This window comes from Bartonella sp. MM73XJBT.G, assembly GCF_028618435.1.
Classification (GTDB): Bacteria; Pseudomonadota; Alphaproteobacteria; order Rhizobiales; family Rhizobiaceae; genus Bartonella.
The window spans coordinates 1-115343 of the sequence record NZ_JAQISW010000001.1 but is presented as its reverse complement, the minus strand read 5'-3'; the positions used below and the strand labels follow the sequence as shown (position 1 = coordinate 115343).

The window sequence follows — 115343 nt, the reverse complement described above, 5'->3', positions numbered from 1 at the left end:
ATGATTTGATACATTTTCAATAAAACGACCGTGTGCTCCTGGACCAAAGCCTGCATATTGGTGATAACGCCAATAAAGAAGGTTGTGTGCTGATTCAGCACCAGGCATGGCATGGTTTGAGATTTCATAGGCGGGAAGTCCATACAGAGCTGTTATTTCTTGGGTAAGATGATACAGATCTGCTGCGAGCTCTGATGGAGGAAGGATAAGCCTTCCTGCATCATGAAGTCGTTTAAAGGCGGTTCCTTCTTCGATTGTCAATTGATAAAGAGAAAGATGGTCTGCTGCCAAGTCAATGGCTTGTACAAGTTCAGATTTCCATTGTTCAAGGGTTTGTTCGGGACGAGCATAAATAAGATCAAAGGATAAGCGTGGAAAAATTTTCCTTGCTAAATCAATGGCATAAAGAGCTTGCTCTACATTATGGAGTCGGCCAAGTTTGCGCAATGCTTTATTATTGAGTGCTTGTATTCCTAAAGATAACCGATTAACACCTGCAGCGCGGTATCCGCGAAAACGTTCTGCTTCCACACTGGATGGATTAGCTTCCAACGTAATTTCAACTTTATCATCAAGTATCCACTTTCTTGCAAGTGCTTGCAAAAGGGCATCAACAGTTTGCGGCTCCATAAGAGAGGGGGTTCCCCCACCAATAAAAATACTCGTAATATGGCGTGGACCTATTTTATGATATTGCGTTTCTATTTCGCGCTCAAAGGCGGTGACAAAACGCGGCTGATCAACACCATGGATACGAACATGTGAATTAAAGTCACAATAGGGACATTTAGCAGCACAAAAGGGCCAATGAATGTAAATGCCAAAAGGTTCATTCATGAGAATGCCAAAAGGTTTTCTGTCAAAAGTTTAAAAGCCCGTGCGCGATGTGAAAGAGGGGGAATATCATTGTATTGCCAGCCGTGTTTTTGCTCTGTTGACATTTCTCCAAAGGTATTTTCATATCCATCTGGTAAAAAAATAGGATCAAAGCCAAAGCCTTTATTTCCCCGTGGAGGCCAAATGAATGTTCCTTCAACGTATCCGCGGAAATAATCTGCATGAGTGTCAGGCCACGCGATACAAATGACGGATACAAAACGGCATTTTCGTTGGCTTTTTTCTCGCGCTCCGACTTTTTGAAGCTCATCTTCTATTTTTTGCATCGCTTTTGGAAAATCACGTGTACCATCGGCTTGAATCGCCCAGTCAGCTGTATAAACGCCCGGTGCACCATCCAATGCATCGACTTCTAAGCCTGAATCATCAGAGAGAGCAGGAAGTCCTGTTTTTTTTGCTGCTGCAAAAGCTTTAATGTAAGCATTTTCTTCAAATGTTGTTCCTGTTTCTTTCGGCTCTGGCAAGCCAAGCTCTTTTGCTGATTGTATTATTAAACCGAAAGGTGCAATCAAGGTGGTGATCTCATGTAATTTGCTGGTGTTATGTGTCGCAATGACAAGTCTTTTATCTGCTATACTTCTCATATAGATTTCTCCAAAAATGAAAGGGGAACTATTTTTGCGCTAGGAACCAGCTTAAATGCTCATATACACACATATTCTGCTTGATTTTATATGATAGGGTTATTTTACACGTTTTATGATATTTTATTCAAATAAAATTTTTCGTATTTTGTGAAGACAACGATTAAAAAGACATGAGAAACGATTTTTTTATGAAAGCTTTCTTATGATAAAAATCTAATTTTATACTCCCGGTGGTTTATAAATAAACAAGCTCCTAAAGAGACCAATTCCTATCTTAAATATCCAATGACACGCTCTAATAAAAACACCTCATACATAATTTATACGTTTATATCATCACTATAAAATGTGGTGTTTTATGGCTCAATAGGATAATATATTTTTATACTACTTTAGATTATTTGACCAGACATTGGCAAAACTTATATAAGAGAAGAGCATTTTTTTAGTAGTGAAACAATTGTGATGAAGCACAAATCTATTGATAATGAACTAAAATATCTTGATGAGCGTTCGCGTGATATTTTTCGCCATATTGTTGAAGCCTATCTTAATGATGGTGAACCTGTAGGGTCACGCAATCTTTCGCGACTTTTGCAACAGACATTATCACCTGCGACGATTCGCAATGTGATGAGTGATCTTGAACATCTCGGTTTGATTTATGCACCGCATGTTTCAGCAGGGCGAATGCCAACCCAATCGGGTTTACGCTTTTTTGTTGATGCATTTATGGAAGCCGGTGATTTGCCAAACGAAGAGCGAGAAAATATTGAAATGCAAGTCAAAGAGGCAGGTCATGCACAATCGGTTGAAAATTTTCTTGTTCAAGCAAGCCGAGTTCTTTCAGACCTCTCCCGTGGGGCAGGGCTTGTTCTCGCAACAAAACAAGAAGGAACATTGAAACATATTGAATTTGTGCGCCTTGATAGGGAGCACGCTCTTGCCGTTTTAGTGACTCAACAAGGTGAGGTTGAAAATCGTATTGTTCATTTGCCAGAAGGGGTTACCCATGCACAATTGACAGAAGCGACGAATTTTCTAAACGCCCATATTCAAGGGCGTACATTGAGTGAAGCTAAAGGGGAAATTGCGTGTCTATGTGCACAAACACGGGCTGCACTTGATGATTTATCACATCATCTTGTTGAAACGGGATTAGCTCTTTGGGGAGGAGAAGGTGCTGATCATAAAATGCACCTCATTGTTCGTGGACGCAGTAATTTGCTTGAAGATGTGAAAGCAGAAGAAGATTTAGAACGGTTACGCCATTTATTTGATGATCTTGAAACACGTGAAAGTATGGCCCAGCTTCTCGATTTAACGGATGAAGGGTCAGGGGTTCGAATTTTTATTGGTTCGGAAAATAAGTTATTTTCACTTTCTGGTTCTTCTTTAGTCGTAGCACCTTATCGTGATTCACAACAAAGAGTCATTGGTGCTTTAGGCGTTATTGGTCCTACACGGCTTAATTATGCAAGGATTGTGCCTATGGTTGATTATACAGCTCAACTTATGTCACAGTTATTGCGTTAAAATGATACGGTTAAGTATTTGTACTATAAAAGCTCATTGTATTATATACATCTATACCCCTTGATTTTTGTCTGTAAAATTTCGATATCGAGAATAACAAATCTTATGAAGGAATAGAATTTTTATGTCTGATGAAAAAAACAAATTTACTGACGCTTCATTTGAAAATTGCGATTTAAAAAAACCAGCTGATCGTAATACACTTAAACAAGCAGCGGATGAATTTTTAAAAACACATAAAACAGAAGCACATGGAGAGGTTGAAGAAGAAAGTAATGAGGTTGATCCTTTAGCGGCTTTGCAGGATGAAAACAAAGATTTGAAAGATCAGCTTTTACGTCTTGCAGCAGATATGGAAAATCTTCGACGCCGTACTGCGCGTGATGTAGCGGATGCAAGGGCTTATTCTATTGCTAATTTTGCACGGGATATGTTATCTGTTTCTGACAATCTCAATCGTGCTTTGGAAGCGATTCCAGAAGGTGCACGAGAAAGTGATGCTGGTTTAAAATCATTGGCAGAAGGTGTTGAAATGACTGAACGTGCCATGATGGCAGCATTAGAGCGTCATGGTGTACAGAAAATTCATCCAGAGGGACAAAAATTTGATCCTCATTTTCATCAAGCGATGTTTGAAATTCCTAATGCCGATGTTCCCGATAACACTGTTCAACAAGTGGTTCAGGCTGGTTATATTATTGGAGAAAGGGTTTTACGTCCAGCGATAGTGGGTGTGGCCAAAGGAAGAACAAAAGAAGCTTCTGTTGAAACTGATTCGGCTTAAAACATATTAATAACAAGTCTCCAGCGTAAAATTCAGCATTTCCTGTGATTTCGCGTATATGGGGTCTTTCCTCAAAGAGTTTTAAAGGGTGTTACAAACACCCTTTTATCTTTGAAGTGACCAACTTCCTTTTACAATATATGGAGCATCGCTTGAGGGAGATGGCGATGAAAATAAAACAAAATGATCAACATCAAAGGGAGGAAATGAAAAATCACTCCGAGAGGACAGATAAGGAGGAAGATCTTCAGGTTTAATATCGAGCAGTCGCGCAATAGTAATATGCGGTGTAAATTCTTTTTTATCAGGTTCTAGCCTCAAGTGGCTACGAATACATTGCATCTTTTCGTGTAAAAGATTGAGAGCTTCACAAGATTGAATGCGGACAACAAGAGAATGTGGAGCGTTTTCTGAACCAAAAACGTCAAAACCCTTCATTTGTAGCATAAAAGGAGGGAGCTTTATTATGTCAAAGGCATGCCTAAGTGCATCTTCTGTATCACTTTCAACTTCACCGAAAAAAGACAAAGTGATGTGAAAATTCTGCGGATTAATCCACTGTGCATTTGGTAAGCCATTTTGCAACGATACAAGTTGTTGTGTTGTTTGTTGAGGAATCTGAAGGGCACTAAATAAACGGTCCATAATGTTATCTCCTTATAATGAAAAGATGCTATCCCAAGTGCAATAAAAGATAAAAAGTGCAATAACAGATAAATTGAAAGTAAAAAATGTCACATAAGATAAGGCAATAGTATAGAAAAATAATGTCTAAAAAATGCTTACCATAATTATAAATGTACGAAGATTATTTGTTTTAAGAAAATGGTTATGATATCGATCAAAATAAAAATTGCGTTTTCATAATATGCATCACAATGATCTGAAGGCGGGGATTGCTTTTGTATTATAAAGGCTACAAAGTGAGCAGAAAATAAAGAAAGTTTATCAATTTCTGATTTGTGAAATTATCTTGATATTATTTTTATTTTGCTTAAAAGCAAACATATTCAATCCAAGTCAAAATTCCCTTTTCTGTAAAGATGTAAATCATATGATTAAGTTAGATAAAAACCATAATACACAATAACTATTTAAATAGGCCCAATAATGTTAAAATAGCAAACAAAAAATTCTGCATAATACAATTAGGATAAGCTGTCACATTTATAATAATTGTGCCAATCTACAGTGGATATGAATCTTGGCATAAAAATGAGAGAAGAAATCAAAATTCAAGATAATGATAGAAAATTCTTATTCTTCAAGGATCATCATTCTTTTTTATTATGAGAAAGGGCTAGTTTTCCTCTCCAAAGTTGTTATTGATGAGCTTTTCAAGAGCATTAAGGGCATCTGTTGCTTCTGGTCCCCAAACACGAATAGTGAGGTTGCAACCGGATGAAGCCGCTAGCATCATGAGTCCCATAATTGATGTTCCACCAACGATTTTTCCATCTTTTTCAACTTCAACAGTGGCATTAAAATTGTCAACAGTTTGTACAAATTTTGCAGAAGCCCTTGCATGCAACCCACGTTTATTACAGATATTAAAATGACGACTAAGTTTAGAGGGGAGGGTATCTTTGGGAAGCATCAGTATTTTATCATCCGCTATAAAATCATACTTGGTACATTAATATATTTACGCCCTGCTTCTTGTGCTATTCTTAACGCGTCTGATAATGAGATATCAGGACATTTGCGAATAGAAATCAATTTAATAAGCATGGGCAAATTAACCCCCGAAATCATTTCAACGCGTCCTTTTTCAATAACAGGAATAGCTATATTTGATGGTGTCCCACCGAACACATCTGTTAATATGATGACGCCATTATCTGTATTTGTATCGGTTACTGCGGCTATAATATCACCTTGGCGCTGATCTATATCGTCATCGGGATAAACACATATTGTTGCGAACTTTTCTTGTGTTCCAACAACATGTTCCACGGCATGTAAAAATTCAACAGCTAGCTCACCGTGCGTTACAAGCACGAGTCCAATCATTTACGCAAACTCCTGTTAACTAATAAGATCCAACCATATTGGTGGGAAGGATATTTTACAAGGCTTTGTCTTGCTGCCAAGAAAAATTTGCAAAAAAAAGGCAAAAAAGTGTGATTTTTTTATCTTTGGAAAAAATTAAACAGTTTTATGCCATATTTTTCTGAACAAAAATGCTTCAATAGCTTGACAAATGGCTGTACAATCGGCCTCGTGAAGAGAGGGAAGTTTTAAAAGAGGAATGTGCAAATCTTCAAATTGAAAAGTTTTATTTGTGGAAAAACGTTCGTATTCAGGGCCAAGAAAAATAATACAATCGATAATTGTTTGCTTTTGAAATTCTATCATGTAGAGACCAGCACCACGAATCTCGATACCGCCCTGTAAGTCTTCAGGCGTGTATCCATGAAGTTTTCCATTTTTCACACGTAGCATTGTATAATCATCACTGATAAGTTTTGCTTCACGTTTTGACCACTCAGCGCGGTCGAGCAAAGCAAGGGTAATGGTTGATTTCCCTGATCCCGATGGACCTATAATCAACAGCCCCTTTCCTCCCAGTTGAAGACAATTTGCGTGGAGTATTTCACATTTTATTTTCATGTCTTTTATTTTGTGGTAAAAGATTTATTTAACGAGGGGAAGCATAATAATAAAACGTGCACCAATTTTACATTTTCCAAGTGCTGGATCAATAATATTTTCGGCTGTAATTGTTCCATTATGGGCCTCAATGATTTGCCGACTAATAGAAAGGCCAAGTCCAGAGTTTTGTCCAAAAGCATCTTCATTTGGTCGATCAGTATAGAAACGTTCAAAAATGCGTTCAATATTCTCTGAACGAATACCAGGGCCATTGTCTTCAATGGTTAGAATAAGAGTTGAAACATGACTTTTCATAGTAATGCAAATTTTTCCCCGATTACGGGGAATAAAGGAACGCGCATTTTCAAGAAGATTGGAAATCACTTGCCCTAAACGGAGCTCATGTCCTAACACAAGATAAGGTTTTCCATAAGGACGTGGGATAATATTCAAGCTTACATCGATGGTTTGTGCATTGCGGTATACTTCCTGAACGGCATGAACAAGACTTTCCAAAAGCGGTGTCATATCAACGATCTCTGCGGTTTCTCGTGCAAGCTCTGCATCGAGCCGTGATGCATCAGAAATATCTGTAATCAACCGATCAAGACGACGCACATCATGTTGAATAATTTCAAGCAACTTTTCTTGTGCTTCTTCATTTTTAGCCAGAGGGAGGGTTTCAACAGCACTACGGAGAGAAGTGAGGGGATTCTTTAATTCGTGGCTTACATCAGCCGCAAAGCGTTCAATGGCTTCAATACGCATATAAAGAGCATTGGTCATGTCACGAATAGAGGTTGAGAGATGACCAATTTCATCTTCACGCATTGAAAAATCAGGAATTTCTACACGCTGATTATTGCCATTCCGCACTCGGTTAGCAGAGGCAGATAATTTGCTTAATGGATGGGCAATCGTATGGGCTAAAAAGAGCGAAAGAACCAAAAGTACACTGCCTACAACGACAAAGACTTTAAATATAACCAGTCTTTCGGCCTTTACAATGTTATCAATATCGGAGCCAGTTGTTGAAAGAAGAAGGGCGCCAACCACTGCGCGATAGCGTTGAACAGGAACGGCAACAGAAACGATAAGTTCACCTTGTCTGTTGCGTCTTTTTGCGGTAGCAAGAGATCCATTTAATGCTCGGTATACTTCTGGATAAGCAATATCACGGTTTTTTGTTTGTTCTCTATCAAAAGCAATACCTTTTCCATAAAATGTGTTTGAATACCATGCAGTCAAGCGATCCCATATATTTTGTTCTGTTTTAAGTGGGGGTAAATCATATTTAAAAACGTCTCCACTAGAATAAAGAACCCGTGAGTCAAGAAGTAAAGTAGCATCACGATCATAGATACGTGCTCTTGTCGTTTTAGGTGTGATGAGACGTCGTAGAAGAGGGGCAACTTGTTCAGGATTAATGGGGAAGTCCCAAGAGTCTGTTGATTGAGGGGCGGGTGTAATGCTTTCACCAGTCTGTAACTCTAAGAGTTTTTGGGGGTCAATGAGGATAGAGTTTGTATCTACTGTGGCGGAAGCTGCAATAGCTCCGGCAATAATTTTTCCTTGGGTACATAAGCTTTTAATTTTTGCTTCAATTAAACCATCGCGAAATTGGTTAAGGTATAAAATGCCTGTAACCAGAACGGCAAGGGCAGCAATATTTAATATAACAATGCGGCGTGTGAGACTGGAAAAAAGCAATTGTCTAAAGAGACGTTGTATTCGAAGGTGTAAATGAGTAAACATAAGAAATGGTGCTGAGGATATACCATTAGGGGCTATTTTTTTTAGAGTTTCCAGTTGAGAATTTTCTGTCATCGATTTGATTGCCATTCAAATTTTTGCGACAAAGCAGTTTTACACCTCGTGAAAACGATAACCCACACCATAAAGTGTTTCAATCATTGCAAAATCATCATCCACTTGTTTAAATTTTTTACGCAGACGTTTAATATGACTATCAATGGTGCGATCATCTACGTAGACCTGATCACTATAGGCAGCATCCATTAAAGCATCACGACTTTTTACAACGCCTGGTCTTTGTGCGAGGGTTTGCAGAATCAAAAATTCCGTAACAGTTAAAATAACAGGTTTATCTTTCCATGTACAGGTGTGACGCTCTTGGTCCATCACAAGATCTCCACGTTTGAGGGAAGAGGTGGAAGCAGTTCCTGTGGAAAGCGGTTGGTTACGAGCATTGGAACGGCGCAAAATAGCTTTTACGCGCTCAATGAGAAGACGTTGGGAGAAAGGTTTTGTAATAAAATCATCAGCTCCCATTTTAAGACCAAATAATTCATCAATTTCATCATCTTTGGACGTCAGAAAAATAACTGGAAGGTCAGATTTTTGACGTAAACGACGCAAGAGCTCCATCCCATCCATTCGGGGCATTTTAATATCAAAAATAGCTAAATGTGGGGGGTGAAGTGTGAGACCTTTGAGTGCAGATGCTCCATCTGTATAGCTTTCAACCCGATATCCTTCTGTCTCAAGCGCAAAAGATAGAGATGTCAAAATATTGCGATCATCATCAACAAGTACAATCGTTTGCGTGATTGTTGGTGTATCTTTCATGGTTTCTTAGACCTTTCTATTGCTGTGGTAGCAAATTACCCACACTTATTTATATGGGAGTTCACATTTTTTTTGCAAAACAAATATGATACAAATTGTAGCAAAGTAAAAAACCTGTTGTCATTCTTGTAAAATCTTGTTTTGCTTTCATAATTTATAATGTTTCTACGTCTATTAAGATCCCTTCGTTTGAGAGAAAATTTGCATAAAGGCTTTTTTTATTAAAATTTATTGCGAAGTTTATTCTTATTTTTGTCTCAAAATTGAACATGTTTAGTTTTGATTGTTGAAGTTTAGAAAATCCGCCTATGTGTTTTAAGAGCAAAGACAAGAATGTGGCAATATATGCACAAAAATTTGTTTCTGCTATACGATAAGGAGGTCATAATGGGATTTTTTAATTTTATTAAAACCGTAGGTGAAAAGCTAGGTATGGGGGACCATGAACCAAAAGAAAAAGACTTTAAGGCCGCATTTGATCATTTTCAACTCGATACAGAAAAAGTTAATATTCAAATTGAAGACGGTAAAGCTATTTTAAGCGGTGAGGTTCCAGATAGGGAAACACTGGAAAAAGCACTTTTGGTTGTTGGTAATTCACAAGGCATTTCTTCTGTGGATGTTGAGCAATTAAAGGTTATAGATACAACGTTTAGAAAATCTTCTCGTTTTTATGAGGTTAAGTCTGGTGATAATCTTTGGAAAATTGCTGAAGAGGTTTATGGAAAAGGGCAAGGTGATAAAAATACATTTATTTTTGAAGCCAATAAACCAATGCTAAAATCTCCTGATAAAATTTATCCTGGACAAGTTTTGCGTATTCCTGAAGTTGACCATATTTACGCATAAAAGAGAATAGTTTTTTGCTTATGTTATGGCATTAAACAAAATGAAGAAGCGTAAAAATTTCACACTTCTTCATTTTATAAAATGTGTGTTTATAATAATTAAATAAAAAGGGCTTAGTGAGCAGGAGTAGGTTTGGAAGGTGAAGTTGTTTTCATAGCTTTTATAGAGAAATCAACATCAATGGTTCCTGCATGCTCAAATGTCAATTTTGCACTAACTTTATCACCTAGTTTGAAGGGTTTTGAAAGTCCCATAAACATAATATGATTACCACCGGGCTTAAGTGTGACTTCGCCATTTCCCGGGATTTCAATGCCATTATGCATTTTTTCCATTTTCATAATATCATTAACAACGGTCATAGTGTGCATTTCTGTTGTTTTTACGCTGTCTGTGGAAATAGAAACTAAACGATCTGGAATATTACTGTGATTAATAATATAAAAATAACCACTACTAACTTTTGCACCTTTAAGTGTTTCGCGTGCCCAAGGATTAAGAATTTCTATGTCACCAAGTTTGTATTGCTGAGCATTTGCTGGTAAGGTTATACTAGCAAAAAGAAAAACACAAATGATATTTGCGATAGCCTTTTTGTATGGATATAGCGCATATATTGTATTCTTATAGTTGAGTTTCGTTATTTTCTTGATAATATATGCCAGCATTAATTTACCCTCCTTAATAAGATTCATACTCTGAATATTTTTTATTTAGCAGAATTTTTATTTAAAATAAAAGCAAAGAATTACTAAAATAAAATTGATTTAAATTATGAGAAGAAAAGTCATAGAATTCTTCGATTTTAAAGGAAAACAGTAAGGTTTACAAAGACAAAGTATCTCTCATCATTATTCATATCACAAAAGTATTTGTAAGTGATAAAATTCTATGGTCTGCCACTCCTTTACTGAATAAAGATACAATACAAAAAGATCATAAAATTGATCAACTCTTAGTATTATAACAGCTTTTGGTATTTTAAAGCGTTTATACAGAGGCATTATCTTTCGAATTTTAAGAAGAATATAGTTAAGAAAAAGCTTTTTTGATGAATTTAAAAGACTGCTTTCAAATAGCAATGAACGATAAGGCTATTAGAAGAAGAATTGTTGAGAGGAGATAGATCAATGATATTGTTATCAATATGAACATTTAGAAAAGCACTGTTTAATACTTGAAGAAGGATCATAAAAACAGGTTCATAAGATATGCGAGCTGTTTTAGTCTTTAAGGAAGGTTTATAACGTTTTATGATATAAATTATTCGCCTTTAAACGGTATTTTTAAAAAGCTTTTATATCAGTATTTCTTAATTCATGATGAAAGATCAAGAGCGCGTGTTCAATGATTTTATTTTTATAGATAGATCTGTTTGTTGAGGATTGAAAGAAAAATATATTATGATCTTAACCCTTTCATAAATATGGTATTTATGGATTATTAGAGCGCCTACTTTGAAAGAATTTTTTTATTTTGGAGATGTTTCTCTCATTATTCTCTTGTAGCAATAAAATCGTGTTCTTATATACGAGGCAGCGAGGCTTGTTGGCGACTTGCGATTTATTATTATTTATGTTGCTTAAAGCAGGATACGGGCTTTGAGTGTTGTGAGGAGCTATCTTAAAAAGATGCTTTATGAAGGCTGAGGTAGCTTGCTGAATGGAGATTATAATATGGCAAAAGTAATTGGTATTGATTTGGGGACGACGAACTCTTGTGTGGCTGTTATGGATGGCAAAAACGCAAAGGTTATCGAAAACTCAGAAGGAGCGCGAACAACACCTTCTGTTGTTGCCTTTACGGATGGGGGAGAGCGGCTTGTAGGACAGCCTGCTAAACGTCAGGCAGTAACAAATCCTGAAGGGACAGTTTTTGCAGTGAAACGTTTGATAGGGCGGCGTTTTGATGACCCTATGGTTGAAAAAGATAAAGCACTTGTGCCTTATAAAATCGTTAAAGGTGACAATGGCGATGCATGGGTCGAAGAAGCAGGTAAGAAATATTCTCCATCGCAAATTTCAGCGATGATTTTGCAAAAGATGAAGGAAACAGCTGAATCTTATCTTGGTGAAAAAGTTGAACAAGCAGTTATTACTGTTCCTGCTTATTTTAATGATGCCCAACGTCAAGCGACTAAAGATGCGGGTAAAATTGCTGGACTTGAAGTCTTACGGATTATTAATGAGCCAACAGCTGCTGCTTTAGCTTATGGTTTGGACAAAAAGGACGGAAAAACAATTGCTGTTTACGACCTTGGTGGCGGTACATTTGATATTTCAGTCCTTGAAATTGGAGATGGCGTTTTTGAAGTTAAATCAACTAATGGAGATACATTCTTAGGAGGTGAAGACTTTGATATGCGCTTGGTCGGTTATTTTGCCGATGAATTCAAAAAAGAACAAGGTATTGATCTAAAGAATGATAAACTTGCTTTACAGCGCCTAAAAGAAGCGGCAGAAAAAGCAAAGATTGAGCTTTCTTCATCACAGCAAACAGAAATCAATTTACCATTTATTACGGCTGATCAATCGGGTCCCAAGCATTTAACAATGAAATTGACTCGGGCAAAATTTGAATCACTCGTTGATGATTTAGTGCAACGTACCATCGAGCCTTGTAAAGCTGCATTGAAAGATGCTGGATTAAAGGCTGGTGAGATTGATGAAGTTGTTTTAGTGGGCGGTATGACACGTATGCCTAAGATTCAGCAAGTTGTGCAGAACTTCTTTGGCAAAGATCCACATAAAGGTGTTAATCCCGATGAAGTGGTTGCAATGGGTGCAGCTATTCAAGGGGGCGTTTTACAAGGCGATGTCAAAGACGTGTTGCTTCTAGATGTCACCCCTTTATCCTTGGGGATTGAAACATTGGGAGGCGTTTTCACACGTCTCATTGAGCGCAATACCACTATCCCGACAAAAAAATCGCAAGTTTTTTCAACAGCTGATGATAACCAGAGTGCTGTAACGATTCGTGTTTTCCAAGGTGAACGGGAAATGGCGAGTGATAATAAATTATTGGCTCAATTTGATCTTGTTGGTATTCCCCCAGCACCGCGTGGTGTACCGCAAATCGAAGTTACTTTTGATATTGATGCGAATGGTATTGTTAATGTTTCAGCCAAAGATAAAGGAACGGGTAAAGAGCATCAAATTCGTATTCAGGCATCAGGTGGTTTAAGTGATGCTGATATTGAAAAAATGGTACAGGATGCAGAAGAACATGCCGCTGAGGATAAAAAACGCCGTGAAGGTGTTGAAGCTAGAAATCAAGCGGAAGCTCTTATTCATTCGACGGAAAAGTCACTCAATGAATATGGCGATAAAGTATCAGCTGAAGAAAAGGGGCAGATTGAAACAGCAATATCTGATTTGAAATCTGCGCTTGAAAGCAGTGATACGGAAGAAGTAACAACAAAGATGCAAAAATTAGCAGAAGTCAGTATGAAGCTTGGACAGGCTATGTATGAAGCGTCACAAGCAGCAAGCGCTGACACTGAAACAGAGACAAAGAATGATGATGTTGTTGATGCTGATTTTGAAGAAGTTAATGATAAGAAGAAATAGTGTCAGCATATGTGTTGATTAATTTATAAACCCGGCCTTTGAAATATAAGGCTGGGCTTTATTATTTGAGACAAGTTGCAACTTTGTTGCTAAAAATATAAATTAAAAGAGATATTATCCATAAAGATGGATAATAGAAAAACTATCAGGAATACATGATGAAGGTTGATTATTATGAAATTCTTGGCGTGACTCGTGAATGTGATGATAAAAAATTGAAATCTGCTTTTCGTAAGTTGGCAATGCAATATCATCCTGATCGCAACGCCGGGGATAAAGAGGCAGAGCGAAAATTCAAAGAAATTGGCGAAGCCTATGAAGTTCTTAAAGATCCCCAAAAGCGTGCTGCTTATGACCGATTTGGTCATGCGGCCTTTGAAAATAGCGGTGGTCAAGGGGGAGGCAATCCCTTTAGCGGTTTTGCTGCCGGTGGTGGATTTGCTGATATTTTTGAAGATTTTTTTGGTGAGATTATGGGAGGCGCACACCGTAAGCGTGGTGATGGTCGCGAACGTGGTGCAGACTTAAGTTATAATATGGAAGTGACCTTAGAAGAGGCCTTTTCAGGAAAAACTGCAGAAATTAATATTCCTAGTTCTGTTACGTGCGATGTTTGTGAAGGTTCAGGAGCGAGAAAGGGCTCTAGTCCACAAGTTTGTGGGACATGTCATGGGTCTGGTCGTGTGCGTGCTGCACAAGGTTTTTTTTCTATTGAGAGAACATGTCATACATGTCACGGACGTGGTGAAACGATTACAGATCCATGCCCCAAATGTCAGGGTACACGGCGTATAGAGAAAAAACGTTCGTTGAGCGTGAATGTTCCAGCTGGTATTGAAGATGGGACGCGTATTCGTCTTTCTGGTGAGGGTGATGCTGGTGTTCGTGGTGGTCCCAATGGTGATCTTTATATTTTCCTTTCCGTTAAACCGCATGAATTTTTTCAGCGAGAAGGAGCAGATCTTCACTGTCGCGTTCCTATTTCGATGGTAACAGCGGCTTTAGGAGGAGAGTTTGAAGTTTCTGACCTTGATGGTGTTAAAGCACGTGTTAAGATCCCAGAAGGGACACAAAATGGACGTCAATTCCGCCTTAAAGGTAAAGGCATGCCCATGTTGCGCCGTCAGCAGCTAAGAGGTGATCTGTACATTCATATCACGATTGAGACACCACAGAAGCTCACGCACGAGCAACGTGAACTATTGCAAAAATTTGAAAAGCTCTCAAATCATGAGAATTCACCACAATCACATGGTTTTTTTTCACGGATGAAAGAATTTTTTGAAAATATTTCTGGTTAAAGTAGGTGAATGTTTTCAAAGTAAATGAGAAAACATTTTTGGAAGGTTATTTTTATTAAACTTTCGATTGTCTTATTATCTTTGAAAAGAAAAAAGAGAGACGATTGATTTATTGTAAGTTCCTGTTGTACAGAATTTTTTACATTTTATGGATAAGTTTTACTTTTTAATGTTTATAATATTTTAAAAGGGGCTTATCCATAGAAAGATGCACTGAATGATTGATAATATTTCTAGTGTAACGGCCATTTATCTTTTGTACCACAAAAGATCGTCATTTAAGGCGGTAATACAAATGTAAGCCTCTTGTACACATAAAGCGTTTTTAGAAGTGCGAGGTTATTAGGCTTGTTCGTAGAGTCTTATGTGAATAAATCATATAAGCTAATCATCAGGTAGAACCAACCCAGTAAGAATCCAGATTTTTTTACAGACAAAATCCCTTTTAAAAGCTCCAACATAAAGTTTTAAAATGGCAAAATCTTATCAGATGATGCTAAAAAAGCTGTTGGGCAATCTGTCTCTTATTCTCAATAATATAACCTTTCATGATCGATTGTATAAGGTGCTATTTTCATATAGTTTTAACCACAGCCTGCTCTAAAATATGGAAGCTTTTATTCGAATAATACTTTGATTTACAATAATATTAACTGTTTTGTATGTTGAATGAGAGTCCCGAATAACGTATGATTCCCTTATTTCAAAGCTGTTTATTTTGAATCAATCAAAATCATTCATTTGCACGTCAAAAGTGGGATGAATGTGTGAATAAAATTTGTATAAGAAAGGACTAAAAATGGCTCTTGTGAACCGTCTTAATGCAAGATTTGTCGCAACATTGGGGCTGGCAAATATAACGATGGTGCTTGGCTTGTTACTTCATAAGCGTAAAGATGAGGTGCCCAATGGATTTATCGTTATACCCTTCACGGGGGCACCGTCGCGAAATGGGTTTGGGTGCTTTGAGAGATGTCTCTTTAAAACAAGCCCGTGAATTGGCAAATCAATGGTGTTGATACACTAATTTCATTTTTTTTACGCTATAAAAAGATAAGTTATTACTATAAATCAGTTTATTATAATTCTCCATAATGTGCATTCTTGTAAAATCAATGGTTGTATATATTCCTATTCATTGTTAAGTATCCATAAGGGGAACCTAATGAGTTGATTGTACAGCGTAGCTTAAAAGTTTTGCTTTTCAATTTTATACATCAGATCATAAAATAGTGACGTTTTTTACGCTTATTTTGTTTAATTTTTCGCTATTACGTTTATTGAGGAAGTTATTTTCTTGTTTCATCTGGTTATTATTTTTTTGTAATTTGAAGGAAAATTGACGATTTTCAGGGGGATGGATAGAGTAAAGCTTTGTTTTATTGTTTTCACTTTTCCTAAATTTCACTAAGAGATAGTAAAAAGTGATGAGGAGGCTCTATTAATGGATGATGCTAAAAACAGTGCTGTCGATGTTTTGGAAAAACAAGCAGCATTTTTATCGTCTGCTTTACCTTATATGCAAAAATACGAAAATAAAACAGTCGTGGTAAAATATGGCGGTCATGCTATGGGTGATCCTGCTTTGGGACGAGCATTTGCGCGTGATATTGCTCTATTAAAGCAATCAGGGATTAATCCTGTTGTTGTTCATGGTGGAGGACCTCAAATTGCTGAAATTTTGATGAAAATGGGGATTGAATCACGATTTGAAAACGGTTTACGGGTAACCGATGAGCGGATCATTGAAGTGGTTGAAATGGTTTTAGCGGGTTCCATCAATAAGGAAATAGTTGCTCTCATCAATGCTGAGGGTGAATGGGCAATAGGGTTGTGCGGCAAGGATGGCAATATGGTTTTTGCCGAAAAGGCTTATAGAACTGTCATTGATCCTGATTCGCATATTGAACGTGTTCTAGATTTGGGATTTGTTGGTGAGCCTATTGAAGTTGATCGTACATTGCTGGATCTATTAGCTTGTTCTGAAATGATACCAGTTCTTGCTCCTGTGGCTCCAGGTAGGGATGGTAAAACCTATAATATTAATGCTGATATTTTTGCTGGAGCTATTGCGGGTGCATTAGAGGCTAAACGTCTTTTATTTCTTACTGATGTTCCTGGTGTTTTGGATAAACAGGGTAAACTTTTAAAAGAATTGACAGTTTCTGAGGCTAAGAAACTTATCGAAAATGGAACAATTTCAGGAGGCATGATTCCAAAAGTAGAGACTTGTGTGAAAGCCCTTCAAAATGGTGTGGAAGGTGTTGTCATTTTAAATGGAAAAACCCCTCATTCTGTTTTACTAGAGCTGTTTACCGAACAGGGAGTTGGAACACTTATTGTTTCATAAATTGTGCGGAAAATTGGAGGAGAAGGCTTTTCATGACGAATATCAAACAGTTTAAATATCCTTTATTAAGCAAACCAGAGTTGGCAATATTTGCTGCAACAATATTATGGGGGATTACATTTTTAGTCATTCACATTGCGGTACGCTATAGCGGTCCTCTGTTTTTTGTTGGATTTCGTTTTATTGCTGCATCCCTTATATGTGGAGCAATTTTTTGGCGCTCTATAAAAGGTATAACTGTTTATGAAGTTTTTGCTGGGATGGCAATTGGTTTATCCATGTTTTTTGGTTATGCTTTTCAAGCAGCTGGACTTCAAACGATTATTAGTAGTCAGTCGGCTTTTATCACAGCGCTTTATGTTCCGATGGTTCCAATCTTGCAATGGATTGTTTTTAAAAAGCCTCCCCGTTTTGCTTGTTGGATTGGTATTGTTTTTGCTTTTATTGGCCTTGTACTTGTTTCAGGACAAAAGCCGGGAAGTTTTGATTTTTCAAAAGGCGAAATTTTGACTTTGTTGGGGGCCTTAGCAATTGCTGGAGAAGTCATACTCATCGGAATTTTTGCCAACAAGGTTGATAGTCGACGTGTGACCATTATTCAGTTATTCTTTAGTGGTTTTTTTTCGTTTTCTTGTATGCCTTTGATGGGGGAAAGCATTCCTGAATTTTCGTGGGTATGGTTTATTATTGGTATGGGATTGGCATTAATGAGTGCGATTATTCAATTGGCCATGAATTGGGCACAAAAGTCCATTTCCCCTACACGTGCAACACTCATTTATGCAGGTGAACCAGTATGGGCTGGTATTGTTGGGCGTTTGGCTGGAGAGCATTTATCTTCTTTAGCTTTATTGGGTGGTTTGTTTATTCTGATTGGGATCATTGTTGCTGAATTACAACCTTCACAATGGCGTAAAAAAAATAAAGCTCTTGAAAAGATTGATTAGCGATGCACTTTTCCTATGATGATTTTATTGCATGCGTTTTTTTACTTACAGAGTTTTTATTTAAATTACAAAACAATAAATAATCATTATAAATCAATATGTTATATAATTATTCGAAGAGGATTGATGTTTTTATCTTTAATGGAGGCAGAAAGGAGTTGTATAGAAAGTACATAAAAACTCTATGCAATAGAACTTATTTTTACAGTTTTAAACGTTAAAAAAACTATTCCTTTGGACATGCATTTATTATATAAGATTGCTAAAAAAGCAGATTATTGCGTACAAATAAAAAGTATTTCTCGCAAGTTTTATCGAAAGTTTAAGTGATATACATGTCTACTCTGTATTTATACAACATATAGATTTATAATGAGAATATAGCATTCTTCACATTGAATTAGAATCCTGAATACCGTAAATTTTTTTCATGTTAAATCAATCCAAATCACTTGATTACACGCTATAAGCGGATGGGCCATGTGGTAAAATTGCATAAAAAGGCATGTCTCCTCTAAATTCTTTCAAGTCTCAAGGACTATTGCAACATTGGAGGTTGGTAAAGTGTGTGATGGTAGCGGCTTATCAGCCTATGGAGTCATCAGACAAGATGTGAAAAGATCATTTTAGTCTCTTTGGTATTTAATTTATTAAATAAAAGCCTTATTTTTTCAGGTTATGGGAGGTTGTGTTTTGAGAAGCTTTTTGGGTTAATATTCTTTTGAAAGGTTTTCGATAGGACATAATTGGTCTTTGCGTTTTATGTTATTCTTTGCTAAATCGCCTTATATGACAATAGATCGTAATTATATTCGTAATTTTTCCATCGTGGCGCATATTGATCACGGCAAGTCCACTTTAGCGGATCGTTTGATTCAAATGACAGGAGGGCTTGACACACGTGAGATGAAGGAACAAGTGCTTGATTCTATGGATATTGAGCGTGAACGTGGAATTACTATTAAAGCACAAACAGTACGTTTACATTATAAAGCAAAGAATGGTCAGACTTATATTTTAAATCTTATGGATACACCAGGTCATGTGGATTTTGCTTATGAAGTTTCGCGTTCATTGGCAGCTTGTGAAGGTTCTCTGTTGGTGGTGGATGCAAGCCAAGGTGTCGAAGCACAGACGTTGGCAAATGTTTATCAAGCTATTGATAATTCCCATGAATTGGTTGTTGTACTCAATAAAGTTGACCTTCCGGCAGCAGAACCTGAACGTGTTAAAGAACAAATTGAAGATGTGATAGGCATTGATACCTCTGGGGCCGTGGAAATATCAGCAAAAACAGGTTTAGGTGTCCCTGATGTTTTGGAAGCAATTGTTACACAGTTACCACCTCCACGTACAGGCGATGTTGCAAATCCCTTGAAGGCAATGTTGGTTGATAGCTGGTATGATGCATATCTTGGTGTCATCGTTTTGGTACGAGTCATTGATGGTGTGCTAAAAAAAGGCCAAACCATTCGTATGATGGGTACGGGCGCAAAATATCCTGTTGAGCGTGTTGGGGTGTTTACACCTAAAATGGTACAAGTTGATGAATTAGGACCAGGTGAGATTGGTTTTATCACTGCTTCTATCAAAGAGGTTGCTGATACACGGGTTGGTGATACAATTACGGAAGAGCGTCGTCCTTGTGAAAATGCTTTACCTGGTTTTAAGCCTGCACAACCGGTTGTCTTTTGTGGACTTTTTCCAATTGATGCTGCCGATTTTGATGATTTGCGTGCAGCCATGGGCAAATTACGCTTAAATGATGCGAGTTTTTCTTTTGAAATGGAAACATCTGCAGCTTTGGGGTTTGGTTTTCGGTGTGGCTTTTTGGGACTTCTTCATCTTGAAATTATTCAAGAGCGATTAGAGCGTGAGTTTAATTTAGATTTAATCGCGACAGCACCTTCAGTTGTTTATCGTATGAATATGAATGATGGTTCAGTTAAAGAGTTGCACAATCCAGCAGATATGCCTGATGTGGTTAGAATTTCTTCTATCGAAGAACCGTGGATTCGAGCGACAATCATGACTCCTGATAATTATCTTGGGTCAATTTTAGAGCTATGCCAAGAGCGGCGTGGGGTACAGGTTGGTTTATCCTATGTTGGAACGCGTGCTATGGTGACATATGATTTACCACTTAATGAAGTTGTTTTTGATTTTTATGACCGCCTAAAATCGATCTCAAAGGGGTATGCTTCTTTTGATTATCAGATGAGGGATTATGCAGAGGGGGATTTAGTTAAAATGTCTATTTTGGTAAATGGAGAGTCTATTGATGCATTGTCCATGCTTGTGCACCGTACGATTGCGGAAAAGCGTGGGCGTTCCATGTGCGAAAAGCTGAAAGATCTTATTCCCCAGCATATGTTTCAGATTCCAATTCAAGCAGCTATTGGTGGTAAAGTCATAGCGCGCGAAACAATTCGAGCTTTGCGTAAAGATGTAACAGCAAAATGTTACGGGGGTGATGTGACGCGTAAGCGCAAATTATTGGAAAAGCAAAAAGAAGGCAAAAAACGGATGCGCCAATTTGGAAAGGTAGAAATTCCTCAGTCAGCTTTTATTCAAGCGCTCAAAATGAATAAATAATGAAAAAGGGTGTATTTTCCTCATTAAATTGTGCTTTTGTTTTTGCCGACTGGTTCAGGTTTTTAAAGAGTGTTTCTTAAATGGAAATTGGGCAGTCCTCACGCTTTTGGGGATAGTGTGCTTTTTCATTGTGTCACGTTGCTCACGTAAAATGGAATGCTTTAAACAAAAATACATTTATGTTGCGTATTGTCCCCCCCCTTTTTTAAAAAAGAAATATCTCTCTCTCAATGTACCCGAGCCGATTTCACAATGGTGTTCGTCAAAAGGATAATAATTAAAGCTTCCTTAAATAACATAAAACCCATTTGGCATGACCATCTTTACATGTCATAAAGACGCATAGTGCTACCATCATACTTTTTGCGTGTTCAAAATGTTATGATAGCTCTTGGTTTTTAAGAGCGTTCAATAAAGACATTTTCACTCTTTTATTAAGGTACGTCTTACCCAAACACTCTTTACGTTTGTAATGCGCAAGGAAATGAGAGCAATTAATTCAATATAAAAGGATTTGAAATAAGAAGAATCCTTTTATTTTATAGTGTTATTAAAATTGAAAACAATAAATGACATTATCAATCAACATTGTGTTTAATCACGTAAAAGCTCATTAATCGATGTTTTTTCTCGTGTTTTTTGATCAACGCGTTTTACAATAACAGCACAGTAAAGGTTTGGTCCTGCTTCACCATTAGGGAGTGGTTTTCCAGGGAGAGACCCTGGTACAACAACTGAATATGCCGGTACTTCACCAATAAAAATTTCTCCTGTTGTACGATCAATAATCTTTGTAGACTTCCCAATAAAGACTCCCATTCCTAAAACAGCACCTTCACGAATAATACAACCTTCAACAACTTCAGAGCGAGCACCAATAAAACAATGATCTTCAATAATGGTTGGATTTGCTTGCAGAGGTTCCAAAACGCCTCCAATACCAACACCACCAGAAAGGTGAACATGTTTGCCAATTTGTGCACAAGAACCAACGGTTGTCCAGGTATCAACCATTGTTCCTTCATCGACAAAAGCGCCAAGATTGATAAAGGATGGCATGAGTATAACGTTTGGCGCAATATAGGAAGAATGACGTACAATCGCTCCAGGAACGGAACGAAACCCCGCTTTTTGAAAATCATTTTCTTTCCAACCAGAAAATTTTGAAGGAACTTTATCCCACCAATATGTTCCATTGATTCCACCAGCAATAATTTTCATTGGGTTTAGCCGAAAAGAGAGCAAAACAGCTTTTTTCAACCATTGATGAACATACCATTGTCCATTTTTTTGCCGTTCTGCCACACGGATTTCACCTTTATCAAGAAGGTTCAATATGTGTTCGACACTCTCACGGATTTCGCCTTTTGTGGTAGTATTGATAGAATCGCGATTATCAAATGCTTTTTCGATAATGATTTCAAATTGTGTGAGATGGGTCATGACGAGCGTTCCGTTAAACAAGTTGAAAGCTTCAAGATTTATTCTCTATGACCTACGCGAAGAAATGTTTTTAGTCAATAAAACGATGAGAAAGTAAGACATGTGCATGAAAAAAAGCTGTAAAGAAAAAAGAAAAGAAGAACAAGAAAATTGGACACCACTTCTTCACACGAGAGAAGCTCTCCAACAGATCCATGAAGTTTCTAATTCAACACAAATGTGTTCACCTACTTATCGTTTAGCCTATATCGATCAAGATTTTATGATGCGTCCAGAGCTGCGCTCACAACGTATTGGTCTTGAATTTTTAAAGCCAGAAATAACACTTAAAGAATATGATATCCAATCAACAGTTGTTTTGTTTGGTGGTGCGCGTATTCCTGAACACGGGCAAGAAGCTTGGGCAGCAAAAAATGAAACGCAAAAGAAAAACTTGCATGCTATGTCACATTATTACGATGAGGCAAGGGAATTTGCATGTTTATGCTCACGCTATTCCGCTACCACACAATATCGTGAGTTTGTGGTTGTCACAGGGGGTGGACCAGGGATCATGGAAGCAGGAAATCGTGGCGCTTGTGATGTTGGAGCCCCAACGGTTGGCTTGAATATTATTTTACCGCATGAACAAGAGCCTAATTCATATGTATCTCCGCATTTGTGTTTCAATTTTCACTATTTGGGGATGCGAAAAATGCATTTTCTCATGCGGGCGAAGGCATTAGCTATTTTTCCTGGAGGATTTGGGACTTTGGATGAGTTGTTTGAGTCGTTAACTTTGATACAGACGGGACGGATGAAACAGGTTCCAATTTTACTGTTTGGCAAAGAATTTTGGTACAATGTGATCAATTTTGATTATTTATCAGAACAAGGTACAATTTCTCCCTCCGATATTGATTTAGTAAAATTTGTCAATACTGCAGCAGAAGCCTTTGAAGAAATCCGTTGTTTTTACAAACTACCTTAATTGCTCTTTAAGAAGAAACTTTGCATAATAATTAATATTCTATTTTGGTTAAATAAAGTCCTGAAGGGGGAGCAACAACACCACAACGTTTACGATCTTTAGCATGAAGAGCTGCTTCAAGATCTTGTGCTCTCCAGCGCCCAACACCAACTTCCATCAGGCTTCCTGCAAAGGAACGGATTTGATGATGCAGAAAAGAGCGTGCTTGTGCATAGAGGAAGATTTCTTCCCCTTCTCTTTTCACATCAAGGCGTTCAAGGGTGCGAATAGGGCTTTTAGCTTGGCAATGTATTGAACGGAAAGTTGTAAAATCATGTTGTCCTACAAGCTTTTGAGCAGCTTCATGCATAGCTTGCGCATCAAGAGGCTTTGGCAACCACCATACGCGTTTGGCATTTAAGGCTGGTGGAGAGCGGCGATTGAGAATTTTAAAAAGATAATGACGTTTAATAGCAGAAAATCGTGCATCAAAATCATCAGGGACATTTTCGACATTTAAGATTGAAATATTTTCTCTCCGTTTTTGCAAATGCGCATTCAGAGCATCGCGTATAGTGTGCGTCTGCCAGTTTTTTTCAAAATCAACATGCGCAACTTGCCCCATAGCGTGTACACCAGCATCCGTTCGACCCGCTGTTGTGATGGTCAATTGTTGTCCACAAAAGAGAAAAATGACTTGTTCAAGAGCGCCTTGTATGGTGTGCAGATCTGCTTGACGTTGCCAGCCAGCATAATTTGATCCATCATATTCAAGAGTAAGTTTAAAACGTGGCATATCAAAAAACAGCAGAAATATGAGCACCTCGCAAAAAGGTTGCATTCTCAAGGACTTTACCACCAGATCTCTGCAGATGGGTTATTTCAAGAAGCCCTTGTCCACAATGGACAATCAAAGAATCTGGTTCTATTCGACCAATTTCAAGAGAAGAGCCTGTTATTAAACGACTTCCAAGAATTTTTACGCGTTCTTCTTGTCCCATGATAATCATGTTACACCAGCAACCAGGAAAGGGAGAGAGTGCGCGAATATATCGATGAATAAATTTAGCAGACTTTGTCCAATCAATGCGGGTTTCTTCCTTTTTGATTTTGGCAGCATAGGTGATGCCTTCTTCTGATTGGGGGGTCAGTTTGAGTTGTCCTTTTTCTAAAGTTGATAGAGCTTCTATCATAAGTTCTGCGCCGATATATGAAAGCTTATTTGAAAGTTCATCCGTTGTGGTGGTATCCGTGATGGGAATAGAGCGTGAGAGGGCAATAGGCCCTGTATCAAGCCCTTCATCCATTTTCATAATCATCATCCCCGTTTCCTTATCACCAGCCATAATGGCACGCTGAATAGGTGCAGCACCACGCCAGCGTGGTAAAAGTGAAGCATGGGCATTAAAACATCCAAAACGTGGTGTTTCAAGAATAGCTTTTGGTAAGAGGAGTCCATAGGCAACTACAACAGCAACATCAATACAAAGTGCTGCAAATTGGGCTTGCTGTTCGGCTGTTTTGAGTGTTTGGGGCGTGAATACGGGAATAGACTTTTCTTCTGCTGCACTTTGCACAGGTGAGGGAATGAGTTTAAGACCACGACGTCCTGCTGGGCGAGGAGGTTGACTATAAACGGCAACAACATCATGACCAGATTCCAACAAAGCACGCAAAATGGGAACAGAAAAACTAGGGGTTCCCATAAAACTCAACCGTAATGCCATTACAAAATTGCTTCCTGAGTATTTTTTTCTTTTGCGCGTTTTTTAAATTTTCGTATCACCATATCGCGTTTGATTTTTGAGATATGATCAATAAAAAGACGCCCATCTAAATGATCCATTTCATGCTGCAAGCAAGTTGCCAACAAATCATCTGCTTCAATTTCTGTTTGTTTTCCTTCACGATTCTGATAGCGAACACGCAGACGTTTAGGGCGTTCAACTTCTGCAAAATAGTCAGGAATAGAAAGACAACCTTCTTTGTGAATATTACGCTCTTCTGAAAGCCATAGAATCTCTGGATTGATAATAACAAACGGATTTTTCGGTGCATCATTTGGAGAGACATCCATAACCAGCATGCGTAGCGGTATGCCAATCTGAATAGCAGCAAGACCAATGCCGTGGGCATGATACATAGTTTCCAGCATATTATCTGCAAGCTTTTGGAGGGTTGCATCAACATGCTCGATGGGCTTGGACACTTCCCGTAAAATCGGATCTGGTAAAGTAACTAAAGATCTTATTGACATGGAGCACAGATTAATCAATGCTTGTGTATGGGTCAATATTGAATAATAAATTCTTGCGCTTTTTTGCAATGAGAGCGTTATATTACTTCTCATGTTTGATTCGTTTTTTTCTTTTATACTTGCTGATGAGTCTTTTACGAAATTGAGTGTTATTCTTTTATTGATACTCGTTTGCTTAGCACTTTTTATAGTGATTTATTCTTATCGGAAAAAGGCATTTTTGGAAAGTGAAGTTGCCAAGCATGCTCGTGAGGCACAAGAGCAGATGGCTACTTTGCTCAAAACACAAGCTGAAATGCAAGGGCGAATGCAAACGATGGCGGAAATTTTTGGTCAACGGCAAGCTGAATTAAATAAATCACTCAGTGAGCAACTCAATGGCATGACAGCCAATATAGGTCAAACACTTCAGGTACAGACCAAATCCACCTATGAAAATTTGAATCGTTTGCAAGAGCGTTTAGCAGTGATTGATGCAGCACAAAATAATATTCAATCGCTTACGGGACAAGTTGTTCAGTTGCAGTCTATTTTAAGCAATAAGCAGACACGTGGTACTTTTGGTCAGGGGCGGATGGAAGCCATTATTGCCGATGCCTTACCAACAAATGCTTACGTTTTTCAGGCTGTTCTTTCCAACGGAAAGCGCCCAGATTGTCTTATTCACATGCCAAATAAAGCACCTTCTCTTGTTGTGGATGCTAAATTTCCTTTGGAAGCTTGGAATGCACTGCGTAAAGCAACATCAGCACAAGAACGTCAAGAGGCAGAGCGTCAATTTCGTACCGATATAGAAGTCCATATTCGTGACATTGAACAAAAATATTTGATTCCTGGAGAAACCCATGACACCGCTTTTCTTTTTGTACCATCGGAATCGATTTTTGCAACAATTTATGAGGATTTTGAGCCATTAGTACAAAAAGCCAATAGAGCTCATGTGATTATTGTTTCACCGTCTTTATTGATGCTCTCTGTCCAAGTTGTACAAACCATTATGAAAGATGCACGGATGCGTGAACAAGCACATTTAATTCAATCAGAAGTAGCAAAATTAATGGAAGATTTTGGACGAATGGATATGCGTGTTCGCGCACTACAGAAGCACTTTCACAAAGCAGGTGAAGATATAGAAGGAATTTTAATATCATCATCCAAAATTATGAAACGGGCAAATCGCATTGAAACCTTCGAGTTAAAAGAAAATCACTCTGAAGTAACAAAGCAGCATTAAAGCAATTAGGAATCTGTGTAACGCAAATATTATTCCACGCTTAGAACTTTTAATGCAAAAAAATTCAAATAGAGACACATATTATCCTTTTTAATGACTCAAAAAGCAAAAGTTTTTATATCTCGTTCTCTATAGACAGAATTGTTTTTTCGTCTTCGTGTAATTGACCAGTTACTCTAAAACCTAATTTTTTATAAAAGGAAAGGCCTTTGATATTTTTGTTGTTCACTTTAAGATGAATCCTACCTGTATCTTATTACCGCTATGACTTGTTCAAGTAGTTTTTTGTCGATTCCTAAACGCTGATAGGATGGCAACACATAAGGTCTTGCTAAATAGGCTTTATCCTTATCAGAAAAATCAAAAGATATATGGACAGCAATTTTATCCACCCATCTTTCTATCAAAAACAAGGTACCATATTTTTTGATCTGATCACTTATAGCTTCAACATTATGCCATTTATCTGTTTGAGCTGTAACAACTTCTGCATCAAGTACCGCATCATAAGTATCATGCTAAGTTTTAACCAGAAGGCGGCTGACTTCTGACGCGTCAGACAACAAAGTTTGGGTAATTGCAACTTCCATAAACACTCTCCACGAAGATTAATCTATCTTATTGTTTGTTTTAAAAATAGAACCTATCAAGTCCTTCAAGCTCTTAAATTCGTGAATTTATTTCAAAAGAATATAACGCGTTAGATACAGACCACTTATTCCCCCCCACCCTTCATTCCACAGCGACAAGCTCAGTACTTGGCGTCCGCACCACACCGTTTGTCGCCGACATCTCACACTTAAACGATAACATCTTTTCAGTCGCAAACATTGTATTTTGTTGATGAAAAATAAAGTAAAGTAAGGCAAGTTTTTATATCACAAGATAGATCATCGCCTTTATTGATTGGTAATATTTTTTTAGTATCCCTATCTTGTTTTATTTCTTAAACGAGAGGGATAGGGAATATGCGACACCTTTTGTTTTTAGGAGCACTGGTGTTTTTGCTAGGGGGGTGTGCAACAACCACTCCCATCCACACAAACAATGCTTGCGCTATTCTAGCACAAAAAAATGGTTTTTTTGATAATTGGGGTAGGGCATCTCAAAGAGCAGAAATGCGTTATGGGATTCCTATGCCGATTATTCTTGCAACCATTAATATGGAGTCGGGCTTTCGTCACAATGCACGTCCTCCACGTAAAAAACTACTTGGTTTTATTCCATGGAAGCGTCGATCGACAGCTTATGGCTATTCTCAAGCGCTTGACAGTACATGGACAATGTATCTTCGCTCTACGGGTAGATCTTTTGCACGGCGTACCAATTTTGCAGATGCTGCTGATTTTGTTGCTTGGTATCATCGCCAAAGTGTTCAACGCAATGGGGTGAGGTTTGATGATGCCTATAGCCTTTATTTAAATTATCATATGGGGCATGGTGCTTATGCACGGAGTAGAGGGTATGTTAATGCCGGGCTTTCACAGGCAGCACAGCGTATGGCAAGGATGTCTAAGCTCTATGAACATCAATTGAAGAGATGTGGATGGCGTTAAGGGAAGATTTTTAAAAATCTCAATTAGGGAATTGATGGGATCAAATTGTTCAAGAGTAAAATTTCTTATGGCGCGATAAGGCAGTATCTTTTTTCCGATTATTAAAGAAAAAAAATCGTTATTTTTTTAAATAAATTCAAGCGACAGAAAGTTTTTGTAAGACATAATCTATTTGAATATACTCTTGATATTTTTGTCCCCCTTAAAAAGGTATATTTATTCAAAAAATTTACAAAGGATACTATCATCCATTGAATGCTGGCATTTAGCTCTAGGAAAAATACCTAAGAGTGTTGAAAGAAACTTTTAGATTTCATTATGCGCATTATTGGCTGATTATGACATGAATATTTATTTGTTAAGCGTATAAAAGAGCAATTAAAACAAATGTAATTCAAGCATCATAAAAAAAGGTGGAACATTCAATATAAAAAATGAGAAATGTATTAAATCAAAGAGTATTGCTTCATAAAAACATTGCTTCGTATAAAGATATAGTTACAGTCTCCCAAAAGACTAATAGTCTTTAGTATTGTATGAAATGAAGTCTGTTCATATTAATTAAAAAGTTATTTTGTTGTACGACTCTATTGTGTTTAGGGGGGAAGCTATATACCGCTTTCATATAATGAATATTCAAGGCAAGATTTTTCTTTAGTATGAAGTAACATTGGGAGCTAGAAAAATGTGTGATAGCGTTACAACTCAACCTTACTTATGATGCGCCAAGGAAATGATTTTCATTGATTTAATATGTGAGGGCTTATGATATGATAAGAAAAGCATACTCTGTTCGGAATTATTATTTAACAGAGTAGATAATTTAATTATGATAAATCAATATGGCTTTTAGGCTTTAATATATCTCAGGAATGAGCTGGTGAACATTATTCAAGTGGGGATTTTTTAAAATTGGTAGGTCATTTGATAAGGCTAAAAACACTGGAAAAAAGTTTTAATTCGCGATGATCGAGAAGAATATCCTGTTCCAGAGCTTTTATCTAAGTAGCTTACATCTGTTAACAAGATATCCATAATCGATGTATTATGATTTTGCGAAAATTTTGTAGCGGAAGGGGAGTTAAAATTTTGTTTTTTTAAAACAATGTGTAAGATAAATAACACACATTTTTATTTTTATGCAAAGCATAAAAAACGTCACTTACTTTCCATTCTTATGACAGTAAAATTTCACAATCCAACAAATGATCACACGTATATTACAGTGCGGAAAGGAGCGTGCACTAATGGATTAATAGTTACAGCGCATATAATCTTTTTAAATTGATTACACGTTCTTTACTATAAATTGATTCCTTAAGAGAAGAGCTGGTCTTTTTGGTGGAGCTAAGCGGGATCGAACCGCTGACCTCTTGCATGCCATGCAAGCGCTCTCCCAGCTGAGCTATAGCCCCTACAAAAACAAATTTCTCCAAAAGAACAGTATATAATTTCGACTTTTTTAAAACGAGAAAAATTGAAGATCAAGAAGAATTTGCATTCAATGAAAAAGATGCCTTCTTTTGCTTCTTTTAAGCATCGTCATCATTAGAAACGCCGCTTCCAAGAATATCGGTAACGTCATCATCCTCCTCATCATCCTCGTGAGATAAAAATGTATCGTCGTCATCCCCGAGATCGACATCACTATCTTCCAGATCGGGAAGATCGTCATCTTTAGAACCGTCATCATCCTCTTCAAGAAGCATAAAAGCAGACTTTTCAAGTGCTGTATCAAGCTCTTCAGTATCCACTTCTTCTTCGTTGTTTGCTTCAGCAGCCGCAACCTCAAAATAAGAACGCGGATAAGAAATTCCTGTATAAGGTGATACAATAGGGTCGCGATTTAGATCGTAAAATTTTTTTCCTGTTTCTGGATCAACACGTTTCGTTCCAAGTTCCTGTTTTGCCATAAACCGTGCCTCTTTTGATTAACTCTATTCCATTAAAAGATAAATTTTATGGTGCTTAATCGAAAAATAATGCCTTTGTCAAAGACAAATACACTGTTCCACGTAGATTTTTTCATGACGCCCTTTAAAGCATGTGCTAAAGGATGCATAATTTCATACAAGTTAGATAGAATTAAATAGAATTTCCATGCAAAAAGCAATCCCTATAACCGCCTATAAATCGAGTAGTCTCTCTGGAAAAATTAAAATACCAGGAGATAAATCAATCTCCCACCGCTCTCTTATATTGGGAGGGTTAGCAAATGGTGAAACATATATCCATGGATTACTTGAAAGTGCTGATATACTCAACACAGCTGGTGCTATGAAGGCTATGGGCGCCTATATGATTAAGAAAGACCACCTCTGGATCATACGAGGAACAGGGAATGGTTGTCTCTTAGCCGCACAAAAACCTTTAGACTTTGGAAACTCTGGAACAGGTGCTCGCCTGATTATGGGAATGGTTGGTGCCTATCATATGAAAACAACTTTTATGGGTGATGCTTCTCTCTCTAAACGCCCCATGGGACGTATCCTCGATCCACTGCGTCTTATGGGTGTGGACATTGAGGCAACACACGGCGATCATCTTCCTTTAACGCTTTATGGTCCCAAAATAGCTAATCCGATTCGCTATCGTGTGCCCATAGCTTCCTCTCAAGTTAAATCAGCGGTTCTCCTTGCTGGACTCAATACCGCTGGCATTACAACTGTTATTGAACCGGTTCTTACACGCGATCATACGGAAAAAATGTTAAAAGCATTCGGTGCTAAACTTGAAATAGAAAGAGATAAAGAAGGTGCGCGTTTGATTCATCTTAATGGTTACCCCCATCTTACTGGACAAACGATTCATGTTCCAGGAGATCCTTCTTCTGCTGCTTTTCCACTTGTCGCAGCCCTTCTTGTAGAAGATTCTGATATTACCATTGAAAATGTTTTGATAAACAATTCTCGAATAGGACTTATCGAAACATTATGGGAAATGGGTGCTCAAATTGAACTTTTGAACCAACGCCAAACAGGTGGAGAGGATGTTGCTGATCTACGGATCAAATCATCGATCCTTAAAGGTGTTACTGTACCTAACGAACGTGCTCCATCGATGATTGACGAATATCCCGCTTTGGCGGTAGCAGCAGCCTTTGCTGAAGGCAAAACAGTGATGCTAGGAATTGAAGAATTGCGCGTTAAAGAATCAGATCGGCTCTCTGCTGTTGCTCAAGGATTAAAAATCAATCATGTAGAATGTGAAGAAGGGAAAGATTTCCTCATTGTTCATGGAAAAGGCTCTGCCAAAGGTTTAGGTGGTGGATATGTTACAACTCATCTTGATCACCGAATTGCTATGTGCTTTCTGGTTTTTGGACTCGCGTCAGAAAAGCCTGTTACCATTGATGATCAAAGAATGATCGCTACTAGTTTTCCAGAATTTATTTCTTTCATAAAACAACTTGGGGGGAAAATCGCTTGAAACCTTTTGTGATCGCAATTGATGGTCCAGCAGCTTCAGGAAAAGGAACATTAGCACGCAAAATTGCTACGCATTATCATCTTCACCATCTCGATACCGGGCTTACTTATCGTGGTGTTGCCTACGCACTTTTACAACAAAAATTGCCTCTCAATGATGAAAAAAGTGCTCTTGCTTGTGCCAAAGAGCTTGATTTTAACACTTTAAATCCAGTCCTTCTTTCTTCTCATGAACTTGGTGAGGCTGCCTCAAAAATAGCGATTAACCCTGCTGTACGCAACATTCTTGTCGAAAAACAACGTAATTTTGCCAAAACTTTACCTGGAAGTGTGCTTGATGGTCGCGATATTGGTACTGTTGTCTGCCCCGATGCCGATATTAAATTTTATGTTTTAGCGGATGTTCAAATACGTGCCAAACGTCGCTATCAAGAAATTTTAGAAAAGGGGGGGCAAGCAAATTATCGTGAAATTCTTAGCGATCTTGAACAGCGAGACAGTCGTGATATAACGCGCAAACAAAGCCCACTGCGACCAGCAAAAAACACCCACTTGCTTGATACGTCAGAATTGAGTATAGAAGCAACATTTGCAATTGCATGCGCTTTTATTGATCCAATCATAAAAATGCATATAATTGGATAAAGTTGTAAAGGTGGTTTCCAGCCTAGCGCTAATTTTTCTCCTTTATTCAAGGGAAAAGGCTAAGGAGTCGCCTATGTTAACACTAACCTAGCGCTCATACCTTACAAGGTAAGGTATATATTAGGAGTTCTTATGTCACAATACAATCCCACAACAGCGGATTTTGAAGCCCTTTTAACAGAATCTTTTCAAACCAATGATCTTAATGAAGGATCTGTTGTTAAAGGTCGTGTTATTGCAATCGAAAAAGACATGGCCATTATTGATGCTGGACTTAAAGTCGAAGGACGCATTCCTCTCAAAGAATTTGGAGCTAAAGCAAAAGATGGTTCTTTGCAAGTTGGCGATGAAGTTGAAGTTTACATTGAACGCATTGAAAATGCAATGGGCGAAGCTGTTTTATCGCGTGAAAAAGCACGTCGCGAAGAAAGTTGGGTCCGTTTAGAGGAAAAATTTAATGCTGGTGCACGCGTTGAGGGTGTTATTTTTAGTCAAGTAAAAGGTGGTTTTACAGTCGATCTTGATGGTGCTGTTGCTTTTTTACCGCGCAGCCAAGTTGATATTCGTCCCATTCGTGATGTTTCACCTCTCATGCATAATGCACAATCTTTTGAAATTTTAAAGATGGATCGTCGTCGTGGCAATATTGTGGTCTCACGTCGTACTGTCTTAGAAGAAAGCCGTGCTGAGCAACGTTCAGAAATTGTACAAAATCTTGAAGAAAATCAAATTGTTGAAGGTGTAGTAAAAAATATCACAGATTATGGTGCCTTTGTTGATCTTGGTGGGATTGATGGTCTCTTACACGTTACAGATATGGCATGGCGGCGTGTGAACCACCCATCTGAAGTGCTTACAATTGGTCAAACGATTAAAGTTCAGATTATTCGCATTAATCAAGATACGCATCGTATTTCTCTTGGAATGAAACAGCTTGAAAGTGATCCTTGGGAAAGTATCAGTCTACGCTATCCGATTGGTAAAAAAATCACCGGTGCTGTTACCAACATTACTGATTATGGTGGTTTCGTTGAAATAGAGCCAGGAATCGAAGGATTGATCCATGTCTCTGAAATGAGTTGGACAAAGAAAAATGTTCATCCTGGAAAAATTCTGTCTACATCACAAGAAGTAGAAGTGGTTGTTCTTGAAATTGATCCTTCTAAACGGCGTATTTCTCTTGGCTTAAAGCAAACATTTGAAAATCCATGGGAAGCTTTTGCCAATAAATTTCCTGTCAATTCACAAATTGAGGGAGAGGTTAAAAATAAAACAGAATTTGGTCTCTTCATTGGGCTTGAAGGCGATGTTGATGGTATGGTTCATCTCTCTGATCTGGATTGGAACCGTCCTGGTGAACAAGTTATTGATACTTACAATAAAGGGGATATCGTTAAAGCTGTGGTTTTGGATGTTGACATTGAAAAAGAGCGTATCTCTCTTGGAATTAAGCAACTTTCTAGTGATAAAGTTGGAGAAGCGGCTGCTTCTGGCGAATTGCGAAAAGGGGCCGTTGTAACCTGTGAAGTGATTGCTGTTAACGACAATGGCATTGATGTGAAATTTATTGACCACAACCTTGAGACAACCATTCGGCGTGCTGATCTTGCACGTGATCGTGATGAACAACGTCCTGAGCGTTTTGCAATTGGACAAAAGGTTGATGCACGCATCACAGCATTTGATAAAAAAACACGTAAAATTTCAGTATCTATAAAAGCACTAGAAATTGCAGAAGAAAAAGAAGCTGTTGCCCAATATGGTTCTACAGACTCAGGCGCTTCTCTTGGCGATATTCTCGGTGCTGCTTTGAAAAAACAAGAACAAGATTAATCATCAATCATTAAAATTAATGGTATTATTAAGGTCACTCATTTTAGGAGTGACCTTTTTATTTTCTAAAGAAATTATTTCCTTAATTTTTAATTATTGCATTAAAAATTATTATAATTACTTGCAAATAAAAAAAACAAAAAGTTTGTTTTTTGTCTATCAACGGTTCACTATTTAGATAAAATGCTTACATTTTAAATAATAAGCAATGTAATTGAATAATAATGGGACATTATGGCGTACACAATACCTTTCATAAAGTACTTTTTTTCTCAAAAGAAGGAAAAAGACCATTTTATTAATACGGCTCTTCCTCTTCGTGCAATTTATAAATCACAGGATGAACTTTATACCCTAGGGCATGATATAGCTTCTGGCAAAGAAATTTCGCTCCCTGAATATAAAGGAGAAAATAATTTTCACAAAAGGTTGGATGAAAATGCTAAACTTATTCTCCGTGTCTTTCACACCTGTTATATTGCTGCTCGAAACGATGAAACCATGGCGCCATCTGCTCAATGGCTGCTTGATAATCATTATACTATTGACAAAACAATACAACAACTCCGTCGTAATTTATCTAAGTCCTTCATTAAACAACTTCCTCTTTATAAACAAAAGGAAGACATACCACGTATCTTTGCTTTAGCTTGGCTTTATATTGCCCATACGGACAGCATATTTTCACAAAAAACACTCACGACTATGATCAATGGATTTCAAGAAGTTGATGCTCTCAAAATTGGTGAATTATGGGCTCTTCCTTCTGTTATACAGATGTTGCTCATTGAAAATGTCCGTCGTCTTGCACTGCGTATTGAACAAACACGCACTATGCGTCAGCTTGCTTATAAAGTTGCTGATAAAATTTTCCTCACTGATAATGAAACAAAATTACATATTCTTTTTACGCGTTATGCACCATTCACTGTTGATTCAAGTTTTTCAGCTTATTTATTCTATCGTCTGCGCAGTGCATCTATCGATTCAACAACAGCATTAAATTGGCTTGAACAGCAATTACAAAACCAAAGTAGCAGCCTAGAAACCGTCACAACTGATGAACATATGCGCCAAGCAACAGATGGTGTCACCATGGGCAATATTATCCGTGCCCTTAAAGCATTTGGTGACGTTGATTGGACAGTATGGTTTGAAACTGTTAGTTCTGTAGACTCTATTTTGCATGAAAATAGTGATTTTTCCGAAATTGATGCTCATTCACGCAATATTTATCGACAAGTAATTGAAAAAATTGCTCGCTTTTCACCCCTTAGTGAATGGGAAGTTGCACGAAAAGCGATAGAAATAGCACGTTCTCCTTCTGAAAATACACTTCTGCACTCCTCTGTTGGGTGGTACCTTATCGGTGATGGGCAGCATAGTTTTGAAAAAGCATGTGGCTATACTCCACCTTTGCTTATAAAATGGGCACGGTTTTTCTGCTCTTCAAAGATACGCATTATTACTATTCCTGTCTCTTTTCTCACGCTTATCCTTTTGCTTACAATCTACGCTCTCTTACAGACATCTGAAACACTCTGGATATCTCTTCTTTTCACTGCATTAGCGCTGTTTCCTGCTATGGATGCTGCTTTTGCTTTTTTCAACACTGTTGTTTCATGGATTATTCCCTCAAAACAACTCATTGGTTATGAATATAAAAAGGGGATTCCGGAACATGCACGCACAATGGTTGTTGTGCCTACTTTAATCACCTCACGTGATTATATTGATGAGCAAGTGCGCAACCTTGAAGTGCATTACCTTTCCAATCCCAAAGGCGCCATCCATTTTGCACTTCTCACAGATTGGGTAGATTCTCCCTTAGAACAAACGCAAGATGATCTTGAATTGCTGTATTATGCACAAAAGAGTATCGATAAACTTAATTGTCGTTATCATCGTGATGATATCCCTCTTTTTTTCCTTTTACACCGTCGACGCCTTTATAATACCAGCGAAAAATGCTGGATGGGATGGGAGCGAAAGCGTGGTAAACTTCACGAACTCAATCTGTTATTAAGAGGTGATAAAAACACTAGCTTTTATCCCCCTAACCCACATCTTCCCATGGATTGCCGTTTTGTTATGACGCTGGACGCAGATACACGCCTAACCCCTGAATGTGTCACAAAACTTGTTGGAAAACTGAACCATCCGCTCAACCGTCATACTTTTGATCCGCTCCATGAAAAGATTATAAAAGGCTATAGCATTTTACAACCCCGTATTACGCCTTCTCTTACCACAGGAAAAGAAACATCAATTTTGCAACGGGTTTTTTCTACCAATCGCGGTATTGATCCTTATGTCTTTGCTGTTTCTGATACCTATCAAGACCTTTTGGGAGAAGGAACTTTTATTGGCAAAGGTCTTTATAATCTTGATGCATTTCAGCAAGCACTTGATGGCAAAATTAAAGAAAATACTGTTCTTAGTCATGACCTTTTAGAAGGAGGATATGCACGTACCGCACTGGTGAGTGATGTGGAAATCATTGAGGATTATCCAATAGCTTATAATATGGATATTGCACGTTATCACCGTTGGATTCGTGGAGATTGGCAACTCTTGCCTTATCTCTTTTTCCCTCGTCAAATTAGCTCTACGACACGTTGGAAAATGCAAGATAATCTGCGCCGTTCCCTCACACCACTGATGTGGCTCATTGCTGCCTTTGCTGGATGGTCTCTTTTGCCATTAAAGAGTGCAATTATTTGGCAAACATTCTTGCTCTTTAGTCTCTTCATTGCACCAATTTTAAGTATCTTACAAACGCTTTTTCCATCCAATATTGATGATTCTTTACGTGGGTATTTTCAATTAATCTTCAATAAAACGACCCTGACAGGCGCAAATATATTTCTTAAAATGACATTTCTTGCTCATGCAGCTTATTTTATGACTGATGCAATTATCCGCACACTTTATCGCATAACGATTTCAAAACAGCACTTGCTTGAATGGAAAACCTCTGCTGCAACAAAATCTATTCCCAATAGTCTGAGCTTCTATATCTTTACAATGTGGTCAGCAACACTTATGGGGCTTCTTGCTATAGCACTTCCTTTCTTTTCCCATAATTTTGCAAGCTTTATTGCCTTACCGTTTGGTCTGTCATGGTTTTTTTCACCCTTAATTGCATGGATTGTGAGTCAACCTTCAACATTTCAAGATACTCTTCATAGTTCTTTTGAAGATAAAAAAACGCTACGCTCTATTGCACGACGGACATGGCTTTACTATGCAACCTTTGTCAATGCGCAAAGCAATTATTTGCCCCCCGATAATTTTCAAGAAGATCCTGAACCTCTGATTGCACAACGCACATCTCCTACCAATATTGGGCTTTATCTTCTTTCTGTTATTGCTGCGCGTGACTTTGGCTGGATTAGTTGTAAAGAAACCATTACCCGCATTGAAAGTACATTAAGCTCTCTTGCAAAAATGGAAAAATTTCGTGGGCATCTTTATAACTGGTATGAAACGGATACTCTCAAACCTCTTTTACCCACTTATGTATCAACTGTTGATTCAGGAAATCTTGCTGGCCATTTACTGACCCTTGCTTCAGCCTTAAGAAAATGGGCTGAAAAACCTTATATTTTTATTCAAAGTGATCTGGACGGCTTGCGGGATGTTCATGCTCTTTTGGAAGAAACTGTCAAAGAAATTCCGGATAATCAACCTATTTTACATTCCTTACGTCAAAAAATCGAAAAGCACATCACCAATTTTGATCATTGTATGAGTACTGTCGTAGAAACACCAAACACCATCATTTCTCAGCTTATCAAGCTATCACTTATCGCTCGTGATCTTATCCACTTAATAGATGAACTTCATCAAAAAGTTCAAACGACAAAATCCTCTCAAACACTTTCTTGGGCAAAATGTCTTTTAGAAACCTGTGAAGCTCACCACCATGACGCTACTAGCGGCTATAACAGAGACAAATTATCGCAAAAATTAACTAGTTTGGCTGTAGAAGCTCGGCAAATTGCCTTCGATATGAAATTTGACTTTTTAGAACAAGCTGAACGGCATCTTTTGTCTATTGGGTATCGTGTTCAAGAAAATAAACTCGATGAAAATTGTTATGATTTACTCGCCTCAGAAGCGCGCCTTGCAAGTCTTTTTGCTATCGCAAAAGGCGATATAAAAGTGAAGCATTGGTTTCATCTTGGTCGACTCCTCGTCCCCATTGGTTGGAAAGGTGCATTGTTATCATGGTCTGGCTCCATGTTCGAATATCTCATGCCATCCCTTATTATGCACGAACCTTTGGGATCTCTCCTCGATCAAACCAATCGACTGATCATTCATCATCAAATACAATATGCCTATAAACGTGGAGTACCTTGGGGCATTTCAGAAGCTGCATTTAACGCTCGTGATCAGTTAATGAATTACCAATATGCTCATTTTGGTGTTCCAAGCCTCGGTCTCCAACGTGGTCTCTCACGCAATACCGTTATTGCTCCCTATGCTAGTCTTTTAGCAGCACAATATGTCCCTGACCAAACCGTGACCAATTTAAAACATCTCCGTAATCTTGGAGCTTTAGGAACATATGGTTATTACGATTCTCTTGATTTTACCCCTTCACGCGTGAAAACAGGCGAAAAATACGCTGTGGTACGTAATTATTATGCGCATCATCATGGCATGTCTATTCTTGCTATCGACAATGTTATTTTTCAAGGGCGGATGCGTGATCGCTTTCACCGTGACCCAATTGTTGAAGCAATCCAATTTTTATTACAGGAAAGAGCACCACATCAAATTCCCATCATTCATAGCAAAGTTATTCATCGCATGCGTAATAATTATCAAGAATTCAACGATGCTCCTTTGCGTATTATCAAGAACCCGCTGCTTAAACCACGTGAAACTTTGCTCTTGTCCAATGGTTCCTATTCTACAATGTTGACAGCCAACGGTTCTGGTTACAGCCGTTGGCATGATTATGCGATTACGCGCTTTATTCCCGATGCAACAGAAGATCAACAAGGGATTTTGTTCTTTCTCCGTGATATAGAGAATGGTCGTTGGTGGTCTGTAACTGGTGAGCCAACACGTGTTGTCGGAGAAGAAGCAGTCTGCATTTTTACAGATGAAAAAGCTGAATATATAAAAATGGTTGATGGTATCAAATCAACACTTGAATGTCTTATTACATCTGAAGGGTGCGGTGAAGGTAGACGTCTTCAATTTATTAATACAACAAACAAAGAGCGTATCATTGAAGTGACCTCTTATGGTGAACTTGCTCTCGCAACAATAGATGTAGACCAAGCTCATCCTGCTTTTTCGCGATTGTTTATAGAAACAGAAATTGCTAAGGGAAGAAGAACAATTTTTGCTAAAAGGCGCAAACGCTCTCCCAATGACCCTGAAATCCACATTGCCCATTTTGTTACTGGTGATAATATCCAAGAAACAGAAGCTGAAACGGACCGCTTACTGTTTATTGGTCGAGGACGATCTATTCATCGACCTGCTGCATTTGACAACAATACGCATTTTCGCAACAGTCAAGGTTGTGTGCTTGATCCCATTATCTCACTGCGATGCCGTGTAAAAATTCCAGCACACGAAAAAATTGAACTCATTTTTTGGACTTTTGCTGCTCATGCAAAAGAAACACTGCACAATTATATTAAACATTATCAGCAACCCAATATATTCCAGCAAGAATTTTCAATGGCATGGACACGCTCACAAGTCTCGCTCTATCAAAGTGGTATCGATCTGAAAGAAGCTATTACCTATCAAAAATATGCAACACCACTTATCTATCTCGATCGAACATGGCGTCTTTCTCCAAAAAACTTAGCAAAAAATCTTGGTAAACAATCTGATCTTTGGCCAATGTCACTTTCAGGAGACATTCCGCTCTGTCTTCTCAGATTAGATAATGAGGGAGATATCACTGTTCTACGTGAACTTCTTAAAGCACATGAATATTGGCGTATGCGTGGACTTATTGTTGATCTTGTCATTCTTAATGAACAGGCATTTTCCTACATACAAAATACACAACATGCTATTGAATGGGTATGCGAATCCTATCGCCATCACATTCATGATACAGATGAACGCCAACATATTTTCACACTTCGGCGTGATCAAATGAATGAACAGAGTTTTAAAACCCTTCTTGCCTCAGCACGCGTCATTCTTGATGCGCAAAATGGATCTTTGTCTGAACAACTTAAACACCTTGACAATAATGACTTTGATCTCACCATCCATAAGAGCCATCAAGAATCCTATTATCAATTAAACGACCCAAAACATAATCAAGAACGACAAAGTATAATATCAACGGAGCAAAGCCTTTTTGCTTCTCTTGGTCTTATCGGTCAACAAAAAACTTCACCTCTCCCCATTGAGGGAAATGATCTAAAATATTGGAATGGTTATGGTGGATTTAATCATCATAATCATTATGTAATACGTCTTCATGGGCATACCACCACACCACAACCATGGATTAACATCATTGCTCATAAAAACTTTGGCTTCCATGTCTCTGCTGAAGGAGCACTCTTTACTTGGGCAAATAATAGCCGTGATTATCAACTAACCCCTTGGAGTAATGATCCCATTTCTAACCGTCCAGGAGAAGCACTTTATCTTGTAGACCGCCTTTCTTTAAAACGGTTCTCACCCGTTTCTGCCGTTGAATGTGATGAAAATGTTGTCTATGAGGCTTGCCACGGTTTTGGATTTTCAACCTTTAAATCTACACATACAGAGATCGCCTTAGAGCTCACCCATATACTCTATCCAGAAAAACCTGTACGTCTTTCACGGCTTACCCTTAAAAATAGTGGGAAAAAAACACGCAGTTTACGCCTTTATAATTATGTTGAATGGGTTTTGGGTAATGTCCGTACAAAATATGCACCTTTCATACTCCCCTGTTATGATCCTATACGTGGTGCACATTTTATCCAAAATCCCTACCACATCGACAAATCTCAACAAGTGGCATTTTTGTCTGCTTCCCAAATACCAACAAGTACGACTACTGATCGCACTGAATTTATCGGTCTAACGGGAACAGTGACACATCCTCACGCGATCCGTAACGCAGATGCTCTTTCAAATACAGTTGAAGCAGGCTGTGATCCTTGTTCAGCATTTTCCTATGATATTGATCTTCACCCAGGGCAAACAAAAGAAATCATTTTCTATCTTGGCAGTGCTGAAAATAGGCAAGAAGCGGAAAATTTACTAGACAACGTGCGTGCAAGAGATTTTGAAATTCTGCTCACACAACAAAAACAGCAATGGGATGATTTTGTTTCCCCATTCCAAGTTAAAACACCTGACCCCTCTTTTGATCTTATGGTCAATCATTGGCTTCCTTATCAAATTTACGCTTGCCGTATGATGGCACGCGCTGCCTTTTATCAAGCAAGTGGTGCATTTGGCTTTCGCGACCAGTTACAAGACAGCTTGTCCTTATTATTATTGAATCCAAAACTGGCGCGTGAACAATTGTTAAACGCCGCAGCACATCAATTTCTCGAAGGCGATGTACAACATTGGTGGTTGCCTGATACAAATGCCGGTGTTCGCACGCGTATTTCTGATGATATTGTGTGGCTTGCTTATGGCACAGCGCTTTATGTCAACACCACTGGTGATAGCATATTTCTTGATACCCCTATTGCTTTTATTGAAGGAGATACTCTCAACAATGAACAACAAGACGCTTATTTTAAGCCCATACAATCCTTAAAGGTCGCCACAATTTATGAACATTGTGCTTTGGCTTTAGATCTTGCTATCAAACGCTGTGGACCACATGGACTTCCTCTTATTTTAGGCGGAGATTGGAATGATGGCATGAATTTGGTAGGTATTAAAGGAAAAGGTGAAAGCACGTGGTTGGGATGGTTTCTTGGTACCACACTACAAACATTTATCCCCCTTGCCAAAAAACAGAGTGACAACACCCGTGTTGCAAAATGGAGTGCATATCTTGAACGTTTAACAAAATCCTTAGAAGAAAACGGTTGGGATGGTGCTTGGTATCGACGTGGTTATTTTGATGATGGCACACCTCTTGGCTCTCAAATAAATGATGAATGTAAAATTGATACCATTGCTCAATCTTGGGCTGTTATTTCGCAAATGGCATCGCTTGAGCGACAAAAACAAGCAATGGCATCAATGCTTGAACAGCTGTATGATGAAAAAAGCGGTCTTATACGTCTTTTCTGGCCACCTTTTGATAAAACAACTCTCGAACCCGGCTATATTAAAGGTTATCCTCCAGGTATTCGAGAAAATGGTGGTCAATATACGCATGGTGCTATTTGGAGTATTTTGGCGCTTGCGCAAATGGGTGAAAGCGATAAAGCTTATGCTTTATTTTCTGCGATTAACCCGATTACTCATGGACAAAATCCTGAAATTTATCGTGTTGAACCTTATGTCATGGCCGCAGATATTTACGCCATTGAACCATATCGTGGGCAAGGTGGTTGGACATGGTATACAGGTTCGGCAGGCTGGTTCTACCGGGCCGCAACACAAGCCATTCTTGGAATTAATCGTCAAGATGATCAATTATTCTTAGATCCACATTTACCTTCTTCATGGTCTGAATATGAAGCAAAAATGAAATTTCATGAGGCTGTTTATACCATTACCGTAAAATGGGGAGTTGAAAATATGCTTCATGTTGATGGGAAAAAATATGCTCATATTCAAGCAGGGATAAAGTTGGAAAAAACCGGACGACATGAGATCATACGCATTCTTAAACGTTAAAAACAGAAAAGATAAAAGTTTTTTTATTCTTGCCCCAAACCTTAGAGTTGTTATAGTTTCTCTCATTCCTATATGTATTTTATTGGCCTATATGGATTTTGTTGGAGCACAAGTGATTTTATATTCTACGAGACTGAAAGAACGAGGGTTATGAATCATCCAGATATTGCGAGGCGTGTTTACAATCATACCTGGAAACTTGATCCTATTATTCGTTCATTGCTCGATACGGATTTTTATAAACTTCTTATGGTACAGATGATCTGGGGGCTTTATCCTCATGTCAATGTTACCTTCTCCCTCATAAACCGCAGCAAAACAATACGTCTTGCCGATGATATTGATGAGAATGAGCTGCGTGCTCAACTTGATCATGCCTTGAGCTTGCGCTTTACAAAAAAAGAAATGATTTGGCTTGCTGGTAATACATTTTATGGGCGTAAACAAATTTTCGAACCAGATTTTCTTCATTGGCTTGAAAACTTTCAACTCCCAGAATATGAACTTACCCGCAAAGATGGCCAATATATCCTTCATTTTCATGGTCCATGGGCTCATAGCTCCATGTGGGAAATCCCTGCTCTTGCTATTATCAGTGAATTACGTTCACGTGCCGCTATGAAAAACCTCGATCGTTTTGCTCTCGATGTGCTTTATGCACGCGCTAAAGCAAAAATGTGGAGTAAAGTTGAACGCCTTAAAAAATTACCTGATATTAAAATATCTGATTTTGGGACAAGGCGTCGTCATTCTTTTTTATGGCAACGATGGTGTGTTGAAGCATTAAAAGAAGGTATTGGCAATTCTTTTACCGGAACTTCTAATGTTCTTTTAGCCATGGATACAGATTTAGAAGCTCTTGGAACCAATGCCCATGAATTACCCATGGTTATTGCTGCTCTTGCAGAAAATGATGATGATCTACACAGAGCACCCTATAAAGTCTTGCAAGATTGGAATCGCTATTACGGTGGAAATCTTCTCATTGTTTTGCCCGATACTTTCGGCACAGAAGCATTTTTATGCGATGCCCCAGATTGGGTCTCTGACTGGACAGGTTTCAGACCGGATAGTGCACCTCCTATTGAAGGTGGAGAACGTATTATTCAATGGTGGAAAGAAAAAGGGAAAGATCCACGCGAAAAACTCTTAATTTTTTCTGATGCACTTGATGTCGATACAATTGAAAAAACCTATCACCATTTCCAGGGAAAAGTGCGCATGAGTTTTGGATGGGGTACTGATCTTACCAATGACTTTACAGGCTGTGCTCCTCAAGAAATCGCAACCCTTGATGCTCTTTCCCTTGTTTGTAAGGTAACCCATGCCAATGGTCGACTAGCTGTAAAACTTTCAGATAATCCTGAAAAAACGATTGGTAATTCAAAAGAAGTACAACGTTATCTCAATTTTTTTGGTGATAAAAAGCGCTTTTCTGGACCTATAAAGATGTAGTTTTCGGCTCTTAAACGGATGTATTGATTCATCATATTGTTTATAAAGCTAATCTTTTTCCTACCCTGAGAAAAAGGGCTCTTAACCCTTTGAAGGTTTGTAAATCGTTTGGCTTTTTGTTAAGCAGATTCCACTTGGCTTTTCACAAAGGTGTTTTACTTGTACAAGGCGCAATAAGAAAAACTTAAAAATATGCACGATGCACTTAATTTAATCTGCCAAGGAAGTTTAGCGAAAGAAGCTTACATGCTTTACAAAATAAAGCCTCTTAATGAATATAATTTATCATTGTTTACCAAGCAACTTTTTATGAACTCTAAGGGGTTTGTACATAATTTTCTTTGCTCAGAAAAATTATTTCACAAACATAGTATTAATCAATTGCTTTTAAAAATCTTGTTATTGCATATGCATTTTGAATACAGAGAGGTTATATGTAAAACTTGAAGGAAAAGTCTCTCTTACTTGTTTTAACAAATAAATCAAAAGAGCATCTCATAAAGCCTTTTCTATCATTATGAAGATGGACGTGTTACAATATAAATAGCAATCAACAATAATATAACGGCAACGAGTAAAGAAATCCATAAAGGAGGGTGTACCATTACGAAAAAGGATAATCCCCCTCCTGTCATACTCATCACGGCAAAAATTTTAACAAATGGAGAAATAGCTCTTCTTTCTTCCCATCGTTTAAGAGGGGGACCAAAAATACGATGATTATTCAACCACTGATGAAAATGTGGAGAAGAACGCGTAAAACACCATGAGGCAACCAACAAAAAAGGTACCGTTGGCATAATAGGTAATACCACACCGATAATGCCTAATATAACCATTATCCAACCTGCTATATAATAGCAGAGACGTAAAGGGTGTGATATCTTGAAATATTTCTTCATTCTCTCGTATTACTTTCCTCCACGTAAAACTTTACACAAAAAATTGTATTTGTTTCATTGTTTATATCTTTGAGTGAATAATCCCTCTTTACTATTTCCCCTCTCTACCATTTCTATGTGTAAGTGTCTTTACTGTCATTAAGTTCCTTCAGGATACTAAATCGCTTTGCAATATGATAATTATTTTAAATGGTTTCAAGAAATAAGAAGACATTTTAGAAAAGTAAAAAAATAAAAAGGCTGCAGAATAAATCAATGCAGCCTCTTAATTAAGAATGCAGTGTTGGGGGGAGGAGAAAACGTACTGCATTCATTTGCTAGACATTAGGAGGAAAAATAACCTAGCGATTCAACCTCTAATTAAAATAAACATGAGAAACAATGTATAAAAATGCATGGCTGATATGCATAAATTTTATCACAGTCAAGTTTCTTGAACTGTGTTTCGACGAACGAAAATCATCATAAAAATAGCAATAAAAACCAACGTTAAGATCAAAACAATTGTGGAAGCAGAATCAGAGCCGATAAATAAGCTGAGATAAATCCCTAAAAAACCAGAAAGAGCTGCAACAAGTATCGCAATCATTAACATAAAAGAAAACCGTTTTGTGACAAGATAAGCAATTGCTCCTGGTGCTATGAGTAAAGAAATAACAAGCACAATTCCAACAGCTTTCAAAGCCGCGACAATCGTGAGAGAAATCATTGTTAAGAGAGTATAGTGAAGTAATGATATTCGCAATCCCATCGCACGACCTTGTACTGAATCAAAAATATACAGCATAAAATCGCGCCATTTTGCTCCTAAAATAAAAGTAACAATGGTAGAAATGATTGCTGTCTGTGTAATATCAAGCCAATTAACGCCCAACAGGTTACCAAATAGAATATGATTTAAATCTAGGCTACTATAGATAGATGTTGCCAAAACAAGTCCTAAACCAAACATCGATGAAAAAACAACACCCATCACTGTATCCTGTTTGATACGACTATTGCTTCCTAAAAAACCTGTTGTAAGAGCACAAACCATACCCGCAACAAAAGCACCGCACGTAATCAAAGTCATTGTAATATTCTCTGGACGCATATGCTGAAGCCAAGCAAATGGTAAAGAAGTCAAAAATGCTATCACCCACGGCGTTGTCATATAACCAACAACAACACCAGGAAAAACGGCATGGGAAATGGCATCTCCTAATAGTGCCCATCCTTTCAAAATAAGAAAACAAGAAAGCATCGCCATTGGAATAGAAAGGATCATAACAATAAGCATGCCTTTCAACATAAAAGAAAATTGAAAAGGAAGTAGTAATTGATCAATCATGACAATATCATCCCTTTTTTGGCTGCATTGATCCGTAAACGTGCAGCAATATACCCGTGTTTAGGAGCAAAAATAAAAGCTAACATAAACAAAAATGCTTGGAAAAGCACAACAACACCACCCGTTTGTGCATTCAAAAAATAGCTCACATAAACACCCAATACGCTTGTGAATGTTCCAATTATAACTGCAATAATCAAGATATTCGTAAAACGATCACTGAGAAGATAAGCTGTTGCTCCAGGTGTTACCACAAGGCAAATGACCAAAAATGCTCCAACTGTTTGCATAGCAGCAACCGTACAAGCAGCAAGCAGTGTAAAAAAGAGAATCTTTAAAAACTTTACGTTCAGTCCAATGGCACGTGCATGCGTCTCATCAAATAAAGAAACAAGGAGATCTTTCCATTTTAAAAGCAATAGAAATAAAGAGAAAAAACCAATAAAAGCCAATTGTATAATATCTGATGAACTGACTGCTAAAATATTTCCTAAAACAATCGTATCAATATTAACAGCCATTGGTTTTAATGATTTGAGAAATAATCCAAAAGCAAAAAAGGAAGAAAAAATGAGACCAATAATGGTATCTTCTTTCAGTTTTGTCCGCTGATTAAAAAACAGCATAGCTGCTGCAGCAAGACCACCAGAAAAAAAAGCGCCAAGTGAAAATGGTAACCCTAAAAGGTAAGCTCCTGCGACACCAGGAACAATCGAATGGGATAGCGCATCACCAATTAATGACCAACCTTTTAACATCAAAAAAGCCGAAAGGAAGGCACAAACACACCCCACTAATCCAGAAACCCACATTGCATTTATCATATATTGATAGCTCAGTGGCTCAAGCAAAAAAGAAATCATGCAACGTGCTCCACTTTTTCAATATTTTCACAAACTGTGGATTGTTTTCTTCCCATGAAAACATTATTTTTTTTAGTGTTTTGAAGATCAAAAATATGGTGGTGCAAAGATCCTCCAAAAGTTTTCTCCAGATTTTCCTTTGTGAAGATTTTTTCTGTTAACCCAGAAGCTAAAACAGTCCCTTTTATTAAAACCGTATGATCACAAAATTCCGGAACAGAGCCTAAATTATGGGTAGAAACTAAGATTACTGCTCCTTCTTTACGAAGATCTTGTAACAAAGCAACGATTTTATCTTCTGTTGTAACATCAACCCCTGTAAACGGTTCATCTAATAAAATAGCTTTTGCTTTTTGTGCTAAAGCGCGCGCTAGAAAAACACGCTTTTTCTGTCCACCAGAAAGTTCTCCAATCTGGCGCTTGGCAAAAGGCAACATATCTACGCGCTCCAAGGCAACACGAACAGCTTCATAATCTCGTGCGCTGGCATAGCGAAAGAAATTCATATGACCATACCGCCCCATCAAGACAACATCTTCAACCAGAACAGGAAAATTCCAATCCACATCTTCACTTTGAGGAACATAAGCAATAAGATTTTTTTTCAAAGCGACATCAACGGGCAAATCAAACATGCGAATTTTCCCCTTTGAAGGACTTACAAACCCCATAATTGCTTTAAATAATGTTGATTTACCTGATCCATTAACGCCAACCAATGCTGTAATAGATCCCTTTGGACTTTCAAAATTCACTTCGCGTAAAGCTGTATGTCCATTACGATAAGTTACCGTTACCCCTTGGGCAAATATTCCACATTCCGTCATTGTTTTTTTACTCCCTCTAATAAGGCATTGCTAATACGCCCACTCGTAACACGTAATAAATCAATATAAGTGGGGACTTCACCATTTTTCTCACTTAGAGAATCAACATAGAGAACACCACCGTATTTAGCCCCTGTTTCTCTTGCGACTTGCTTAGCAGGTGCTGGAGAAATTGTGCTTTCAGAAAAAACAGCATGGATATTATATTTACGGACCATATCAATAACATGCTTAACCTGCTGTGGTGTTCCTTGCTGATCAGCGTTAATGGGCCATAAATAAAGCTCTTTTAGATCAAAATCACGTGCTAAATAGCTAAATGCCCCCTCACTGGTGACAAGCCAACGCTTATCTTGAGGAACTTCTGCCAATTCAGCTCTAATGGGATCAATGGTCGCACGAATTTTTTGTTTATAAATTTCAGCATTTTCTTTGTAAATAGCAGCATTCTCAGGATCATACTTTACAAAAGCATCGCGAATATTATCAACGTAGATCAGAGCAGAAGTGGGTGACATCCAAGCATGAGGATTGGGCTTACCACTAAAGGGACCTTCACCAATTTTAATGGGTACAACACCTTTTGAAACGACCACACTTGGAACATCGTTGATATTTTGAAAAAACTTTTCAAACCAAAGTTCTAACTCTAGCCCATTCCATAGGATAAGATTTGCACCTTGCGCACGCATGAGATCACGAGGGGTGGGTTGATATTCATGAATTTCAGCACCTGGTTTTGTGATTGATTCAACATCAGCTACATCACCTGCTACATTTCGCGCCATATCGGCAATAATAGTGAATGTGGTAACAGCTTTAAATTTACCAGCACATACCGCTAAATTGGGAGTAAGAAAAATAAAACTTACCAGAATGAGAGTAGAAATTTTTTTTATATTCATTAATTTTCTCTTTTCTTTATTGCGAATGATTTGCATTATCATTTAGCAATAACAGTTATCTTTTACATTTGCAATGAAGGATTTTTACAAAAATTAACTTTTCAAGTCCTTTAAAAAAAATCTTTCTTTTCTTGAAAATTCACCTTTAAAAAAGCGAATAATTAAAAAAATTGCTTTGTCGTTTTGCAAAGTATTTGATAAAAAGTTGAGATATCTTTCTCATTCGTTGCTGGTAAGCTTGTGTTTTATGGCACTTTTTATTTCATAAAGCCTGTGACTTTTCTGTTACTGCTGAATCAACAGCTTACTTCAATGATAATATATTAATTTATAAGGATTAACGTATCATTTTATTGAGTTAATGATCCAAATATCATAGGGGCTTATCATTTTAAACTTTCTTATTATGACGCAATGACTATCTTTTACTTGATCATTACAAGCAGAGAATAAGTCTGTGAACAAAAACGATAAAAAGGAATGAAAATCCTTTTTATGGTCTCTCGCCAATACAAGGTTTAGTCGATTATATGGAAGCTAGAAAAGAGAAAGTATGATGGAGCCAATTTGCTTTTTATTAAGCATAAAGAGAATGAAGCGTAATAAACTTTAATTACACTATTCACAGATGCTGTCGTAAAATAGACTTAGAAGCATTGAAATATGTTTCTTAAAAAGCGCACATTTGAAAAAATACTACGTATATCTGTTTGGTCTATCTCTGAAATGAAGCGCAGCTTTTTTAGAAGAGAATACCAAGATATAAAGTAAAAAAACATCTTCCGATGATCTTCCTTTTTAATTCAGCTTTATATTAAATGAATTTTAAAAATTCAAAGGGTTTTAGTCTATTATTGGTGGTTCTAGTAGATCAGGTTAGTCAAGTTATTTACAGACGTTATGCAGTTTTTGCGATTTTATAAAGAATCTCAAGCAATGCTTTTTAATTCATAGAATGCCTATTGTCCCATGTTTTTACTCTCATTTTCTAATGAGATATACATCTCTCATAAAAAAAATAAAACGCTCAAAACAGAGACTTATTATGTTATTTATGCGACTTTTTTTACACAACCCCTTATATCCATTTCATGGGCTTGAACTGAAAGATATAGGTCCCAAAGGGATGAGCTTCATCATTGATTTTACAAAATGCGGTATCATTATTTTCTTTATTTATGGTTTCTAAACAACTTCTCCACTTTAAGGTAGGAGAATAAATGATTTTGATTCATTCAAAGAGGATTTGAAATGATAAGCCTCATAATATTGGGGATTCTTATTTAAGACAAAAATTATCAGTGGATAGATTGTCGTAAAACTCTTTTTCAAAAAACTCCATAGAATTCGAACCTTTAAAAAATAAAGGAGCATTCGTACTCCTGTCTTTATAAAAATCATTTGAAAATAGTCAATGACGAAGATAAGCGCCTGTCATTTTAGTGACTTTTTCTATTACTTTTGCAGCAATTTCTTCTAGGTCTTTATCTGTCAAAGTGCGTTCAATCGGTTGAATAACAATCTCAATGGCAACAGATTTTTTATCTTCACCAAGGCTTTGCTCTTCAAAAAGATCAAAAACCTGGACGGAATGAATAAGTTTTTTATCAGCTCCTTGAGCAGCACGAACAATAAGAGAAGAAGCAACTTTCTTGTCAACAATAAATGCAAAATCACGCCGCACCATTTGAAACGGCGATAATTTCAAAGGAGGACGGCTTTTCGTTGTTTTTTTCTTTGGTTCTGGAATTTGATCAAGAAAAATTTCAAAACCGCATAAAGGACCACTGATATCTAATTTTTCTAAGGTCGCTGGATGAAGAACACCAAAAAAACCAAGAATAATTTTTGAACCAAGTTTTACGACACCTGAACGACCTGGGTGATACCAATCAGGGGCTCCAACTTCAATTTGTACTTTCCCAACATCTATATCACATGCTTCTAAAATGGCTAAAGCATCTGCTTTGGCATCAAAAACATCAACAGCTGTTGCATTTTCATTCCAAAAACGCCCAGCACCTTCAAATTTCTCTGTGCCACGACGAATCCCACTTACAACACGTTTTTGTTTATCAGGGGTATCACCTTCATAAATGCTGGAAACTTCAAACAAAGCAAGATCAGAAAAACCACGATCAGCATTTCTCTGTGCCGCCATAAGCAAACCAGGTAAAAGAGAAGGACGCATCACTGACATATCAGCGGCAATAGGATTGATCAATTTAAGCTGTGCTTGACCTCCCCCAAAAGCAAGAGCTTGATTTTCAGAGATAAAAGACCACGTTACCGCTTCTTTCATACCACGATGCGCTAAAGCCAAACGGCTAGCGCGTGAACGAATTTGCACGCATGTTAAAACTTGATCTTTATTTTCTGCGAAACTTTCCAAAGGAATAGGTTTAATTTTATCTAACCCATAAATCCTCATGACTTCTTCTACCAAATCGGCTTTACCCATAATATCAGGACGCCATGATGGTACTTTTACTGTAATGACATCTCCTTTTCCCTCAATGCGAAATCCAAGTTTTGCTAAAATAGAGATGACTTTTTCAGGCTCTATTTCCAAATGTGTTAAACGTTTAATCTCAGAAAAAGGAAAAGCGATCTGTTTGGTTTCTTGTTGCTGATAGCCAACAATTTTTGCCTTGGATATTTCACCACCACAAAGGCGTAAGGTGAGTTCTGTTGCAATTTCAAGCCCTGTTTCCATAAAAGCCGGATCAACACCCCGTTCAAACCGATAACGTGCATCACTGATAAGACCTAATGTGCGCCCTGTTTGTGCGATGCTTTGCGCATCCCAAAGCGCCGATTCAATAATAACGCGCCGCGTCGTCTCATCACAGCTTGTTCTCTCACCACCCATGATACCAGCAATGGAAACAACACCTTCTTCATCGGCAATAATACAATCCTGAACGCTCAAATGATAGATTTTTCCGTTCAGTGCTTGAAGTTTTTCCCCTGCACGAGCACAACGCACATACAAATTTCCTTTAATTTTATCAGCATCAAAAACATGGAGCGGACGACCAAGATCAAAACTAATATAATTGGTCATATCCACCAGCGCATTAATCGGTCTTAGACCAATTGCACTTAAACGCTGTTGCATCCATTGCGGTGATGGACCATTTTGAACATTGCGCACTTCACGCCAAGCAAAACCTAAACACAAGGATGTGCTTTGCGAAAAATCTAACGAAACATCAAGTGGTGTCTCAAAACTCGCTTTGAATTGTGGTAAGGATAATTCTTTTAATTTTCCTATTCCAGCAGCTGCAAGATCACGAGCAATACCGCGAACACCTGTGCAATCAGAGCGATTAGGAGTCAAACCAATATCAATGATTGGGTCATCTAGACCAGCATAAGCTGCAAATGTCTCTCCAATAGGTGCATCTTCTGGAAGTTCGATAATGCCATCGTGCTCATTGGATAATTCAAGCTCTGCCCATGAACACATCATCCCAAAACTTTCAACACCACGGATTTTTCCTACGGATAATGTCACATCGAGTCCTGGAACATAAGTGCCTGGTAATGCAAGAACTCCGACAAGGCCTGCACGTGCATTTGGTGCTCCACAGATAACTTGAACAGGTGTATCAGAGCCTGTATCCACGGATAAAATCTGGAGTTTATCTGCATCTGGGTGTTTATCTGCTGTTAAAACTTTCGCAATCATAAAACCTTTTAAAGAAGAACGATCATCAACATGGTCAACCTCAAGGCCTATAGCTGTTAATTTCTCACAAATTTTATCTAAAGATGCATCTGTTTCTAAGTGATCTTTTAACCACGACAAAGTAAATTTCATTTTAAAACCTCACATGAAAGCTTCTGATAAGATCACACATTTCTATTAGGAAAAAAAGCAGGCATATCAAAGAAACGAAAGCCATAATGGTCTAGCCAACGCAGATCCGCATCAAAAAACGCCCGTAAATCAGGCATGCCGTATTTTAACATGGCAATACGATCAATGCCCATGCCCCATGCAAAACCTTGATATTCATCGGGATCTAAACCAACATTTTTCAACACATGAGGATGTACCATTCCACATCCTAAAATTTCTAACCAATCCTGCCCTTCACCAAACTTTACTTCTGAACCAGAACGATCACACTGAATATCTACTTCCATAGATGGTTCGGTAAAAGGGAAAAAAGAGGGACGAAAACGCATTTTTACTGAAGAAACTTCAAAAAATTCTTTACAAAAAGTCTCATGCAACCACATCATATGCGCAATAGTGGAGGTCTTATCAATGACAAGACCTTCTACCTGGTGAAACATGGGTGAATGCGTTGCATCCGAATCCATACGATAAGTTTTTCCAGGAATAATGATCCGTATTGGTGCTTGTTGTTTTTCCAGTGTGCGAATTTGTACAGGTGAGGTATGGGTCCGCAATAATTTGCGTTCTCCCATTTTATCAATATCAAAAAAGAAGGTATCATGCATTTCACGTGCTGGATGCCCTTCAGGAAAATTCAATGCTGTAAAATTATAATAATCTGTTTCAATATCTGGTCCTTCTGCAAGTGAAAAACCCAATTTTGTATAAATGGCGATAATTTCTTCAATTACTTGTGAAATAGGATGAATACGTCCCCGTTCTATAGGCGAAGAGCGAACAGGCAAGGTAATATCAACCGTTTCACGAGAAAGACGGGCATTCATTGCTTGTCTTTTCAAAAGATCACGCTTTTGCGTCCATAATTCCAAAATGCGATTTTTTAATCCATTAAGAACGGGTCCAACTTTTTGGCGCTCGCTCGCCTCCATCTTTCCTAATGCTTTTAATTTTTCAGAGATACTCCCTTTTTTACCCAATGCTGCAATACGCACTGCTTCAAGGGCCTGTTCATCACCTGCAGCTTCTAAGGCTAAACAAATTTCTTGTTCCAGACGCTCAATATCGTTCATATTTTTGCCTATTTTTTAATAAAAAAAAACCCGCACTCGCAATAGCCAGCACGGGACCTCGAATAAATAAATGCTTTAAGAGAACACGACTGGCTTACTTGACAGCGCTTTCAAAAGCATTAGGTGTTGTATCTTTTAAATATTCTAAAGCTTTTTTTGCCGAAGCGACTAAAGCAGAGAATGCTTCTGCCTCATAGATTGCTATATCTGAAAGAACTTTACGATCAACTTCAATACCAGCTTTTGATAAGCCATCAATAAAACGTCCATACGTTAAACCTTCTGCACGAGCAGCCGCATTAATTCTCTGAATCCACAAAGCGCGGAAAGTACGCTTTCTATTTTTGCGATCACGATAAGCATATTGCTTTGAACGATCAACTGCTGCCTTAGCAGCACGAATAGTATTTTTACGACGACCGTAAAAACCTTCAGCCTGTTTCAAAACTTTTTTGTGTTTAGCGTGGGCTGTCACACCTCTTTTTACACGTGCCATGTAATACTCTCCTAAAAATCAAAAGCGTAAGGTTTAAGAACCATTCGGCAAATAATACTGAATAACTTTCTTGGCATCTGGCTCACTCAAAACCATCGTTCCACGTGCATCACGAATAAATTTATTCGAACGCTTAATCATACCATGGCGCTTACCGGCGGCTGCTACTTTAATTTTGCCTGACGCAGTGATTTTAAACCGCTTTTTAGCGGATGATTTGGTCTTCATCTTGGGCATTTTGCTACTCCATACATTAATAATTCAACCGAACATTTTATTCATTCAAGTGGACCAACACTTGAATAAGCATTTAAACAGCCACGGCATGCCCTGCCGGGCGGTTCTCCAGAGACGCTTTCATAAGCTAGTATACACAAAATAGCAAGAGTGTATTACAAAAAAATCGGCGCTCCATTACCTTGAATTTCAACCAAAGGTGCTGGAATAGCATTTGTTTTGCTTGCAGCTTTACATAAATCAGCAATAATGCATTGCCTACATTGTGCTTTACGTGCTTGGCAGACATAACGCCCATGCAAAATCAGCCAATGATGCGCATGACGAAGATAATGAATCGGTATAATTTTTAATAATTTTTTCTCAACAATCTCTGGTGTTTTGCCGGGTGCCAAACCAAGGCGATTGCTTAAGCGAAAAATATGTGTATCGACCGCCAATGTAGGCTGGCCAAAAGCAACATTCAAAACGACATTCGCTGTTTTACGTCCTACGCCTGGAAGCGACATAAGTGCTTCACGCGTATCAGGGACTTGACCACCATATTGCTCCATTAAACAGTTGCAAAGTGCATAAACATTACGTGCTTTTGCACGCCAAAGACCAATTGAACGGATATGGCGTGCTATTCCTTCTTCTCCTAATGCAACCATTTTTTCTGGTTGATCAGCAAGGTGAAAGAGTTCTTTTGTCGCTTTATTAACGCTTACATCTGTCGCTTGAGCTGAAAGAACAACGGCAATCAACAGTGTAAAAGTATTTATATAGTTAAGATCACTTTTAGGTGTTGGACGTTGCACAGAAAAACGGCGAAATATTTCTGCAATTTCATTTTCATTATATAATATACCAGATAAATTTCGCACCTTTGACAAATTTATGGTATTTCGAGGTATTTTTATATTACTTTGAGACATTAAGCTCTCTTAATCTTCTCTCTTGAAGTTATCATTCGCGCTCGCTATATGAGAAGAATGCAGCGAACACTTTATATAGAGTTTTGTCAAGTAAAGCCGCTTTAAAGAGGATACTCATGAATGACACATGTGACACCTTTCTCTAATCCTTTCCTTTTAGGATTTGAAACTGTAGAAAAAATATTACAACGTATCGGTAAAGGTGATGAGGCTTACCCAGCCTATAATATTGAGCGTTTACATAAAAACGATGATGCAAATCATATCCGGATAACTTTAGCTGTTGCTGGATTTAAGATTAATCATCTTAATATTTTGCTCGATGATAATCAATTGGTTATTCATGGTAAACAAACAGACAATCAAAATCACCAATATTTATATCGCGGTATAGCCGCGCGGCAATTCCAGCGGATCTTTGTTCTTGCGGAAGGGATGAATGTTACAAATGCAGAGTTGAAAAATGGTCTTTTATCAATTAATCTGTATCAACCAAAATTAAAAAAAGAAATAAAACAGATTCCAATTAAAGTCAGTTGTAGTGAGTCATAAAAGTTAAGGCGTAAAGGAATAGTGAAATGGGAGAACATAAACAAAGCTTATCATTTCAGAACACGTCCTACTCTGATGCGGGACAGATTGCTTATTTAAAAAAGGTTTGTACAGATGATCTGGCTAAAAACTTTCCAGATCTTCCACCTATGACTCCAGGCATTACCATATGGGCGCTTTTTGGTGAAACAGGTTATCCTATCATTTTATCCGATGAACGCTCTATTGCTCTTGCTGGAGCCAATGAGCATGAACTCCAGATTGTTACTCTACACTAGATTGCGCTTTACGAGAAAAAATGGATCTATTTATAAATTCTATCCATTTTTTCTCAGTTAAAGGGTGTTGTGCTGTTTAGCGGTATTGTTAGATTTTTCCTTCTTTTATTGGTGAGGGCCGCGGTGTTTTAGTATTGTGTGGAGCTTAGAAGGATTGGCATTTTTCTGCAATGTGGTGTTATCACTAAAATAAAAGATTGATGACTATTCATAATTAATTTTTTGTAACTGGAATAAAGAGCCTGAAAATTATGAGATTCCCTCATTTAAGGTATTCTCGTATTGATCAATTAAAATTACTTGTTTTCCCATCATAAGTAGAGTTGGCGTGTAGGTAAAAAATACTTGAAGGAAAGAATATTCCCTTTATGAATTATCTTAATTGTCAATGACTTTTACAACATTGGATGAGTAAAATGTACGATTTTACCAAATTTTTCTTTACATAAATGTAAAGGTGGTGGTGCTCTATAAGTTTTATTTATTTATGGGGATATTATACCATTCATGGGCTTGGTGGTGAAATGGGCTAGAGCATATTAAGAGATACTTCTTTAAAATGAATGCGTGAATTGGTAGGAAAAGTTCATTCCACTGGAGCACTCTATTTGCGTGAAGATCTTGACTTCATTGAAGAATGTGAAAAACAAAAGCATGAGAGAATTATCATTATTTAAGATATCGCTATGGATGCTTTTGAAAGGTGTAAAGCTTAGAGTGTAAGGAGATGGTAGGTTTTTATACCATTATGCTTTCATATTCTTTACCAATTAGGCTGTCCTCTTCTTCCAGAAATTACGCAAACAGATTGATGTAATATACGCACTAAATCTTACATATAAAAATCTAGAATAGTTTGTTCTGCACTGAATCATTTTGAATTTGTCTCAAACGTGTAGTTATTCTGTGATTAGATATTGATTATCAGGTAATAGCAAAATAAAAGCTTTATGACTTTATGAGAAAGTTTATGTAAGGCCTTTAATTTTGTGCTTCGAATGCTTCAGGACAAGGTATTTTTCTTTTTTGAATATTAAAGCTCTTGTTTTATGGTGAAGTTACAGCACAACAAGCGAAATGGAATTATTTGAGGGGAAAAAAATAATGCCTTCTTACCGTTCAAGAATATCAACACACGGGCGTAATATGGCAGGAGCTCGCGGTCTTTGGCGTGCAACAGGGATGAAAGATGCGGATTTTGGTAAACCCATTATTGCGATTGCGAATTCTTTTACACAATTTGTACCAGGGCATGTTCATTTAAAAGATCTTGGACAATTGGTTGCACAACAGATAGCCATTGCTGGTGGTGTTGCAAAAGAGTTTAACACCATTGCTGTAGATGATGGAATTGCGATGGGTCACGATGGAATGCTTTATTCTCTGCCCTCACGTGAAATTATTGCTGATTCTGTAGAGTATATGGTCAATGCCCATTGTGCGGATGCTCTTGTTTGTATTTCTAATTGTGACAAAATTACACCTGGAATGTTAATGGCTGCTTTACGATTGAATATTCCAACAATCTTTGTTTCAGGCGGGCCTATGGAAGCCGGTAAGATTAAATGGAAAGATCAAGATTTAAGGGTTGATTTGGTTGATGCCATGGTTGCCGCCGCTTCAGAACAGAATTCAGAAGAAGAAGTTGCTGAAATGGAACGTGCTGCTTGTCCTACATGTGGGTCTTGTTCAGGAATGTTTACGGCTAATTCCATGAATTGCTTAACAGAAGCTTTGGGGCTTTCGCTTCCTGGAAATGGATCAGTGCTCGCAACACATGCAGATCGACGGATGCTTTTTGAAGAAGCTGGAAGGCAGATTGTTGCATTGGCCAAGCGTTATTATGAAAAAGATGATGAAACGATTTTGCCACGCTCTATTGCTTCACGCAGGGCTTTTGAAAATGCCATGACTGTTGATATTGCCATGGGGGGCTCAACCAATACGGTACTGCATCTTTTAGCAGCGGCACAAGAAGGTGAGGTAGATTTTACCATGACGGATATTGACCACCTTTCACGTCGTGTTCCAGTTTTATGCAAGGTTGCTCCTGCTGTTGCGAATGTCCATATGGAAGATGTTCATCGCGCAGGTGGTATTATGGGGCTTTTAGGCGAGCTAGATGCGGCTGGACTCATTGATACATCAACTTATACGGTTCACGCAAAAACCATGAAAGAAGCTCTTGATCATTGGGATATAAAACAAACCAAAGAATCAACAGTTTATGCATTTTATCGTGCCGCTCCAGGGGGGATTCCGACACAGATAGCTTTTAGTCAATCTTGTCGCTATGAGACTCTTGATCTTGATCGTGAAAAAGGTGTGATTCGTGATAGGGAGCATGCCTATTCACAAGATGGAGGATTGGCAGTTCTTTATGGAAATCTTGCTAAAGATGGCTGTATTGTAAAAACAGCAGGTGTTGATCAATCAATTTTGACCTTTAAAGGTCCAGCGAGAATTTTTGAAAGTCAAGATTCAGCTGTTTTAGCGATCTTAAATGATAAAATTAAAACAGGTGAAATTGTTTTAATCCGTTATGAAGGACCGCGTGGGGGACCTGGAATGCAAGAGATGCTTTATCCAACAAGTTATCTCAAATCTAAAGGATTGGGCAAAGTTTGTGCACTTGTTACGGATGGACGTTTTTCAGGGGGAAGCTCAGGTCTTTCGATAGGCCATATTTCACCAGAAGCAGCTGAAGGAGGAGAAATTGCGTTGGTGGAAGAAGGGGATATCATAGAAATTGACATTCCAAACCGTAGCATTCATATGTTGGTTGATGATGTTGAGATGAAACAGCGTCGTGCCAAGATGGAAGCGAAAGGAAAAGATGCTTGGCAACCGGTTGAGAAGCGTCAGCGCAAAGTTTCAAAGGCTCTCAAAGCTTATGCTGCGATGACAACTTCTGCTGCAAAAGGTGCTGTTCGTAATATTTGATGAGATGAAGGATGCATCCTTATAAGAAAAGGTAAAGAGAAAGTATGCTCTGATTTTTTGCACGATATTCTAAGCAGATTATTCTATAAGTTTACGAACTTATCATAATATTTTGAGTCATCGTGAATATGATTAAAAAACATAAATATGATTTAAAAGCTTGTTGCAGATTTTTCGTTTTAGCAACTAGCTATATAAGATAGGTGAAGAAGGGGATTGATGATTTTTCATATTATCTTCTAAGTTTTGTAGGAGATTGCGACCTCTTTTTACGCATATTTAGGAAAGATATTTACTGTATTGGTGATATTATCATGTTATGTCGTAAAACACCCTTATTGAGGGCTGTGATATAAAACGGCCTTCAACATTAAGTATTTTTTAGTGTGTGGGAATATTCTTAAAAGAAGCTTGTCAATTCTTTAGTTTAAGTGAATCATATGACTGGAATTCAAGGAAAAGCTTCTAGAATCTGGTCTGAAAACAGCCCAGATTTAAGTGAGAATTTCCATTTTTGAGATGCGGGAAGGAGCTCAAAGGCTTTTTAGGAAAATCAAAAGCAGTAGAGTTTGTTCATACAACATATGTAAAAACATTAAAAGAGTTCTTTATCGTTTAAAATATCAACAAAATTTACGATCCATTATCTATGAATTTATCATGCAAAATTGGGGAGCGTTCCAACACAGACAGCTTTAAACCAAAGCTGTTGCTATGATAACAATAATATTGATCGTAAAAAAGTATGATTCATTAAATCTATTTATTCATAGGGGAGAGAAAATTTCGTAACAATCTTTGCAAAAAAGGACTGTTTTGTAAAAAGAATCGATGTTGATTATTTTTTTTGTATAAGAGCTAATCTTGATCTAAGAAAATATGAAAATGCACAGGGTTTTTCTCTCTATGCTTATCAAAATATGTTGCGCAGAAAAGTGATGAGGATACAGTAAACAGTTACTTTATGCTAAAACATATCAAAAAGGGTACTTTAATTTGCTATTAAGAAAGCTTTTTAATAAAAGAGAGTGTTTATTTTTATAAGGAATTATTTTTTTCAAGTTGTTTGAGGTGATAAATTGTTTCTAAAGCTTGTTTAGGGGAAAGCTCATCGGGATGAATATTTTTTAAAGCTTCGTGAAGTACATCATGTTTGTTTCTTTCTTCGTTAAGGGGAGAGGTTGTTTGAAGAGAAAAGAGTGGTAAATCATCGATGAGTTTATGTCCTTTTCCAGCCATTTCACCTTGTTCTAATTGATGGAGGACATCTGTTGCTCGTGTAATAACAGCTGAAGGAAGTCCAGCAAGCTTTGCGACTTGTACACCATAGGATCGGTCAGCGGCTCCTGGTGTGACTTCATGAAGAAAAACCACATCACCATTCCAATTTTTAACTTTCATGGTTACATTGTGCAGTCTATCAAGTTTTTCGGTCAGTGCTGTCATTTCATGAAAATGGGTAGCGAGAATAGCACGACAGTGATTAACTTCATGGAGATATTCAACAGCAGCCCAAGCAATAGAAAGTCCATCAAAGGTTGATGTTCCACGTCCTATTTCATCGAGAATAACAAGAGAATGGTGACTTGCATGATTGAGAATCGTTGCCGTTTCAACCATTTCCATCATAAAGGTTGAGCGTCCCCGAGCAAGATCATCAGAAGCACCAACACGACTAAACAGGCGATCAACAACGCCAATGTGTGCTGAGGTTGCAGGAACAAAGGATCCCATTTGCGCCATAATAGCTATAAGAGCGTTCTGCCGTAAAAAGGTTGATTTTCCTCCCATATTAGGTCCTGTCAAAAGCCAGATTGCTGCATATTGCTGATTTTTTTGCGCAGAGAGATCACAATTATTGGCAACAAAGGGTTCTGCTGCTTGTTTGCGGAGTGCTTGCTCAACAACTGGATGGCGTCCTGCGGTGATATGGAAGGTCAGTGAATGATCAATTTTAGGGCGGCAATATCCTTGTTCTTCAGCAAGATGTGCTAAAGCGACAGAAACATCTAAAATAGCAAGTGCTTCAGCGGCTTTACGAATAAAATCAACTTGTTCGGTAATTTCCTGAACAAGCGTATCAAATATCTCTAGTTCAAGTGTCAAGGCGTGGTTGGCAGCATGGGCAATACGACTTTCAAGATCAGCAAGCTCTGTTGTTGTAAAGCGCATAGCATTTGCCATTGTTTGCCGGTGAATAAAGCGTGCTTTAGCTTGTGGGTTATTTGTAAGGGAAGATGCTTGTGTACTGGTGACTTCAATGAAATAGCCTAGAATATTATTATGCTTTATTTTAAGCGTCTTAATTTCTGTTTCTTGGGCATATTGCGCTTGAAGTTCAGCAATGACACGGCGTGATTCATCACGTAAAGCACGCATTTCATCGAGTTCTTGATGATAATTGGAACGAATAAAACCACCATCACGTTTAAGCAGTGGGAGATCATCAGCCAATGCTTGGTCTAAATGGCAATGTAAAGCAACGGGTAGATTTGAAAACACCTGTTGTATATCACTTATTTCTTGAGGCGGGAGCTCATTATTAAGAAGCTGATGAATTTCACGAATGATTTCAAAGCCGCGTTGAATCGTTGCCATATCACGGGGACCTCCTCGTCCAAGAGCCAAACGTGAAACGGCGCGGGGCATATCTGGGCCCCCTTTTAAAGTGAGCTTTATCGCTTCTGCAAGAGAAGGATTCCGGAGAAAAAAATCGATAGAATCTAAACGCGTATCAATAGCAGAAGGGATGGTAAGAGGAGCAATAAGGCGATCAATGAGAAGGCGAGATCCTCCTCCTGTTACAGTGCGATCAATAGCTTTTAATAAACTTCCATCCCGTTGACCTGATGTCGTTCGAATAAGCTCAAGGCTTAGTCTGGTTGCAGCATCAATAAAAAGGGTAGCACTTTCATTTTGGCACTCAGGTTGCATGAGGGGGGGGCGATGCGTGATTTGTGTTTTTTCGATATAACGAATAGCAGCTACGATTGCAGAGAGTTCGCAGCGTGAATAATCGGCAACACCTTCCAACGTTGAGAGTTTAAAATAAGTGCAAATATCTCGTTCAGCGGTGAGGGTATCAAAGAGACAAGCCGGTTGAGGTGAAACGATACGATCAAGAACATTAAAAAGTGATTTATGCGATTTATCATGAAAAAAGGAATCAGCAACAATGATTTCTTGTGGGTCTACACGCATAATATCTGCTAAAAGTTTTTCTTGGCGGCTTTCTGTTACACGAAATATGCCTGTTGAGATATCAATCCAAGAAAGAGCAAATTCTTCTCTATCGCCAGTTTTTATCCGAGAAAGTGTCATCAGATAATTTGCGCGTGTTGGATCAAGGAGTTTTTCTTCTGTTATCGTTCCGGGGGTTACAAGGCGAACAACATCACGCCGAACAACAGATTTAGAGCCACGTTTCTTTGCCTCAGCAGGATCTTCTGTTTGTTCACAAACAGCAACGCGATAACCACAAGCAATTAGTTTTTGCAAATAATCGTCTGCAGCATGAACGGGAACACCACACATAGGAATATCTTGCCCTAAATGTTTTCCGCGTGCTGTGAGCGTGATTCCTAAAGCTTGAGCAGCTTCAATTGCATCCTTAAAAAATAATTCATAAAAATCCCCCATTCGGTAAAAAAGAAGGCAATCATGATGGACAGCTTTGATTTCTATGTATTGCTCCATCATAGGTGTAAGACGTTCTGAAGAGGAAGCAGAGAGGGAAGCAGGCTGTGGAATTAAATTATTTTTATGGTCGTTTTTTTTATCCATTTTTACGTAGCCTGTTCCCTTTCAGTGAAGCTTTTACTCTTTTTTGTTTACTTCGATATTTATTTATCTCTAAATTGAAACGCATCATCAGATTTGCTAAGGCAAAGAATAGCGATTTCTAACATATGAATCAAATCGAATGATTATATGCATTATCAAGCAGAATTTACACTGTTTTTGGAGAAAATAAAGTGAGATGAAAAAGAGCGAGCAGGATCAGAAAATGTATCAAACGGTTTACAGTGCGAGCGAACGAGAAGCTCTTGATTTTCATAGTCGTGGTCGGCCAGGAAAGCTTGAGATTGTTGCAACAAAGTCTATGGCAACACAGCATGATTTAGCTCTTGCTTATTCTCCAGGTGTTGCGGTTCCAGTTAAGGCAATTGCTCAAAATTCAGCATTGGCTTATGATTATACAGCAAAGGGCAATCTTGTTGCTGTTATATCAAATGGAACAGCTATTCTAGGTTTAGGCAATTTAGGTGCGCTTGCATCTAAGCCTGTGATGGAAGGTAAGGCAGTGCTTTTTAAGCGCTTTGCCGATATTGATTCCATTGATTTAGAAATTGATACAAACGATCCAGAGAATTTTATCAATTTGGTGCGCCATTTAGAACCTTCTTTTGGCGGCATCAATCTTGAAGATATTAAGGCGCCTGAGTGCTTTATGATTGAAAGTCGCTTACGCGAGGTGATGAATATTCCTGTTTTTCATGATGATCAACATGGTACAGCAATTATTGTCGCTGCTGGTGTGCTCAATGCTTTGAAGCTAACAGGACGTGATATGCAAAATGCGCGGCTTGTCTGTAATGGTGCTGGTTCTGCCGGCATTGCTTGTATTGAATTGATTAAGGCGATGGGTTTTAGAGCTGAAAATATCATCCTATGTGATACCAAAGGCGTTGTCTATGAAGGGCGCAAAGAGGGAATGAATCAATGGAAATCTGCTCATGCTATCCGAACCGATAAACGAACACTTGCCGAAGCAATGGAAGGGGCAGATATATTTTTCGGGGTTTCTGCTAAAGGTGCATTAACTCCTGAAATGGTGAAGTCCATGGCACTGCAGCCGATTATTTTTGCTATGGCTAATCCCGATCCAGAAATTACCCCAGAAGAAGTTATGCAAGTGCGTAATGATGCCATTGTTGCGACAGGTCGTTCGGATTATCCAAATCAGATTAACAATGTTCTTTGTTTTCCTTATATATTTCGTGGTGCGCTTGATGTGCGTGCAACCGTTATTAATGAAGATATGAAGATTGCTGCGGCAAGAGCCCTTGCTAATTTAGCCCATGAAGAAGTTCCTGACAGTGTTGCAGAAGCTTATCATGGAAAGCGGTTGAAATTTGGACCGAATTATATCATTCCTGTTCCTTTTGATCCACGTTTGTTTACGGTTGTTTCAATCGCGGTAGCAAAAGCAGCGATGAAAAGTGGTGTTGCGCAAAAGAACATAGATGATTTAGAGGCTTATGAGCGCGATTTGAATGCGAGACGTGACCCTACTTCTTCAATGATGCGTGGGATTTATAACCATGTTCGTCAAGCGCCAAAACAAATTGTTTTTGCAGAAGGTGAAGAGGAGCAAGTCATGCGGGCTGCTGTTTCCTATGTTCATCAACAATTAGGAAAAGCGATTTTGGTTGGTCGTGAAGAGCAAGTAAGAGAAACGGCTTTTACCGCTGGAATTGATCTGGAGCGTGAAGGTATCTCAATTATGAATGCTAAGCTTTCCTGTCGTACAGATGCTTATGCAAATTATCTTTATAAAAAGATGCAGCGCCAAGGCTGGCTGTTGCGCGATTGTCATCGCCGTATCAATAATGATCGAAATTATTTTGCTGCGTGTATGGTGGCATTAGGAGATGCGGATGCAATGGTTACAGGGGTGACACGCAATTATGAAACAGCGCTGGTTGATATACGTCGGGCAATTGATGAAAAACCAAAAGAACGACTGATTGGTATTTCAATGGCTATTTGCCGTGGACGAACTGTGTTTATTGCGGATACTGCCGTTTATGAAAATCCTAATGCTAAAGAACTAGCGGATATAGCGGAACAAACCGCTTCGTTTGTGCGTGGATTTGGATGTCAACCAAGGGTTGCGTTTTTAGCGTTTTCTACGTTTGGTTATATGAAAGGGAATGTCACACAGCAAATTCAGGATGCAATTAATATTTTGCATGAACGCAAAGTTGATTTTGAGTTTGATGGAGAAATGAGTGCTGATGTAGCGCTTAATTCAAAATTGATGCAGCAATATCCATTTATGGGATTAACAGAGCCTGCTAATATTTTGGTTATGCCTAGCTATCACGCATCTTCTATTGCAAGCAAAATGTTACAAGAACTTGGAGAAGCAACCATCATCGGTCCTATTTTAATTGGATTGGAAAAATCTGTTCAAATTGTACCGTTTAGTGGAAGCGATACAGATGTTGTCAATATTGCAATGCTTGCAGCTTATCATGCGGCAAAAGTCATTTAAAGAAAAAAGCCCTTAATAGATCAATAATATATTAAAGGGCTTTATGATAGCAAAAGAACAAATTTTTAAGAAGGCTGTATTTGATTGTCTTTTTGTTCTTCAGCGAGACGCTTTTGAAAGAGAGCTGCAAAATCAATAGGATCAATCCACAAAGGTGGAAAACCACCATTTTGAGTAGCATTAGATATAATTTGGCGCGCAAATGGAAATAAAAGACGGGGACATTCAATAAAGACCAGAGGCATAACATGTTCTTGTGGAATGTTTTTCAGGTGGAAAACTCCTCCGTAAATCAGTTCTACATGAAATAAAGTTTCAGTATTATCATTGGCTTTGACGGAGAGAGATAAAACGACATCATAATTGTCATCACCAATCGGGTTAGCATTGACATTAATATTGATATCAATTTGTGGTGATTTTTCACGCGTACGCAATGAATGGGGAGCACCTGGGTTTTCGAATGATAAATCTTTTAAATATTGCGTTAATACAGCAAAAACCGGCTCTCCGCCACTGTTGTTCATTTCACCTTCGGCCATACGACGAACCTCTCTCATTATAATTATGTATATTTATTTCAGATCTAAAAATCGAATTGGTTATCATGCCTTGCTAAAGGTTGCAAGGAACGCGCGCTTTATCTTGACTATTTTTTTCGTTTGTTGCAGATTTTTTAGGCAAATTCACTGATTATCATCATTTTTGCGCCATGGGGATTCTGTCGTATCATGAATTTTGTAATCTGCAGCGTTAAGATCAATTATTTTTTCAGAATTATTTTTTCTTTTCATATTGGAATTCAACGTATTTTTTAATGATGAAAAGAAATGCCAAGCAAAAGAGCGAATTGGTTTAATAAGAAGTAATATCCCCAAGAGATCTGTTACAAAACCGGGGAGAATAAGCAAAATTGCACTAAACATGATGCAAGCATCATGAATAATATTGTTTTCTAATGTGCGTCCTTGGATAAGTTCACTTTGTATGTTTTTTAAAAGGCTAAGACCTTGAATTCGCAATAAAATAACCCCAATTATGGTTGTGAGAACAACCAAACTCAAAGTTGCCAAAATGCCAATTGCTTGACCAACAAAGATAAAACCAGCAATCTCAATTAACAGAATACAGAGAAATATAACGATAAAAAAACGAGGATTTATAGAATAAAGTTTTATCACATGAAAAATTCCTTCTGGATGAGTAGGGGAGAAGTTCTTAAGAGCATTCCTTATATAAAATTTATAAAAATATTTGAATGGTAGGATTCCCTATTTTACATATTTATTGATAAATGATATTGACTGCAATGTTTTATTACAAACTTAAAGCTTTGGAGATTGACCGCGCCCATGGAATTTGACGTTATACTTGTTATCGCTCTTGTTGTTGTGGTTGTTATTTTTGTGCAACTCCGTAGTGTATTAGGGAAGAGAATTGGATTTGAAAAGCCTCCCTTTGATCCTTATTCACGTCGTTCTGAAAAACGAGCTGATCCAGAAACGACGGATAATATTGTTTCGTTCCCTCATCAAAAAAATTTACAAAAAGACGATTTTAGTGAAATTGATACGATTGCACCAGAGGGGAGTATTTTAAATGAAAATTTGCGCGCACTGCGTAGAATTGATCCTCATTTTTCTCCTCAATCTTTTATAAAAGGTGCACAAATTGCTTATGAGATGATTGTAACAGCTTTTGCCAAAGGTGATCGCAGTCAACTGAAAAGCTTGCTTTGTCAGGATGTTTTTGAAAGCTTTTGTTCTGCTATTGAACAACGAGAAAAAAACAAAGAAAGAATAGAGTTTACTTTTGTTGGAATTAATAAAATAGAGCTTGTTGCGGCGGCAATGCAAGAAAAGGATGAACTTTTAACGGTACGTATTATCAGTGAGATGATTTCTGTTACTTATAATGAACAGGGTGAGCGTATAGACGGTGATACCGATGCTATTATAGAAATTAAGGATATTTGGACGTTTGTTCGTAATAGCCTATCATCGGACCCAAACTGGAAGCTTTTCGCTACAGAAGATGAAAATTAAAGTACCTTTTCTTCCATAAGTACTCAATAATTTATGAGAAATTGAAATGTCCTTAAGTGAATGGAGACAAAAAAGAGATTTATTAACTTCACAAGATCGCCTTTTATGGGAGAAGGTTTGTCGCACAATAACACCGCTTCATGATAAGAGGCTCTCTTCTATATCAGAAAATATTGCAAATATTAATGATAAAAAACAGTGCATAACTCAAGCTCCTCTAGGGGGGCAGGAAAATCAACAACGCTCAACAATTATTAAAAAAGAAAAGAGAGCCGTTACACAAACGCATAAAATTCATTTCTTTGATCATGTTGCACATCGTAAAATTGCCCAAGGTCGTTATCCTCTTGAGGCGCGTCTTGATCTTCACGGTTATATGCAGGAAGAAGCTTATTTTTTCTTAAAAAAATTTCTACAATCCTCTCAACAGAGTGGATTGCGTTATGTTCTTGTTATTACAGGAAAAGGTCGATCTATTGGGAGTGATGGAGCTTTGTATAGATTTGTTCCGTATTGGTTATCAACACCAGCTTTTCGATATTATGTTCATGCGTTTGAGCAAGCAGCACGTCAGCATGGCGGTGAAGGTGCGCTTTATATTTGGTTGCGTCGTTTTGTGTCGGGAAAAGGAATGTGATATTATCTGTATTCGTTTCAGGTTGAATATTTATTTTAAAAGATCTCGTATATTATAGATCATAGAAGAGGCATGATAACATATTAATTTATAATTTCTGTCTATTGCATAAGAGTCTTGAATATAACATTTCCTTATTTTAATTTTTTATAAAGAATTACAAAGACTATTCGTCTTACGCACTATGCATTGCATCATGCTTTTATTTATCGCGTGTTTTTTTAAGTCCATGCTCTTCATGAAAAACAAAATGCTTCAAGTAGAATACACTTGTGTTGCATATTCATGAGCTTATTTTAGAGAAATATCTCTTAATAATTTCAAGCTTATTCTGTAATAGAGTGCATAAAATAGTGATCTCCATGAAGCGTATAAAATTGATTATATACCTTCATCTTTACGCTTAAAGTGTAAGCCACACGATCACACATTTTTCTAGCCCCTAATATTGCAAAACTCTTGGAACTTGAGAGGGGTTATCGGCGGCATGCTTTTTTTAAAAGTGTTTTTACTCTGCATAGGCTCCCTTCGCACATGACGTGCAAACCAAAGGTTTTGATTGCTTCAATATAAGAGAGCTTAAAATAAGAGAGATATATTTGTGGATTTCACTCAGGTTGCTAAACGATAAATTATTTTTGTAAAACAAAACATTACGCTATTATAACACAAAGAATAAAAATATGATAGATTGAGAAATCTGCATTATTCAAAAGATATTACTATAGATAGTTTTAAAAGCTGTACAATTAAATTAAAGAGAATCGTGAAAATAAAAAACGTAGATTTATAACACACGGCCGCGCAGTAGCACTAAAAGATACAATTTCGTTGAATATTTTCATGAAGAAACGTTCTCATTCATTAAAAACCTCATTAAATCTCTTTCTCATAATAACTCTATCATTAAAATTTTATCATGAGGCGCAGAATATAAAATTATATCGGCGGATATTATACCCTTATTCGCCGTCTTTCAGATATTGGTTGAAATGCTAATTTAGCATGAAAGGCACAATAGGGACTATTTTCATCAGAATCAGCACCACAAAAATGAAAATCGGCTGATAATGGATCGCCAACCGGCCATCTACATGTATTTTCACTCAATTGTAGCAGATTAAGTTGCCGTGATATAGGCACCACTACATTAGATTTTGTAGGCATATCAACTTCTTTGACATCTTCTGCTACAAACTCTGTCTTTAAAGTTGTTTCTTCAACGTTGACAGATGATGTGTTTATTGGCGATACTGTCGCTGTGTTGCGACGCACACGTGGAGATGATGGGCTGCTTGCGGGAGTTTTTTGCGCGCGTGTATTTCCCTGTGCTGTCTTGCCACGTCCTGGCAACTTCAATCGATGCACTTTGCCGATGACTGCATTTCTGCTGACCCCACCTAATTGAGCGGCAATTTGACTTGCACTTAACCCTTCACTCCAGAGCTTTTTAAGAAGCTCAACGCGTTCACATGTCCAACCCATATCAGCACTCCATTCCGATTACGTCACTGAGATGCTTCCCCTTTGCATCTTCAAATGTTTTAATAATGTTCTCAATGCACTAAATGAAAGAATTTTACACTCTAAGTGAGCATAAAAAAATCATTCAACCTGCGGAACTTACAAATCAAAACACATTATCTTGCTTAAACTATAGTGTAAGTTACAATATGCACTCACTCTATGACAAGAGTCTTTGCCTCTCAAAGAGTTTATTTAGAATGTTTTCCCCAACTTGCAAATCAATCATAGGTTAAACGTCCACTTTTGTTTAAGGCTTTTTCCCAAAATGCTTATTTGTAGAACCTTCATTGACTTTTTTTCAATTGGTGTAATGATCTATTCCATGTAATCATTAATCGAGTGAAATGTTTAAAGCACTTTAATGAAATGCATCATGTTGTTTTATTTGTAGTATTGCTTTGTATATATATTGAAAAGATTAAAATATAAAGGGAATTATGATGGATGCCATCTCTATACAACCACTTTATGAATGCTTTGCACGACGAAATTTGCATTTTAAACAGGGGCATGGTGTATGGCTTATTTCCGATAAAGGAGAACATTATCTCGATTTCACATCTGGCATTGCTGTTAATGCATTAGGGTATGCTCATCCTAAATTGGTTAATACGCTCAAAAGACAAGCTGAAACACTTTGGCATGTTTCCAATCTTTTTCAGTCTCCTGAACAAACAGCTCTTGCCAGGCGGCTTTGTGCAAATAGTTTTGCGGATAAGGTTTTTTTCTGTAATTCAGGCACTGAAGCATTGGAATGCGCTTTTAAAACGGCACGTCATTATTACTATGCTGCTGGTCATCCAGCACGCACTGAAATAATTACTTTTGAAGGGGCATTCCATGGACGGACACTTGCATCGCTTGCTGCGACTGGGCATGAAAAATATCTTGAAGGCTTTGGACCTAAAGCCGGTGGATTTATTCAAGTCCCTTTTTGTGATGAAATTGCTTTGCGTAACGCTATTAATAAAAATACCGCCGCTATTCTGATTGAACCCATTCAAGGAGAAGGAGGAATACGAACGGTTTCCTATGAATATTTAAGATTTTTGCGTAAAATATGCGATGATAATGATCTATTGTTGATTTTTGATGAAGTCCAAACGGGCATAGGACGAACTGGAAAGCTTTTTGCTTATGAATGGAGTGGTGTTACACCTGATATTCTTACTCTTGCAAAAGGATTAGGAGGTGGCTTTCCCTTAGGGGCTTGCCTTGCAACGGATAAAGCTGCAAAAAGTATGACGCCTGGGACCCATGGTTCAACCTTTGGAGGAAATCTTCTGGGGATGGCTGTAGGAAATAGTGTTCTTGATATTCTGTTAGAGCCAAGTTTTCTGACCCATGTTCAGCGCATGGGGGATAAACTAAAAAGTGGACTTTTGCACATTCTCAATATCTATCCTGATATTATCTGCGCAGTTCATGGGATGGGCCTAATGGTGGGCATGAAGTGTGTCGTACCTTCAAATCTTGTCGTTAATGTTTTGGAAAATGAATATCTCTTAAGTGTTGCTGCCAACAATAATGTTGTACGCTTATTGCCTCCTCTTATCATCAAGGAAGAAGAAATAGATGAAAGCTTGAATCGTATTGAAAAAGCAATTTCTTATCTTTCGCAAATCAATAAAGAAGGACAAATATTATACACATGACAAATGCTCTTCGTCACTTCACGGACTTATCAATTTTAACGCCAGCAATGGCACGTGCGCTGATTGATTATGCAAAAACACTTAAAGCATCTTTTAAGGCAGGGAAAAGTTTAAAACCTTTTATAGGAAAAACACTTGCGATGATTTTTGAAAAACCATCCACAAGAACCCGTATTTCATTCGATATCAGTATGCGCCAACTTGGGGGAGACACAATCATGCTCACGGGGTCAGAGATGCAGCTTGGTTATAGTGAAACCATAGCTGATACGGCACGCGTTTTATCCCGTTTTGTAGATATCGTGATATTGCGAACAACAAAACATCAACGTATGCTTGAATTGGCACAATATGCACAAATTCCTGTCATTAATGCCCTTACAGATGATACACATCCTTGCCAAATTCTAGCAGATATCCTAACCTATGAGGAACATCGAGGGCCAATTGCTGGCAAAATATTTGCATGGGTGGGGGACGGTAATAATGTGCTCCATTCCTTAATTGAGGCTGCAGCTCTTTTTGGTTTTCATTTGCGCATTGCTACTCCAAAGGGTAGTGAACCACAAGAGCAATTCATACATTGGGCACGTAAGTGGGGTGCACATCTTACGCTAACGCATAATCCTCAAAAAGCAGCTCAAGATGCTGATTGTATTATGACTGATACATGGTTTTCCATGGGGCAAGAATTTCGTGCTCGCAGTCATTCCATTTTTCAGCCTTATCAAGTGAATGAAGCTCTCATGAAATTAGCAAAACCTGATGCTCTTTTTATGCATTGCCTTCCAGCTCATCGTGGTGAAGAGGTTGTTGATACTGTGATTGATGGACCGCACTCAGTTGTTTTCGATGAAGCTGAAAATCGTCTTCACGTTCAAAAAGCAATTCTTTCTTGGTGTTTACAAGATGCATTTTTCTCTTCATAAGAGCGTCTCTACAACAAATTACAATAAAAGGTAAAGCCCATGAGTGAACAAGCTAAAGATGATGCCTCTCTCAACGACATCTCTTTGCATGAAGAGGATACTGTTATTCCCTTTCAAGTCGAAGAACTTGATATTCGTGGACGTGTTGTACAACTTGGGGAAACTTTAAATTCTATTCTTAACAGACATCAATATCCTGAACCGGTTTCTTATCTTTTGGCCGAAGCTTTGCTTGTAACTGTTCTACTTGGAACTTCTCTAAAGCTTACGGGCAAGTTTATTTTACAAACCCATTCCGATGGACCGGTTAATATGCTGGTGTGCGATTTTTCTCCTCCTTCTAGTTTACGTGGATACGCTCGTTTTGATAAAGAACAGCTTAAACAAGCCATAGATAATGATCAAATCTCTTCAGAAACACTTTTAGGAAAGGGTACTTTAGCTTTCACGATTGATCAAGGCCCTCACATGCAACCCTATCAAGGAATAGTTGCATTAGATGGATCAAATTTACAAGAAGCTGCTCGTACTTATTTTGATCAATCAGAGCAAATTTCTACAGATATCCGTTTGGCTGTTGCTATATTAATCAATCGTGACAACCAAGGAAAACCTCAGAAAAGCTGGCGAGCTGGAGGTATTTTGACTCAATTTTTGCCCCAAGCATCATCCCATCATCGAATAGATGACCTTTATCAAAAGCGAGAAGAAACAAAAGACCAAACCCAATTAGATAACCAATGGCAAGAAGCTAAAATACTCATGGCAACGATTGAAAGTTCAGAATTAACAGATCCTCAAGTCGGGAGTAAACGGCTCTTATTCCGTCTTTTTCATGAACAAGGTGTGAGAGTTTTTAATCCGTTTTCTCTTGTCGACCAATGTTCTTGCTCGCGTGAAAAAATTAAAGGAATGCTGGAAAGCTTTCCCAGTGAAGAACGAAATGAAATGGTTAAAAATAAATATATTTCAGTCACATGCGAATTTTGCTCGAAAGTGTATCGTTTTACACTGCAAGAATTTTTGGAAGAAAAAATATAATCAACTTCATAAAAATAATGATTGCAACAAAAACCCATTTTATTCGCGCTATAAAAACCTAAAGCATAAACTCATATGAATCTCTTTGAATATTTTTTTCTTAGCATTTTTTGATGTATGCCAATGATCTTTCTGTTGAAATCATTATTCACTGGATATGCTTTTTAAAAAAGAGTGCCTTGTAAAAGATATTTTCTGCTCTGGAAAGGGCTTCTTTTTTATTTTTTTATTTTTCAATTTAAAAAGCTGTTCATTATACTTATATTAAAAATGAACAAAAAGGCATTTTTAACCTTTTCTTAGCTGTTTTCTTGATTCAGGATAAAAGGATTTGAAAAAATCTCATAGTATTCGGTGTTTTCATTTCATAGAGAGAAGTGGTAAATTATATTTATAGATCAATATGTTGATATTTTATTTTCTTCTATTACGATTGCTTGTTCAATTTTGGGGAGAATTTTTTTTTGATAAATTTTCCATGTTAGGGGGCCAACATGTTTAGCGATAATGATGCTCTCTTTATTCAAGAGAAAGGTTTCTGGTGGTCCATATACCCCCCAGTCAATAGCTGTATATCCTAAAGCATCAAAGCCAATCAATTTAAAAGGATTACCAAAAAGATTTAAAAAGCGCAGTGCGTTTGCTTTGTTATCCTTATAATTAATACCAATCAGATCAAAACGTTTATCTTGTGCAATTTTCATAAGAAGAGGATGTTCTTCGCGACAGGGTAAACACCAAGACCCCCAAAAATTGATCAATGTGACACGTCCTTTAAACTGTTTTGAATGAAGATAACTGTCCTTATTAAGAAGAGGAAGGTGTATCTCGGGGGCTGGTTTTCCAGCCAATGCATTTGGAAGAAGAGAAGGGTCTTGCGGGTATTTTTTATGCATAAAGTTGAAAAAAAACACCATGAGAAGAAGAAAAAGCACAAATGGTCCAAAAAGAACAAAGAAAACAGGCAAAGATATATTTTTTTTAAGTTTTGGAGGAACGTTATTCATTATATTTTTCTTTTTTTGAAAGCTCTTTTTTGTTTAGCTGCTGGAGAGTGTTTTTTTGGTATAGGGCTTTGCAAAGAATATAGCCAATAAGACAGAGTAGGGATATTGCAGAAAGCGTATAGCTTAAAACAACAATTTGCTTGTGTTTAAGGGTACCAAGGAAAAAATCGATTTTCTGAGATAAGTTTCCTAAAAGTCCGCTGTGGATGCCATTTAGGTCAAGCATGATGAAGAGTCCTGTTGTTGTGCACGACGGGATTTTTTAATCTGAAGTATTTTGATATAACGGCTATTGATTTCATTTCGCATAGCCATCAAATAGAGCGCAATAAACATGAAGATGAAACAAAATAACATGGTTATAAGAGGCCATAACATAGCATTGTCGATTGTTGGTCCTCCAGCACGTAATAAGGAGGCTGGTTGATGCAATGTATTCCACCAATTCACGGAAAACTTAATAATAGGGATATTAACAAAGCCAACAAGGGTAAGAATTGAAGTCGCGCGAGCGGCTTTTACTTGATTGTCAAAAGCACGTCCAAGCAAGATAATGGCAAGGTAGATAAAAAGCAGAATTAAAACCGATGTTAACCGTGCATCCCATACCCACCATGTTCCCCATGTAGGGCGCCCCCAAAACGCTCCCGTCATGAGGGCCAAGGCAGTAAAAATTGCTCCAATGGGCGCCCCACATTTGAGAGCTATATCAGCAAGATGATATTTCCAAATCAAATTTCCTAATGCTGCTGCACTCATCGTTATATAACAGAATGTAGACAACCACGCAAAAGGGACATGAAGGTACATAATCTTAACAGTCATACCCTGTTGATAGTCGTCTGGTGAATGCATCACGAAAATAAGCCCTAAGATCAGAAGACATAACGTTATGCTGGCGAGCCATGGTAAAATGATTTTGCTTATTTTCATAAAACGGGCAAAACTTATAGGGAGTGACCTCATTTTATATGCGGGCGATAATTCATTCATGAAATTCATAATAAGGGGAATTTTTCTATGCGGCAATCATCTTTTATTATTCTGATAAAAGCTTGAGCGTTAGAGAGGCAACAAAGGAGCTAAAGAGACTCAAAGAAAGTGAAAAAGCGCTAAGAAGAGCCAAGGAAGTAAGAAAAGAGGCATTTGGATTTGTTGGCGCTGTCGCCGCTGAAACGCCAAAAATCATAACTGGAATGATCCACGGCAAGATAATGATGAAAATAAGAAGCGTGCTATGTAACAATGAGCTTGCAAGTGCTGCTCCTATGGCGCCAATAAAAATAATAGCTGGTGTTCCGCATAAAAGGGTAAGTATTGTTGTACAAGTTATCGTGATATCTAAGTGGAGCATGAGGGCTAAAATAGGCGTGGTAAAAATGAGAGGAAGCATCGTTCCTACCCAATGGGCGATGCATTTAGTAAAGACGATCAGCATAAAACTTTGTCTTTGTCCTGAAAGGATAAATTGGTCGAGATTGCCATCATCGCGATCGATTTGAAAAAGTTTGTTCAGATTAAGAAGTCCTGCGAGAAGGGCTCCAAACCACAATATCCCTGGACCTATTTGTGCAAGAATTTTTGGATCTGGTCCAATGGCAAAGGGGATTATAATTACAACAGCGATGAAAAACAATAATCCTGTTAGCGAAGAGGTTTGTGACGTTAAGAGTAGTTTAAGATCACGCCAGAACAGTGCTTTCATATTCTGCTCTCCTAGAGAGGTAAAAATTTTTCCAGAGCAATAGTATGGTTTTCTGGAAGACCTAAGGAATTATGGGTGGCGGCGATAATCATACCCCCTTGATTGAGATGACGTTGAAAAATACGAGCAAGACGTTTTTGAGCATAGCTATCAAGTCCTGATATTGGTTCATCTAAAACCCAAATAGGACGATAGGAAAGTAAAAGACGAGCAAGAGCGATACGCCTTTGTTGCCCAGTTGACAGAGTGTTAAAAGGTAAAGATTCAAGATCAGCAAGGTCAATATCGGTAAGGGCTTCATAGGGGGAGTAAAGAGGTTGACCATAAAACTCTGCCCAAAATTGCAAATTATCAATGACAGATAAGCGGGGTTTCATGGCATTTTGAGACCCGAGATAATGACACGCAGTTGTAACAGGGTATCTTTGTTCATCGTCTTTAAGTACGATATGGCCTTCAGCAGCTTCAATAAGACCGACAACGATTCGCAGTAATGTAGATTTTCCGATGCCATTTGGTCCGGTGATTGTCATCAGTTGCTGTGGAAATAAACAAAAAGAAAGATCTTTGAACAGAATTTCTCCGTTTCTGTAAGCTGCTAAATCTTTGCCTGATAACACCATGTGATTGCCTATTTTTATATTTCCCTATTCTTTATTGCATTATTGCATAAAAAACACGTTTTTTTATGCAATTGTCCCTAGAATAGTTCTAGAAATAGTTCTATAAGGGATACGTTACATCAAGATCTGGTGTAGAATGGTTTTTGGCGCTGATTTCCGCATTTACCTATAAAAGGTGGAGGGGGAAATGGATGGCGGAGGTAATTGCGTCTGCGCTCAAGCTGCGACCTTGACTCGTAGTTTGTGTTGTTCATTCCTGGAAATTGGGTGGTTTATAGTATGAGGGTGGACAGTCATGACTCACATTGATAGCTTTAATTGTCGCAGAACGTTAAAGGTTGGTGGCAAAGAATATACTTATTATAGCTTAATCGAAGCGGAGAAGAATGGACTTGAAGGCATTTCGCATTTACCGTTTTCGATGAAAGTTATTCTCGAAAATTTATTGCGCTTTGAAGATGGGCGCACAGTTAAAAAAGAAGACATCCTCAATGTTTCTAAGTGGTTAAGCGACAAAGGGAGCGCAGGGGCAGAAATCGCTTACCGTCCTGCACGTGTTCTTATGCAAGATTTTACGGGTGTTCCGGCGGTTGTTGATCTTTCTGCAATGCGTGATGCTATGGTCAAACTTGGTGGGAACGCTGAAAAAATTAACCCTCTCATACCTGTTGATCTTGTTATTGATCACTCAGTTATTGTTGATGATTTTGGCACTCCTACGGCTTTTAAGGAAAATGTTGAGCATGAATATGAACGCAATGGTGAGCGTTATCGTTTTCTGAAATGGGGGCAACAAGCCTTTCAAAATTTTCGTGTTGTTCCTCCAGGAACAGGGATTTGTCATCAGGTTAATCTCGAATATTTAGCACAATGTGTGTGGATGAAGAATGAAGAGGGGGATGAGACGGTTTATCCGGATACCTGTGTGGGAACTGATTCGCATACGACGATGGTCAATGGTTTGGGGGTTTTAGGTTGGGGTGTTGGCGGCATTGAAGCCGAAGCGGCAATGTTAGGCCAACCCGTTTCTATGTTGTTACCTGAAGTCATTGGTTTTCGCCTAACAGGAAAACTTAAAGAAGGTGTCACAGCCACCGATCTCGTATTAACGGTAACCCAAATACTCCGGCAGAAGGGTGTTGTTGGTAAATTTGTGGAATTTTTTGGCCCTGGTTTGGAGCATATGACCCTTGCTGATCGGGCGACGATTGGGAATATGGCTCCTGAATATGGAGCAACCTGTGGTTTTTTTCCAATTGATAAGGAGACAGTGCGTTATCTCAACATGACAGGGCGTGATGAAAATCGGATTGCCTTAGTCGAGGCTTACTCCAAAGCGCAAGGGATGTGGCATGACGAAAGGGTGGCTCATCCCGTTTTTAGCGATACCATTGAATTAGATATGGGAACAGTTGTTCCTTCTATGGCTGGTCCTAAACGTCCGGAAGGGCGTATTGCATTGGAAAATGTTGGGCAAGGTTTTGGGAAGGCATTGGTTGAAGACTATAAGAAAACTTCAGGACAAGATGAGCATTATCCGGTTGAAGGTGAAGGATATACGCTTAGTCATGGTGATGTGGTGATTGCTGCGATTACTTCTTGTACAAATACATCGAATCCAAGTGTTCTTATTGCAGCAGGTCTTTTGGCACGAAATGCTGTAGCAAAAGGTCTAAAAAGCAAACCATGGGTAAAAACTTCTCTCGCACCTGGTTCACAAGTTGTTGAAGCTTACCTTAAAAATTCTGGTCTGCAAAAAGATTTAGATGCATTAGGATTTAATTTAGTAGGGTTTGGGTGCACAACATGTATTGGGAATTCTGGTCCTTTGCATCCAGCTATTTCCAAAACGATTAATGACAATGGTGTTATTGCTGCTGCAGTTCTTTCAGGAAATCGTAATTTTGAAGGGCGTGTCTCTCCTGATGTACAAGCAAATTATTTAGCTTCACCCCCGTTAGTTGTTGCACATGCGCTTGTCGGGACGGTGTGTAAAGATTTAACCAAAGAACCTCTTGGTGAAGATTTAGATGGTCAACCGGTTTACTTAAGAGATATTTGGCCAACTTCTCAAGAAATACAGGCGTTTATCGAAGAAAATGTCACACGTAAGGTTTTTGCTGAAAAGTATGCTGATGTGTTTAAGGGTGATGAAAATTGGCAAAAAGTTCAGATTCCTACGGGGGCTACCTATTCTTGGGATGAGCAATCCACCTATGTTCGTAATCCACCATATTTTGATGATATGCAGAAAACACCAGATATTTTATCAGATATTAAGGAGGCACGAATTTTAGGTTTATTTGGTGATAAAATCACGACAGATCATATTTCTCCTGCTGGTTCTATTAAGGCCGCTTCTCCTGCTGGAAAGTATTTAATGGATCATGGTGTTAACGTTGCTAATTTTAATCAATATGGGACACGCCGTGGGAATCATGAAGTTATGGTTCGTGGGACCTTTGCCAATATTCGCATTCGTAATTTCATGTTAGGAGAAAATGGTCGAGAAGGCGGTTATACGATTCATTATCCCTCAGCGGTAGAACAAACCATTTACGATGCAGCAATGACGTATAAAAAAGAAGGTATTCCACTCGTTGTTTTTGCAGGTATTGAATATGGCAATGGATCATCACGTGATTGGGCCGCCAAGGGGACTAATCTTCTTGGTATCAAAGCAGTGATTGTACAATCTTTTGAAAGGATTCATCGCTCTAATCTTGTTGGTATGGGTATTGTTCCTTTTGTCTTTGAGGAGGGGCTAAGTTGGAAGTCTTTAGGCTTAAAGGGCGATGAAAAGGTAACGATTGAGGGTATTCATAACTTGAAACCTCGTCAAAAGACCGTAGCAAAAATTACTTTTTCTGATGGTACGGTAAAAACCGTTCCATTGTTATGCCGTGTTGATACTGAAGATGAGCTAGATTATTTGCATCATGGTGGAATTTTGCAATATGTCTTGCGTAAGCTAGCTGTTTAAATGCTGTTGTTCGTTGAGGAATATCTTTAAACGATTAAGCTATAAAGTTGCGGATCAAAGAATTTGGCTTCGTTTTTTTATGTCTGTCTTTGAAAATTTAATTGACGTTGGCTTTGACATTGAGCTATAAACCACATGAGTTATAAGCAGCTTTATAGTTTTGCTTGGGTTAGGTTTGTTTACATTGGTAGAGTTGTTATTGGAACTCATTTTACCAAGGTGTTGAAAGAGAGATTATATTTATGGCGAATACACCTTCTGCTCGAAAAGCGGTGCGCAAGGTTGCAGCACGCACACAGGTTAATAAGGCCCGCCGTTCACGCGTTCGTACTTTTATGCGTAAGTTTGATGATGCTCTAGCAGGGGGCGATAAAGCATCGGCAGAAATTGCATTTAAGAATTTTGAGCCTGAGATTATGCGTGCGGTTTCTAAAGGCGTTTTTCATAAAAATACTGCTGCAAGGAAAGTATCACGTTTAGCGAAGCGTTTGAGGGCTCTCAGCGTTTAAGATTTTTCTATTTTATTAAGAATCAAGCCAGTATCCGTAAGGGTACTGGCTTTTTATTTGTTATTTCAAAAAGTTTCTATTGAAAACAAGAATCGACAGCGATTCTCCTCTTGAAATAAGGGGAGAAAGTTTATAGGGGGAGTATGGTTATCCACAAGCTTTGTGGATTTTTACAGAGTCTTTTTTGTCAAGCATTTTATTTTTTTTTTTTAAAATCTGAAGAGATTCTTTAATGCTTGGTAAATTCAGAAAAAAAATGAATTGAATCAATTATTTTTCTCATTTCTCATTGAAATAAGCATTTTTTGGGAGCTTTTGATTTTATTTTGACCTCTTGCATTTTACCTCTGCTGTTTTGTATGGTTCTTATGAAGACTAAAAAGCATGAAGGGGTCACATCAGCGCATTATCCTATATTTTGTTGAATATAAAATCTTTGGTTTAGGCTTTTTTAAAGCTTTTGTGTTGGGTAGATTTTTTGATGGTTTTTTAGTTTTCTTAGTTGGTATGTTTACCGTTTTAGAAGGGTGGGTCATATCATGAGTGCAAGTAAATCTTATTGGTCATCTTTATTAGTGGGGTTGTGATGAGGCTATCCTAGGGGAGGATGAGTAATCTTATTTGGGGTAGGGCGTTTTGCCTTCGCTAGGTTTATTTTAGCTGTTTGGCAGGACAAAATTTTATTTTTATCAGGATGGAAGATGGTGGATAAATTGAACTCTAAAGCTAGTTCCTTTAAAAGGGTTTCGGTGAATATCCTGTCGGCAGAGAACATAATAAAGAATAGAGTGGCAGAGAGTGATGGGGTTGTTTGTAGAAATGCTTCTATAGGGCATTCTATTGTTTCAGAGGAGGAGGGTGCGGCGGCTTTTATACGTGTTATGGCACAATTAAAGGCGCAGGTTGGTGTTGAGGCTTATACCAGTTGGTTTGGTCGTGTGAAACTTGCTGAGTATAGTCATACTCTTGTAAAACTTTCTGTTCCTACAGCTTTTTTACGTTCATGGATTAATAATCACTATGGTTCTCTTTTGACTCATTTATGGAAACAAGAGAACTCAGCAATTCTTCGTGTTGAAGTTATCGTTCGCGGTATGGAGCGGGTTTCAAGAGATGTTGTTTGTAAAACAAGTGCGCCTTCTGTTGTGCTGGAGGAGCCGGCAACCTCATCTTTTGTTGAGAATTGTGTAGAGCATTCAGTCAAAAGTTCTCAAGCGGGAGTTTTTGGATCTCCGCTTGATTCTCGCTATACTTTTGAAAGTTTTGTTGAGGGGGCGTCTAATCGTGTTGCTTTAGCGGCAGCACGTTCAATAGCAGAGGGGCATAAAAGTGCTTTGCGTTTTAATCCTCTTTTTATTCACGCGTCTGTTGGTTTAGGAAAAACACATTTGCTTCAAGCAATTGCCGCTTCTGCATTGAAGCGTTTAACTTCTGCGCGTGTTATTTATTTAACTGCTGAATATTTTATGTGGCGTTTTGCAACAGCTATTCGTGATAATGATGCTCTTTCTTTTAAAGAACAGCTTCGCGATATCGATCTTTTGATTATTGATGATATGCAGTTTTTGCAGGGCAAGTCGATACAACATGAATTTTGCCATTTACTTAATATGTTGCTTGATAGTGCAAAACAGGTTGTTGTCGCTGCAGATCGTCCACCAGCGGAATTAGAATCGCTTGATCTTCGCGTTCGGTCTCGTCTTCAGGGAGGAGTTGCCCTTGAAATTGAGGCACCAGACTACGAAATGCGTTTGCAAATGTTGCGCCAGCGGTTGAAGGTGGCACAGAAAGACGATAGCATGATATCAATTTCTGATGATGTTTTGGAATATATTGCAAAAACGGTTTTAGGGTCAGGGCGCGATATTGAAGGCGCGTTTAACCAGCTCTTATTTCGTCAATCTTTTGAGTCTGATTTATCCTTAGAACGGATCGATGAATTATTAGGTCATTTGACACGTCCAGGTGAACCTAAGCGCATTCGTATTGAAGAAATTCAGCGTACGGTAGCACGCCATTATAATGTTTCCAAACAGGATTTGTTGTCTAATCGTCGAACACGTACGATTGTGAAGCCACGGCAGGTCGCAATGTATTTAGCGAAAGTATTAACGCCTCGCTCGTTGCCAGAAATAGGACGACGTTTTGGTGGGCGTGATCATACAACGGTTTTACACGCTGTGCGTAAAATTGAAGATTTGGTTTGTGGTGATCAGACCTTGGCCAAGGAACTTGAATTACTGAAGCGGTTAATTGGAGAACAGGCTGTATAGCATTTATCATTTCTTTCTTTGAAGAAACTTTAAGAGATTTAATGAAAGGATTTGTTTTTTCTCATGCAGGAGTGACTTGCCATTTTAAAAGAGGTTTAATAAACTCTAGCAGGCGATTCTTTAAAAAGGATCTGTTATTTTAATTCTAAGGAATTTTTATCATTTTTGCTAAATCATATGGGGCTTTTATGCGCATTACAGTGGATCGCAATCAATTTCTTAAGTCTCTTGGCCGTGTTCACCGTGTGGTTGAGCGCCGTAATACTGTTGCTATTTTGTCAAATGTTCTCATTGATGCAGAAGATAGTTGTGTGCAGTTAAAAACAACAGATCTTGATTTAGAGGTTACGGAATCTTTTACAGTCAATGTTGAACAGGCAGGAGCAACAACTGTTCCGGCACATTTGCTTTATGATATCATTCGTAAACTTCCTGATGACAATGAAGTTGTATTATCTGTTGATGAGAGCCAAGCGAATACAATGTCCGTTGTTTCGGGTTGTGCGCATTTTCAGCTTCAATGTCTTCCGAAAGCAGATTTTCCAGAGTCTCTTCCTGGGCAATTTGGTTATCGCTTTTCTCTCTCGGCATCAGGGTTGAAACATTTACTTGATTGTACACAATTTGCCATTTCGACTGAAGAAACCCGCTATTATCTTAATGGTATTTACTTCCATGTTATTCATGATGATGTTTTTAAACTGCGTTTGGTGGCGACGGATGGTCATCGTTTAGCACAAGTTGAGATGGAGGCTCCTTCAGGGGTTGAGGGAATGCCTGGTGTTATTGTTCCTCGTAAAGCTGTAGGAGAGTTGCAAAAACTTCTTTCAGAGGAAAATGATGGTGAGGTATGTATAGAGCTTTCAGAAACAAAGATTCGTTTTTCTGTCGGTTCTGTGATTTTTACGTCAAAGTTAATTGATGGAACATTTCCAGATTATCAACGTGTTATTCCTCTTGGAAATGATAAAGAATTAGTTGTTAATAGGCAGGATTTTTCTTCTGCTGTTGATCGTGTTTCAACGATTTCAAGTGATCGGGGACGTGCAGTTAAGTTAACGATTGAGCATGGACAGTTAAGGCTTGTTGTGAATAGTCCTGATTCAGGTAGTGCGGAGGATCAATTATCTGTAACTTACACATCTGCACCACTTGAGATAGGGTTTAATTCACGTTATCTTTTGGATATTGCTGGGCAGCTTTCAAGCAATGAAATGGTTTTTATGTTGGATGAAGCTGGAGCGCCAGCTTTGATTCGTGATAATGATGATGCGGATGTGCTCTATGTGCTGATGCCTATTCGCGTTTAGGGGCAATTGTTTTGCAATGCATGGTAAGTTATGTGCATAAAGTGGCTGTGAGACAGCTAAAGCTTTTACGTTATCGCAATTATTCTTTTTTTAATATTCATTTTTCGGGACAGCATGTGGTTTTCACGGGGCATAATGGTGCTGGCAAGACGAATCTTTTAGAGGCATTATCTTTTCTTTCGCCGGGTCGTGGTTTGCGACGGGCTGCGTATTCTGATGTTAGCTTTATAGATGGAGGAGGTGAAGGATTTGTTGTCTTTGCATGTCTTGAATGTGCTCTTTATGGTGAAGTAAAGATTGGTACAGCTTTAGAGGTTAGCGATAACAGTCGAAAGGTCCATATTAATGGTGTGAATGAGTCAAGTGATTGCTTAACAGATTACTGTCATATTAGTATCTTAACCCCCTCTATGGATGGTCTTTTTACAGGTCCTTCGCTTGAGCGCCGTCGTTTTTTGGATCGTATGGTTTTGGCGATTGATCCTTTGCATAGTCGCCGCATAGCCGATTATGATAGGGTGATGCGTGCACGTAATCGTTTGTTTTTAGATGGCAATGAAGATTATGCTTGGTTTGATGCTTTAGAAAAGCAGATGGCAGAATTGGCTACAGCTATTTCTGCGGCGCGTATTGATGTTATTCGGCTTTTAAATGACATGTTTACACAAATGCCATCACAGGTACCTTTTCCGCGGGCTTTTTTGCAAATTGATGGTTTTTTGGAAACAGCTTTAAAGAAACTATCAGCCACTGAAGTTGAAGAGCAATTTTGCAATCGCTTGCAGCGTAATCGCGCAATGGATCGTGCGGCTGGGCGGACATTAGAGGGACCACATCGCACAGATTTACAAGTTTTTTATGCGGATAAAAATAGAGCAGCAACATCTTGTTCAACTGGTGAACAAAAAGCGCTATTGACAGGTTTGGTTTTGTGTCATGCACGTTTAACAGGTATGATATCGGAAAGGGCTCCTATCCTTCTTCTTGATGAGATGGCTGCTCATCTTGATTCACATCGACGTGCAGCTTTATTTGATATTCTTGATGATTTAGCTGTGCAAACATTTATGACAGGAACAGATCCTCTTTTATTTGATGACTTAAAAGGACGTGCAGAATTTTTTGAGATTAAGGATGGCGCTTTATTACTGTAAAAACATACTAAATACTTTTTTAATAAGTGATGGTCGAGAAGAAAAGGGTTGCCATGTCTGTTATGATAACGATTTTAAATGGTCCTAATTTAAATTTTCTGGGTCAACGTGAGCCGGAAATTTATGGAACTGAAACTTTAGAAGATATTGAAAAAAGTTGCAGAGAATGGGCAAAAAGAATTAATGTTATCATAAATTTTTATCAAAGTAACTATGAGGGTCAGCTAGTAGAATGGATACAAGAAGCAATAGGACTAAGTTCTGGATTGATCATCAATCCAGCGGCTTATAGTCATACATCTGTTGCTCTTCTTGATGCTCTAAAAATGTTTTCAGGGCCAAAAGTAGAAGTTCATTTATCCCATATTTATCAACGCGAATCTTTTCGTCATCATTCTTATACATCTTCAGGTGTAGATGCTATCATAAGTGGGTTTGGAAGTGATGGATATCGGTTTGCGCTCGAGTATATTGCAAAACAATTAATAAGGTGTAAAGGTAAAGAGTTAAGTGTTGGATGAGAGTAATATAGACATTGAATTCACTTGATAATTATTTTCAAATCTGTACAATATGAGGTATTATATTTATGGCAAATTTTAGTGCATATGACGGGGGTAAATGAAGATGAAAAGCTTTGTTCGACAATTAGGAATGCTTGTGGTTTTAGGGGGAGCACTGCTTTTGTCTGGTTGTAAAATGGATGTCCTTCAGCCATCAGGTTATGTAGCACATCAACAGCTTATTTTGATTGTTGTGTGTGTGTTTGTTATGCTTTGCGTTGTCATTCCAGTTATGGTAAGTGTGGTATTTTTAGCGATAAAATATCGTGCATCGAATACGAAAGCGAACTATTCTCCTGATTGGGCACATTCAAATAAAATTGAAGCTTTAATGTGGGGTATTCCAATTGTAATTGTAATGGTTTTAGGTTCATTAACGGCTTATTATACCTATAAGCTTGAGCCTGCAAAGCCTCTTCCAGTAGAGGTTGTGGGTGAAGGAGAGCCATTGCAGATTGATGCTATAGCTCTTGATTGGAAATGGATTTTTATTTATCCTCAATATGGTGTTGCATCGGTCAATGAAATTTACGCGCCTGAGGGACGTCAAGTTTTATTGCAATTGACGTCAGAAAATTCTGTCAATGCCTTTTGGGTTCCTAAATTAGGTACAGTTCTTTACGCTATGCCGCAGATGAATGCTAAGTTGCATTTGATCGCTGAGGAACAGGGCGTATTCAAGGGGACCTCAGCAAATTACAGCGGTGATGGTTTTTCAGGGATGCGGTTTAATTGGCATTCTGTTTCTTCGCAGGATTTTGAAGATTGGATTGTAAAAGCTCGGGCTAATGGTCGAGTACTTGATCGTAAATCTTATCGTCAACTTTCTATTGCGCCTCGTATGGGTGATATTGCTGCGAAGGAGAAAGATGCTGAAGTTCGTTATTTTGCACCTGTTGAGCAGCGGCTTTACTATCGTATTGTTAATCGGTGTGTCGATGAAAATACGGTATGTAATGAAGATTTAATGAAGCGTGCAGCTGCTCAGACACTATGGGGTGCATTGTGTTCAGTATTTGATCCTGATGTTATTTAAAGGGTCAGTAGAGAGAGAGCCCTTTTAATATAAGGTTTCTTTAAAACTTGAATTTCATTTGAAATGGGTTGAGAAATGTTTGGAAGACTTACAGATCCTACGGCAGGTGCTTTTCATGCACTTGCACATGAACCAATCGTTTTGTATACATGTATTGCGATTGTTGTGGTTGGTTTAATTGCTGTTGTTGCTTTAACAGCGCTTGGGTGGTGGGGGATTTTATGGCGAAATTGGATTACCACTGTTGATCATAAACGCATCGGTATAATGTATATAATTCTTGGAATTATTATGCTTGTTCGCGGTTTTGCAGATGCACTTATGATGCGAACGCATCAAGCTTTAGCTCTTGGGAGTGAAGCGGCGGGTTATTTGCCCCCTGAGCATTTTGATCAAATTTTTTCGGCTCATGGCACGATCATGATTTTTTTCATGGCTACGCCTATTTTATTTGGTCTTTTCAATTACCTTATACCGCTTCAAATTGGTGCGCGTGATGTTGCTTTTCCCTTTGCAAATAATCTAGGTTTTTGGATTACGGCAGCTGGGGCAATCTTGATTAATATATCGCTAGGTGTTGGTAATTTTGGTCGTGGTGGGTGGCTCATGTATCCACCTTTTACAGAATTGCAAACGAGTCCAGATACAGGGGTAGACTATTATTTATGGTCACTTCAGCTTTCTGGTATCGCGACAACAATGGGGGCAGTCAATTTTGTTGCAACTCTGATTAAAATGCGTGCTCCTGGAATGACAATGATGAGGATGCCTGTTTTTTGTTGGAGTGCTTTTGTTAGTAATGTCCTTATTTTAGTTATTTATCCTGTCTTAACTGTCGCCTTTGCACTTTTGGCCTGTGATCGTTATTTGGGTATGAATTTCTTTACCAATGTTGGTGGGGGAAATCCAATGGTATGGATTAACTATGTTTGGGTTTTTGGTCACCCTGAGGTTTATGTTTTGGTTGTTCCTGCTTTTGGAATTGTTTCTGAGGTTGTATCAACTTTTTCTTCAAAACGCCTCTTTGGTTACACTTCCATGATATGGGCCATGTTGGTTATTTTGATCCTTTCGCTTCTTGTTTGGGGACATCATTTCTTCACAATGGGTGGCGGTGAAGCTGTAAATACCTTCTTTGGCATCGCAACGATGATTATTGCTGTTCCAACAGGTGTAAAAGTTTTCAATTGGTTGCTCACGATGTATAAAGGAAGGATACGTTTTGAACCTCCAATGCTTTGGTGCATGGGCATGATTTTTACCTTCGTTGGTGGTGGATTAACTGGTGTTTTATTATCGATTGTCCCTGCTGATTGGCAGTTTCATAACTCGCTCTTTTTAGTAGCGCATTTCCACCATACAATTATTGGAGGTGTGGTTTTTGCTTATCTAGCTGGACTTGCTTTTTGGTTTCCAAAAGTTTTTGGTTATAAACCAAATCGCATGCTAGGGATTGCATCTTTCTGGTGTTGGTTTATTGGTTTTTATCTTGCATTTTTCCCTGTTTATGCCCTCGGGCTAATGGGAGCGACGCGCCGTCTTCAGCATTACATGGAACCTAGTTGGCAGCCGATGTTTATTATCGCTGCTCTAGGTGCTTTCATTATTTTACTTGGTATCCTTTGTTTTGTGTTACAGGTTGTTTTGGCAATTTGGTACGGTATTAAGCATAAAGGTCACTTACCGGTAACGTTAAATGATTCTTGGGGTGATGCACGTACACTTGAATGGTTTACCTCTTCACCGCCTCCTTCCTATAATTTTGCTCTCCTTCCGAAGATACAGTCTGATGATGCTTATTGGAATATGAAGAAAAGTGGTTATCAACGCCCAACAAGTGGATTTACAAAAATTCATATGCCCTCGAATACATCGGCTGGAATTATTGCTGGCTTCTTCTCATTAGTTGTTGGTTTTGCGCTTGTTTGGCATATTTGGTGGCTTGTTGCGATCGGACTGGTTGGCTTTATTGCAACGCTTGTGTGTCATTCATTAACAGGTGATCACCATGGTTATTATATTCCAGCTGAAGAAGTACAAAAAACTGAAGATGCCTTTACAGCTGTTCTTAAAGAACAAGGAGTGACAGTATGAGTGCAGTAACAATGAATAATGTGAGTACTGTGGATAAACTTCACCACGATAGTAGCTCAGTCATGACGTTTGGTTTTTGGATTTATATTCTTTCAGACTTAATTCTATTTTCAACGCTTTTTTCAAGTTTTGCTGTCTTTTCTGCTTCTTATGGGGGCGGTAAAGCCGGCAATGAATTTATTGATTTAAAGTTTGTTTTGGTTGAGACTGCTTTTTTATTATTTTCATCTGTCACTTATGGCTTTGCAATGGTCCAAGCGCATAAAAACAACATCAGTGGTGTGCGTTTATGGATGGCTATAACCTTTGTATTGGGGTGTTGTTTCATTGGTATGGAACTTTACGAATTCCATGAACTTTTGAGTGAGGTGTTTTATTACGATCCAAATGCTTATGCGGGTATTGATCCTTCAACAGGTCTACAACTTTTTGGACGGGAAATTCTCTCTGCTTATTGGTCAGCATTCTTTGCTTTGGTTGGCACTCATGGACTTCACGTAAGTGTTGGTCTTCTGTGGATGGTTGTGATGTTTTTTCATCTTCGTCGTAATGGCTTGGATCAGAATAATAAAACACGTTTAGCATGCCTTTCCATTTTTTGGCATTTACTTGATATTGTATGGGTTGGTGTTTTCACCATGGTTTATCTATTAGGAGCGTTATGATGAGCATGCAAAATGAAACACATGGTCCCAGTATTGGTTCCTATTTGGTTGGTTTTATTCTGGCTGTATTCTTCACCTTGGGTTCTTTTATTCCTGTGATGTATGGAATGATGGCAAGTTGGGCAATTAGTACAAAGGTTGCGTATCTTATTGGGATGGCAATTATTCAGATTATAGTACAAATTGTTTTCTTTTTACACTTGAACTCTGGTCCAGATGCCAAATGGAATTTAAGCGCTTTATGGTTTGCTGCTATTTGCGTTTTTGTTATTATTGGGGGAACTTGGTGGGCTATTTCCCATTTGAATTATAATATGATGGGTGGTTCAGGACGTGTTATTGAACCGGAAATATCAAGAATGGATGATTCTTCAGCATCTGAGCAGTTATCAAACAAAGATATATCTATAAGAAAACAGCCAGAAAAGATGCTGGATTCAGGAATGCCCATGGAGAAAGTTCCCAATATGTACTCTCCTGTAGAATAACTATGAGAAATATCTTTAGAGCTGATGCGGTATGTATCAGCTCTAAAGGAGATGTTGCAAAGCTTCGTAGAGTATGGAAAAAGGAGCTAAGTGTAAGATAAAGCAATGAAAAAGTAATATTTTATTTACAGGGGTTATATTAAAGAGAGCATTGAAGTTATTTGTAATGATAATGCGCAACTAAAATCGGCAATTTAGAGAATAATCAGAAAACTTAATGAAAACCGTTGCAATGACAGTTATTGGTGCTGGTTCTTTTGGTACTGCGTTAGCGATTGCTCTTGCTCGTAATGGTCATAATATTTTACTTTGGGGATATAATTCTCAACACATCAAAAAATTACAAGAACAACGCTGTAATCAAGTACATTTACCTGACATTCAATTTCCTGAAAACTTATTCCCTGAAGCTTCGCTTAAAACTGCGATAACAGCAAGTGATAATATACTAATTGCTGTTCCAAGCCATGTATTTCATCAAGTGTTGTATAATATTCAGCCTTATTTGGATCAATATTCGCGCGTTATTTGGGCAACGAAAGGTTTAGAACAGGGTACAGGACGTCTCTTACAAGAAGTCGCTCGTGAGATTTTAGGTGAAAAAGTCCCTTTAGCTGTTTTTTCTGGACCAACTTTTGCTAAAGAACTCGCTATCGGCTGGCCTACAGCAATGACGATAGCAGCTTCTGATGTTGGGTTTGGTAAAGAATTGCAGCAACTGTTTCATTGTGACAAAAGTTTTAGAGTTTATAAAAGCTCAGATATGATTGGTGTTCAATTAGGGGGAGCCGTCAAAAATGTTATTGCTATTGGTGCAGGAATATCAGATGGCATGGGATTTGGGGCAAATGCACGAATAGCTCTCATTACACGAGGACTCGCTGAAATCAGTCGTTTAGGGGGCACTATGGGAGCTGAGCTTTCCACATTTATGGGGATGACAGGCTTAGGTGATTTGGTTTTGACATGTACTGATAATCAGTCGCGTAATCGCCGTTTTGGAATACTTCTTGGTAAAGGAATAGATATAAAAGAAGCGGAAAAACAAATTGGTCAGGTTGTGGAAGGGTATTTAAATACCAAGGAAGTATATACGTTAGCAAAACGTATTGGATTGGAAATGCCTATCGTAGAACAAATTTATCAAATTCTCTATTGTGGTAAAAACATAACAGAAGCGGCTAACACATTACTAAGCCGCACTCTCAAGGATGAAATATAACGGCATCCTGTGTTTTTAAATAATTTAAATCGCAAAAAATAGAAACATACTATGATAGAAATATAAAATAGATTGTATTGATGTTTGTATCAGACTATCATATCTCAGAAAATCACAGATTCATGTCATTCGATTTTTTATGAAATAGAGTTGAAATATAAAAGTTTTGGCTCTTGTTAAGTCCCTCTTTGAAAATAACTTATCGTTTCCACTTACGTATATTTGTGTAATATAATGAAAGAGGTATTTTGTTTTTCTCGTTCTTTAATGGGGGTATGTCCTTCAATTAAAACAAAACACTATTGCTCATTTATGTACTTTTTAAAAAAGGCATCTTTACGCAACTCCATTTTACAATGGTACCATAAACAGTATAATTAAAATCCCTGTGAAATACACAAAACCCATTCTGCTTAACATCTTTACGTTTGTGAAGGAGAAAGCCAAACGCTATCACACACTTTTCCGGTTCACAATGTTGAGGCAGATTTTGGCATTTGAGACAGTTCAGTAGAGATATTTACGGATTTTTTTCCTACACATTAATTGTATTTTTTTATATGCAAAAAACGACTTATTTTAATTCAAATATAAAGGTCTAAAATTGAAAGAATATTATTATATTTGTGGCTGTTATTTAAACCGAAAAATAATACGATTATAAAGATAAGATTGAGTTATTTATATTGAATTAGAATCTTTAATATTACGAGATTCTCTTATTTCAAGTCTTTCTATGTTGAATCAACGAAAATCATTCTCTTGCACGTTACAAGAGGGAAAAGTTGTGTGAATAAAGATGTTAAGAAACGACTAAAGATGCCTCTTATGAATCGTTTCAATTTCTAAAAACTATTGCCCCATTGGGGAAAGCAAATATAATGATGGTGTCGTTTTTTTCTTCATAAGTGGAAAGATGGGGGTATGTAAATAGCTTTATGGTTATACTAACGGTTACTCCCATTGCCAAATGGGTTTGGGAGCGAGATATTTCTTAAAAAAACATATGAGTTTACAACCAAAGTGCATTAGATTTAGGGTATTCTGTTTTGCATGAAGGACGTGACTTTAAAAAAACACATGATAAACAAAGGCATGAGGGGAGACGTAATCTTCATTATTGAAAAAATATTGCTGTGAAAGTTGTGCAGCTGAATTAAAGGATGATTGTAAAGCCCGGAAGATAGTTCCTAGCTTTATGCCTTTATATTCTTTCCAAATTAAATTGTCTTTCCGTTTCAGAGATAAATCAAACAGAGATACCCAACATATTTGCTTCTATTTGGCATATAGAAGCCGAGACAGTAAAGAAAGCACTAAATCATCTTAATATTTTATCTAAAATATGTTATGTTTTGGGATTGGATATTGATTTACAAGAAGCTGAAAAAGCATGGGTATTGTTAGGAAAACAACTCCATAAAACACAAAGCTTTCCAGCAAAATGGATTGAGATAGATCGTTTCTTTATAAAATATTTTGAAAACAATAACAATGACACAATTGGTTTGATATTTGATTATCTTTATAGAGGATCGTATACGTCCTTTGCCTTATATTCATAAAGATTAGATTGAGAAAAATATATGGATTATCCTTGGCTTGAAAATAGAAAAGGAAAGCGTAATACGACAACAGGGTTTCATTTCCCTTTTCATCAGAGGCATTAAAAAAACTTAAAACAAACAGTTTGCTATTTCATAATGATTTCTTTTTTTTCCAACCAGTCATGTTCCATCGGTGAAAATTGTATATCATCATATATGCAACAGATTGGACTTGAAGTCCGTCTCTATGAAGTTTAGTCTCGTAAAGAAAGCCGCTCAATACGCGACTAAAGCACTCTACAGGTGATCGGTTTTATTTTTTTAAGTTAAATGTTTTTTATCCGTCTTAAGAATCTTCAGTTTTTTTCAGTTCTTCAAGTATTGGCATAGACATGATATTATAGCCTGAATCAACATAGTGGATTTCACCTGTAACGCCTGATGATAAGTCAGAGAGGAGATAAAGCGCGGATTTTCCGATTTCATGAATATTCACAGTACGACGTAATGGAGCATTCCGACGTTGATGTGAAAATATTGCACGGGCAGCTGCAATGCCATTGCCTGCTAGGGTTCTAACAGGACCCGCAGAAATAGCATTGACGCGGATATTTTGCGGGCCAAAGTCTGCCGCTAAATAACGGACCATAGCTTCCAAAGCAGCCTTAGCTACCCCCATGATATTATAATTAGGAACAACTTGCTGTGAAGCGCCATAGGTAAGAGTTAAAAGTGCCCCTCCATTAGGCATAAGCTTTCCCGCGCGCTGAGCAATTTCAGTAAAGGAATAAGCTGAAATAACCATTGTACGTTGAAAGTTTTCACGCGTTGTAACATCAACGTAACGTCCTTTTAGCTGATTTTTATCTGAAAAACCAATAGCATGGACAATAAAATCAATAGTTTTCCATTCTTTTTCAAGTTTCTCAAAGACGTCGTCGACATTTTCAATTTTTTCAACATCACATTCTAGAACTAATTTGCAGCCAAGCCCATCTGCTAGGGGCTGAACACGTTTCCCGAAAGCATCTCCTTGATAAGTTAAGGCCAATTCAGCCCCTGCTTGTGCGAGTTGACAGGCAATCCCCCAAGCAATTGAATGATCATTCGCAATTCCCATAATAAGGCCGCGTTTGCCCTCCATCAAACCTTTCATATTATTCTCCGTAAGACCGTATTTTTTCAATTACTAAGAACTTTCATTTATATATAGCGTTGAAAAATAAGCGTTGCATTGGTACCACCAAAGCCGAAAGTATTTGACAATACAGTATTCAGTTGTTGATGATCATGTCGTTCACGAACAATTGGCATATCAGCAAAAGCTGGGTCAAGTTCTTCAATATGGGCACTTTCACAGATAAAATTATGATTCATCATTAACAATGTATAAATTGCTTCGTGAACACCTGCGGCTCCTAAGGAATGCCCTGTTAGAGATTTGGTAGCAGAAATGGGGGGACATTGATCACCTGCTCCAAAAATACGCCGGATAGCTTCTATTTCAGGAGGATCTCCAACAGGCGTTGCTGTTGCATGGGGATTGATATAATCAATTTTATCGTGGACTGTTGCAAGGGCCATGCGCATGCATCGTTCTGCTCCCTCTCCTGATGGAGCGACCATATCATGTCCATCGGATGTCGCGCCATATCCAATGATTTCTCCGTAGATTTTTGCCCCACGGGCTTTAGCGCATTCTAGTTCTTCAAGCACTAAAACACCAGCACCACCAGCAATAACAAATCCATCACGATTGACATCATAGGCACGTGAAGCTTTATGAGGGATGTCATTATATTTGCTAGACATAGCGCCCATAGCGTCGAATAAAACAGAGAGTGTCCAATCCAAATCTTCACAGCCGCCGGCAAAGATGCGATCCTGTTTACCATATTGGATCAATTCATAAGCATTCCCAATACAATGATTGGAGGTAGCACAAGCTGAAGAGATTGAATAGTTGACCCCTTTTATTTTAAAAAAAGTTGCCAGTGTTGCAGATGCAGTAGAACTCATCGCTTTAGGGACAACAAAAGGTCCAACACGTTTCGGACTCTTTTGGCGTGTAATATCAGCAGCTTCTACGATTGACTGCGTTGAAGCACCTCCAGAACCCATAATAATACCTGTGTGTTCGTTTGATACTTCATGAGGCTCTAGACCAGCATCAGCAATTGCTTGATCCATGGCGATATGATTCCATGCGGTTCCACGCCCATGAAAACGTAGAGCACGTCGATCTACAAGTTCTTCTATATTAATATCAGGTTTACCGTAAACTCTGCTACGAAAGCCTAACTCGGCATATTGAGGTGCGTAAGAAATACCGGATTTTGCTTCACGTAAACTGGTTAAAACAGCTTGGGGGTCATTTCCAATCGCGGAAACAATTCCCATTCCGGTTATAACAACTCGACGCATTCATACCTCCTTATTCCATACAGAATAGTAAAAAATTATTTCTGATGAAAATAACATTCAATCTTCTTTGAATAAAGCAACGCGTAAATCATTTGCCTTATAAATAGTTTCTCCATCTGCTTTGAGCCATCCATCAGCTATTCCTAAGACTAAATTTCCCCGTCGAATACGTTTAAAATCTATTTCATATTCAAGAAGTTTTGTTTGTGGTGTTACCATACCTGATAATTTTACTTCACCTGTTGATATCGCTCTCCCTTTCCCTGGTTCTCCTAGCCAACCAAGAAAAAAACCTGTTAATTGCCACATACCATCTAGTCCAAGACATCCTGGCATAACGGGATCACCTATAAAGTGACAATTAAAGAACCAGTGATCTGGTGTAATGTCAAATTCAGCACGAACCATCCCTTTATCGTATTTACCACCAGTTTCACTGATTTGAGTGATTCGATCAATCATCAACATTGGCGGTGCCGGCAATTGCGCATTACCCTTACCAAACATTTCGCCGCGAGCGCAGCTTAGAAGCTCTTCATAAGTGTAGCGAGACTTTTGTTCAGCCATGGTTACTCCATTTATTTGCATATATCTTTATTTCTGCGCTTTTCCCCAATCTACTTTTAGAGCAAATTTTAAAGAGAGGGAAATGATTTTATATCATTTTTAATGACAAAAGCCCTTTTTTATGTATTCTACATAGATAATTATTTAAAAATGGAATACAAGATTGTACCATCCTGTTCCCATTTTTTTATTTTTATCTTACTTAAAGCAGGAAGATATTTTGGTTTGTAATATGTCAGGAAGTGCAGACAATTTAGATATGAATGAAGAGCAACAGTCCACAAAAGAGTGTGGAGAGGGTATGCAGTATTATTCCACTTCTATGTTAGAAAAACGTTTGCGTGAAAATGGGTTGCGCCCAACACGTCAACGGTTAGAACTTGCACATATGATTTTTTCTCAAGGCAATCGTCATATTACTGCTGAAGAGCTCTATGAGGAAGCGGTGAGGGTAGGTGTTCCTGTATCCTTAGCAACGGTTTACAATACGCTTCATCAATTTACGGAAGCGGGATTATTACGGATTATTGCTGTAGAGGGTTCGAAGACTTGGTTTGATACAAATACCTCTGATCACTACCATTTTTATATAGAAGGTGAAAATCATATTCTTGATATTCCTTGCAATTTAGAAGAATTTCCTATTATTGGAAATTTGCCTACACCACCAGAGGGTATGGAAATTTCACATGTTGATTTGATTGTTCGATTGAAACAAAAGAATCAATCTTGTGATAGGGAATAGGCATGTTCAATGAGAAATAAAAATTGAACTTGATGCGTTTGAGCATTCACCAACCTTTTATTTTTTCATCAGGATAAATCCCCCATAATTGAGGTTGATGAAGCCATCCATGAACATTATTAAGAGTAATTTCGCACCATTGTCCATCACATTGGTGGATATTGCCAATGACATTAGGCTCCACCTCTGCCACAAGTTGTGCATTATCGGTGGGTTTTTTTCGTAGCATTAGTCTTTTTGTTTTATCTTTTTGCCATGGAATAGTTATAGCCGTTCGTTTTCCTGATAAAAGTGATTGATATACCCACCCTTCATCGCCTTCTGCATCACGAATTTTGCGCCATTGATCATATTCTTGGATGATTTCAATAGGTAACCCCTTCTTTTTGTAGGTAAAAATAATAGAATAGTTGCTTCCTGGCCCAACACGGACATTAACACGCGTAGGTTTAATCGAAGCAAATCGTGGAAGCGGTAAACCACTAGGTCCTAAATTCTGATTAAAGGTTTGTGCGTGCAACAAACCTGGTGTACCCAACACAATGACTTTTGCTATTAAGATACATGATGCAAGCATTAAAACGCGAAACCAACGAGAATTTTGCACACTGAACTCCTTTATTTCATCATATATTGGTCATTTAAAATCTGGAAAATAAGATTGGAGACGGATAAAAATTATGCCATATCGCCCGTTAAAGAGATCTAAACAATGAAAAAATTGTTACGAAAAGAGCAAAATAAAGAAAACAAAAATTTGAATTTTTGAGTACTTTAGGGTGATTATGAGGTAATAGTTGTAAATAAATATTGGACTTTTAGCGAGTTGTCTGCGTGAGAAAAATATTAAAACAGAAAAGTATATTGTGGCCAGAGCAGTTTTTGTATAGGAAGCCAGAGCTAGAATTTTGTCTCTTTTTTCCAAGAGCGTTTCTCGAAATAAAAGCACAGTTATGCATGTTATGAATACGAAAACTGTTCAGTAAAGGGATTATGCTTTGGCTTGAGAAGATAGTTTTGAATGGATAAAAGAATACGCTGAATGGAGCATTTAAGTTTAAAATATGAGTAATATTATAGGGTAGATTGATATATAAGACCTTATGCAATGATATTGTTTATCCGTACATTAAAGCAGGCACATCATCATTCTATGTCAAAGGTCTCAATGTTATACAGTTCCTATTATTTAGAACGTTTATAAAATGCATTTTTATTTTATTTGCAGGCGCCCCTGCGTGTCGATGTACAAGAAAAAAAGATTGATTCAATATGAGAAGATGTTGAGAGAGTTTGCTGTATGCGGAGTTATTATCTGATATGAAAGAAGATGAAAGAAGATTATTTATGACGATAAATCAATAAGTTATCAATTTTATTTCAGCTCAGTATAAAAAGTTTTATGAAAGAGGAGGGATTATTCGATACGCTTATGAGGTTAATTACATAGACAAAGAGACAGAGGATTATGTATTTTCATATCCTTACACATACAATCGCATATTGCGATAATCATTTGTGTTTTGCAATTTGATCTAAAATTTCCGAAAGATGCAGAATATTTAAGGGCAAAAGAAGAAAATCATCATTAGACATGCATATAGGAAACAGTTATTTGAGAGATAAAAAGAAGAAGGGAAATTATAGCGAAAAGTGATGATAAAACACCTTACACTCAATACACATTTTACACAAGAACAAGTCCCTTCAATATCTAAAGCATCGTTTTTTATCTATTTTTAGAATTACAAGAGTGAAGTAAACGCTACCTCTATGATAAAAATTTATCACTTTGTAGATAAATAACACATTCGTTTATATAACTAAAGCCCTAGACAACATAACACAAAAAAACACGCGCCAAAAACCCATTGCAATTGCCTATAAAACAAAATCTCAGGGTATCTTACTCTCTATTCCTTATGCAATCCTATAATGCATCAAAAGCACATCACTTTATTACACCAGTTCGTCCGTTACTAACAAAACCTTCTCTTTGCGCACGCTTACGAGCAAGCTTACGTGTACGACGAATAGCCTCAGCTTTTTCACGAGCACGCCTCTCAGACGGCTTTTCATAATAACTACGCATTTTCATTTCACGGAAGATACCTTCACGCTGCATCTTTTTTTTCAACGCACGGAGCGCTTGATCAACATTATTATCACGAACGAGTACTTGCACTATTTATCCTGCTTTTTCAGTGTCATAAATTATAGGAAAACCTACGTCCCTTTAAAGGCATATCCAAAAGGACAAAAGCTTATATCATACAAATAAGATATTTGTCTATATAGCTTTTTAAAATTCTATTCTTTTTGTAATAAAATTCTTTTTATAATAAATGATAGAGTTTACGGTTATAAACTTATGAAAGTCCTTGTATTTGATCATTTTCGTCAAGATAAATTTTTTCAGCGGCGGGATAATGCGGTAAGCCGGGCATGGTCATAATATCTCCACAAATGACAACAATAAAGCCGGCTCCTGCACAGAGACGAACTTCTCGTACAGGAATGTCAAAATCAACAGGAGCACCATATTGCTTGGGATCAGCAGAAAAAGAATAAGGTGTTTTTGCCATACAAATAGGGTAGTTTCCAAAACCTTCTTTTTCCCAAGATTCAAGTTGTTTAAGAATAGGAGCTGAGATGATGGCGCTACGCCCACCGTACAGCTTTGTTATAATACAGTTAATTTTTTGAATGAGGGGAATATCATCTTGATAGAGAACTTTAAAATGGGAATCTTGCTTTTCAATTAAGGTGACGAGTTCTTGTGCAAGCGCTACTGCACCTTTTCCACCTTGTTCCCAATGCTTACAAATAATAGCTTTATGTCCAGTTGTTGCAACTATTTTTTGTAATGTTCTTATTTCAGCATCGCTATCACTGTCAAAATGATTAATCGCTACAACACAAGGAATACCGTAGAGCTCCATATTTTTGATATGTCGTAAAAGATTAGCTGATCCCTTTTCTAAAGCGGTGATATTTTCTTCTGTCAGGTTATTTTTATCCACACCACCATTCATTTTTAATGCACGAATCGTTGCAACAATCACTGTTGCATTTGGCACAATACCTGCTTGCCGACATTTGATATTGAAGAATTTTTCTGCTCCAAGATCGGCTCCAAATCCTGCTTCTGTGACAACATAATCAGCGAGTTTTAAAGCGGTTTTTGTTGCTATAACTGAGTTGCAACCATGAGCAATATTGGCAAAAGGTCCTCCATGAACGAGAACAGGATTATTTTCAATTGTTTGTACAAGATTGGGCTGTATAGCGTCTTTTAGAAGAACTGCCATTGCGCCTTCTGCGTTGAGATCAGCCACTGTTACGGGTGTTTTATCATAACGATAGGCAACAATAATTTTTTTGAGTCTTCGTGTAAGGTTTTCTAAATTTTCAGCAAGACAAAGGAGTGCCATAATTTCTGATGCAACAGTAATATCAAAACCTGTTTGTCGAGGAAAACCATTTGTTATGCCTCCCAATGAAATAACGATATCACGCAATGCACGGTCATTCATATCAAGAATGCGCTTCCAAACAATGCGACGTGGATCAATGTTTAGAGTATTTCCCCAATAGATATGATTATCGATCATTGCGGCAAGAAGATTATGCGCTGCTGTAATAGCATGAAAATCTCCAGTAAAATGTAAATTAAGGTCATCCATTGGAACGACTTGCGCATAACCACCACCTGCGGCACCGCCTTTTATACCAAAACAGGGGCCTAAAGATGGTTCTCTCAAAGTGGCTATTGTTTTTTTGCCAATGAGATTAAGAGCGTCATTCAGTCCAACAGTTGTGGTTGTTTTGCCTTCTCCAGCAGGTGTGGGATTGATGGCCGTGACGAGGATAAGTTTACCATCTGGGTTTTTATTGAGCGATTTTATGTAGGAGGAAGAAATTTTGGCTTTATCATGTCCATAGGGAATAAGGTTTTCATGGGAGATACCAATTTTTTGTGCAATTTCAGTAATATGCTGCTTTTTAGCAGTGCGAGCAATTTCAATATCTGTTTTAGGCATGGAAAAATTCTTTAAAATGAGCTTTTATTAATGTTTAGAATCTCTATTCTCTGGATTAATAAGAATCCATAGAGAATATAAAGTGTAAGATATCATAGAGGTCAATGATATGTCGCGCAAGAGATAATGCTAAAGAACGACAAGAGGAGTTTTAACGAGTTTTTAGAAAAAAGAATCTTTGTGTTTTAAGTTTCGGTAAGTTTTTAGCTAGTCTGCAATATTACTTTCAATATCAACGAATGATGAACATCAGAAGAAAGTTTTTGGGTAATTAATTTAAAAACTTTTTATGCAGCGATATTGATATCTTATATTTGTTATTCCGGATAGTCCGTTGAAAAAATTTTAGAAGGCAGTAAACCACAATTTGTGGGGACACATCTAAAGCCCCCTTGATGGAAAAGATAGAAATAAGCAAGTAAAAAAATTATCCAACTGATTGGAAAGTATAATCCAGAAGAAATCAAAAACAAGTGCATAGATTGCGAAAAGAAAGCAACAACACCCACCAACTTATGCAATCGTTACGATTATTGCTAATGAAAACACTTTTGGATTAAATTAAAGGCCACAAACATCCCATTCTATCAAAAATTAAAGAAACGACTCACAATAGAATGGAATAAAAAGCTATGAGAAATTCAAAGATAAGCAAAAAATAAATCACGTATTAGAAGAATTTCAAGAACTTGAGTTTGTGAGTAAAATATTGATTTTGCTAATAATGGCGCACCCGAAGAGATTCGAACTCCTGACCCCCAGATTCGTAGTCTGGTGCTCTATCCAGCTGAGCTACGGGTGCACACATTTTAATTTTCTATATGTCTAAGACAAAAGGTTCCTAATCGTTTCATTAAAGAAATGCAAGTGAAACTTGGGTCATCATAAAAAAAATCTCTTTTTTTATGAGATATTAAAAAAGTTATAATATATTATCGATTCAATTGAATTTTTAATAAGATCATTTTTTTGTTATGATCGTACAAAGCAATATGAACGATAGTTAACTTGACCTTTTAGTCTATGAACGATAGTCAGCCAGAGATAAGATATGTTTTTGCGGTGGGGGGTAAGATATATACCTGCTGTTTGGTTGTTATGTAAAACGCCGATATTATTACTGTTGAAAACTATTTCAGGTAAACATGATACAGCAAGGGTAGATGTATGGCATTATTAAAAAAGATCTTTCCATTGGTGTTATTAATTGTCGTTTTAACGGTCGCTTATTGGGTTGGAAAAAAGAGTGTAGAGCAACCTATTTCTACGGTGGATAAAACAGGTATATCGTATAAAGCTTCAAAGGGAAAAATAGGAAGACCACCGACGAATGTTGTTGTTGATTTTGTAAAAACGCAAGATTTTTATGAACATCTTAACGTTATTGGGAGCGGAAAAGCGCTTGCTGAAGTAGATTTAACCCCTTTATCATCAGGTGTTATCGATAAGTTTTTTGTGTCTGCTGGTACAAAAGTACAAGTGGGAGACGTGATTGCAAAGCTTGATTCTAAAAAGGAAGAGATAGCGGCCGCAAAAGCAAAAGTGCAACGTGATAATAATGCTTTAACACTTTCACGTATTCTTAAATTACGAGCTAGCAATACAGCAACGGAAGTGCAAGAAATTACGGCACGTTTAGAATTAGATAATGCAAATTTAGTGTTACGGAATGCTGAGTTAGATCTCGAGCGGCGAACAATTCGTGCACCGATTCCTGGAGTTGTTGGTATTCTACCTGTTGATGCGGGAAATAATGTGACCCTTAATACTGTAATCGGTCGTATTGAGAATAGAGAACGTATTTTGGTCGATATATGGATCCCTGAACGATATGTATCGCGTATCCATAAAGGAGATAAGGTAACAGCAACATTAACAGCGCAGCCAGATAAATCTTTTGTTGGTCATATTTACGCGATTGATAATGTCGTTGACCCAGAAAGTCGCACGCTTCATGTTCAGGTTGAAATCAATAATGAAAAAGATACCTTCATGTCTGGTATGTCCTTTTCTGTTGCCTTACAATTTCATGGAGGATCTTTTCCTGTTGTTAATCCTCTCGCGATTCAATGGAACAGTAAAGGGTCATTTGTTTGGCGTGTGAGAGAAGGAAAAGTAGAGTCTGTTCCTGTATCGATTATTCAGCATGAAGCAGATCAAGTTTTCGTGAAAGCCCCTCTGGAGAATGGTGATCAAGTTGTTATTCAAGGGGTGCAAATGCTTTATCCAGGAAGTAAAGTAATTATTGATGATCCAAAGTCCCATCAACAGCAATTATCAGCAGTTTATGGAATGGATATATAATGGGCCAAGAATTGAGCACAAAACAGCCAATATCACAGGCGGAGCAAAGTGGTCTTATTGCCTTATTTATTCGCAGACCGGTTTTTACTTTTGTTTTGAATGCCATGATCATCATTGCAGGATTTGCAGCGTGGTTGAATGTTGATGTGCGAGAATTACCCGATGTTGATACGCCAGTAACAACGGTTGTGACGGTGTTTTCTGGTGCGTCGGCGGAAACAATTGATCGTGAAGTGACAAAAGTTATAGAAGATGCTGTTTCTCGCGTTTCAGGGGTTAAGACGATTTCTTCAACATCTTCTTTTGGGCGCTCTCTTGTGCAGATTAATTTTAATGTTGGTGTTGATTTGAATGTAGCGGCATCTGATATCCGTGATGCTCTGTCTCGCATTGCTTATTCTTTACCCAAAAATGCAGATGTTCCTTTGATCATTAAAGCAGATTCGAATGCTGCAGCCATGATGTATTTGGTTGTGACATCACCAACAATGAGTATTGATGATTTAACAACAGTTGTAGACGATCAGATTGTTGATGCAATTTCTGCTGTTGATGGTGTTGGAGATATCCAGGTTGCAAGTGCTCGCACAAAGATTTTTCAGATTGATATAGATCAAGCAAAACTTGCAAGTTATGGATTAACTGTCGCAGATATTTCACGTGTTCTTGCTGATATGACAACGGATGTTCCAGTAGGATCATTACGCAATTCTAAGCAAGCTTTAGTTGTTCGTGCCACTGCACGTTTAACAACACCAGAATCTTTTGAACAAGTTGTTTTAAAGCCTCATGTACATCTTGGTGATGTTGCGCATGTAACTTTATCACCCGATATAGAAAACGTTATTCTTCGTATCAACGGAAAGACAGGGATTGGATTAGGTATTGTGCGTAAAGCACAATCCAACACGCTTAACATTTCTGCAGGCGTGAGAGCCGTTGTTGATAATCTCAAAAGTATCGTTCCTTCTTCTGTACATATAGATGTTATTAGTGATGATGCAATTTTTATTAAAAGCGCCCTTCATGAGGTTGAGGTTGCATTGATCATAGCTATTTTGAGCGTTGTCTTGGTTATTTTTCTTTTTCTCAGAGACATTCGTGTAACGCTGATACCTGCTTTATCTCTTCCAGTCGCTTTGATTGGTACTATTGCCGCTATTTATCTTGTAGGGTTTTCATTGAATATTCTCACATTTTTAGGGCTTGTTTTAGCTACAGGGCTTGTTGTAGATGATGCCATTGTTGTTCTGGAAAATATTGTTCGATGGCGCAATATGGGCATAGGTTCTAGGGCCGCAGCGGTATTAGGAACCCGTGAAGTCTTTTTTGCTGTTATCGCAACAACGTTGACTTTAGTGGCTGTGTTTGTCCCTATCTCTTTTCTTCCTGGACAAGTTGGAGGACTTTTTAGAGAATTTGGTTTTGTTTTGGCAATTTCTATTTTGCTTTCTTCAATCGTTGCCTTAACGCTTTGTCCTATGTTGGCTTCACGTTTTCTCAAAGAACATATTGAGGAGAAAGAAGAAAAATTCCATCATCATTTTACTTTTTTATATAAATGGGGTTCTTTATTTCATAAGGCCTATACGTACAGTTTGCATAAATGTTTAGAAAAGCCTTGGGCTGTTGTTATTGCTTCACTTGTTTTTGCAGCGCTTTGCGTTGGAGGCTATACGAAGTTGCAACAAGAATTAACACCAGCAGAAGATAGAGCCCTTATCTTTTTGGTCATTAATGGACCTCAAGGTATTTCAACACAATATTTGAACGAGCAGGTAGAGCAAATTGAAGAAAGTTTACAGCCATTACGTGATGCAGGTGAGATTGCTAACAATTACTCTATTGCAGGTATTGGTGGTTCACCCAATACTGCTTTTTTGGTTTTATTGCTTTCACCTTGGGATAAACGTGTACGTAGTCAGCAAGAAATTGTGAAAGATGTTAATGCGAAGGTTAGGCAATTTCCGGCAGTTTTTGTGTTTGCTGCACAGGGAAATTCTCTAGGTGTGAGAGGAACGGGGCAAGGGTTACAATTTGCAATTCTTGGTAATGATTATGCAACATTACAACCTATTGCTGATCAGTTGGTGCGTGCTTTACAAGCAGATCGGCATTTTATTCGCCCACGTCTTACTGTTGATGCCACACAACCGCAATTTTTTATTGAAATCAATCGAAAAAAAGCCTCCGATTTAGGGATTGATATCACCAATTTGGGCGATACATTACAAGCAATGTTGGATGGTAAAAAGATTGGTTCCATTAACGTGGATGATCATTCTTACGATGTTAAATTGATATCGCGTAAAAATCATATGAAGAGTCCTAGCGATTTAGAAAATATTTTTTTAAAGACGAAAGACAATCGATATGTTCCTTTATCGGTTATTGCGCGTTTGCATGAAAAAGCTATCGCTCCCCAATTAAAACGGGAAAAGCGCATGAGTGCTGTCATTTTAAGTGCAGATCTTGCTCCAGGTATCACTTTAGGGGAAGCTTACCAAACTGTGCAGAAAATTGCTTCTCCTTTGTTATCAAAAGGAACCTATGTGGTTCCCTTAGGAGAAGCCGAAACACTTAATGAAACATCTTCCAATTTTATGATTGTTTTTGGCATTGCTTTTTTGATCATTTTATTGGTTTTAGCGGCTCAGTTTGAAAGCTTTATTTCAGGATTCATTATCATGGCCACTGTTCCATTAGGGATTGGTTGTGCTGTAATTGCTATGCTCTTAAGTGGTGTGAGTCTTAATATTTACAGTCAAATTGGATTAATTTTGTTAATTGGCGTTATGGCAAAAAATGGTATTCTGATTGTTGAATTTGCAGATCAATTACGTGATCAGGGAAGAAACGTGCGTGAAGCTGTAGAAGAAGCAGCAAATATTCGCCTTCGTCCAGTTTGTATGACAATGATTTGTGCCATTTTAGGGGGTATTCCTTTGGTTTTAGCCAAAGGTGCTGGTGCAGAAGCGCGTATAGCTTTAGGTTGGGTTATCGTTGGTGGTTTAGGTTTAGCAACTATTTTTACACTTTACGTTACACCGGTTGTTTATCTTTTTTTAGGGCGCTTTATAAGATCAAAAGCAGAAGAAGATTTGCGCTTAACAAAAGAACTCAATCAAGTTAAATGATATATCGAGTAGAAAAGGTTTGAAAGTTTATTTTTATAAAAATATCATTTTCCGATCTTATTTTTTTACTTTTATATTCCTTCATTTTTGTGTGAGCGGTGAAAAGAGTGAGCAATCAAGGAGACGTTTTCTGCTTTGTTATTGTTTGTCCGTAGATTTCATTATCAATAACCATATAGGATAAGCTTATGGGAGATGGCTTTTCAATTCGAAATGAAAAGGCTTTTGAAGCCGCATTAAGAGCTTTAAAAAGCCATGCTGCAAAGGATAGGGTCTATGATATTCGTAGGCATTTTGTAGAGGATGGTCAGCGTTTTTCCCATTTTTCTCTCAGACTTGATGATCTTCTTTTTGACTTTTCAAAATGTGGTGTAACATTTAAAACGTTGCAACTTCTAGATGATTTAGCTGTCGCAGCAGATGTATTAGGCCGACGTGATGCAATGTTTTCGGGTCAAGCTATTAATACAACCGAAAAGCGCTCTGTTCTTCATATTGCATTACGTTTACCTGCTGACGAAATTTTCATGCTGGGTGGCCATAATCTTATTCCCGATATTCAAGACGTCCTTCAAGATATGGAAAGATTTTCTGAAAAGGTACGTGATGGCTGCTATAAGGGGCATGGTGGTGAGAAGATAACCGATATTGTAAATATTGGTATTGGTGGTTCTGATCTTGGACCGGCGATGGTTACACGTGCATTAAAACCTTATCATGATGGTCCCCATTGCCATTTTGTTTCTAATGCGGATAGTGCAGATATTTTTGATGTTCTCTCTGTTTTGAATCCAGCAACAACGCTATTTGTCATTGCTTCTAAAACTTTTACAACGGCTGAAACAATGGCAAATGCTCAAGTTGCCCGTCAGTGGATTTGTTCATATTTAGGGGAAGAAGCTCTCCACACGCATTTTGTTGCTGTTTCGAGTGCACTTGATAAAGTAGAGGAGTTTGGCATAGATTCTTCGAGAGTTTTTCGATTTTGGGATTGGGTTGGAGGCCGTTATTCAATTTGGTCAGCTATTGGTCTTGTTGTGATGTTTGCAATAGGGGGGCATAATTTTCGTCAATTTCTCCAAGGCGCTCTGCAAATGGACCAACATTTTAAAACCATGCCTTTGCATAAAAATATTCCTATTCGATTTGCTCTTTTAGGGTTCTGGCATCGTGTTATTTGTGGTTATTCATCACGTGCTGTAATTCCCTATGCACAGCGTTTAGCGCATTTTCCAACTTATTTACAACAACTTGATATGGAATCAAATGGGAAGCAAGTCTCGCTGGATGGCAAACCATTAAATTTTTCAAGTGGTCCAGTTGTTTGGGGTGATTCAGGGACCAATGGTCAACATGCTTTTTTTCAATTTCTGCATCAAGGAACCGATGTTATTCCTGTAGAATTTATTTTATTTATCAAAGGGCATGAGCAAAATTTATGTCCTATGCATGATATGTTGGTAGCAAACTGCTTAGCGCAATCCAAAGCCTTAATGAAAGGACGCAGTGTTGAGGAAACACGGCATATTCTTTTAAAGAATGGCACTGATGCGTGTGAGGCAGATAATTTAGCACTTCATAGAAGCTTTGCAGGAAACCGCCCTAGTATTACGTTGATTCAAGATTTATTGACACCTTTTGCGCTCGGTCGTCTCATCGCACTTTATGAGCATCGTATTTTTGTCGAAGGTATTTTAATGGACATTAATTCATTTGATCAATGGGGTGTTGAGCTTGGTAAAGAATTAGCAGATGAATTATTACCAATACTTCGCGGAGAAAATAAAGCAGATAAACGCGATAGCTCAACATTAGGGTTGTTAGCACATATTCAGGCAAGACGTGCAAAATAATACAGAACCCACTGTGCATTATCATCTTTACACCTATGAATGAGGGTGCAAGGTAACAGCATCATCATTCTGTTTGCGCGCTCAAAATTTTGCGATAATCTTTGTCTTTAGGTAGTCTACAAAAAGCATTTTTATTTTTTTAATAGTTCTTATTCTCTTTGCTTATGAGGCACAAAAAAACAATACTGATTGATTCAAGATAAATAAGCAAATTTCAAATAAGAAAAATTTTAAATATTCGAGATTTTTATTCAACATACGGAAAGATAAATTACCATTATAAATCAATAGATTATCTAAATATAATTTGAAAGTATTTTTTTATTATGTGCAAAAGAGATTTATGAAAAAATAATGTGTGATAACCCGCTATTTTACGTACATCTATCGTTGAGCTATTGTTTGTTAGATTGAATCTTAACAGCAGAAAATTAAAAAACGAGACATCATAAAAATTAAAATCTGTTGAACCTATCACACCAGCTGCTGATTATATTGTTGACAAAATCAGGTTAGAGAAGACTATGGAATAGCAGTTTCGAGCAATAAACGCGTAAAAACAGATCAATAGAGCACACTGCGAACGGAAGCATCACAAACTCTTGTTGAAATATCCTCTAATAGGTATATTGTGTCAAGCAACAGCTACTAAATCATGGAGAATTTATGAGTAATATTCCTACTTATCTTGTTACCCCAAATCTACAGTTGGTATACGTATCAAACGTAGAGCATTCTACCGCTTTTTACAAATTCATCTTCAAGAAAGAGCCTGTATTCATTTCGCCACGCTATGTTGCATTTGCTTCTTCGGGTGATGCACTCTTTGCACTTTGGTCTGGGGGTGATGCGCCTGAGGAAAATGTGCCTCGTTTTTCAGAAATTGGTATTATGTTGCCTACAGGAGAAGATGTAGATAAGCTATATGCGGAATGGCAAGAGCAAACCACCGTTGAGATAAATGTCTTGAAGGAACCATATACTGACATATTTGGACGTACCTTCCTCATCAAAGATCCCGACGGCCACATTATTCGTGTTTGTCCACTAGATTAAATTGCAGTACAATTCGGTCAATTTGACCGAATTCTTCAAAATTTCTTTTATTTTTTAATAACGTGCCAGAAATCCAAAAAAACTTTGAAAAGAATAACATTGATACAAAACTAGGTGTCAAAATATACAAAATCTGCTGACAAGCTACAGAAAAGCTACATGCATTAAAAATATTTAAAAAAGATGCTTTATTGAGCGCTTTGGCGGAGAGAGAGGGATTTGAACCCTCGATAGAGTCACCCCTATGCCGCATTTCGAGTGCGGTGCTTTCAACCACTCAGCCACCTCTCCATATGAAGTGCGGCAAAAATCCGCACTATTTGAGTTAAGTATAGTATATGACGGGTAGATAACCTTCAATTGTTTTTGGTACAACCTTTTTTTATTTTTTATGGGACTTTATTGACAGAGAATAGAAATTCATTCATATAGGCAGAATATGAGCGTGGGGAAATCTGCGCATATTTTTGTTGAGGAAGGTTTTATCCTCCTTTAACAGTGGTTACGACTGATAAAAAGCAGCCTATTTTCCCTTATTTCAAGGTAGAAATTAAATAAAAGCTGGAGTGAACGGAAGGATAAAAAATGTTCGCAGTCATTAAAACCGGTGGTAAGCAATACCGCATTGTTGCTAACCAAGTGGTAAAAGTTGAAAAAGTTAGTGGAAATGCGGGTGATGTTGTTGAATTCAATGATATCTTGATGGTTGGCCAAGAAGGTAATGCGGTTATTGGGACGCCTGTTGTTGCTGATGCACTGGTGACGGCTGAGATTTTAGAACAGGCACGTGGGCGCAAGGTTATCGCATTTAAGAAACGCCGCCGTCAGAATTCTAAACGCACGCGTGGTCATCGTCAAGAATTTACAACAGTGCGTGTTTTAGAAATTTTAATGGGTGGTTCAACGTCTAAAAAAGCAGTTACAAAACCCATAAAAGAGGAAACAATGGCAGCAAAAAAAACAGAAAATGCCACTGTTGAGAAGAAAGCTGAGAAAACAGTTGAAAAAAAGGCTGCATCGCAGAAGAAAGCGGCTGTATCATCAAAAAGTAAGAAAGATTAAAGGAGAGCGTCTATGGCACATAAAAAAGCTGGTGGTTCCTCGCGTAATGGTCGCGATTCAGAATCGAAACGTCTAGGCGTTAAAAAATTTGGTGGTGAAACCGTTATTGCTGGGAATATTATCATCCGTCAGCGTGGTACACGTTGGCATGCTGGTGACAATGTCGGCATGGGAAAAGATCATACGCTTTTTGCTTTATCAAAAGGAAAGGTTTCTTTTCAACGGAAAGCGGGTAACCGTTCCTATGTTTCAGTTATCCCTATGGTGGAGGCAGCGGAGTAATCTGTAGCATTTTCTCTAGCAATCAATTGGGGTTTCATTATATTTTGGAATTTCATTGAATTGCAGTTGTAGTTTTTAAGCAATAAGCATTAAAAGGGAAAGATAACATTCTATCTTTCCCTTTTTGCGTTGGTACTATGATGAATCTAGAAAGTATACGAAAAACGAAAAAGGTAGAATTGGGTAAATGAATTTTTTCCATGAGAGAAAAATTTGTGCTGCGTTGTGTTTGCATTGAAGGTATTGATATTATGATGTAATTTGTTGATAAATTTGTATGTGATAAAAGTGAGAAGAATTTACTTTCTTTTTATGCATGAAGAAGTGCTGAGTGATTTTTTATAAAAGAGGCAATTTGTTTTTGGAAAATTATTGAGAAATTTAATACAATCATTTTGATAAAGATGAATCTTTTCATAGGCACGTGTGCTGGTGATGGGGCAGGTGGGATCGTTCTTTTAAAAAAGAAGGAATAAAAATCCATAAGATTAAATGATTAAAGCTGCTATAAAGAGAATATGTATTAAAGCGCTCCAGTCAATCGAGAGTGAAATTATATTTTGAAGGAGGATTGAAGATATAAAAACAGCCGATGTGCAATCAGCTATCTTCGAGAGTATTTAGTTCTAATTTCACTCTTTATTGTAAAAATAAATAAGCATAAGGGGTAAGGTTAAGGCCGTAATTATTTTTAAGTTTTGTACTTTATTTATCTCATTTGTAGAAATGTCTAGAAAGTAAGATTATCTATAGAGTTTTTCTTAGTTTTATTGCTTTATGATGGTGTTTAGAGGATGTGCGTTCTTTGCAAATGCGTATCAGAGAGTATTATGTGTTTGCGATATTGATTGAAGCAAAGGATTAGCTTAAAATATATCAATATCATATAATTGATGGATGAGTATCGTAGGGTGAGCGCACAGAATTTAAAAATAGTAAGTTGCATGAGACAATTTTTGATGATGTAATAAATTGATAAGAGGGACACAGAAAGTTAAATCAACTTGAAGGAAGAGTCAAAATGTTAGCTGAGTTACAAATGATTGAGGAGAATGCTTTCTTAAAGGGAGAATAATGGCAAGTTATGTTGAATAACTTTGGCTGAAGAGAGCGTTTTAAAACATAGTTTTTCAGGTGATTGGGGCTGTAAAATTTGAGGTTTTGTTTTTGTAAAGTAAAAGTTAAGAGTTAGATTTGCTTATGATGGTTTAAGCTACCCGCGGGATTATAATATCCAATTATTTTATCGGTTTATTGAGGTATTTAAGCACCTCAGTTAGCTCTATTGAATTGCGTAAAACAAAAAGCCATGATGTTGTGCACATCTTGTATTTTTAAAAATGTGGCTTTGAAGTGAAACTTATCAGGGGCACTTGTATTCAAATGTGAGGTAGTTTGAATTCATGATGGGATTTGAGAAAGCAGAAGCAATGAATATAGATTTTACTGAGAGTGAAATCTTGTCTATGAAATCTATACAACTTGCCGCTGCTTTTAATCATAAAAATGATGCGATTTATGCTGCTGCTGAGTTACTTGTACAGGTTGGCGCGGTTGACAAATGCTATCTGGAAAGCATGCTTGCACGTGAAGAAATAACGAATACTTGGCTTGGGAATGGCATAGCCATTCCTCATGGCTTTGTTGAAAATTGTGATTTAATCATCAAAGATGCTGTTGCTGTTATACAGGTTCCTGCAGGTGTTGAGTGGCAGGATGGAAAGAAAGCACATTTGATTATTGCCATTGCAGCGTGTCCAGATCTTTATAGAGAAATTTGCAAAAAATTGACGTCTCTTTTATTTGATAAAAAACAACTTGAAGTACTTGCGACAACTACAGACAAACGGCAAATTGTTACAACTTTGTTTTATCAGGATATAAAGAAAGAAAAAACTTTTATTGGTGATCTTTCGATGTGTCAGGAATGGACTTTAGATTATCCAAGTGGTCTACATGCACGACCAGCTTCTCTTTGGGTTGATTTTGCAAAAAGGATTAAAAACTCTATCAGAGTTCGCCATGGTCAATATGCCGTTGAAATGAAAAATTTGGTTGGTTTATTGCAATTAGGCGCAAAAAACGGTGATGTTCTGATTTTTTCTACAGATGCTGCAGAAGGAGCACAACTTCTTCAGGATGCCATTTCTGTTGTAAAGAAAGTAAGTATTAGTGAAAAATGCATGGTGAGAGAGATGGAATCTCATACAAAGACTTTGCATGGTTGGTATCCACGTTCCATGCAAAAAGGCATTTCTGGTGTTGGAGCAAGTTCGGGGTTAGCATTTGGTAAGATTTTTGTTCTAAGGCAAAATGATATTTCCATAATAGACCAGCCAATTGATTTTGCAGTTGGTGCGGCATGTCTTGAAAATGCTCTTACAAAAACAAAACATAAATTGGCATCGGTGATTTCTGATATTACAGTGCGTATGGGAGCGGATTCTGCTGCGATTTTTTCTGCGCAAATGGTTTTGCTTGAAGATGAAAATCTGATAGCTCAAGCTTGTCGTTTTATAGCAGAAGGTCATGGTGTTGCTTGGTCTTGGGATAGAGCGGTTCGGCAATTTTCAGATATGTTTTCTAAGGTGGATAATCCTTTGTTAGCAGCACGTGCGGTTAATTTAATTGATGTTGGTCGTCGTGTTTTAGGTGAAATAAATCCATCCTATAGGTCTTTCTTTTTAAATGATATTCCAAGTGGTGTTATTCTGGTTACAAATGATCTTTCTCCTTCTGATGTTACACAACTTGATAGTACAAAAGTAAAAGGATTAGTAACAGCATGGGGAGGTCCACTCTCTCATACAGCTATTTTAGCGCGTACTCTTGGTATTCCGATGGTTGTTGCTGTAGGTGATGATATTTTAGCGGTTCAGTCTGATATTCAAGCTATTATTGATGGTGATAACGGATTCATTTATTTTAATCCTATGCTTGAAGATATTGAAGATGCTCAAAGACATATTGATAGTGTTGCGCAAAAACGTGTTAGTGAGATAAGTGCGTCTCGATTACCATTGCAAACGACAGATGGTCAAAGAATTCGTATCATGGCTAATGCCAATTATGCAAATCAGGTTCCTGTTGCGTTTGATTTGGGGGCTGAAGGTATCGGACTCATGCGCACAGAATTTTTATTTTTAGAGAATCCACATATTCCGGATGAAGAGACCCAATTTGATATATATCGGGCGATGATTGCAGCTGTAGGAGATAAGCCATTAATTATTCGTGCACTCGATATTGGTGGGGATAAACAGGTTACGCATTTACATTTATCTAAAGAAGATAATCCTTTTTTAGGTGTTCGAGGAACGCGGCTTTTGTTACGTCGGCGTGATCTTTTGGTTCCTCAATTACGTGCTTTGTATCGGGCAGCAAAAGAGGGCGGAGATCTATGGATTGTGTTTCCAATGGTGATGTCTGTCTCAGAGATTGTTACCATAAAAAAGATTGCAGAAGAAATCCGCAATGATATTGATGCACCTAAATTAAAACTTGGTATTATGATCGAAGTTCCAGCAGCGGCTATTATGGCAGATGTGTTGAGCGCCCATGTTGATTTTTTCTCAATTGGAACCAACGATTTAACACAGTATACAATGGCTGTTGATCGGCAAAATCCATACCTTGTGTCTGAAGCGGATAGCCTTGATCCAGCGGTTTTGCGTATGATTTATCAGACTATTCGGGGAGCAGCACAACATGAATGTTGGGTTAGTGTATGTGGGGGTGTCGCTGGAGATCCTTTTGGTGCGATGATTTTGACTGGATTGGGAATTAATGAGCTTTCTATGATATCTTGCGATATTTCTCCAGTAAAGGCGTGTTTGCAGACTCATAGTTTCGAAGAGATGAAAATTTTAGCACAAAAAGCACTACAATGTGAAACTGCACGGGCTGTACGCGCTCTGAGCAAGGATATACAGTGGTAAGAACGTGGAGAGAAAAAAACACACTCATTGTGTAAGGTTTTAGATCTTTAGTATTGTGACTCATTATCTTTTAGAACAATTATAGGCAACATATTTATAGTGATAAATTGTCATTAATAAATTAAAACTTATTGCCGATGAAGTGAAACATAAAAGTGATGAGCAGATAGATCTCATTTTAAGAGAAAGCAATTTTAAATCAGATTTGTCATGGTTAAGAATCCTCATTCTTGGGGGAGGGGAGGAGGTTGAAAATAATTTTTATTAAAATGAAATTCATATTGTTTTTATTCTATTTATTGTTGGTATAATCAGTGTGAATAGGCGAGAGATGTTTAATCATTTCATTTTGAAGAAAATATAGATCGTTTACCAATTTAAGAGCAGTGTTTTTTCATAAAGCAGAAGGTGTGTAAGTGAGCATGAAAATTTATGAGTGGGGATAAACTTTTTATTCCCATTCTTGCATTGTACATAACTATCCACGGAAAAAGTTTTTTCTTAAAAAGAAAGGATGTGCTCGTTATTCAAAAGGTATCAGCTTTTAATTTTAATAAATGAATTTGTTTTTAAAGTTTTGAATATATAATTTGGGCTTGCACGTTATTTCTTTCTGAGTATAGTGCGAGACTCCTGGAGAGGTGGCCGAGTGGTTGAAGGCGCACGCCTGGAACGCGTGTATATGGGAAACCATATCGAGGGTTCGAATCCCTCTCTCTCCGCCATACAATTTTCTTCTATGTATAACGTATTGATTCTTTGTAATTTTTTTAAAGGTTTGGGAGCATTAACAAAAGTTCGGGAATAGGATTTTCCAACATACCGTTACGAAGCTCATCTTTTCCCTCCAACATTCTCTAATAATTTTTTGAATTCTTTGAAATCCACTATTTTAAATGTGCAAAGACATTCTCTATCGCCTCCATGAGACGAGCAAAATTAAGAAACCATTTTCTAAAGAATTTCGCGCGTCTCAGAGTATGTTTAGAGTCGGATATTTGGTTTTTGTGTAAAAATACTCTCTATGGCATCTAGGATACGTGAAAAATCAAGCGCTAATAAGAGTATAATCAGTACAATCCATTTCGTATAACGAGACATCACCTTTACACTTTTATAGGTCATAATGATTTCTTGAAGGATTTCTTTTTCCGCTTCTGTAAGCTCTATATCGTCTCTTGTTTTTCTTCTAGCCATGTTCCCATCCACACAAACGTTCACCTAGGGTGTTATGTTTTAAGATATCTCTTGCT

General features: G+C 37.8%; 85 protein-coding genes, 4 tRNA genes and 1 pseudogene (1 of these 90 running past the window's edge). 46 read left to right on the top strand and 44 right to left on the bottom strand.

Annotation, left to right across the window (positions count from 1 at the left end; genetic code table 11):
* A protein-coding gene (gene hemW, locus PVV59_RS00450) for a radical SAM family heme chaperone HemW (RefSeq protein WP_273753914.1) crosses the window boundary here: on the bottom strand, positions 1–837 show its 5' portion. The gene continues 363 nt to the left of window position 1, outside the view; the window shows 837 of its 1200 coding nt (coding positions 1–837); it begins with the start codon at positions 835–837; its stop codon lies off the left edge, out of view.
* Positions 834–1481: an RdgB/HAM1 family non-canonical purine NTP pyrophosphatase gene (gene rdgB, locus PVV59_RS00445; RefSeq protein WP_273753913.1), complete on the bottom strand. Its 648-nt coding sequence runs from the start codon at positions 1479–1481 to the stop codon at positions 834–836. The genes hemW and rdgB overlap by 4 nt, the downstream gene beginning before the upstream one ends.
* 468 nt (positions 1482–1949) lie before the next feature.
* Between rdgB and hrcA the strand changes: the two genes are divergently transcribed.
* Together hrcA and grpE are read left to right on the top strand one after the other, a co-directional pair.
* Positions 1950–3020 carry a heat-inducible transcriptional repressor HrcA gene (hrcA, locus tag PVV59_RS00440; protein ID WP_273753912.1) on the top strand — a complete coding sequence of 357 codons (1071 nt, stop codon included), beginning with the start codon at positions 1950–1952 and terminating at the stop codon, positions 3018–3020.
* A gap of 124 nt (positions 3021–3144) precedes the next feature.
* Complete coding sequence (grpE, locus tag PVV59_RS00435; RefSeq protein ID WP_273753911.1) at positions 3145–3804, top strand: nucleotide exchange factor GrpE; 660 nt, start codon at positions 3145–3147, stop codon at positions 3802–3804.
* Positions 3805–3909: 105 nt separating this feature from the next.
* Here grpE and thpR read toward each other — a convergent pair whose 3' ends face one another.
* The 6 genes from thpR to PVV59_RS00405 form a co-directional block, all read right to left on the bottom strand.
* On the bottom strand, positions 3910–4449 hold the full coding sequence (thpR, locus tag PVV59_RS00430; RefSeq protein ID WP_273753910.1) for an RNA 2',3'-cyclic phosphodiesterase: 540 nt from the start codon (positions 4447–4449) through the stop codon (positions 3910–3912).
* Positions 4450–5104: 655 nt separating this feature from the next.
* A complete protein-coding gene (locus tag PVV59_RS00425; RefSeq protein ID WP_273753909.1) occupies positions 5105–5401 on the bottom strand; it encodes an HPr family phosphocarrier protein in 297 nt (98 codons plus the stop codon).
* A gap of 17 nt (positions 5402–5418) precedes the next feature.
* Complete coding sequence (locus tag PVV59_RS00420) at positions 5419–5817, bottom strand: PTS sugar transporter subunit IIA (protein ID WP_273753908.1); 399 nt, start codon at positions 5815–5817, stop codon at positions 5419–5421.
* Between the two features lie 135 nt (positions 5818–5952).
* Positions 5953–6417, bottom strand: coding sequence for an HPr kinase/phosphatase C-terminal domain-containing protein (locus PVV59_RS00415; protein ID WP_273753907.1), 465 nt, complete (start codon positions 6415–6417; stop codon positions 5953–5955).
* Between the two features lie 24 nt (positions 6418–6441).
* A complete protein-coding gene (locus tag PVV59_RS00410) occupies positions 6442–8226 on the bottom strand; it encodes a sensor histidine kinase (RefSeq protein ID WP_273754073.1) in 1785 nt (594 codons plus the stop codon).
* Between the two features lie 39 nt (positions 8227–8265).
* Positions 8266–8988, bottom strand: coding sequence for a response regulator transcription factor (locus tag PVV59_RS00405; protein ID WP_039759370.1), 723 nt, complete (start codon positions 8986–8988; stop codon positions 8266–8268).
* 387 nt (positions 8989–9375) lie between these two features.
* Here PVV59_RS00405 and lysM point away from each other — a divergent pair, with 387 nt between their 5' ends.
* Positions 9376–9837 carry a peptidoglycan-binding protein LysM gene (lysM, locus tag PVV59_RS00400; protein ID WP_273753906.1) on the top strand — a complete coding sequence of 154 codons (462 nt, stop codon included), beginning with the start codon at positions 9376–9378 and terminating at the stop codon, positions 9835–9837.
* A 113-nt stretch (positions 9838–9950) separates the two neighbouring features.
* Here the strand turns inward: lysM and PVV59_RS00395 are convergent, their stop codons facing one another.
* Positions 9951–10505, bottom strand: coding sequence for a copper chaperone PCu(A)C (locus tag PVV59_RS00395; protein ID WP_273753905.1), 555 nt, complete (start codon positions 10503–10505; stop codon positions 9951–9953).
* A gap of 1008 nt (positions 10506–11513) precedes the next feature.
* Between PVV59_RS00395 and dnaK the strand changes: the two genes are divergently transcribed.
* The 6 genes and pseudogenes from dnaK to lepA all read left to right on the top strand — a co-directional run bounded on the left by dnaK (position 11514) and on the right by lepA (position 20599).
* Positions 11514–13406: a molecular chaperone DnaK gene (gene dnaK, locus PVV59_RS00390; RefSeq protein WP_273753904.1), complete on the top strand. Its 1893-nt coding sequence runs from the start codon at positions 11514–11516 to the stop codon at positions 13404–13406.
* Positions 13407–13564: 158 nt separating this feature from the next.
* Positions 13565–14707, top strand: a complete 1143-nt coding sequence (dnaJ, locus tag PVV59_RS00385; RefSeq protein WP_273754072.1) for a molecular chaperone DnaJ — start codon at positions 13565–13567, stop codon at positions 14705–14707.
* A 799-nt stretch (positions 14708–15506) separates the two neighbouring features.
* Positions 15507–15720: pseudogene (locus PVV59_RS00380) on the top strand (Arm DNA-binding domain-containing protein); the annotation flags it as partial.
* A gap of 431 nt (positions 15721–16151) precedes the next feature.
* Positions 16152–17057 (top strand): acetylglutamate kinase, encoded by a 906-nt coding sequence (gene argB / locus PVV59_RS00375; protein ID WP_273753903.1) that lies wholly within the window; start codon positions 16152–16154, stop codon positions 17055–17057.
* A 32-nt stretch (positions 17058–17089) separates the two neighbouring features.
* Positions 17090–18004 carry a DMT family transporter gene (locus PVV59_RS00370; protein ID WP_273753902.1) on the top strand — a complete coding sequence of 305 codons (915 nt, stop codon included), beginning with the start codon at positions 17090–17092 and terminating at the stop codon, positions 18002–18004.
* A gap of 789 nt (positions 18005–18793) precedes the next feature.
* A complete protein-coding gene (gene lepA / locus PVV59_RS00365; RefSeq protein ID WP_273753901.1) occupies positions 18794–20599 on the top strand; it encodes a translation elongation factor 4 in 1806 nt (601 codons plus the stop codon).
* A gap of 594 nt (positions 20600–21193) precedes the next feature.
* Here the strand turns inward: lepA and dapD are convergent.
* A complete protein-coding gene (gene dapD, locus PVV59_RS00360; protein ID WP_273753900.1) occupies positions 21194–22042 on the bottom strand; it encodes a 2,3,4,5-tetrahydropyridine-2,6-dicarboxylate N-succinyltransferase in 849 nt (282 codons plus the stop codon).
* Between the two features lie 106 nt (positions 22043–22148).
* Between dapD and PVV59_RS00355 the strand changes: the two genes are divergently transcribed.
* Positions 22149–23012, top strand: coding sequence for an LOG family protein (locus PVV59_RS00355; RefSeq protein ID WP_273753899.1), 864 nt, complete (start codon positions 22149–22151; stop codon positions 23010–23012).
* Positions 23013–23043: 31 nt separating this feature from the next.
* On the opposite strand, the gene truA is transcribed toward PVV59_RS00355, so the two are convergent.
* From truA to def, 3 genes are read right to left on the bottom strand one after another with little or no spacing between them, the layout of a single operon-like run.
* Positions 23044–23787: a tRNA pseudouridine(38-40) synthase TruA gene (gene truA / locus PVV59_RS00350; protein ID WP_273753898.1), complete on the bottom strand. Its 744-nt coding sequence runs from the start codon at positions 23785–23787 to the stop codon at positions 23044–23046.
* 1 nt (position 23788) lies between these two features.
* Entirely contained in the window at positions 23789–24718 is a 930-nt protein-coding gene (gene fmt / locus PVV59_RS00345) for a methionyl-tRNA formyltransferase (RefSeq protein WP_273753897.1), read from the bottom strand.
* A complete protein-coding gene (gene def, locus PVV59_RS00340) occupies positions 24718–25248 on the bottom strand; it encodes a peptide deformylase (RefSeq protein WP_273753896.1) in 531 nt (176 codons plus the stop codon). Before def ends, fmt begins: the two co-directional genes overlap by 1 nt.
* Before the next feature lie 91 nt (positions 25249–25339).
* Between def and PVV59_RS00335 the strand changes: the two genes are divergently transcribed.
* On the top strand, positions 25340–26482 hold the full coding sequence (locus PVV59_RS00335) for a DNA recombination protein RmuC (RefSeq protein WP_273753895.1): 1143 nt from the start codon (positions 25340–25342) through the stop codon (positions 26480–26482).
* Positions 26483–26724: 242 nt separating this feature from the next.
* On the opposite strand, the gene PVV59_RS00330 is transcribed toward PVV59_RS00335, so the two are convergent.
* Positions 26725–26889, bottom strand: coding sequence for a GNAT family N-acetyltransferase (locus PVV59_RS00330; protein ID WP_342753194.1), 165 nt, complete (start codon positions 26887–26889; stop codon positions 26725–26727).
* Between the two features lie 561 nt (positions 26890–27450).
* Between PVV59_RS00330 and PVV59_RS00325 the strand changes: the two genes are divergently transcribed.
* The gene (locus PVV59_RS00325) at positions 27451–28038 is read left to right on the top strand and encodes a hypothetical protein (protein ID WP_273753894.1); all 588 of its coding nucleotides are present in this window, start codon (positions 27451–27453) and stop codon (positions 28036–28038) included.
* A 1339-nt stretch (positions 28039–29377) separates the two neighbouring features.
* Here the strand turns inward: PVV59_RS00325 and PVV59_RS00320 are convergent.
* Positions 29378–29453 (bottom strand) — tRNA-Ala (locus tag PVV59_RS00320).
* A gap of 117 nt (positions 29454–29570) precedes the next feature.
* Positions 29571–29951 carry a TIGR02300 family protein gene (locus tag PVV59_RS00315; protein ID WP_273753893.1) on the bottom strand — a complete coding sequence of 127 codons (381 nt, stop codon included), beginning with the start codon at positions 29949–29951 and terminating at the stop codon, positions 29571–29573.
* A gap of 187 nt (positions 29952–30138) precedes the next feature.
* Between PVV59_RS00315 and aroA the strand changes: the two genes are divergently transcribed.
* From aroA to pncB, 5 genes are all read left to right on the top strand, one after another.
* Complete coding sequence (aroA, locus tag PVV59_RS00310) at positions 30139–31467, top strand: 3-phosphoshikimate 1-carboxyvinyltransferase (RefSeq protein WP_273753892.1); 1329 nt, start codon at positions 30139–30141, stop codon at positions 31465–31467.
* Complete coding sequence (gene cmk / locus PVV59_RS00305; protein ID WP_273753891.1) at positions 31464–32111, top strand: (d)CMP kinase; 648 nt, start codon at positions 31464–31466, stop codon at positions 32109–32111. The genes aroA and cmk overlap by 4 nt, the downstream gene beginning before the upstream one ends.
* Positions 32112–32243: 132 nt before the next feature.
* The gene (rpsA, locus tag PVV59_RS00300) at positions 32244–33944 is read left to right on the top strand and encodes a 30S ribosomal protein S1 (protein WP_273753890.1); all 1701 of its coding nucleotides are present in this window, start codon (positions 32244–32246) and stop codon (positions 33942–33944) included.
* A 234-nt stretch (positions 33945–34178) separates the two neighbouring features.
* Positions 34179–42740: a GH36-type glycosyl hydrolase domain-containing protein gene (locus PVV59_RS00295; protein WP_273753889.1), complete on the top strand. Its 8562-nt coding sequence runs from the start codon at positions 34179–34181 to the stop codon at positions 42738–42740.
* A gap of 150 nt (positions 42741–42890) precedes the next feature.
* A complete protein-coding gene (gene pncB / locus PVV59_RS00290; protein WP_273753888.1) occupies positions 42891–44195 on the top strand; it encodes a nicotinate phosphoribosyltransferase in 1305 nt (434 codons plus the stop codon).
* A gap of 515 nt (positions 44196–44710) precedes the next feature.
* Here pncB and PVV59_RS00285 read toward each other — a convergent pair.
* From PVV59_RS00285 to nth, 10 genes are all read right to left on the bottom strand, one after another.
* A complete protein-coding gene (locus PVV59_RS00285) occupies positions 44711–45097 on the bottom strand; it encodes a YbaN family protein (protein ID WP_273753887.1) in 387 nt (128 codons plus the stop codon).
* 424 nt (positions 45098–45521) lie between these two features.
* On the bottom strand, positions 45522–46427 hold the full coding sequence (locus tag PVV59_RS00280; RefSeq protein ID WP_273753886.1) for a metal ABC transporter permease: 906 nt from the start codon (positions 46425–46427) through the stop codon (positions 45522–45524).
* Positions 46424–47290 (bottom strand): metal ABC transporter permease, encoded by an 867-nt coding sequence (locus PVV59_RS00275; RefSeq protein WP_273753885.1) that lies wholly within the window; start codon positions 47288–47290, stop codon positions 46424–46426. The genes PVV59_RS00280 and PVV59_RS00275 overlap by 4 nt, the downstream gene beginning before the upstream one ends.
* Positions 47287–48117, bottom strand: a complete 831-nt coding sequence (locus tag PVV59_RS00270; protein WP_273753884.1) for a manganese/iron ABC transporter ATP-binding protein — start codon at positions 48115–48117, stop codon at positions 47287–47289. The genes PVV59_RS00275 and PVV59_RS00270 overlap by 4 nt, the downstream gene beginning before the upstream one ends.
* Positions 48114–49022, bottom strand: a complete 909-nt coding sequence (locus PVV59_RS00265; RefSeq protein ID WP_273753883.1) for a metal ABC transporter substrate-binding protein — start codon at positions 49020–49022, stop codon at positions 48114–48116. The genes PVV59_RS00270 and PVV59_RS00265 overlap by 4 nt, the downstream gene beginning before the upstream one ends.
* Before the next feature lie 1411 nt (positions 49023–50433).
* The gene (pheT, locus tag PVV59_RS00260; RefSeq protein WP_273753882.1) at positions 50434–52848 is read right to left on the bottom strand and encodes a phenylalanine--tRNA ligase subunit beta; all 2415 of its coding nucleotides are present in this window, start codon (positions 52846–52848) and stop codon (positions 50434–50436) included.
* A gap of 32 nt (positions 52849–52880) precedes the next feature.
* Entirely contained in the window at positions 52881–53963 is a 1083-nt protein-coding gene (pheS, locus tag PVV59_RS00255; RefSeq protein ID WP_273753881.1) for a phenylalanine--tRNA ligase subunit alpha, read from the bottom strand.
* 94 nt (positions 53964–54057) lie between these two features.
* Positions 54058–54459: a 50S ribosomal protein L20 gene (gene rplT, locus PVV59_RS00250; protein WP_273753880.1), complete on the bottom strand. Its 402-nt coding sequence runs from the start codon at positions 54457–54459 to the stop codon at positions 54058–54060.
* 33 nt (positions 54460–54492) lie between these two features.
* The gene (rpmI, locus tag PVV59_RS00245; protein ID WP_120121604.1) at positions 54493–54696 is read right to left on the bottom strand and encodes a 50S ribosomal protein L35; all 204 of its coding nucleotides are present in this window, start codon (positions 54694–54696) and stop codon (positions 54493–54495) included.
* Positions 54697–54851: 155 nt separating this feature from the next.
* Positions 54852–55613, bottom strand: coding sequence for an endonuclease III (nth, locus tag PVV59_RS00240; RefSeq protein WP_275046163.1), 762 nt, complete (start codon positions 55611–55613; stop codon positions 54852–54854).
* Positions 55614–55733: 120 nt separating this feature from the next.
* Here nth and PVV59_RS00235 point away from each other — a divergent pair, with 120 nt between their 5' ends.
* The 3 genes from PVV59_RS00235 to ilvD all read left to right on the top strand — a co-directional run bounded on the left by PVV59_RS00235 (position 55734) and on the right by ilvD (position 59386).
* The gene (locus PVV59_RS00235; RefSeq protein WP_273753879.1) at positions 55734–56165 is read left to right on the top strand and encodes an Hsp20 family protein; all 432 of its coding nucleotides are present in this window, start codon (positions 55734–55736) and stop codon (positions 56163–56165) included.
* Between the two features lie 26 nt (positions 56166–56191).
* Positions 56192–56443, top strand: a complete 252-nt coding sequence (locus tag PVV59_RS00230) for a DUF1150 domain-containing protein (protein ID WP_005774433.1) — start codon at positions 56192–56194, stop codon at positions 56441–56443.
* Positions 56444–57547: 1104 nt separating this feature from the next.
* Positions 57548–59386: a dihydroxy-acid dehydratase gene (gene ilvD, locus PVV59_RS00225; RefSeq protein ID WP_273753878.1), complete on the top strand. Its 1839-nt coding sequence runs from the start codon at positions 57548–57550 to the stop codon at positions 59384–59386.
* Between the two features lie 1038 nt (positions 59387–60424).
* Here the strand turns inward: ilvD and mutS are convergent.
* Positions 60425–63169 (bottom strand): DNA mismatch repair protein MutS, encoded by a 2745-nt coding sequence (gene mutS, locus PVV59_RS00220; protein ID WP_273753877.1) that lies wholly within the window; start codon positions 63167–63169, stop codon positions 60425–60427.
* A 196-nt stretch (positions 63170–63365) separates the two neighbouring features.
* Here mutS and PVV59_RS00215 point away from each other — a divergent pair, with 196 nt between their 5' ends.
* Complete coding sequence (locus PVV59_RS00215) at positions 63366–65666, top strand: NADP-dependent malic enzyme (protein ID WP_273753876.1); 2301 nt, start codon at positions 63366–63368, stop codon at positions 65664–65666.
* 65 nt (positions 65667–65731) lie between these two features.
* Here the strand turns inward: PVV59_RS00215 and secB are convergent, their stop codons facing one another.
* Together secB and PVV59_RS00205 are read right to left on the bottom strand one after the other, a co-directional pair.
* A complete protein-coding gene (secB, locus tag PVV59_RS00210) occupies positions 65732–66208 on the bottom strand; it encodes a protein-export chaperone SecB (protein WP_273753875.1) in 477 nt (158 codons plus the stop codon).
* Positions 66209–66352: 144 nt separating this feature from the next.
* The gene (locus PVV59_RS00205; RefSeq protein WP_273753874.1) at positions 66353–66847 is read right to left on the bottom strand and encodes an FxsA family protein; all 495 of its coding nucleotides are present in this window, start codon (positions 66845–66847) and stop codon (positions 66353–66355) included.
* A 171-nt stretch (positions 66848–67018) separates the two neighbouring features.
* Here PVV59_RS00205 and PVV59_RS00200 point away from each other — a divergent pair, with 171 nt between their 5' ends.
* Together PVV59_RS00200 and PVV59_RS00195 are read left to right on the top strand one after the other, a co-directional pair.
* Positions 67019–67711, top strand: coding sequence for a Tim44/TimA family putative adaptor protein (locus tag PVV59_RS00200; protein ID WP_273753873.1), 693 nt, complete (start codon positions 67019–67021; stop codon positions 67709–67711).
* A 46-nt stretch (positions 67712–67757) separates the two neighbouring features.
* On the top strand, positions 67758–68348 hold the full coding sequence (locus tag PVV59_RS00195; RefSeq protein WP_273753872.1) for a Smr/MutS family protein: 591 nt from the start codon (positions 67758–67760) through the stop codon (positions 68346–68348).
* 954 nt (positions 68349–69302) lie between these two features.
* Here PVV59_RS00195 and PVV59_RS00190 read toward each other — a convergent pair.
* Positions 69303–69833 carry a GcrA family cell cycle regulator gene (locus PVV59_RS00190; RefSeq protein ID WP_273753871.1) on the bottom strand — a complete coding sequence of 177 codons (531 nt, stop codon included), beginning with the start codon at positions 69831–69833 and terminating at the stop codon, positions 69303–69305.
* A gap of 482 nt (positions 69834–70315) precedes the next feature.
* Between PVV59_RS00190 and PVV59_RS00185 the strand changes: the two genes are divergently transcribed.
* From PVV59_RS00185 to PVV59_RS00175, 3 genes are read left to right on the top strand one after another with little or no spacing between them, the layout of a single operon-like run.
* A complete protein-coding gene (locus PVV59_RS00185; RefSeq protein WP_273754068.1) occupies positions 70316–71530 on the top strand; it encodes an aspartate aminotransferase family protein in 1215 nt (404 codons plus the stop codon).
* The gene (gene argF / locus PVV59_RS00180) at positions 71527–72459 is read left to right on the top strand and encodes an ornithine carbamoyltransferase (protein ID WP_275046162.1); all 933 of its coding nucleotides are present in this window, start codon (positions 71527–71529) and stop codon (positions 72457–72459) included. The genes PVV59_RS00185 and argF overlap by 4 nt, the downstream gene beginning before the upstream one ends.
* Before the next feature lie 39 nt (positions 72460–72498).
* Positions 72499–73500: an Hsp33 family molecular chaperone gene (locus PVV59_RS00175; protein WP_273753870.1), complete on the top strand. Its 1002-nt coding sequence runs from the start codon at positions 72499–72501 to the stop codon at positions 73498–73500.
* Positions 73501–73898: 398 nt separating this feature from the next.
* Here the strand turns inward: PVV59_RS00175 and PVV59_RS00170 are convergent, their stop codons facing one another.
* From PVV59_RS00170 to ccmA, 5 genes are read right to left on the bottom strand one after another with little or no spacing between them, the layout of a single operon-like run.
* Positions 73899–74507: a DsbE family thiol:disulfide interchange protein gene (locus PVV59_RS00170; RefSeq protein WP_273753869.1), complete on the bottom strand. Its 609-nt coding sequence runs from the start codon at positions 74505–74507 to the stop codon at positions 73899–73901.
* Positions 74500–74733, bottom strand: a complete 234-nt coding sequence (locus PVV59_RS00165) for a hypothetical protein (protein WP_273753868.1) — start codon at positions 74731–74733, stop codon at positions 74500–74502. Before PVV59_RS00165 ends, PVV59_RS00170 begins: the two co-directional genes overlap by 8 nt.
* A complete protein-coding gene (locus tag PVV59_RS00160) occupies positions 74721–75500 on the bottom strand; it encodes a heme ABC transporter permease (protein ID WP_273753867.1) in 780 nt (259 codons plus the stop codon). The genes PVV59_RS00165 and PVV59_RS00160 overlap by 13 nt, the downstream gene beginning before the upstream one ends.
* 46 nt (positions 75501–75546) lie before the next feature.
* Positions 75547–76212 (bottom strand): heme exporter protein CcmB, encoded by a 666-nt coding sequence (gene ccmB / locus PVV59_RS00155; RefSeq protein ID WP_273753866.1) that lies wholly within the window; start codon positions 76210–76212, stop codon positions 75547–75549.
* Between the two features lie 11 nt (positions 76213–76223).
* A complete protein-coding gene (ccmA, locus tag PVV59_RS00150) occupies positions 76224–76835 on the bottom strand; it encodes a heme ABC exporter ATP-binding protein CcmA (RefSeq protein WP_273753865.1) in 612 nt (203 codons plus the stop codon).
* Between the two features lie 295 nt (positions 76836–77130).
* On the opposite strand from ccmA, the gene acnA reads away from it, so the two are divergent.
* The 11 genes from acnA (at position 77131) to gpsA (ending at position 91132) form a co-directional block, all read left to right on the top strand.
* Positions 77131–79818: an aconitate hydratase AcnA gene (acnA, locus tag PVV59_RS00145; RefSeq protein ID WP_273753864.1), complete on the top strand. Its 2688-nt coding sequence runs from the start codon at positions 77131–77133 to the stop codon at positions 79816–79818.
* 242 nt (positions 79819–80060) lie between these two features.
* Positions 80061–80327 (top strand): 30S ribosomal protein S20, encoded by a 267-nt coding sequence (gene rpsT / locus PVV59_RS00140; protein ID WP_273753863.1) that lies wholly within the window; start codon positions 80061–80063, stop codon positions 80325–80327.
* A gap of 701 nt (positions 80328–81028) precedes the next feature.
* Positions 81029–82600, top strand: coding sequence for a chromosomal replication initiator protein DnaA (gene dnaA, locus PVV59_RS00135; RefSeq protein WP_273753862.1), 1572 nt, complete (start codon positions 81029–81031; stop codon positions 82598–82600).
* A 188-nt stretch (positions 82601–82788) separates the two neighbouring features.
* Entirely contained in the window at positions 82789–83910 is a 1122-nt protein-coding gene (dnaN, locus tag PVV59_RS00130) for a DNA polymerase III subunit beta (RefSeq protein WP_273753861.1), read from the top strand.
* 20 nt (positions 83911–83930) lie between these two features.
* The gene (recF, locus tag PVV59_RS00125; protein WP_273754066.1) at positions 83931–85064 is read left to right on the top strand and encodes a DNA replication/repair protein RecF; all 1134 of its coding nucleotides are present in this window, start codon (positions 83931–83933) and stop codon (positions 85062–85064) included.
* A 53-nt stretch (positions 85065–85117) separates the two neighbouring features.
* Positions 85118–85585 carry a type II 3-dehydroquinate dehydratase gene (gene aroQ / locus PVV59_RS00120; protein WP_273753860.1) on the top strand — a complete coding sequence of 156 codons (468 nt, stop codon included), beginning with the start codon at positions 85118–85120 and terminating at the stop codon, positions 85583–85585.
* Between the two features lie 106 nt (positions 85586–85691).
* Positions 85692–86663 carry a ubiquinol oxidase subunit II gene (gene cyoA, locus PVV59_RS00115; RefSeq protein WP_273754064.1) on the top strand — a complete coding sequence of 324 codons (972 nt, stop codon included), beginning with the start codon at positions 85692–85694 and terminating at the stop codon, positions 86661–86663.
* Between the two features lie 75 nt (positions 86664–86738).
* On the top strand, positions 86739–88757 hold the full coding sequence (cyoB, locus tag PVV59_RS00110) for a cytochrome o ubiquinol oxidase subunit I (RefSeq protein ID WP_273753859.1): 2019 nt from the start codon (positions 86739–86741) through the stop codon (positions 88755–88757).
* Entirely contained in the window at positions 88754–89422 is a 669-nt protein-coding gene (locus PVV59_RS00105) for a cytochrome (ubi)quinol oxidase subunit III (RefSeq protein WP_273753858.1), read from the top strand. The genes cyoB and PVV59_RS00105 overlap by 4 nt, the downstream gene beginning before the upstream one ends.
* Positions 89423–89427: 5 nt before the next feature.
* Positions 89428–89910, top strand: a complete 483-nt coding sequence (cyoD, locus tag PVV59_RS00100) for a cytochrome o ubiquinol oxidase subunit IV (RefSeq protein ID WP_273753857.1) — start codon at positions 89428–89430, stop codon at positions 89908–89910.
* Positions 89911–90127: 217 nt separating this feature from the next.
* Complete coding sequence (gpsA, locus tag PVV59_RS00095) at positions 90128–91132, top strand: NAD(P)H-dependent glycerol-3-phosphate dehydrogenase (RefSeq protein ID WP_273753856.1); 1005 nt, start codon at positions 90128–90130, stop codon at positions 91130–91132.
* Between the two features lie 1893 nt (positions 91133–93025).
* Here gpsA and fabI read toward each other — a convergent pair.
* The 3 genes from fabI to fabA are packed head-to-tail and all read right to left on the bottom strand — an operon-like array spanning position 93026 to position 95670.
* Positions 93026–93835 (bottom strand): enoyl-ACP reductase FabI, encoded by an 810-nt coding sequence (gene fabI / locus PVV59_RS00090; RefSeq protein WP_273753855.1) that lies wholly within the window; start codon positions 93833–93835, stop codon positions 93026–93028.
* A 47-nt stretch (positions 93836–93882) separates the two neighbouring features.
* Positions 93883–95103, bottom strand: a complete 1221-nt coding sequence (gene fabB, locus PVV59_RS00085) for a beta-ketoacyl-ACP synthase I (protein WP_273753854.1) — start codon at positions 95101–95103, stop codon at positions 93883–93885.
* 57 nt (positions 95104–95160) lie between these two features.
* The gene (gene fabA, locus PVV59_RS00080) at positions 95161–95670 is read right to left on the bottom strand and encodes a 3-hydroxyacyl-[acyl-carrier-protein] dehydratase FabA (protein ID WP_120121634.1); all 510 of its coding nucleotides are present in this window, start codon (positions 95668–95670) and stop codon (positions 95161–95163) included.
* Between the two features lie 232 nt (positions 95671–95902).
* On the opposite strand from fabA, the gene irrA reads away from it, so the two are divergent.
* Complete coding sequence (gene irrA, locus PVV59_RS00075; protein WP_273753853.1) at positions 95903–96415, top strand: iron response transcriptional regulator IrrA; 513 nt, start codon at positions 95903–95905, stop codon at positions 96413–96415.
* A 46-nt stretch (positions 96416–96461) separates the two neighbouring features.
* Here irrA and PVV59_RS00070 read toward each other — a convergent pair whose 3' ends face one another.
* The 4 genes from PVV59_RS00070 to PVV59_RS00055 form a co-directional block, all read right to left on the bottom strand.
* Positions 96462–97022, bottom strand: a complete 561-nt coding sequence (locus tag PVV59_RS00070) for an SH3 domain-containing protein (RefSeq protein WP_273753852.1) — start codon at positions 97020–97022, stop codon at positions 96462–96464.
* Between the two features lie 1344 nt (positions 97023–98366).
* Positions 98367–98600, bottom strand: coding sequence for a 30S ribosomal protein S21 (rpsU, locus tag PVV59_RS00065; RefSeq protein ID WP_273753851.1), 234 nt, complete (start codon positions 98598–98600; stop codon positions 98367–98369).
* A 184-nt stretch (positions 98601–98784) separates the two neighbouring features.
* Positions 98785–100458, bottom strand: a complete 1674-nt coding sequence (locus PVV59_RS00060) for a formate--tetrahydrofolate ligase (RefSeq protein ID WP_273753850.1) — start codon at positions 100456–100458, stop codon at positions 98785–98787.
* A gap of 725 nt (positions 100459–101183) precedes the next feature.
* Positions 101184–101260 (bottom strand) — tRNA-Arg (locus PVV59_RS00055).
* 365 nt (positions 101261–101625) lie between these two features.
* Between PVV59_RS00055 and PVV59_RS00050 the strand changes: the two genes are divergently transcribed.
* The 4 genes from PVV59_RS00050 to PVV59_RS00035 all read left to right on the top strand — a co-directional run bounded on the left by PVV59_RS00050 (position 101626) and on the right by PVV59_RS00035 (position 108808).
* The gene (locus PVV59_RS00050; RefSeq protein WP_273753849.1) at positions 101626–102762 is read left to right on the top strand and encodes an efflux RND transporter periplasmic adaptor subunit; all 1137 of its coding nucleotides are present in this window, start codon (positions 101626–101628) and stop codon (positions 102760–102762) included.
* Positions 102762–105899 carry an efflux RND transporter permease subunit gene (locus PVV59_RS00045; RefSeq protein WP_273753848.1) on the top strand — a complete coding sequence of 1046 codons (3138 nt, stop codon included), beginning with the start codon at positions 102762–102764 and terminating at the stop codon, positions 105897–105899. Before PVV59_RS00050 ends, PVV59_RS00045 begins: the two co-directional genes overlap by 1 nt.
* Before the next feature lie 188 nt (positions 105900–106087).
* A complete protein-coding gene (gene pgi, locus PVV59_RS00040; protein ID WP_273753847.1) occupies positions 106088–107752 on the top strand; it encodes a glucose-6-phosphate isomerase in 1665 nt (554 codons plus the stop codon).
* Positions 107753–108418: 666 nt separating this feature from the next.
* A complete protein-coding gene (locus PVV59_RS00035; protein WP_273753846.1) occupies positions 108419–108808 on the top strand; it encodes a VOC family protein in 390 nt (129 codons plus the stop codon).
* A 201-nt stretch (positions 108809–109009) separates the two neighbouring features.
* On the opposite strand, the gene PVV59_RS00030 is transcribed toward PVV59_RS00035, so the two are convergent.
* A tRNA-Ser gene (locus PVV59_RS00030) sits at positions 109010–109099 on the bottom strand.
* 294 nt (positions 109100–109393) lie between these two features.
* Between PVV59_RS00030 and rplU the strand changes: the two genes are divergently transcribed.
* The 4 genes from rplU (at position 109394) to PVV59_RS00010 (ending at position 114815) form a co-directional block, all read left to right on the top strand.
* Complete coding sequence (gene rplU, locus PVV59_RS00025; protein WP_273753845.1) at positions 109394–109870, top strand: 50S ribosomal protein L21; 477 nt, start codon at positions 109394–109396, stop codon at positions 109868–109870.
* Positions 109871–109882: 12 nt separating this feature from the next.
* Complete coding sequence (gene rpmA, locus PVV59_RS00020) at positions 109883–110152, top strand: 50S ribosomal protein L27 (protein WP_273753844.1); 270 nt, start codon at positions 109883–109885, stop codon at positions 110150–110152.
* A gap of 1403 nt (positions 110153–111555) precedes the next feature.
* Positions 111556–114090, top strand: coding sequence for a phosphoenolpyruvate--protein phosphotransferase (gene ptsP, locus PVV59_RS00015; protein ID WP_273753843.1), 2535 nt, complete (start codon positions 111556–111558; stop codon positions 114088–114090).
* A 635-nt stretch (positions 114091–114725) separates the two neighbouring features.
* Positions 114726–114815, top strand: a tRNA-Ser gene (locus tag PVV59_RS00010).
* 259 nt (positions 114816–115074) lie between these two features.
* Here the strand turns inward: PVV59_RS00010 and PVV59_RS00005 are convergent.
* The gene (locus tag PVV59_RS00005; protein ID WP_139413584.1) at positions 115075–115287 is read right to left on the bottom strand and encodes a hypothetical protein; all 213 of its coding nucleotides are present in this window, start codon (positions 115285–115287) and stop codon (positions 115075–115077) included.
* Between the last annotated feature and the right edge of the window lie 56 nt (positions 115288–115343).

Bases quoted from the DNA above. Each gene is read 5' to 3' on its own strand.
- PVV59_RS00215 (WP_273753876.1), top strand. From the start codon at position 63,366: ATGAAAAAGAGCGAGCAGGATCAGAAAATGTATCAAACGGTTTACAGT.
- fabA (WP_120121634.1), bottom strand. From the start codon at position 95,670: ATGGCTGAACAAAAGTCTCGCTACACTTATGAAGAGCTTCTAAGCTGC.
- ptsP (WP_273753843.1), top strand. From the start codon at position 111,556: ATGATGGGATTTGAGAAAGCAGAAGCAATGAATATAGATTTTACTGAG.
- PVV59_RS00295 (WP_273753889.1), top strand. From the start codon at position 34,179: ATGGCGTACACAATACCTTTCATAAAGTACTTTTTTTCTCAAAAGAAG.
- cyoA (WP_273754064.1), top strand. From the start codon at position 85,692: ATGAAAAGCTTTGTTCGACAATTAGGAATGCTTGTGGTTTTAGGGGGA.
- argF (WP_275046162.1), top strand. From the start codon at position 71,527: ATGACAAATGCTCTTCGTCACTTCACGGACTTATCAATTTTAACGCCA.
- truA (WP_273753898.1), bottom strand. From the start codon at position 23,787: ATGCCACGTTTTAAACTTACTCTTGAATATGATGGATCAAATTATGCT.
- fmt (WP_273753897.1), bottom strand. From the start codon at position 24,718: ATGGCATTACGGTTGAGTTTTATGGGAACCCCTAGTTTTTCTGTTCCC.
- rpmI (WP_120121604.1), bottom strand. From the start codon at position 54,696: ATGCCCAAGATGAAGACCAAATCATCCGCTAAAAAGCGGTTTAAAATC.
- PVV59_RS00415 (WP_273753907.1), bottom strand. From the start codon at position 6,417: ATGAAAATAAAATGTGAAATACTCCACGCAAATTGTCTTCAACTGGGA.
- PVV59_RS00060 (WP_273753850.1), bottom strand. From the start codon at position 100,458: ATGCCTAAAACAGATATTGAAATTGCTCGCACTGCTAAAAAGCAGCAT.
- PVV59_RS00050 (WP_273753849.1), top strand. From the start codon at position 101,626: ATGGCATTATTAAAAAAGATCTTTCCATTGGTGTTATTAATTGTCGTT.
- PVV59_RS00270 (WP_273753884.1), bottom strand. From the start codon at position 48,117: ATGACGGAATGTGGAATATTTGCCCAAGGGGTAACGGTAACTTATCGT.
- PVV59_RS00170 (WP_273753869.1), bottom strand. From the start codon at position 74,507: ATGAATAACGTTCCTCCAAAACTTAAAAAAAATATATCTTTGCCTGTT.
- gpsA (WP_273753856.1), top strand. From the start codon at position 90,128: ATGAAAACCGTTGCAATGACAGTTATTGGTGCTGGTTCTTTTGGTACT.
- PVV59_RS00160 (WP_273753867.1), bottom strand. From the start codon at position 75,500: ATGAATGAATTATCGCCCGCATATAAAATGAGGTCACTCCCTATAAGT.
- cyoB (WP_273753859.1), top strand. From the start codon at position 86,739: ATGTTTGGAAGACTTACAGATCCTACGGCAGGTGCTTTTCATGCACTT.
- lepA (WP_273753901.1), top strand. From the start codon at position 18,794: ATGACAATAGATCGTAATTATATTCGTAATTTTTCCATCGTGGCGCAT.
- dapD (WP_273753900.1), bottom strand. From the start codon at position 22,042: ATGACCCATCTCACACAATTTGAAATCATTATCGAAAAAGCATTTGAT.
- acnA (WP_273753864.1), top strand. From the start codon at position 77,131: ATGACTCACATTGATAGCTTTAATTGTCGCAGAACGTTAAAGGTTGGT.
- PVV59_RS00195 (WP_273753872.1), top strand. From the start codon at position 67,758: ATGTCCTTAAGTGAATGGAGACAAAAAAGAGATTTATTAACTTCACAA.
- recF (WP_273754066.1), top strand. From the start codon at position 83,931: ATGGTAAGTTATGTGCATAAAGTGGCTGTGAGACAGCTAAAGCTTTTA.
- rdgB (WP_273753913.1), bottom strand. From the start codon at position 1,481: ATGAGAAGTATAGCAGATAAAAGACTTGTCATTGCGACACATAACACC.
- pheS (WP_273753881.1), bottom strand. From the start codon at position 53,963: ATGAACGATATTGAGCGTCTGGAACAAGAAATTTGTTTAGCCTTAGAA.
- PVV59_RS00035 (WP_273753846.1), top strand. From the start codon at position 108,419: ATGAGTAATATTCCTACTTATCTTGTTACCCCAAATCTACAGTTGGTA.
- PVV59_RS00175 (WP_273753870.1), top strand. From the start codon at position 72,499: ATGAGTGAACAAGCTAAAGATGATGCCTCTCTCAACGACATCTCTTTG.
- ccmA (WP_273753865.1), bottom strand. From the start codon at position 76,835: ATGGTGTTATCAGGCAAAGATTTAGCAGCTTACAGAAACGGAGAAATT.
- PVV59_RS00325 (WP_273753894.1), top strand. From the start codon at position 27,451: ATGCGACACCTTTTGTTTTTAGGAGCACTGGTGTTTTTGCTAGGGGGG.
- PVV59_RS00230 (WP_005774433.1), top strand. From the start codon at position 56,192: ATGGGAGAACATAAACAAAGCTTATCATTTCAGAACACGTCCTACTCT.
- PVV59_RS00395 (WP_273753905.1), bottom strand. From the start codon at position 10,505: ATGCTGGCATATATTATCAAGAAAATAACGAAACTCAACTATAAGAAT.
- PVV59_RS00410 (WP_273754073.1), bottom strand. From the start codon at position 8,226: ATGACAGAAAATTCTCAACTGGAAACTCTAAAAAAAATAGCCCCTAAT.
- rplT (WP_273753880.1), bottom strand. From the start codon at position 54,459: ATGGCACGTGTAAAAAGAGGTGTGACAGCCCACGCTAAACACAAAAAA.
- dnaK (WP_273753904.1), top strand. From the start codon at position 11,514: ATGGCAAAAGTAATTGGTATTGATTTGGGGACGACGAACTCTTGTGTG.
- fabB (WP_273753854.1), bottom strand. From the start codon at position 95,103: ATGCGTCGAGTTGTTATAACCGGAATGGGAATTGTTTCCGCGATTGGA.
- rplU (WP_273753845.1), top strand. From the start codon at position 109,394: ATGTTCGCAGTCATTAAAACCGGTGGTAAGCAATACCGCATTGTTGCT.
- PVV59_RS00235 (WP_273753879.1), top strand. From the start codon at position 55,734: ATGACACATGTGACACCTTTCTCTAATCCTTTCCTTTTAGGATTTGAA.
- PVV59_RS00190 (WP_273753871.1), bottom strand. From the start codon at position 69,833: ATGGGTTGGACATGTGAACGCGTTGAGCTTCTTAAAAAGCTCTGGAGT.
- rpsA (WP_273753890.1), top strand. From the start codon at position 32,244: ATGTCACAATACAATCCCACAACAGCGGATTTTGAAGCCCTTTTAACA.
- dnaJ (WP_273754072.1), top strand. From the start codon at position 13,565: ATGAAGGTTGATTATTATGAAATTCTTGGCGTGACTCGTGAATGTGAT.
- aroA (WP_273753892.1), top strand. From the start codon at position 30,139: ATGCAAAAAGCAATCCCTATAACCGCCTATAAATCGAGTAGTCTCTCT.
- PVV59_RS00185 (WP_273754068.1), top strand. From the start codon at position 70,316: ATGGATGCCATCTCTATACAACCACTTTATGAATGCTTTGCACGACGA.
- irrA (WP_273753853.1), top strand. From the start codon at position 95,903: ATGTCAGGAAGTGCAGACAATTTAGATATGAATGAAGAGCAACAGTCC.
- grpE (WP_273753911.1), top strand. From the start codon at position 3,145: ATGTCTGATGAAAAAAACAAATTTACTGACGCTTCATTTGAAAATTGC.
- PVV59_RS00200 (WP_273753873.1), top strand. From the start codon at position 67,019: ATGGAATTTGACGTTATACTTGTTATCGCTCTTGTTGTTGTGGTTGTT.
- argB (WP_273753903.1), top strand. From the start codon at position 16,152: ATGGATGATGCTAAAAACAGTGCTGTCGATGTTTTGGAAAAACAAGCA.
- fabI (WP_273753855.1), bottom strand. From the start codon at position 93,835: ATGAAAGGTTTGATGGAGGGCAAACGCGGCCTTATTATGGGAATTGCG.
- dnaA (WP_273753862.1), top strand. From the start codon at position 81,029: ATGGTGGATAAATTGAACTCTAAAGCTAGTTCCTTTAAAAGGGTTTCG.
- thpR (WP_273753910.1), bottom strand. From the start codon at position 4,449: ATGGACCGTTTATTTAGTGCCCTTCAGATTCCTCAACAAACAACACAA.
- rpsT (WP_273753863.1), top strand. From the start codon at position 80,061: ATGGCGAATACACCTTCTGCTCGAAAAGCGGTGCGCAAGGTTGCAGCA.
- PVV59_RS00405 (WP_039759370.1), bottom strand. From the start codon at position 8,988: ATGAAAGATACACCAACAATCACGCAAACGATTGTACTTGTTGATGAT.
- PVV59_RS00355 (WP_273753899.1), top strand. From the start codon at position 22,149: ATGAAAAAAAGCTGTAAAGAAAAAAGAAAAGAAGAACAAGAAAATTGG.
- nth (WP_275046163.1), bottom strand. From the start codon at position 55,613: ATGTCTCAAAGTAATATAAAAATACCTCGAAATACCATAAATTTGTCA.
- lysM (WP_273753906.1), top strand. From the start codon at position 9,376: ATGGGATTTTTTAATTTTATTAAAACCGTAGGTGAAAAGCTAGGTATG.
- PVV59_RS00275 (WP_273753885.1), bottom strand. From the start codon at position 47,290: ATGATTTCTTTTTTGCTTGAGCCACTGAGCTATCAATATATGATAAAT.
- PVV59_RS00285 (WP_273753887.1), bottom strand. From the start codon at position 45,097: ATGAAGAAATATTTCAAGATATCACACCCTTTACGTCTCTGCTATTAT.
- ilvD (WP_273753878.1), top strand. From the start codon at position 57,548: ATGCCTTCTTACCGTTCAAGAATATCAACACACGGGCGTAATATGGCA.
- PVV59_RS00280 (WP_273753886.1), bottom strand. From the start codon at position 46,427: ATGATTGATCAATTACTACTTCCTTTTCAATTTTCTTTTATGTTGAAA.
- dnaN (WP_273753861.1), top strand. From the start codon at position 82,789: ATGCGCATTACAGTGGATCGCAATCAATTTCTTAAGTCTCTTGGCCGT.
- PVV59_RS00105 (WP_273753858.1), top strand. From the start codon at position 88,754: ATGAGTGCAGTAACAATGAATAATGTGAGTACTGTGGATAAACTTCAC.
- aroQ (WP_273753860.1), top strand. From the start codon at position 85,118: ATGTCTGTTATGATAACGATTTTAAATGGTCCTAATTTAAATTTTCTG.
- cyoD (WP_273753857.1), top strand. From the start codon at position 89,428: ATGCAAAATGAAACACATGGTCCCAGTATTGGTTCCTATTTGGTTGGT.
- secB (WP_273753875.1), bottom strand. From the start codon at position 66,208: ATGGCCGAAGGTGAAATGAACAACAGTGGCGGAGAGCCGGTTTTTGCT.
- PVV59_RS00005 (WP_139413584.1), bottom strand. From the start codon at position 115,287: ATGGCTAGAAGAAAAACAAGAGACGATATAGAGCTTACAGAAGCGGAA.
- ccmB (WP_273753866.1), bottom strand. From the start codon at position 76,212: ATGAAAGCACTGTTCTGGCGTGATCTTAAACTACTCTTAACGTCACAA.
- PVV59_RS00420 (WP_273753908.1), bottom strand. From the start codon at position 5,817: ATGATTGGACTCGTGCTTGTAACGCACGGTGAGCTAGCTGTTGAATTT.
- PVV59_RS00315 (WP_273753893.1), bottom strand. From the start codon at position 29,951: ATGGCAAAACAGGAACTTGGAACGAAACGTGTTGATCCAGAAACAGGA.
- PVV59_RS00045 (WP_273753848.1), top strand. From the start codon at position 102,762: ATGGGCCAAGAATTGAGCACAAAACAGCCAATATCACAGGCGGAGCAA.
- def (WP_273753896.1), bottom strand. From the start codon at position 25,248: ATGTCAATAAGATCTTTAGTTACTTTACCAGATCCGATTTTACGGGAA.
- mutS (WP_273753877.1), bottom strand. From the start codon at position 63,169: ATGGATAAAAAAAACGACCATAAAAATAATTTAATTCCACAGCCTGCT.
- PVV59_RS00370 (WP_273753902.1), top strand. From the start codon at position 17,090: ATGACGAATATCAAACAGTTTAAATATCCTTTATTAAGCAAACCAGAG.
- pgi (WP_273753847.1), top strand. From the start codon at position 106,088: ATGGGAGATGGCTTTTCAATTCGAAATGAAAAGGCTTTTGAAGCCGCA.
- PVV59_RS00425 (WP_273753909.1), bottom strand. From the start codon at position 5,401: ATGCTTCCCAAAGATACCCTCCCCTCTAAACTTAGTCGTCATTTTAAT.
- PVV59_RS00335 (WP_273753895.1), top strand. From the start codon at position 25,340: ATGTTTGATTCGTTTTTTTCTTTTATACTTGCTGATGAGTCTTTTACG.
- hrcA (WP_273753912.1), top strand. From the start codon at position 1,950: ATGAAGCACAAATCTATTGATAATGAACTAAAATATCTTGATGAGCGT.
- PVV59_RS00165 (WP_273753868.1), bottom strand. From the start codon at position 74,733: ATGCTTGACCTAAATGGCATCCACAGCGGACTTTTAGGAAACTTATCT.
- pheT (WP_273753882.1), bottom strand. From the start codon at position 52,848: ATGAAATTTACTTTGTCGTGGTTAAAAGATCACTTAGAAACAGATGCA.
- PVV59_RS00265 (WP_273753883.1), bottom strand. From the start codon at position 49,022: ATGAATATAAAAAAAATTTCTACTCTCATTCTGGTAAGTTTTATTTTT.
- rpmA (WP_273753844.1), top strand. From the start codon at position 109,883: ATGGCACATAAAAAAGCTGGTGGTTCCTCGCGTAATGGTCGCGATTCA.
- pncB (WP_273753888.1), top strand. From the start codon at position 42,891: ATGAATCATCCAGATATTGCGAGGCGTGTTTACAATCATACCTGGAAA.